Annotated in this window: 106 protein-coding genes, 7 pseudogenes and 1 riboswitch (2 of these 114 cut by a window edge); of the genes and pseudogenes, 84 read left to right on the forward strand and 29 right to left on the reverse strand. The window is 53.4% G+C overall.

What is annotated here, in order from left to right; translation table 11 throughout:
- The 14 genes and pseudogenes from DQX05_RS05495 to DQX05_RS05545 form a co-directional block, all read left to right on the forward strand.
- Positions 1–320: the 3' portion of a PaaI family thioesterase gene (locus DQX05_RS05495; protein WP_119791612.1), read on the forward strand. The gene continues 106 nt to the left of window position 1, outside the view; the window shows 320 of its 426 coding nt (coding positions 107–426); its start codon lies beyond the left edge, outside the window; its stop codon occupies positions 318–320.
- Between the two features lie 249 nt (positions 321–569).
- On the forward strand, positions 570–737 hold the full coding sequence (locus DQX05_RS30565; RefSeq protein ID WP_182914631.1) for a hypothetical protein: 168 nt from the start codon (positions 570–572) through the stop codon (positions 735–737).
- 128 nt (positions 738–865) lie between these two features.
- On the forward strand, positions 866–1,072 hold the full coding sequence (locus tag DQX05_RS05500) for a hypothetical protein (RefSeq protein ID WP_119791614.1): 207 nt from the start codon (positions 866–868) through the stop codon (positions 1,070–1,072).
- Positions 1,073–1,281: 209 nt separating this feature from the next.
- Positions 1,282–1,840: pseudogene (locus tag DQX05_RS05505) on the forward strand (delta-aminolevulinic acid dehydratase).
- A 603-nt stretch (positions 1,841–2,443) separates the two neighbouring features.
- Positions 2,444–2,809, forward strand: a complete 366-nt coding sequence (locus DQX05_RS31655) for a hypothetical protein (RefSeq protein ID WP_259391790.1) — start codon at positions 2,444–2,446, stop codon at positions 2,807–2,809.
- A gap of 61 nt (positions 2,810–2,870) precedes the next feature.
- A complete protein-coding gene (locus DQX05_RS31660) occupies positions 2,871–3,008 on the forward strand; it encodes a hypothetical protein (RefSeq protein ID WP_259391791.1) in 138 nt (45 codons plus the stop codon).
- 369 nt (positions 3,009–3,377) lie between these two features.
- The gene (locus DQX05_RS31665; RefSeq protein WP_259391792.1) at positions 3,378–3,683 is read left to right on the forward strand and encodes an enolase C-terminal domain-like protein; all 306 of its coding nucleotides are present in this window, start codon (positions 3,378–3,380) and stop codon (positions 3,681–3,683) included.
- Positions 3,684–3,831: 148 nt separating this feature from the next.
- Positions 3,832–4,452 carry a hypothetical protein gene (locus DQX05_RS05515; RefSeq protein ID WP_119791615.1) on the forward strand — a complete coding sequence of 207 codons (621 nt, stop codon included), beginning with the start codon at positions 3,832–3,834 and terminating at the stop codon, positions 4,450–4,452.
- Between the two features lie 31 nt (positions 4,453–4,483).
- Positions 4,484–4,687, forward strand: a complete 204-nt coding sequence (locus DQX05_RS05520) for a hypothetical protein (protein ID WP_119791617.1) — start codon at positions 4,484–4,486, stop codon at positions 4,685–4,687.
- A gap of 901 nt (positions 4,688–5,588) precedes the next feature.
- Positions 5,589–6,089 (forward strand): hypothetical protein, encoded by a 501-nt coding sequence (locus tag DQX05_RS30230; protein ID WP_147385155.1) that lies wholly within the window; start codon positions 5,589–5,591, stop codon positions 6,087–6,089.
- A gap of 157 nt (positions 6,090–6,246) precedes the next feature.
- On the forward strand, positions 6,247–7,122 hold the full coding sequence (locus tag DQX05_RS05530) for a radical SAM/SPASM domain-containing protein (protein ID WP_119791620.1): 876 nt from the start codon (positions 6,247–6,249) through the stop codon (positions 7,120–7,122).
- A gap of 211 nt (positions 7,123–7,333) precedes the next feature.
- Complete coding sequence (locus tag DQX05_RS05535; protein ID WP_087443223.1) at positions 7,334–7,516, forward strand: hypothetical protein; 183 nt, start codon at positions 7,334–7,336, stop codon at positions 7,514–7,516.
- Between the two features lie 521 nt (positions 7,517–8,037).
- On the forward strand, positions 8,038–8,298 hold the full coding sequence (locus tag DQX05_RS05540; RefSeq protein ID WP_182914632.1) for a hypothetical protein: 261 nt from the start codon (positions 8,038–8,040) through the stop codon (positions 8,296–8,298).
- A 193-nt stretch (positions 8,299–8,491) separates the two neighbouring features.
- Complete coding sequence (locus DQX05_RS05545; protein ID WP_119791622.1) at positions 8,492–9,343, forward strand: DUF6612 family protein; 852 nt, start codon at positions 8,492–8,494, stop codon at positions 9,341–9,343.
- Between the two features lie 103 nt (positions 9,344–9,446).
- On the opposite strand, the gene DQX05_RS05550 is transcribed toward DQX05_RS05545, so the two are convergent.
- Entirely contained in the window at positions 9,447–10,736 is a 1,290-nt protein-coding gene (locus DQX05_RS05550; RefSeq protein ID WP_119791624.1) for a histidine--tRNA ligase, read from the reverse strand.
- 252 nt (positions 10,737–10,988) lie between these two features.
- Entirely contained in the window at positions 10,989–11,822 is an 834-nt protein-coding gene (locus DQX05_RS05555; RefSeq protein WP_119791626.1) for a hypothetical protein, read from the reverse strand.
- A 1,141-nt stretch (positions 11,823–12,963) separates the two neighbouring features.
- On the opposite strand from DQX05_RS05555, the gene DQX05_RS31670 reads away from it, so the two are divergent.
- From DQX05_RS31670 to hflX, 5 genes and pseudogenes are all read left to right on the forward strand, one after another.
- A complete protein-coding gene (locus DQX05_RS31670; protein WP_259391793.1) occupies positions 12,964–13,674 on the forward strand; it encodes a hypothetical protein in 711 nt (236 codons plus the stop codon).
- Positions 13,675–13,856: 182 nt separating this feature from the next.
- Positions 13,857–15,535 (forward strand): annotated as a pseudogene (locus DQX05_RS31675) (family 10 glycosylhydrolase).
- Positions 15,536–15,662: 127 nt separating this feature from the next.
- The gene (locus DQX05_RS31680) at positions 15,663–16,352 is read left to right on the forward strand and encodes an S-layer homology domain-containing protein (protein WP_259391794.1); all 690 of its coding nucleotides are present in this window, start codon (positions 15,663–15,665) and stop codon (positions 16,350–16,352) included.
- 3 nt (positions 16,353–16,355) lie between these two features.
- Complete coding sequence (locus DQX05_RS05565) at positions 16,356–16,685, forward strand: S41 family peptidase (protein WP_147385156.1); 330 nt, start codon at positions 16,356–16,358, stop codon at positions 16,683–16,685.
- Between the two features lie 659 nt (positions 16,686–17,344).
- On the forward strand, positions 17,345–18,619 hold the full coding sequence (gene hflX, locus DQX05_RS05570) for a GTPase HflX (RefSeq protein ID WP_119791630.1): 1,275 nt from the start codon (positions 17,345–17,347) through the stop codon (positions 18,617–18,619).
- Positions 18,620–18,621: 2 nt separating this feature from the next.
- Here hflX and DQX05_RS05575 read toward each other — a convergent pair whose 3' ends face one another.
- Positions 18,622–19,593, reverse strand: a complete 972-nt coding sequence (locus DQX05_RS05575; protein ID WP_259391796.1) for an AraC family transcriptional regulator — start codon at positions 19,591–19,593, stop codon at positions 18,622–18,624.
- A 251-nt stretch (positions 19,594–19,844) separates the two neighbouring features.
- Here DQX05_RS05575 and DQX05_RS05580 point away from each other — a divergent pair, with 251 nt between their 5' ends.
- Together DQX05_RS05580 and DQX05_RS05585 are read left to right on the forward strand one after the other, a co-directional pair.
- Positions 19,845–20,546, forward strand: a complete 702-nt coding sequence (locus DQX05_RS05580; protein ID WP_259391797.1) for a hypothetical protein — start codon at positions 19,845–19,847, stop codon at positions 20,544–20,546.
- A gap of 306 nt (positions 20,547–20,852) precedes the next feature.
- On the forward strand, positions 20,853–22,400 hold the full coding sequence (locus DQX05_RS05585; protein WP_119791633.1) for a hypothetical protein: 1,548 nt from the start codon (positions 20,853–20,855) through the stop codon (positions 22,398–22,400).
- A 1,089-nt stretch (positions 22,401–23,489) separates the two neighbouring features.
- On the opposite strand, the gene DQX05_RS05600 is transcribed toward DQX05_RS05585, so the two are convergent.
- Complete coding sequence (locus tag DQX05_RS05600) at positions 23,490–23,855, reverse strand: VOC family protein (RefSeq protein ID WP_119791639.1); 366 nt, start codon at positions 23,853–23,855, stop codon at positions 23,490–23,492.
- Between the two features lie 503 nt (positions 23,856–24,358).
- Between DQX05_RS05600 and DQX05_RS05605 the strand changes: the two genes are divergently transcribed.
- The 6 genes from DQX05_RS05605 (at position 24,359) to mtnA (ending at position 31,712) form a co-directional block, all read left to right on the forward strand.
- A complete protein-coding gene (locus DQX05_RS05605; protein WP_119791641.1) occupies positions 24,359–25,324 on the forward strand; it encodes a helix-turn-helix transcriptional regulator in 966 nt (321 codons plus the stop codon).
- 303 nt (positions 25,325–25,627) lie between these two features.
- Positions 25,628–26,746 carry a sugar ABC transporter substrate-binding protein gene (locus tag DQX05_RS05610; RefSeq protein ID WP_119791643.1) on the forward strand — a complete coding sequence of 373 codons (1,119 nt, stop codon included), beginning with the start codon at positions 25,628–25,630 and terminating at the stop codon, positions 26,744–26,746.
- Between the two features lie 90 nt (positions 26,747–26,836).
- Complete coding sequence (locus tag DQX05_RS05615; RefSeq protein ID WP_119791645.1) at positions 26,837–28,351, forward strand: sugar ABC transporter ATP-binding protein; 1,515 nt, start codon at positions 26,837–26,839, stop codon at positions 28,349–28,351.
- 1 nt (position 28,352) lies between these two features.
- Positions 28,353–29,360, forward strand: coding sequence for an ABC transporter permease (locus tag DQX05_RS05620; RefSeq protein ID WP_119791646.1), 1,008 nt, complete (start codon positions 28,353–28,355; stop codon positions 29,358–29,360).
- A 21-nt stretch (positions 29,361–29,381) separates the two neighbouring features.
- Positions 29,382–30,608: an S-methyl-5-thioribose kinase gene (gene mtnK / locus DQX05_RS05625; protein WP_119791648.1), complete on the forward strand. Its 1,227-nt coding sequence runs from the start codon at positions 29,382–29,384 to the stop codon at positions 30,606–30,608.
- Positions 30,609–30,638: 30 nt separating this feature from the next.
- Positions 30,639–31,712 (forward strand): S-methyl-5-thioribose-1-phosphate isomerase, encoded by a 1,074-nt coding sequence (gene mtnA, locus DQX05_RS05630; RefSeq protein WP_259391798.1) that lies wholly within the window; start codon positions 30,639–30,641, stop codon positions 31,710–31,712.
- Between the two features lie 483 nt (positions 31,713–32,195).
- On the opposite strand, the gene DQX05_RS05635 is transcribed toward mtnA, so the two are convergent.
- On the reverse strand, positions 32,196–32,957 hold the full coding sequence (locus tag DQX05_RS05635; protein ID WP_119791652.1) for a DeoR/GlpR family DNA-binding transcription regulator: 762 nt from the start codon (positions 32,955–32,957) through the stop codon (positions 32,196–32,198).
- Positions 32,958–33,335: 378 nt separating this feature from the next.
- Here DQX05_RS05635 and DQX05_RS05640 point away from each other — a divergent pair, with 378 nt between their 5' ends.
- From DQX05_RS05640 to DQX05_RS30575, 19 genes are all read left to right on the forward strand, one after another.
- Positions 33,336–34,109, forward strand: a complete 774-nt coding sequence (locus tag DQX05_RS05640; protein WP_119791897.1) for a class II aldolase/adducin family protein — start codon at positions 33,336–33,338, stop codon at positions 34,107–34,109.
- A 5-nt stretch (positions 34,110–34,114) separates the two neighbouring features.
- A complete protein-coding gene (locus DQX05_RS05645; protein ID WP_119791654.1) occupies positions 34,115–35,656 on the forward strand; it encodes an aldehyde dehydrogenase family protein in 1,542 nt (513 codons plus the stop codon).
- A 39-nt stretch (positions 35,657–35,695) separates the two neighbouring features.
- Positions 35,696–36,028 carry a BMC domain-containing protein gene (locus DQX05_RS05650; RefSeq protein WP_259391799.1) on the forward strand — a complete coding sequence of 111 codons (333 nt, stop codon included), beginning with the start codon at positions 35,696–35,698 and terminating at the stop codon, positions 36,026–36,028.
- 76 nt (positions 36,029–36,104) lie between these two features.
- Positions 36,105–36,410, forward strand: a complete 306-nt coding sequence (locus DQX05_RS05655) for a BMC domain-containing protein (RefSeq protein ID WP_259391800.1) — start codon at positions 36,105–36,107, stop codon at positions 36,408–36,410.
- The gene (locus DQX05_RS31360; RefSeq protein ID WP_220483158.1) at positions 36,407–37,009 is read left to right on the forward strand and encodes a BMC domain-containing protein; all 603 of its coding nucleotides are present in this window, start codon (positions 36,407–36,409) and stop codon (positions 37,007–37,009) included. The genes DQX05_RS05655 and DQX05_RS31360 overlap by 4 nt, the downstream gene beginning before the upstream one ends.
- Positions 36,957–37,232, forward strand: a complete 276-nt coding sequence (locus DQX05_RS05665; RefSeq protein ID WP_119791656.1) for a BMC domain-containing protein — start codon at positions 36,957–36,959, stop codon at positions 37,230–37,232. The genes DQX05_RS31360 and DQX05_RS05665 overlap by 53 nt, the downstream gene beginning before the upstream one ends.
- A 62-nt stretch (positions 37,233–37,294) precedes the next feature.
- On the forward strand, positions 37,295–37,570 hold the full coding sequence (locus DQX05_RS05670; RefSeq protein ID WP_087440596.1) for a BMC domain-containing protein: 276 nt from the start codon (positions 37,295–37,297) through the stop codon (positions 37,568–37,570).
- A 73-nt stretch (positions 37,571–37,643) separates the two neighbouring features.
- The gene (locus DQX05_RS05675; protein WP_119791658.1) at positions 37,644–37,832 is read left to right on the forward strand and encodes a hypothetical protein; all 189 of its coding nucleotides are present in this window, start codon (positions 37,644–37,646) and stop codon (positions 37,830–37,832) included.
- The gene (pduL, locus tag DQX05_RS05680) at positions 37,816–38,481 is read left to right on the forward strand and encodes a phosphate propanoyltransferase (protein ID WP_119791660.1); all 666 of its coding nucleotides are present in this window, start codon (positions 37,816–37,818) and stop codon (positions 38,479–38,481) included. Before DQX05_RS05675 ends, pduL begins: the two co-directional genes overlap by 17 nt.
- 17 nt (positions 38,482–38,498) lie before the next feature.
- Positions 38,499–38,774: a EutN/CcmL family microcompartment protein gene (locus DQX05_RS05685; protein ID WP_259391801.1), complete on the forward strand. Its 276-nt coding sequence runs from the start codon at positions 38,499–38,501 to the stop codon at positions 38,772–38,774.
- A 43-nt stretch (positions 38,775–38,817) separates the two neighbouring features.
- On the forward strand, positions 38,818–38,958 hold the full coding sequence (locus DQX05_RS30570) for a hypothetical protein (RefSeq protein WP_182914633.1): 141 nt from the start codon (positions 38,818–38,820) through the stop codon (positions 38,956–38,958).
- A gap of 4 nt (positions 38,959–38,962) precedes the next feature.
- A complete protein-coding gene (locus DQX05_RS05690) occupies positions 38,963–40,294 on the forward strand; it encodes a CoA-disulfide reductase (protein WP_119791664.1) in 1,332 nt (443 codons plus the stop codon).
- Positions 40,295–40,306: 12 nt separating this feature from the next.
- Positions 40,307–41,143, forward strand: coding sequence for a CoA transferase subunit A (locus DQX05_RS05695; RefSeq protein WP_119791666.1), 837 nt, complete (start codon positions 40,307–40,309; stop codon positions 41,141–41,143).
- Positions 41,140–41,889: a CoA-transferase subunit beta gene (locus DQX05_RS05700; RefSeq protein ID WP_259391802.1), complete on the forward strand. Its 750-nt coding sequence runs from the start codon at positions 41,140–41,142 to the stop codon at positions 41,887–41,889. Before DQX05_RS05695 ends, DQX05_RS05700 begins: the two co-directional genes overlap by 4 nt.
- A gap of 285 nt (positions 41,890–42,174) precedes the next feature.
- Positions 42,175–44,940, forward strand: coding sequence for an AAA domain-containing protein (locus DQX05_RS05705; protein WP_119791668.1), 2,766 nt, complete (start codon positions 42,175–42,177; stop codon positions 44,938–44,940).
- 436 nt (positions 44,941–45,376) lie between these two features.
- On the forward strand, positions 45,377–46,726 hold the full coding sequence (locus DQX05_RS05710) for a glycosyltransferase family 2 protein (RefSeq protein WP_119791670.1): 1,350 nt from the start codon (positions 45,377–45,379) through the stop codon (positions 46,724–46,726).
- 18 nt (positions 46,727–46,744) lie between these two features.
- Positions 46,745–47,845 (forward strand): acyltransferase, encoded by a 1,101-nt coding sequence (locus DQX05_RS05715; RefSeq protein ID WP_119791672.1) that lies wholly within the window; start codon positions 46,745–46,747, stop codon positions 47,843–47,845.
- Between the two features lie 4 nt (positions 47,846–47,849).
- The gene (locus tag DQX05_RS05720) at positions 47,850–48,986 is read left to right on the forward strand and encodes a glycoside hydrolase family 18 protein (RefSeq protein WP_119791674.1); all 1,137 of its coding nucleotides are present in this window, start codon (positions 47,850–47,852) and stop codon (positions 48,984–48,986) included.
- Complete coding sequence (locus DQX05_RS30575) at positions 48,986–49,123, forward strand: hypothetical protein (protein WP_182914634.1); 138 nt, start codon at positions 48,986–48,988, stop codon at positions 49,121–49,123. Before DQX05_RS05720 ends, DQX05_RS30575 begins: the two co-directional genes overlap by 1 nt.
- A gap of 31 nt (positions 49,124–49,154) precedes the next feature.
- On the opposite strand, the pseudogene DQX05_RS05725 reads toward DQX05_RS30575, so the two are convergent.
- Positions 49,155–49,363: pseudogene (locus DQX05_RS05725) on the reverse strand (helix-turn-helix domain-containing protein).
- 513 nt (positions 49,364–49,876) lie between these two features.
- On the opposite strand from DQX05_RS05725, the gene DQX05_RS05730 reads away from it, so the two are divergent.
- Genes DQX05_RS05730 through DQX05_RS05735 form a run of 3 tightly spaced genes read left to right on the forward strand, consistent with a single transcriptional unit; the run spans position 49,877 to position 50,734 of the window.
- Positions 49,877–50,116, forward strand: a complete 240-nt coding sequence (locus tag DQX05_RS05730) for a hypothetical protein (protein ID WP_119791676.1) — start codon at positions 49,877–49,879, stop codon at positions 50,114–50,116.
- Positions 50,091–50,474, forward strand: coding sequence for a hypothetical protein (locus DQX05_RS30235; RefSeq protein ID WP_147385157.1), 384 nt, complete (start codon positions 50,091–50,093; stop codon positions 50,472–50,474). Before DQX05_RS05730 ends, DQX05_RS30235 begins: the two co-directional genes overlap by 26 nt.
- A 2-nt stretch (positions 50,475–50,476) precedes the next feature.
- Positions 50,477–50,734, forward strand: coding sequence for a hypothetical protein (locus DQX05_RS05735; protein WP_119791677.1), 258 nt, complete (start codon positions 50,477–50,479; stop codon positions 50,732–50,734).
- Between the two features lie 273 nt (positions 50,735–51,007).
- Here DQX05_RS05735 and DQX05_RS32800 read toward each other — a convergent pair whose 3' ends face one another.
- Positions 51,008–51,328, reverse strand: coding sequence for a hypothetical protein (locus DQX05_RS32800; protein ID WP_310735646.1), 321 nt, complete (start codon positions 51,326–51,328; stop codon positions 51,008–51,010).
- A gap of 19 nt (positions 51,329–51,347) precedes the next feature.
- Here DQX05_RS32800 and DQX05_RS31690 point away from each other — a divergent pair, with 19 nt between their 5' ends.
- Both DQX05_RS31690 and DQX05_RS31695 read left to right on the forward strand, forming a co-directional pair.
- Positions 51,348–51,491 (forward strand): hypothetical protein, encoded by a 144-nt coding sequence (locus DQX05_RS31690; RefSeq protein ID WP_259391803.1) that lies wholly within the window; start codon positions 51,348–51,350, stop codon positions 51,489–51,491.
- Positions 51,492–51,775: 284 nt separating this feature from the next.
- Positions 51,776–52,123: a helix-turn-helix domain-containing protein gene (locus DQX05_RS31695; protein WP_259391804.1), complete on the forward strand. Its 348-nt coding sequence runs from the start codon at positions 51,776–51,778 to the stop codon at positions 52,121–52,123.
- Between the two features lie 522 nt (positions 52,124–52,645).
- On the opposite strand, the gene DQX05_RS05755 is transcribed toward DQX05_RS31695, so the two are convergent.
- The gene (locus DQX05_RS05755) at positions 52,646–53,101 is read right to left on the reverse strand and encodes a hypothetical protein (RefSeq protein ID WP_119791681.1); all 456 of its coding nucleotides are present in this window, start codon (positions 53,099–53,101) and stop codon (positions 52,646–52,648) included.
- A 442-nt stretch (positions 53,102–53,543) separates the two neighbouring features.
- Between DQX05_RS05755 and DQX05_RS05765 the strand changes: the two genes are divergently transcribed.
- The 9 genes and pseudogenes from DQX05_RS05765 to DQX05_RS05810 all read left to right on the forward strand — a co-directional run bounded on the left by DQX05_RS05765 (position 53,544) and on the right by DQX05_RS05810 (position 68,697).
- On the forward strand, positions 53,544–60,047 hold the full coding sequence (locus DQX05_RS05765; protein ID WP_119791693.1) for a S8 family serine peptidase: 6,504 nt from the start codon (positions 53,544–53,546) through the stop codon (positions 60,045–60,047).
- 266 nt (positions 60,048–60,313) lie between these two features.
- Positions 60,314–60,577: an acyl carrier protein gene (locus DQX05_RS05770; protein WP_119791697.1), complete on the forward strand. Its 264-nt coding sequence runs from the start codon at positions 60,314–60,316 to the stop codon at positions 60,575–60,577.
- Positions 60,570–62,240, forward strand: a complete 1,671-nt coding sequence (locus DQX05_RS05780) for a peptide ligase PGM1-related protein (RefSeq protein WP_259391805.1) — start codon at positions 60,570–60,572, stop codon at positions 62,238–62,240. Before DQX05_RS05770 ends, DQX05_RS05780 begins: the two co-directional genes overlap by 8 nt.
- 82 nt (positions 62,241–62,322) lie before the next feature.
- Entirely contained in the window at positions 62,323–63,417 is a 1,095-nt protein-coding gene (locus DQX05_RS05785) for a hypothetical protein (protein WP_119791699.1), read from the forward strand.
- Entirely contained in the window at positions 63,414–64,598 is a 1,185-nt protein-coding gene (locus tag DQX05_RS05790) for a radical SAM protein (protein ID WP_119791701.1), read from the forward strand. The genes DQX05_RS05785 and DQX05_RS05790 overlap by 4 nt, the downstream gene beginning before the upstream one ends.
- A gap of 49 nt (positions 64,599–64,647) precedes the next feature.
- A pseudogene (locus DQX05_RS05795) lies at positions 64,648–65,643 on the forward strand (ABC transporter ATP-binding protein); the annotation flags it as partial.
- A gap of 510 nt (positions 65,644–66,153) precedes the next feature.
- A pseudogene (locus DQX05_RS05800) lies at positions 66,154–66,789 on the forward strand (ABC transporter permease); the annotation flags it as partial.
- A 7-nt stretch (positions 66,790–66,796) separates the two neighbouring features.
- A complete protein-coding gene (locus tag DQX05_RS05805) occupies positions 66,797–67,633 on the forward strand; it encodes an ABC transporter permease (RefSeq protein WP_119791703.1) in 837 nt (278 codons plus the stop codon).
- Between the two features lie 59 nt (positions 67,634–67,692).
- On the forward strand, positions 67,693–68,697 hold the full coding sequence (locus DQX05_RS05810; protein WP_119791705.1) for a hypothetical protein: 1,005 nt from the start codon (positions 67,693–67,695) through the stop codon (positions 68,695–68,697).
- Between the two features lie 671 nt (positions 68,698–69,368).
- Here the strand turns inward: DQX05_RS05810 and DQX05_RS05815 are convergent.
- Positions 69,369–69,755 (reverse strand): helix-turn-helix domain-containing protein, encoded by a 387-nt coding sequence (locus DQX05_RS05815; RefSeq protein ID WP_087440624.1) that lies wholly within the window; start codon positions 69,753–69,755, stop codon positions 69,369–69,371.
- 179 nt (positions 69,756–69,934) lie between these two features.
- On the opposite strand from DQX05_RS05815, the gene DQX05_RS05820 reads away from it, so the two are divergent.
- On the forward strand, positions 69,935–70,243 hold the full coding sequence (locus DQX05_RS05820; protein ID WP_119791707.1) for a hypothetical protein: 309 nt from the start codon (positions 69,935–69,937) through the stop codon (positions 70,241–70,243).
- 154 nt (positions 70,244–70,397) lie between these two features.
- Here the strand turns inward: DQX05_RS05820 and DQX05_RS05825 are convergent, their stop codons facing one another.
- Together DQX05_RS05825 and DQX05_RS05830 are read right to left on the reverse strand one after the other, a co-directional pair.
- A complete protein-coding gene (locus DQX05_RS05825) occupies positions 70,398–71,600 on the reverse strand; it encodes an MFS transporter (protein ID WP_119791709.1) in 1,203 nt (400 codons plus the stop codon).
- A 220-nt stretch (positions 71,601–71,820) separates the two neighbouring features.
- Positions 71,821–72,269: pseudogene (locus tag DQX05_RS05830) on the reverse strand (NAD(P)H-dependent oxidoreductase).
- A gap of 216 nt (positions 72,270–72,485) precedes the next feature.
- Between DQX05_RS05830 and DQX05_RS05835 the strand changes: the two are divergent.
- Positions 72,486–72,926 carry an OsmC family protein gene (locus tag DQX05_RS05835; protein WP_119791711.1) on the forward strand — a complete coding sequence of 147 codons (441 nt, stop codon included), beginning with the start codon at positions 72,486–72,488 and terminating at the stop codon, positions 72,924–72,926.
- Between the two features lie 175 nt (positions 72,927–73,101).
- On the opposite strand, the gene DQX05_RS05840 is transcribed toward DQX05_RS05835, so the two are convergent.
- Entirely contained in the window at positions 73,102–73,944 is an 843-nt protein-coding gene (locus tag DQX05_RS05840; RefSeq protein WP_119791712.1) for a WYL domain-containing protein, read from the reverse strand.
- A complete protein-coding gene (locus DQX05_RS05845; RefSeq protein WP_119791714.1) occupies positions 73,913–75,244 on the reverse strand; it encodes a helix-turn-helix transcriptional regulator in 1,332 nt (443 codons plus the stop codon). Before DQX05_RS05845 ends, DQX05_RS05840 begins: the two co-directional genes overlap by 32 nt.
- A 190-nt stretch (positions 75,245–75,434) precedes the next feature.
- Between DQX05_RS05845 and DQX05_RS05850 the strand changes: the two genes are divergently transcribed.
- The 3 genes from DQX05_RS05850 to DQX05_RS05860 all read left to right on the forward strand — a co-directional run bounded on the left by DQX05_RS05850 (position 75,435) and on the right by DQX05_RS05860 (position 77,823).
- The gene (locus DQX05_RS05850; RefSeq protein WP_119791715.1) at positions 75,435–76,232 is read left to right on the forward strand and encodes a nucleotidyltransferase domain-containing protein; all 798 of its coding nucleotides are present in this window, start codon (positions 75,435–75,437) and stop codon (positions 76,230–76,232) included.
- Positions 76,233–76,238: 6 nt separating this feature from the next.
- Entirely contained in the window at positions 76,239–76,529 is a 291-nt protein-coding gene (locus tag DQX05_RS05855; protein WP_119791717.1) for a hypothetical protein, read from the forward strand.
- 67 nt (positions 76,530–76,596) lie between these two features.
- On the forward strand, positions 76,597–77,823 hold the full coding sequence (locus tag DQX05_RS05860; RefSeq protein WP_119791719.1) for an RtcB family protein: 1,227 nt from the start codon (positions 76,597–76,599) through the stop codon (positions 77,821–77,823).
- A 253-nt stretch (positions 77,824–78,076) separates the two neighbouring features.
- Here DQX05_RS05860 and DQX05_RS05865 read toward each other — a convergent pair whose 3' ends face one another.
- Positions 78,077–78,682, reverse strand: coding sequence for a hypothetical protein (locus DQX05_RS05865; RefSeq protein WP_119791721.1), 606 nt, complete (start codon positions 78,680–78,682; stop codon positions 78,077–78,079).
- Between the two features lie 403 nt (positions 78,683–79,085).
- On the opposite strand from DQX05_RS05865, the gene DQX05_RS05870 reads away from it, so the two are divergent.
- Positions 79,086–79,649 (forward strand): RNA polymerase sigma factor, encoded by a 564-nt coding sequence (locus tag DQX05_RS05870; protein ID WP_119791723.1) that lies wholly within the window; start codon positions 79,086–79,088, stop codon positions 79,647–79,649.
- A 242-nt stretch (positions 79,650–79,891) separates the two neighbouring features.
- Here the strand turns inward: DQX05_RS05870 and DQX05_RS05875 are convergent, their stop codons facing one another.
- Positions 79,892–80,938 (reverse strand): lytic polysaccharide monooxygenase, encoded by a 1,047-nt coding sequence (locus DQX05_RS05875; protein ID WP_119791725.1) that lies wholly within the window; start codon positions 80,936–80,938, stop codon positions 79,892–79,894.
- A 693-nt stretch (positions 80,939–81,631) separates the two neighbouring features.
- Here DQX05_RS05875 and DQX05_RS05880 point away from each other — a divergent pair.
- Positions 81,632–82,420, forward strand: coding sequence for an arylamine N-acetyltransferase family protein (locus DQX05_RS05880; RefSeq protein ID WP_119791727.1), 789 nt, complete (start codon positions 81,632–81,634; stop codon positions 82,418–82,420).
- A gap of 122 nt (positions 82,421–82,542) precedes the next feature.
- On the opposite strand, the gene DQX05_RS05885 is transcribed toward DQX05_RS05880, so the two are convergent.
- Together DQX05_RS05885 and DQX05_RS05890 are read right to left on the reverse strand one after the other, a co-directional pair.
- Entirely contained in the window at positions 82,543–83,376 is an 834-nt protein-coding gene (locus DQX05_RS05885) for a 1,4-dihydroxy-6-naphtoate synthase (RefSeq protein WP_119791729.1), read from the reverse strand.
- A 2-nt stretch (positions 83,377–83,378) separates the two neighbouring features.
- Positions 83,379–84,083 (reverse strand): futalosine hydrolase, encoded by a 705-nt coding sequence (locus tag DQX05_RS05890; RefSeq protein WP_397334969.1) that lies wholly within the window; start codon positions 84,081–84,083, stop codon positions 83,379–83,381.
- 366 nt (positions 84,084–84,449) lie between these two features.
- Between DQX05_RS05890 and DQX05_RS05895 the strand changes: the two genes are divergently transcribed.
- A complete protein-coding gene (locus DQX05_RS05895; RefSeq protein WP_119791731.1) occupies positions 84,450–85,190 on the forward strand; it encodes an acyl-[acyl-carrier-protein] thioesterase in 741 nt (246 codons plus the stop codon).
- 246 nt (positions 85,191–85,436) lie between these two features.
- Complete coding sequence (locus DQX05_RS05900; protein WP_119791733.1) at positions 85,437–86,588, forward strand: phosphodiester glycosidase family protein; 1,152 nt, start codon at positions 85,437–85,439, stop codon at positions 86,586–86,588.
- Positions 86,589–86,685: 97 nt separating this feature from the next.
- Here DQX05_RS05900 and DQX05_RS30240 read toward each other — a convergent pair whose 3' ends face one another.
- On the reverse strand, positions 86,686–86,865 hold the full coding sequence (locus tag DQX05_RS30240) for a hypothetical protein (protein WP_147385158.1): 180 nt from the start codon (positions 86,863–86,865) through the stop codon (positions 86,686–86,688).
- Positions 86,866–86,996: 131 nt separating this feature from the next.
- Here DQX05_RS30240 and DQX05_RS31700 point away from each other — a divergent pair, with 131 nt between their 5' ends.
- The 3 genes from DQX05_RS31700 (at position 86,997) to DQX05_RS05920 (ending at position 90,560) form a co-directional block, all read left to right on the forward strand.
- Positions 86,997–87,560, forward strand: coding sequence for a hypothetical protein (locus DQX05_RS31700; protein WP_259391806.1), 564 nt, complete (start codon positions 86,997–86,999; stop codon positions 87,558–87,560).
- 59 nt (positions 87,561–87,619) lie between these two features.
- Positions 87,620–87,865 carry an S-layer homology domain-containing protein gene (locus DQX05_RS05915; RefSeq protein ID WP_259391807.1) on the forward strand — a complete coding sequence of 82 codons (246 nt, stop codon included), beginning with the start codon at positions 87,620–87,622 and terminating at the stop codon, positions 87,863–87,865.
- A 301-nt stretch (positions 87,866–88,166) separates the two neighbouring features.
- Complete coding sequence (locus DQX05_RS05920) at positions 88,167–90,560, forward strand: vegetative insecticidal protein Vip3A family protein (protein WP_119791737.1); 2,394 nt, start codon at positions 88,167–88,169, stop codon at positions 90,558–90,560.
- 447 nt (positions 90,561–91,007) lie between these two features.
- Here the strand turns inward: DQX05_RS05920 and DQX05_RS31705 are convergent, their stop codons facing one another.
- A complete protein-coding gene (locus tag DQX05_RS31705; protein WP_259391808.1) occupies positions 91,008–91,133 on the reverse strand; it encodes a hypothetical protein in 126 nt (41 codons plus the stop codon).
- A 288-nt stretch (positions 91,134–91,421) separates the two neighbouring features.
- Positions 91,422–92,258, reverse strand: a complete 837-nt coding sequence (locus DQX05_RS05925; RefSeq protein ID WP_119791739.1) for a helix-turn-helix transcriptional regulator — start codon at positions 92,256–92,258, stop codon at positions 91,422–91,424.
- 128 nt (positions 92,259–92,386) lie between these two features.
- Here DQX05_RS05925 and fabF point away from each other — a divergent pair.
- The 5 genes and pseudogenes from fabF to DQX05_RS05950 all read left to right on the forward strand — a co-directional run bounded on the left by fabF (position 92,387) and on the right by DQX05_RS05950 (position 99,093).
- A pseudogene (fabF, locus tag DQX05_RS05930) lies at positions 92,387–93,627 on the forward strand (beta-ketoacyl-ACP synthase II).
- Between the two features lie 398 nt (positions 93,628–94,025).
- Entirely contained in the window at positions 94,026–95,741 is a 1,716-nt protein-coding gene (locus DQX05_RS05935) for an ABC transporter ATP-binding protein (RefSeq protein WP_119791740.1), read from the forward strand.
- A gap of 360 nt (positions 95,742–96,101) precedes the next feature.
- Positions 96,102–96,698 carry an ECF transporter S component gene (locus DQX05_RS05940; RefSeq protein ID WP_119791742.1) on the forward strand — a complete coding sequence of 199 codons (597 nt, stop codon included), beginning with the start codon at positions 96,102–96,104 and terminating at the stop codon, positions 96,696–96,698.
- A 65-nt stretch (positions 96,699–96,763) separates the two neighbouring features.
- Positions 96,764–98,305, forward strand: a complete 1,542-nt coding sequence (locus DQX05_RS05945; protein ID WP_259391809.1) for an ABC transporter ATP-binding protein — start codon at positions 96,764–96,766, stop codon at positions 98,303–98,305.
- Entirely contained in the window at positions 98,302–99,093 is a 792-nt protein-coding gene (locus DQX05_RS05950; RefSeq protein WP_119791746.1) for an energy-coupling factor transporter transmembrane component T family protein, read from the forward strand. The genes DQX05_RS05945 and DQX05_RS05950 overlap by 4 nt, the downstream gene beginning before the upstream one ends.
- A 37-nt stretch (positions 99,094–99,130) precedes the next feature.
- Here the strand turns inward: DQX05_RS05950 and DQX05_RS05955 are convergent, their stop codons facing one another.
- Both DQX05_RS05955 and DQX05_RS05960 read right to left on the reverse strand, forming a co-directional pair.
- Complete coding sequence (locus DQX05_RS05955; protein ID WP_119791748.1) at positions 99,131–99,397, reverse strand: hypothetical protein; 267 nt, start codon at positions 99,395–99,397, stop codon at positions 99,131–99,133.
- Positions 99,398–99,577: 180 nt separating this feature from the next.
- On the reverse strand, positions 99,578–100,075 hold the full coding sequence (locus DQX05_RS05960) for a winged helix-turn-helix domain-containing protein (protein ID WP_119791750.1): 498 nt from the start codon (positions 100,073–100,075) through the stop codon (positions 99,578–99,580).
- Positions 100,076–100,965: 890 nt separating this feature from the next.
- Here DQX05_RS05960 and DQX05_RS05970 point away from each other — a divergent pair.
- The gene (locus DQX05_RS05970) at positions 100,966–101,244 is read left to right on the forward strand and encodes a hypothetical protein (protein ID WP_119791752.1); all 279 of its coding nucleotides are present in this window, start codon (positions 100,966–100,968) and stop codon (positions 101,242–101,244) included.
- A 93-nt stretch (positions 101,245–101,337) separates the two neighbouring features.
- On the opposite strand, the gene DQX05_RS05975 is transcribed toward DQX05_RS05970, so the two are convergent.
- Entirely contained in the window at positions 101,338–102,114 is a 777-nt protein-coding gene (locus DQX05_RS05975; RefSeq protein WP_119791754.1) for an HAD-IIB family hydrolase, read from the reverse strand.
- 561 nt (positions 102,115–102,675) lie between these two features.
- Between DQX05_RS05975 and DQX05_RS05980 the strand changes: the two genes are divergently transcribed.
- Positions 102,676–104,505, forward strand: coding sequence for a sensor histidine kinase (locus tag DQX05_RS05980; RefSeq protein WP_259391811.1), 1,830 nt, complete (start codon positions 102,676–102,678; stop codon positions 104,503–104,505).
- Between the two features lie 50 nt (positions 104,506–104,555).
- On the opposite strand, the gene DQX05_RS05985 is transcribed toward DQX05_RS05980, so the two are convergent.
- Together DQX05_RS05985 and DQX05_RS05990 are read right to left on the reverse strand one after the other, a co-directional pair.
- A complete protein-coding gene (locus DQX05_RS05985; RefSeq protein WP_119791758.1) occupies positions 104,556–104,798 on the reverse strand; it encodes an NHLP leader peptide family RiPP precursor in 243 nt (80 codons plus the stop codon).
- 72 nt (positions 104,799–104,870) lie between these two features.
- A complete protein-coding gene (locus tag DQX05_RS05990) occupies positions 104,871–105,806 on the reverse strand; it encodes a methionine synthase I (RefSeq protein WP_119791760.1) in 936 nt (311 codons plus the stop codon).
- 254 nt (positions 105,807–106,060) lie between these two features.
- Here DQX05_RS05990 and DQX05_RS05995 point away from each other — a divergent pair, with 254 nt between their 5' ends.
- Complete coding sequence (locus DQX05_RS05995) at positions 106,061–107,962, forward strand: sensor histidine kinase (RefSeq protein WP_119791761.1); 1,902 nt, start codon at positions 106,061–106,063, stop codon at positions 107,960–107,962.
- Positions 107,963–108,575: 613 nt separating this feature from the next.
- Here the strand turns inward: DQX05_RS05995 and DQX05_RS06000 are convergent.
- Both DQX05_RS06000 and DQX05_RS06005 read right to left on the reverse strand, forming a co-directional pair.
- Positions 108,576–109,277 carry an AIM24 family protein gene (locus DQX05_RS06000; RefSeq protein ID WP_119791763.1) on the reverse strand — a complete coding sequence of 234 codons (702 nt, stop codon included), beginning with the start codon at positions 109,275–109,277 and terminating at the stop codon, positions 108,576–108,578.
- Between the two features lie 12 nt (positions 109,278–109,289).
- Positions 109,290–109,706, reverse strand: coding sequence for an MreC domain-containing protein (locus DQX05_RS06005; RefSeq protein ID WP_119791765.1), 417 nt, complete (start codon positions 109,704–109,706; stop codon positions 109,290–109,292).
- Between the two features lie 203 nt (positions 109,707–109,909).
- Here DQX05_RS06005 and DQX05_RS06010 point away from each other — a divergent pair, with 203 nt between their 5' ends.
- A complete protein-coding gene (locus DQX05_RS06010; protein ID WP_259391812.1) occupies positions 109,910–110,944 on the forward strand; it encodes a LacI family DNA-binding transcriptional regulator in 1,035 nt (344 codons plus the stop codon).
- A 197-nt stretch (positions 110,945–111,141) separates the two neighbouring features.
- Positions 111,142–112,359 (forward strand): acyltransferase, encoded by a 1,218-nt coding sequence (locus DQX05_RS06015; protein WP_119791766.1) that lies wholly within the window; start codon positions 111,142–111,144, stop codon positions 112,357–112,359.
- Positions 112,360–112,381: 22 nt separating this feature from the next.
- On the opposite strand, the gene DQX05_RS06020 is transcribed toward DQX05_RS06015, so the two are convergent.
- Entirely contained in the window at positions 112,382–112,822 is a 441-nt protein-coding gene (locus tag DQX05_RS06020; protein WP_119791768.1) for an arylsulfatase regulator, read from the reverse strand.
- Positions 112,823–112,960: 138 nt separating this feature from the next.
- Here DQX05_RS06020 and DQX05_RS06025 point away from each other — a divergent pair, with 138 nt between their 5' ends.
- Positions 112,961–113,326, forward strand: coding sequence for a helix-turn-helix domain-containing protein (locus tag DQX05_RS06025; protein ID WP_119791770.1), 366 nt, complete (start codon positions 112,961–112,963; stop codon positions 113,324–113,326).
- Between the two features lie 701 nt (positions 113,327–114,027).
- On the opposite strand, the gene DQX05_RS06030 is transcribed toward DQX05_RS06025, so the two are convergent.
- Positions 114,028–114,501, reverse strand: a complete 474-nt coding sequence (locus DQX05_RS06030) for a helix-turn-helix domain-containing protein (RefSeq protein WP_119791772.1) — start codon at positions 114,499–114,501, stop codon at positions 114,028–114,030.
- 116 nt (positions 114,502–114,617) lie between these two features.
- Positions 114,618–114,707: riboswitch (cyclic di-GMP riboswitch) on the forward strand.
- A gap of 87 nt (positions 114,708–114,794) precedes the next feature.
- Here DQX05_RS06030 and DQX05_RS06035 point away from each other — a divergent pair.
- A protein-coding gene (locus DQX05_RS06035) for a 4'-phosphopantetheinyl transferase family protein (RefSeq protein ID WP_182914635.1) crosses the window boundary here: on the forward strand, positions 114,795–115,343 show its 5' portion. 165 nt of this gene lie beyond the right edge of the window; 549 of the gene's 714 nt are visible here — the first part of the coding sequence; the start codon lies at positions 114,795–114,797; its stop codon lies beyond the right edge, outside the window.

Below are 115,343 nucleotides of genomic sequence, written 5' to 3' on the forward strand. Positions count from 1 at the left end.
CGGCCGAGCCGGGCAAGGTCGTCCTGAAGCTGAATGCAGGGCGGCAGCACATGAACACCATTAACCTAGTGCATGGCGGCGTGCTGTCCTCCCTGCTCGACAACGCGATGGGCTTGGTCACGATGCTAGCTCGTCCCGGGGAGAATACGGTGACATCGAACTTGAACGTTCACTTCGTTGCCCCCCTGCATGCGGGCGAGCTGCGCGTCACGGCAGACATTGTGCATGAGACGCGCCGGTCGATTACATGCACTGGGCAAGTATTCGGCGCTGACGGCAAGCTTGGTTCTCTCGCGACGGCAACGTTCCGCGTCATTTGACGCCAACGGCGGCCGGCAAAGGTGATGTGGAGAACGCCCCTGCACAGGTTATGTGTCAGGGGCGTTGTTGTGATCCGGATAATCGGCGCTTGCCAACGTATGCGATCAAGCAATTGGCGGATTGCGAATGCAGTTCGCGTAGAATGTATTTTTTTGGTGGCGTCTTTTTTGTATGATGGGGTCAACCGGAATATTCCGATTGGCCTATTTTCGAGTCAAGACTAATACTTATCGTTACAGGAGGTGTCCATGACGGAATCGATCAGCTTTGCCGCAACTGGCGACATTCTTATCTCCCGGCGTCTGCCTGCGAATGACCTAGCTTCCGGAAGTAGCGTCGATTATCCAGCAAGCGGATGTGCGGTTCACGAACTGGAGACGACGTGCGCCGAATGGAAGGGTTTCCGTCTGCGGTAAGCGGAGGCTCCTGGGTGATGGCTTCTCCTGAGAATCTGGGCGATCTGCTGAGGTATGGCTTTAATCTGGTAGCCTGGGCGAGGCAACTGTAAAATAATTAGAACGAGCATACGCACGGCTCCTTCAGCATGCGTTGGGAGGAAGCGAGCGAGAGCGAGGCGCCGACCATCGTATATTTGATCGGATATTCGCCATGTCGCGCCCGGGACCGCGTGACGATGCAGCCGGAGGGCGAACGCTATACGGTCCAGCCCATCGAAGGCTCGCCTGCCGGATATATGATCATCCCGCCGGTTCAGCAGGGGAACCGCAGTTTGATCATTGCGGGCAAGTAGCTGGAAGGATGATTTTGACAACGACAGCGGGCGAGTGATAGGATACTTGATATATTTACCATATCATGATTTTTAGAAGGAGTTATTTTTTCAATGACACTATCGATTCAACTCTAACGCATTGCTTCTGCAGAACGGGCCCGGGCTCCTCCTTCTATCCGGCAAGATATTCTGGACAGATGGTTAACACATTTGAGGAGGAGACAAATATGGGTAAACCGGAAATGAACGTTGCCTTGGTATGCGGCCCGGACAGCGATATGGACACGCAAGCGATCCGTGCGTGCGGCATTTGAATATTTTGGAGTACGGGTATTTACGTATTGGATTGGAAGACCGAGTGATTTCAATGCGGTGCTATCGGGAGAGGATCTGTACCCTGGCATGGACCTGATTATCCTCAACTTCCATGGCGATGAGGGACAACTCTGCATGCCGGAATTGGGAGAGGCCGCCTATGAGGTGGACGAGCCGCGCGGGGATTACGGCCCGGAAGAGATTCGGCGGTATGCGAAGCTGGATCATCACATCGTCATCGGGAACGGGTGCTCCCTGGGCGATCCGGCATTGGCGCAAGCCTTCCTGGACGCGGGATGCAAGATGTATATCGGACCGGACGACTACCCGGAAGGCACTTCGGCGTTTATGTTCGTTCTGCGTCTCGGCTACGAGATGATTCAGAACAAGAAGAGCGTGCGTGAAGCCGTCGAGGCAGCCCGCGCGATGGATAAGGAGAACCTATCGATGTACCGGCTCTACACGGCTTAATGATCCAATAGGTGAGAAGAAGAGTCTTGGCGGTATCCGCCAAGGCTCTTTTTAATGGGCAGGGGCCGGGATTCTGCCTGATTTCTGCTTGATCCTCCTTTAGTCAAGATAGGAATCCTGCAATCGTACAGCAATTATTTGCCTTAAAGCGAATATTAGGGGGTACTCCTGCAAATCTGCATCATTTTCCCCGAAAAGTCTTCCTTCCAAGCCCAAGTAGGCGAAATTGCTGCATTATTGCAGGCTTCACTTTGGGGAGAAACGGCTTTCCTGGAAAAACTGCATTATTGCAGTTTTCGGCGGGAGAACCAGCAGCATACAGCCTGTCAGACTGTGTGTGCATCCCGTATTATCCGATCGTGAAGAACGCAAGCAAGAGAAACGAAAGGAGGATGCACGCAAGCAAGAATATACGCAAGCAAGAGAAACGCAAGAGCGGAGTATAGAAACTGTTCACGGACGCGGCACGGACGCGGCCCCCGGCCGGCTATCGCTCCGGTCCCGCACTGGCCGGTCGGGAAGAGCAGGAAAGAACATGGCGGCACTGGAGCTTCACTCCCGGCCGCTGCCGCTTCGGTCTTGGTCTTGCCGGAGGGGAACAGGTTGCAAGTGCAAGCACCCGAGCGGACTGGAAGCAAGTCGGCTGCCAGCTTCTTTCCGTCCGATCAGGGAGTGGGGAAAAATTCGTCTTTAAATCGGCAAACGGGAGATTTGTTCTCATGCATCGAGTATGATGTGATCAAGTATATGGCGGAACGAGTCAAGGGGGATGAGGATATGAAAATTGCCCGTATCGACGTGTTTGCTCTACGCTTGCCGATGAGCCAATCATTCACGATATCCAATCGGGCCGCCAGTGATGCCAGCCTCGGGGCGTCTCATATCTACGTGCGAATTACGGCGGACAACGGCGTCTGCGGCTGGGTGGAGGCAAGACTGAGCACCCGTTGGAGCTACGAAACTTTGTAAACGGTTACAAGTGCGAACGGGCGCTATCTCTGACCGGCACTGATCGCTTGGAGGCCAAAGATTGAAGATTCACCGGGTGATGAACCGGGACATCCGGCCGGGGCTGGGCAGCTGCCAGCCGATTGCGAAGGCGGTCATCGATATGGCGCCGCATGATCTGCTCGGCGCCGCCGAGCAGCGCAATCTGGCGGAGCTGTGATACTCGGCCCCGGATCCGGTGCTGAAGCTGTCGCATCTCATCAGTACGGCCAGCCCGGGGGAAGCGGCGTGCAAGGCGGCATACGCCGCAGCGAACGGTTACTAGGCGGTCGATGTCAAGATCGGGCTCGACCCGAAGCGGGATCTCGCGATTGTGAGGTCGTGAAGAGCGAAGCGCCGGGGTTGCACTTCCAGGTAGATGCGGATCAGGCCTACAATCTGCCATAGGCCGTCAAGCTGGCGAAGCAGATGGGCGGATCGGGGTCGATGTGTTCGAGCAGCCGCTAGCAGCCAATCAACTGCATGGGCACGCCCAGTTGCGCCGCTTCCGATTGCATTGGACGAGCGCGTCTAGACGCCCGGGGATCTGATGCAGGCGATTCAGACGAAGGCATGCGATATCGCCGTCATCAAGGTGGCGAAGATAGGTGGCTTATCCGGGGCCAAGCGATGCGGGGAGATGGCCCGCGATGCCGGGCTGGAACTGCTCGGGGGCGGGCTGACGGAGTCGAGACTTGGCTTGACGGCCAGCGGCTGGCTGTTCCAGTACTTGGACATCGCCTATCCGGCCGATTTGAATGGTCCGATGTTCCTGAGTGATGATCCGGTCGAGACGGGCCCCGTTATCAAGGAGGGCGAGATTCAATTGCCGATGACGCCGGGAATCGGATATTAGGCGGCCCGGGGCGGCTTGTTCGCATGTGGTGCCCCCGGCACAATGGACCTATGTACAACATCGGAGGTGACGCTCACCTCTCGCTGCCGTTCATGTTAGAGGTATGCTCAACGGGAACTACATTATAATCTGACGGAGGCGCATCAAGATGTGGATGGATGAGAAGGAAGTAACGTGGGGCTCGCCGGAATTACGCATCGGCATAATCGGGCCGGAAGCGATGATGGGGCTGATGGAGCATTGTCTCGAAGGCTTCCCGTCCTTCGATCCGGTCATACGAAGCTACCGCCAGGAGGAAGAGGCGCCGGATCTGGCGCATGAGTTGGCGGAGAAGGTGGATGTGCTGTTGTTCACCGGGCCGGTCTCTTATCAGTTGGCCTGCGACGGGGGCGGCGGCATGTGCTTCATCATCCGTGAGGATGAGAGCGTCATTGGTCCGCTGGAGATCAATGAGCCGCATGAGCTCGATCTGTCTCTGGTTGATGCCGCATTGGTGAAGCAGGCGGAGACGGCGGGACTGACCTCGATTTACCTTAGCCGCCTGATCGCTCATATGACCCGCTTCGGCAAGGTCGATTACTACGCCCAGGAGCTGGACGGTGCTGGGTGTCACGGTCCGCAGCGTGCACCGCTTCCTGCTGGCGCTGATGGATGCGGGGCTGGTCGATATTGTCGGAGAAGAGAAGGGCGCTTCTCGGGGACGCCCGCGTCAGAAATACCGCATCAGCTTTTTGAGCCGGTTGATTCGGTAATGGCAGGAGATCGGTAGAGAAAGGGGGAATTGACGACATCAGGGCAAGTTGGCATATGCGGCAGAACAGCGGGGAGAAGGCGCTGCGTTAGGCAAGAGCTACACGCTGGAGACGCCGTACCCGCCCGACGCGCTCTTCGGCAAGACGGAGTCCTCGCACCCGGACGATACGGGGCGCCAATTGACGGATGGACAATTCGGCGGCTTCGTCTTCCTGCTCTTCTATCAGCAGGTGAAGACGCCTATCCTATGAAAATGAGGCGGTTGGCATGAACCATATATCTATGACTGTGCGGCACTGAATGCATACTTTATAGTAAGCAGTGACATGGTGATAGAGAAGCTTCTATATATAGCTGCCATGTGCTGCCGCAAACAATGCTGGCGCATGCGATGAATGTCTTCCAGGTTACTCCTCATCCCGCTCCATGCTGGCTCGGGGACAGCGGCCAGCCCGGGAAGGAGACGGGAGTAACCGGGATTCTCTTCATCGGTACAAGCATGGCACCCAGCGAACCGCATATCAGGAACCGGCTCCGCGGATCGTTGGGGCCGTGCGTCCACAAGAAGCGGAGTGAGCGCCACGAAGGCAGCCCGGTCGTCCGCTGTCCTACACTGTCCGCGTGCATCCTGCGAAGCGCGCGTTTTTTGGTATGTCTGTTCGAAATTAAGGCTGATTGTCCAGCAATCTACCTATTACCAAATAGGAAATACAAGCATATTTTATAGTATCAGCCGAAATAGATGACCTCCTGTTGATATATTATGCCTATCATTGCGTTATGCGTGTATCCTATCAGATCTCTTTATTTTGTTGTCACGGGTCATTGTTGCTTCATCACCTTCGGCAGAAATTTGAAAGGGAAAGGAATGAAGGGTGTTGATGATGAGCGGCTACGAGAGAGTGATGAATGCCATTCGAGATGTTGATCTGGCTGAAGTCGAAGTCAGATATAACTGCGGCCAAAAGTTAAAATTCGATTTGACGAAAAAGTATGACATCATGAGTCAGGATCTGTTAGAGCAGTGGTTAGCCAATATCGAATGGGGACGAGTCGTGAAAGTGAAATGGAAAACGTGCAGCGGCGAGAAAACGACGATGTATATGCCGGGATGCGGCGGCAAGATTCGTCGCCATAAGAGCAAGCATCACCATGACGGATGCAAATGCGAGAAATGTAAGCCGAAGCATCATCACCATGACGGATGCAAATGCGAGAAATGCAAGCCGAAGCATCATCATCATGACGGATGTAAATGCGAGAAATGCAAGCCAAAGCATCATCATCATGACGGATGCAAATGTGAGAAATGCAAGCCAAAGCATCATCATCATGACGGATGCAAATGTGAGAAATGCAAGCCGAAGCACCATCATCATGACGGATGTAAATGCGAGAAATGCAAGCCGCATCATCACCACCATGAATGCGATCCATGCAGACCCGATCCATGCTGCAACTGCGACTCCGACCCGTGCTGCTGCAAGCCTCGGTTCGTATGGCGCGACCGTGATCCTTATATGCGGTTCCAGCCGAACCCGCAAATCCCGTATAAGCATTACCCGGCCGGCAACTGTTAAGCCGTATCCGGTTCGCAGCGGCCATTCGCAACCCTCCGTTCGCCGTCGGGCATATTTCAATATAACGGGTTGACTCCTTCAGGGTGCATTGTCTACCACACTCTTATATGCATGGAACGATCGCTTGCGCCTCTCGCACCCATCTTTTTTACCGAAATCCATCTATTCTTGCACCGAACAGCTATAATGAGAGAGACAACCGATAGCGAGATAGAATGGAGAACATAGACTTGAGGACATTTAAAAAAGTATATATCGAGATTACAAGCATCTGTAATCTGGCTTGCAGCTTCTGTCCGCAGACCGAACGGAAAGCGCAGTTCATCCAGCTCGACGCGTTCCATCGTATTCTTGACGAGATTAAGCCGCATACGCGCCATATCTATCTTCATGTCAAAGGCGAGCCGCTGCTTCACCCCCGCATTGATGAACTGCTGGACGCCAGCCATGAGAAAGGGTTCAAAGTTAATATTACGACCAATGGCACGCTGATTCGGAAGAACCGGCATAAGCTGCTTGGGAAGCCGGCGCTTCGGCAGATGAACTTCTCACTCCACAGCTTCGACGGGCACGAAGGATCGGAGAATCGGGAGCAATACTTGTCCGAGATTTTATCGTTCGTGCAGGAGGCGGCCGAGTATCAGGTCATCTTTTCCTTCCGGTTATGGAATCTGAATCCGGAGCATGCCACGTCTCTACAGAAGCGAAGGAACCGAGAGACCTTGGAGATGTTGGAGAAGGAATTTAACCTGGACTACCATATCGAAGAAAAGGTAGGTCCCGGGGGAGGCATCCAAATCGCGGATCGCATTTACTTGAATCAGGATTATGAATTCCAATGGCCGAGCCTGCATGCGCCGGAAGATGACGGCAAGGGCTTCTGCCATGCGCTGCGCAGCCAGGCAGCGGTGCTGGTCGACGGAACGGTCGTCCCTTGTTGTCTGGACGGGGAAGGCGTCATTCGCTTGGGCAATGTTCACCATACTCCCTTTACCGAGATCGTGGATGGGGAGCGCGCGAGTCGGCTGTATGACGGATTTTCGCGAAGGGAAGCCGTTGAAGAATTATGCCGGAGATGCGGGTACCGCAAAAGATTCGGAACTTAATGTAAGGTATCGCATAAGGACCCCTGCCGGCGTCCTATCAGACTAAGTCAATATTTTAAAAAATAGCATTGAATATATAGGTATAAATATTCGATGCTATTTTTTTACGTATGAATTTTATATAATCAAAGTTTGATATCTATATTCGGTCAGTGTTGCAATCGGAAATGCAAAAATGAGACTGGAAACAACTATTACAGGAGGTGGGTTTTTGGATAAGTTCACGAAAGACGAATTAGAAGAAGCTCTCCGGGCTATAGATTCAACGATTAGTAAGTGTGAGAAAGTACAGCCAAAATTGAAACCAGGTACTTCTCAGCACACGCTGCTCATACGCAGGATTAAGGCGCTCTATATCGCATCAGCGCTGATAAAAAGAGAATTGGGTTTGTAAGCAAATGAAAAAGGAAGTCGTTTTAAGGGACGGAAAATTGAACCGCGACTTAGGTGTTGTCGAATAGTGATAATACCCCGCGGCCGGGAGCCCGTCCGTTGAACACCGCTTATCTCGTTCTCTTTGCATTGACCACATTGCGAAGCCGGAAGCTGGAGAGCACACGATCCAACCGGAACACTTCCTAACCCCGAAACCGCTACTCCTCCGCGGCGGAACACAATCCGGCTTCTGTAAAGTTAGTCCCGCTGAAAAGAGCAAACCTGACATCTCGATTGACCATTATTGGATCGTCCTTCTTGTAAAGTAATAACCATTTATGAAGGGGTGCTAGAATCGGCTTAGACTGCTTTTGACTGTTGATGCTGCCGGGGGAAGCGCTCGTTTTTTGATGTCCTTGTTCGGCGAACGAAATTGCTGTTGATGGGTGATATAATAGGTATAAATTTTTTTTCTAAAGACGATAGATACTCTCATTTGAACCTATTGCAATTCATGATGAGAAGCGAGGACAGCGTATCTTGAAGCATCGGCTTACCGATCGCCTCGCTCTGCGGTCCATTGTTCCGATGGAGCCGTACTATATGGGCGTATCCGGTCATGCGGATGCGGCCACATTAATGGATCAACTGCGTACAGAGCTGAAGAACGGTACCGATCTGATGAATCTGTTAGGGCCGGAGGAGGCGCCTTATTTAGGCAAGTATGATGAATTCATAGCTCCAGAGCTTGTCCGGAAGGCATTTGCCGTGGATGGGCTTGAGCTGTTCCTTGTCGAATGATTAACCATTGGACAAGAGTGCAATTTGTCGAATTTTGGTGGTTGGAAGTCATAGTGTTTTAGTCCTTTATCACCACATAATTAGTCGAATAATTTCGCCTGCTTGGGACTAATTCCCCTATCGCGCAGATCGTGGATATGGTTATTATGGATAGGTATGAAAATTCGTTACAGATCTTAGGAGGATACTCGCTTTGAAAAAATGGACACTTGCATTATTAGGGGCAATCTTGGCGTTGGGAATCACGGCTTGCGGCGACAAAGGCGCTTCCGGTGAAGCGACCAACGCAGAAAAACCGGCGGACACACAAACAGAAAACGCGCCGGCATTAACTGCGGATGAACTGCTGACGAAGATGGCGGAAGCCAGCCAAAAGATGAAGAACTTCGCTATGGATGCGAGCATCAACCAGAATATTACGGTCGCCCAAGGCGATCAGAAGCAAGAGCAGCAGGTTGATATCTCGATGAAGGCGGAATTCAACAAAGAGCCGTTCGGCATGTATCAAGAGATGAAAATGTCTATGCCGGGTCAAGGCGAACAGGACATTAAGCAATATATTTCGAAGGATGCGATCTACACCCAAGTAGATGGGGAGTGGGTGAAGCTTCCGGACGAAATGATTGGCGATATGGTGGCGCAACTGGAAGATTCCGCGAAAATCGAGACTCAAATGGAACAGTTCAAATCGTATTCCAAAGATATGAAAGTAGCGGAAGAAGGAGACAAGTACGTATTGTCAGCTGATTTGTCCGGCGATGGAATCAAAGAGCTGGCTAAAGACTTGATGAGCCAGTCGGGCAGCGGCGAAGATGCGCAAACGCAGGCGTTGATTGAGCAAATGGATATCAAAAATGTCAAAGTTACGTATGCGGTCAACAAAGAATCGTTCTTGCCTCTTCAATCCGACGTCAACATGACAATGGAAATGGAGCAAGACGGCCAAAAAGTCTCCATGGACATGGTGATGAAGAGCTCGTTCTCCAAGCATGACGAAGTAGGCGAAATCAAAGTGCCTCAAGAGGTGCTGGACAGCGCTCAATAATTTGTTCGCGTTCAACCGCCGGATCCGGAAGGATTCGGCGGTTTTTTGCGCGGGCGGACTTTTCTTGCTGCGTGTCGGGAAGGAGAAATCTATTCTCCCCGCTTTATGCCAGCCCCAGCTTGCTCTCGATCTGCCACAAGGCCTCCTCCACGGTGACGACTGTCTCTGTCTGTTCGGCCATGTCCTTGAGACGGAGCGCCCCGATGGCGGCCTCGCTCTCGCCGATAAGCAGCACGAAGCGAATTCGTTGGGATGCGGCGTAGGAGAGAGCTTTTTTGAGCTTCCGTCCGCTTGTATCCAGCGCGGTGCGAATCCCGCTGGCCCGAAGCGCGGCGGCGGTCCGGAGAACCTCGGGCAGGGTATCCCCGATCGCAATGACGACGGCCGGAGCGGGGGGCCTTGCAACCTGCTGCCGAGCAACTAATGCCATGATCGATTCCATGCCGAACGACAGCCCGACGGTAGGGTAGGCTGCATCCTGCCGCCCGGTGAACTGGCCGATGATCGCGTCGTATCTTCCGCCGGCGCCGAGGCTCGAGGTGAAGGTGCCCGAAGCATCAAAAATTTCATATACAGTGCCGGTATAGAAAGACAGCCCGCGGGACAGGAACGGGTCGAAAACGCAGCTTGCCGCGAGCCCGGTCCCATCGATAAGACGCTGCAGAGCGCGCACCTCGGATACGCCTTCCGACGATGGGAGGCCGTAAGCCGTGGCGAGCGAGTCGACTGAGATTTCTTCTCTCTCCATTAGGGCCAAGATTGCCCCGGTTACCTCTGGTTCCAAGCCTTTGGCAAGCAGCTCGTCCTTGACCCCTTCTTTTCCGATTTTGGCAATCTTGTCGAGCGTCAGCATGACCGACAACGCCTCCCCGGCCGGGACGCCAATCGACTCCAGCAGGTCTGCGAGGAACCGCCGGTTGTTCCATTTTATCGTCACCGGGATGTCCAGACGGCGGAACGCCTCGACGGCGAGCTGCATCAGCTCGGCCTCGGCTTCCGGCCCTGCAATGCCGACGATATCGGCATCGCATTGCAGAAATTCCCGCATCCTACCCCGTTTTACTGGCCCGTCGCGGAACACTTTGCCGATCTCATACCGCTTATACGGCAGCTCCAGACCGGGATTCATCGCGATGACCTTGGTGAACGGTATCGTCAGATCATAGCGCAGACCTAACTGCCGCTTCCCTTGATCGCTCAACCGGTACATTTCCTTCACAATTTCTTCCCCGCCGGCATATTTCGAGGTCAGTACATCAAGCTCATGCAAGATCGTGCTCTCCATCGCCTCGAAGCGGTACAGCTCGAACAGGTTCCGCAGCACGTCCTGCACTTGCTGGCGCGCCGCTTGCTCCGGACCGAAAAAATCATAAGTACCTTTTACATTTTGCATCGTACCCATCCTCCCTTGTTCATCTGAAAATAAAAAACGCGCCGGACCTCTTGGTCCCGCGCGCCGGATATATGCCGCAGGGAGGCCAACGCGAATAGCGCTAGCCCTCCCTGATAGGTTCAGGGGTGCTAACGCTTCTTGTGATGATGAAGTTGGTTCCGCTTGATTCGGTTCATGAGCAGGTTCCTCCATCGCAAGTAATATTACAGAGTATAGCGAATGGGTGGGGAAAAAGCAACTCCTCCGCCGGTCTCACGAAGCAGAATAAGACTGGAGCTGTGTCCTCGCCTTCTGAATGATGTCTCCGATCTTTTGCTCCAGCTGAAAGACTTGGCGGCTGCGTTCATTCCGCTGGCGGGAGGAGGATGTCATCGAGGTGAGCGCCTTCAGGCTGGCGCTGGCATCGCCCTTCCTCGCGGCTTGCGTCAGCGTCCTCCGGGCCGCAGACAGATTGCTCTTATAGGTGCCAGCGGCACTCTTCGCTCTCCTGAGCTGGACCTTGACCGTATCGATGGCGGAGAGCGTCTGGCGAATGCGCTTGACGGCGTCGGTGCGGACTTGCCTGGCCGACTTCAGCGCGGCTTGGCGGCGGCGGATGTCCTCCCGCGCGGTCTGGACGAGCGGCTTCATGCCGGTATGCTGCAGGCGGAGCGCCGCGTTCAACTGCTTGTTCTTCCATATCTTCGCGGCGGAGATCTGCTTGTTCAAGGCGGTGTAGGCGTCGAACAGCAGTTGATACTTCTTCTTCGCCTCTTGGACTTGTGAGTCGAGGCGCTTCAGCTTCTCCTCGTGCAGCCGCTTCAGCTGCTGGCGGATCGCGGTCAGCGCCTCCGCGTTATCGTAGTGCAGGCGCTTCGTCTTCTCCTGCCATTCCCGCTCCGCCGTCTCAAGCTGAAGCAGCTCCCGGTAGAGCTGAGTCAGCTTGTCCGCCTGTGTCTGGCCCGCTGCCGCCACCATCTTGTCGAAGGCGGCCTTGGCTGTGGCGGAGAGCTCCGCAGATGCCGCGTGGAGTTCGGCCGAGCCGGCCAACAGGCATGCGAGTGCAACGAGGAGCGCCGCTATGATCACGCCCAGTTTCTTCATCATGTTCAATCCCACCCTCTCTTCATCATTTTCATAAGATATCCGGCCCTGCCTGTCTTCCATATCCCCACGCGCAAGAAAGGAAAAAGCAAAAAAGCACCTGCAAGAAGGGCCATCAAGCCCATTCCTGCGGGTGCTTCCATCGCAAGTGCCGTTATATGTCATTGAAGTTAATGATATGAAAGAATGCAAGACTTGTCAAGGCGAACAGATGATGAGAGTGCTATACTTCGCAAAACAGACGATGAGAATGCCATACTTCTCAAAACAGACGATGAGAGTGCCTTACTTCGTAGTATGGAGCGGCTTGAGTGCCTTTATAGTGCGTCATTGTGAAAAGCGGAGGTTGTGGAAATAGGAGAGATAGAGGGGCCGGTTTCTTGGAGAAATCCTGCACCCGTGCATCAATTTTTTGTTTTGACTGGCCGATTTGGCAGCATTCCTGCAAAACTACATCAATTCCACTCGATTTCCTCCGATCCAAGCCGAAATAGCTTAAATTCCTGCACATTTGCAGCATTCCTTCAACCAATTAGGGGTGTTGGCCAAAATCCTGCAGAATTGCAGCATTCATTGTAGGAAGTGGCATTGTCGGCAAAATCTTGCGCAATCTCGGCCTCAACCAATTAGGGGCGTCGGCCAAAATCCTGCAGAATTACAGCATCCCCTCAACCAAAAAGTGTTTCCGGCAAAAATCCTGACATTAGACATGCGCTTTACCTTCTGCATAGAAGCGGATTTTCCCATACGGTCATCCTGATGATTAGCACGACCGATTGCCGCTGGGCCGTCGGCGCTGTCCATCCCGGTCTTGTCTCGGAAGCCGAGGTCACCAGAAAAGCGAAAGCAGCGGGCATATGAGGAGACGCGGCGACAATACGTTATCCAACGAGCAAATTCCTCCCCCGTTTTAAATTTATATTTTATATAAACACTATTTATATTTAAAATAAGGTTTCAATATGATAGGGAGTAACAGCCGCAAGCTGTTCAGCTCAGAACAATGGAGGGAGCATTAATATCTGTTGGCTATGCTTGGCAGCATGATTGACAACACGGAGCTTGGAAAGTGATCAATCATCTCATTAGGGAGCTTGGAAAGTGATCGCATTCGTTTCACGGCAGGGCGATGATGTCTCTTGCGGTGGCGCTTATTCTTTTGCTGGGGACGGGGCTATCTGGATTTGGGAGCGCTTCACCGCTTGTCCATGCGCAAGACGCGGATGGCGCGGGGCCGATTGTACTGGAGGAGTTCGACAATCTGGAGAACCTGCGGGCCAGCCATGCGAGAGCCAATTCCGTCGAATTGAGCCTGGTCAGCCGGCCGGAGACGATCTATTACGGTCATCATGCGGTGAAGCTGAGCTATGACTTTATCGGCCAACCGGATACATCGGCAGCGTATGTCAACTTCTATAATCCGTATGGCACAAGGGGGAGGGCGATCCCGGGAAAACCCCGGAAGTTAGGCGTATGGGTGTACGGCAATCAAAACAATAACTGGCTTCGCGCAGCGGTGGCGGATGGAAGCGACAAGGCTTTGCCTGCGCTCGATTTTACGTCATCATCGGGCTTCAATTGGCAGGGATGGAAATATGTCACCACTGACGTTCCGCAAAATATACAATGGCCTCTGAAGCTGAACCAGATCTATATGGCCGCGACAAAAGCGGAAAACAAAAACAGCGGAGCCATCTATTTCGATCGGCTGTCCGCTATCTATTCTAGCTCCCCGATTCATCACTTGGACATCGTTGCCGCCGCAGATGCAGCCCGGGAGCAGCCAAGCGGTTCAAGTGGTTGCGACGCAGCGAAAGCACGGCTCCCGAGCGGATCGAGAGCGGCGTTCAACTGACCAGCAGCGATGAGAATGTCGCTACGGTGACGCGGGCGACGTATGATTCGATCACGGCCGTCGGCGTCGGAACAGCCATTATTACGGCCGAATATGGCGATGCGCCCCCGGTCCGGGTGACGCTGAACGTGACGGAGGATGCGCTGAAGCTGGAGCGGATTGAGGTATCCGGACCGCAGAAGATGGTGCGGACAGCGACCGGTGCTTTGAAGGCGTATGCGGTCTATGCAGAACTTGAGGCGCCGGTGGAATTGGTGGGCGGCGCCAGCTTCGCCAGTAGCCGGCCGGAAGTGGTAAGCGTCGACGACCGCGGCGGGCTTGAAGCGCATGCCATCGGATCGGCGGCGATTACGGTCACGTCCGCGACTTACCGCAGCATCTCGGCGGTGCATGAGATCGAGGTGACCAAGCCGATCCCCGAGCTGGAGAGCATCCAATTGCGGGGCTTGAGCGCGGTCGCGATCGGCGGCTCGTTCGAGACGGAGGTGTACGGCATCTATTCGTGGGTGGAGGAGCCGGTGAAAATTACGGAAGGCGTGAAGTATACGAGCAGCAATCCGGAGGTCGCTTCGGTCGATGAGAACGGGACGGTGACCGGAATCAAGGTAGGTGGAACGGGCATTATGGCAACGAATGAGGGGAAGACGAGTTCCGTATATGTCGTGGTCAACAAGCCGGCAGCTATTCCGAAGGCGGAGATGAGAGCGGCGTGGATCGCGACGGTGGAAAATATCGATTGGCCGGCGAAGGGCACAACCGGCGCAGAGGAGCAGAAGCAGCAGTACAGGAAGCTGCTCGACGAGCTGCAGGCCGCGGGAATGAACGCGGTCATTATGCAGATTAAGCCGACGGCGGATGCCTTCTACCCGTCGGAGTACGGCCCATGGTCGGAGTGGCTGATGGGCGTGCAGGGAAAGGATCCGGGGTATGATCCGCTCGCGTTCCTGCTGGATGAGACCCATAAGCGGAACATGGAACTCCATGCCTGGTTCAATCCGTACCGCGTTACCATGAAAAACGATATTGGGCGGCTGGTGGAGGATCATCCGGCGCGGAAGCATCCGGATTGGGTAATCTCGTTCGCGGCAAGCTGTATTTCGATCCGGGCAATCCGGAGGCGCGGCAATTTATCACGGACAGCGTCATGGAGGTGGTGAAGAAGTATGACATCGATGCCGTTCATTTCGATGATTATTTCTACCCGTATCCGATTGAAGGCACCGAATTCCCGGACGATGTATCCTATACGAAGTACGGCACAGGGTTCCCGGATCGGGCTGCCTGGCGCCGGGATAATGTGAACCAGTTCATTCGTGGCGTAAGCGAGGCGATCAAGCGGGAGAAGAGCTACGTTAAGTTCGGCATTAGCCCGTTCGGTATCTGGAAAAATAAGAGCAAGGATCCCGAAGGCTCCGAAACGAACGGTTTAAGCAGCTATGAAGCACTGAACGCCGATGAGGAATGGATCGACTACATCACTCCTCAGATTTATTGGTATATGGGCTATTCTCCGGCCGCCTATGACAAACTGATTGCCTGGTGGAGCGGGGTGACGTCCGGGAAAAACGTGCATCTGTACAGCGGTCAGGCGATCTACCGCATCGGACAAGGTGATGGCTGGATGGATCCGGAGGAAATGCCGAACCAGGTGAATTTCAATCGCAATTTCGCGGAAGTGTCCGGCAGCATGTATTTCAGCGCCCAATGGTTCAACGTGAATCCGCTCGGCTTCACTGATCGTCTGCGCAGCGATCTGTACCGGTATCCGGCGCTCGTACCGGTGATGCCTGGCTTGATGCGCAGGCTCCGGCCGTACCCTCCGGGATATCGGCCCGCAATGCTGCCGGGGGCGTCGAGCTGAAGTGGAAGACGGCGAGCGATGAGACGTACTATACCGTCTACCGGTTCGAGGGCAAGATTGCGGGCAGCATTGCATTGCAGACCCGGCGCATCTGCTTGGCACGATCCGCAAGCAGGCCGGGCAAGCGATGCAGACTTATGTGGATCGCGCGGCGGAGAAGGGAGAACAATACACGTATGTGGTGACAGCCGTCGATCGGCTTCATAACGAGAGCGTTGCCAGCGAAGCTGTCACCTTGACGGCTGCGGAACCGGCCGTTCCGCTCTTCCCGGATCTTACCCCGGTGGCTTGGGCGCAGGAGGCCATTCAGCAATTGACGGCGCTTGGCATCGTCAAGGGGGATGTGGACGGCAAGTTCCGGCCGCTGAAGGCGGTGACACGGGCCGAGTTCGCGGCGATGCTCGTCCGCGCTTTCGATCTTTGGGATGACGGCACGCCGCTCAACTGGAACGATGTGAAGGAGACGGATTGGCATTATACCGTTATCGCCGCAGCCAAGCAGGCCGGGCTGGTACAAGGCACCGGCAAGGACCGATTTGAGCCGAACCGTCCAATCACCCGTCAGGAGATGGCGGTGATGGCTACAAAGGCGCTTGCCGCCTTCACGAGCACGCCAGAGGCAGCGGATGCGGAGTCGGTATTGGCCCGGTTCAAGGATAGGGAAGCGATTGCTTCCTATGCCGCCAAGGCGGTTGCGACGCTCGCACAGGCAGGCATCGTGAAGGGAACGGGCAGCGGCCTGTTCCATCCGAAGGGCGAGGCGAACCGGGCGCAGGCCGCGGTCATCGTCTGGAATATCGTGCAGAAGAAGGAATAACGGTTGCCGAAGGACACGGAACAGGCATGTCAGCTAACCCCGGAAGCTCCTCGGGTTAGCTTTTCCCCTATGGGCTGGGCGACCTTGGTGGGGGAACTGACCGGGGGGGATGGAATCGGCATCGATCCGCTGATCGCCTCCTTGCCCCAGAGCGGATATGCCTTCCGCATACCTGCCGTCATGGGTTTAACCTCATCGGGAGTCATTAATGAAGAGCGGCAGACGGAGCCCGATATGGAAGTCAGTGCCGTCAAGACCGGAAATCTGCTGGACGATCCGGCTGTGCAGGCCGTGATTCAGGAGGAGAAGAAGCATAAGGAGCCTCGAGGGTGAGGAGAGCCATTTCCGGAAAAGTTTCGTACCCGCTCTTGCTCTTGGGATGGACCTGTGTTAGGATGAGGATAACTTTGATAGAACGGAGGGTCACCGATGATTGACATGGCAACCATCTTCCGCTTGGGAAGAATCCGATTGAACGTATGTGCCACTAACTGAATAGTGCTCATTTGCTCTGCCTGTGTGCAGAGTGATCGGGAATGGTCTGCCTTGATTGCTCAGAGGAACCCTAATATGTTGCGCGACAGAAGAGGGAGGGACGATGCCTGCCTCTTTTGTTGTGCCTATATGACGCAGCACCTGCCAGGAACGAAGCGCTCGATGGAGCCGCTTCTTCTTCGGCGAACGCCTTCATGCGTGCGCCTGCCTGCTCCGTAACGGGAGCCTGTTGGCCGCGGGTGTTTTTCGCTCTACTAGGATATTGGCGGGATGGAAGGCTTGCGGGGTGACCGTGACTTCACGCGTGCCGTGCGGGGTATGCTAATATGCAGGGATGCTATGATCCTTTGCGCTAAGCGGCTTCTTCGCAGGGCTCGTCTTCCGATGACTCGACGCACAGGCGGAATGCCTGTGTTTTTTTGTATTGCTTACTCATGATTCACAATAATGATGATCCGTACCCAGGCGGGGCTTGGGTGCGCAACGGGGGAATAAATATGGAACAACTTACAATACAGCCGCAAAAAGCGGTGCTGGCCGGCGTAAATCTGAATCATCAGCCGGACTTCGACTATTCGATGGAGGAGCTGGCGAATCTGGCCGCAGCCTGCGGCGTGGAGGTCGTCGGCGTCGTAACGCAGAACCTGAGCAAGGTTAACACGTCGCATTATATCGGCACCGGCAAGCTGCAGGATGTGACGATTATGCTGAATCAGCATGAGGCGGATATGGTCATTTTCAATGATGAGCTGTCTCCGTCGCAGCTTCGCAATCTGGAAAAGGATCTCGACTGCAAGGTCGTCGATCGCACGCTCCTTATCCTCGATATTTTCGGCGAGCGGGCTAAGACGAAGGAGGCGCAGCTTCAGGTAGAGGTGGCGGAGCTGCAGTATATGCTGCCGCGCCTGGTCGGTCTCCGCGAATCGCTGGGCCGTCAGAGCGGCGGGGTCGGCACGAGGAACAAGGGGGCGGGAGAGAAGAAGCTGGAGCTGGATCGCCGCCGGATTGAGGAGCGGATTACCGCTCTGAACAAGGAACTCGAGACGCTTGTGGCTCACCGCCAGACCCAGCGGAAGAAGCGGAAGAAAACCGAGCTTCCGGTCGTATCGCTCGTCGGTTACACGAACGCGGGCAAGTCGACTGTGATGAACACGCTGGTGGAGCTGTTCACGGATTCGAAGGACAAATTCGTCTTCGAGAAGGATATGCTCTTCGCCACGCTGGACACGTCTGTTCGCAGCATTGATCTGGAGGACAACAAAACATTTCTGCTGACCGATACGGTCGGCTTCGTCAGCAAGCTACCGCATCATCTCGTCAAGGCGTTCCGCTCGACGCTCGAGGAAGTGAAAGAGGCGGACCTACTGGTCCATGTCGTCGATTTCTCGAATCCGGAATATGAACAGCATATCCGCATCACGAACGAGACGCTGAAGGCGATTGGAATCGAAGGGATCCCGATGATCTATGCGTACAACAAGATCGACCTGAAGGAAGGCGCCATTCCCGGATCTCAGGATTCGATTATTTATATGGCCGCCAAGCGCAAGCAGGGCATCGATGAACTGCTCGCCGCCATTCGCGCCCATGTGTTCAAGGATTATGTGAAATGCGAAATGCTCATTCCCTATGATCAGGGACAGCATGTGTCCTACTTGAACGAGCATGCGAACGTCCTCGCGACCGAATACGAGGAGTTGGGGACGAAGCTGACCCTGGAATGCCGTCAGAGCGATTATCAGAAATTTGCGCAGTATGTGTGCGAGGCTTAAGCCTAAGCTGAACCGAAAAAAGCCGCTTCCTTGACTATCGTCAGGGGCGGCTTTTTTGCGTAATCGGGTTCGGGTCGTAGATGGCTGGGAGGATGAAGCAGTTCCCGCTCAGGTCCGGTTCGAACGCTGATATGGTGGTATTTTAAGGGGGAACAGCCCGTCAACTCCTTGAAAATACGCCCGAAATGGGTCAGGCTCTCGAAGCCGACCCGTTCCGCGATATCCCCCATCTTGGCATCGGTATCCCGCAGCAGCAGGCGCGCTTCCTTGATCCGAACGTTGTTCACGTATTCGATAAGGGTAAAGCCGGTGCTGTCCTTGAACATTTTACAGAGGTATGAGGGACTGATATAAAACTGCCGGGAGATGGAATCAAGCGTAATGCGCCGGCTGTAGTTCTCGTTGATGAAGTTGATGATGGCGATGATTTTGGGATGAATCTGCTGCGGGCAGGCTCCATGCTGGTGTTGGCTGCTGTCTGCTTTGCGTTTCAAATAGATGAGCAGTTCAATGAGCAATATTGTGACATAATACGCATAGCCCGGGGGCTGGCTCAGTGATTCATGCACCATCCGGTCGAACAGCCCCTCTACCGTGCTCTGGTCGCTGCCGTCGAGACGGAGCAGATTCGTATCGGCCTGGAAGGCGGAGAACACGTCGAACTCCCCTTCCTTCGGAAGCAGGTCCGTGATGAATGCCCGCTTGAACTGAAGCGTGATGCGTTCGAAGACCGGGCCGCTCGAATTGACCAGCTTATGAATCTCGTTGACGTTAATGAACAGCAGCATGCCGCTCATCAGATGGTAGGTCTTATCCCCGACGAAGTACGATAATTTCCCCGAGACAAGATAAAAAATCTCATAGGCATCATGGTAATGACGCGAAGGCATGCTGGAACGGATCTTCCGTTCCCGGCTGATGTTGAAGATATCCGATTGATAGAAATTCGTCTCATAGGCATCGGTCGTATCCAAGGCGCTCAGCTCCATTGGGGGGATTTGCATCAATGTACCGAACAATAAGAGGAAAAACAAAGATATACAAGCCCAATCAGGCCCATATTCAACATATATTATTATTCCTGATTATTGTTGATTGTTCTTGTCTCCTGTCAGTTATTGAGTCGAAAGTAGTAGGAAAAATGTCATGAAATCTGAATTCTATTCTAGTAAAAAAGGCGGTCTTGGTGGTATATTTAGACATATAGAAAAAAGGGGGTCTTACCTTGAGAAAGAAATCAGCAGCCATCAGTATGGCAACACTACTTCTAGGGATGACGGTGGCTGGATGCAGCGGTGGCGATTCCACGACCGCCGAGATGGAGAAGAAAATAGCGGCATTGGAGAAAGAAAATGCGGAATTGAAAGCAACCTTGGGCAATACGGATGCGAGCAAAGCGGATGGCGAGAAGAAGGAGAACGCGGGCGACGACAGCGCCGGCAAGGCAGAGGAGAAGTCTGACCAAGATTCTGCTCCGGCAGACAAAGCCAAAGTGATTGAAGCGAAAAAGCCGCTCGAAATCGCTGATTTTGCCGAGCTGACCATTCAAGGAGCGAAGTTCGCCAACAAGATTACGCCGCCGAACCCGGACAGCTTCTACTCCTATTATGAAGTGAAGGATGCTTCCAACACCTACTTCGACACCGTGGTCAAGGTCAAGAGCTTGCTCACCGAAGGGAAATCGGCGGATGAGTTCGTGTCGGTCAAGGTCATTTACGACAATAAGTATGAATATTACGCTTTTTCCACGATCGAGGAGAAAGGCGGGGCGGACTTTACCTATACGAATATTACCAGCATCGAACCGCTGAAAACGGGTACGCTTCATTTCATTGCCGAGGTGCCTGCCGAAGTGGCGAAGGACAAGAAGCCGATCCAGGTCATCATCTCAAGCAATGGTGAGGATTATACATACACTTATCGTTAAATATAAGTCAATTTTGTGAAAAAATGTTATATCGAATTCTGCATCCAATTGCGGGCCTCCAGAGAGTAAGAGCTTCCTGAGAGGTTCGCATTTTTACTTTATCCGGCTCCCCGGCCTGCGAGACGACAAGGTGTTCTTCTTCTGCCGCGGGCTGTTATGACCGTCCCGCACGAATAGGCAAGCCGCTTCGCATCGTGCGGAAACCTCGGGTGCTGAACCGCTAAATTACAAGGAATGGCCGCGGCTAATGCAGGCATACAATCTATCAAATGGATTTGTAACCTATAGAATGGAGGAGGCGGTTGAATGAAAAAGATAGGGATTGGCCCGCGCATTGTTCTGCTGGCCGGGGTATTGGCGATTGCCTTGGCGCCGGGCGCTGCAAGCCTGGCGGCTGCGGCGGTTGGCACGGCAGAGTCGGCAGACCGGATCGCGGCCATGAATCAGGATGAGCGGGCTCACTATTTCGAGCAAGCGGCGCAGAGGCTGGCCGAAGTGGAACGGAAGCTCGCGCAGTCGAAGGCACTGTATCTGGACGTTCCGTATTCCAGCATCGACAGCAAGCTGCGTGACGCGAAGCTGGCTTATGCCCGGGCCGCCTCGGACGATAGCGAGCGCGACGCCGCGCAGCTCAGTCAACAGGTTGCGGCGTTGGAGCGGTTCCTGACGGAAGCGGAACATTTGAACATGGAGTCCCGCAAGGTGGAGCTGCGCGGCATACGGTTGCGGGTGAGCCCGAGCCCGGGCGATAATGAGGCGGGACGGGTGCGGGAGCGGCTGGAGCGCATCAAGGCCGCGCATTTCAACGCGGTCTATTTGGAGGCCGCGGATCGGACGGGAGCGGGAGCGGACCTGAGGGCGTCCGGGTCCGCAAATCCGGGGGCGGCCGAGAGCCTGGACGCGAATCCGAACGCGGGTCCGAGCGCGGCTGCGAATCTGGACGCGATCGCGACTGCGAGCGCGAACCCGGCCGTGAGTCAGACCGTGAAGCCGACTGTGAGCCCGACCGCGAATACGAACGCGAATACGAACGTTCCCGCTAACCCGAGCGCGAGCCTGGACGCGATCGCGAATTGGAACGCGGGTCCGGGGGCGACGGTGCATCCGAGCGCGAGTCCCGGCGAGACCGTGACTGCGCCCGCGAACCCGATCCCGGGTAGCCCAGCGTCAGCGGTACGCCCTTCATTCGCTGCGATGCAGGTGTATATCGAAGAGGGCGCAAAGCTCGGCTTAGCCGTATATGCCGGGGAAGCCGGCCCATTCGGCGGTAATCAGGGCGCCGCTATCGTGGACATCCGTATCGGCGCGGAGACGGATCCAGCCGCGGTAAGGAAGCTGATTCGGCAGAATGGAGCGGACCATGGGCTTGGCGCGATCATCACGGGGGAAGAGGCGTTCTTCGCCGGCGGTTATGAACGTGAACTGTGGTTCGGCCTGTACCGGAGCCAGGCGGCCCTACCGGAGCGGGACGCCACGAAGCCGGTCCGCGTGCTGCTGGAGCAGATGTCCCGCAAGGTGGGCGCGATTTATGTCCCGTTCGGCGGGATGAGCGGGGCCGCTGCGGAACGATACAAGCCGCTGCTGGACCTGCTGGCGTCATCGCTCTCGCGCACGCCTGAATGGAGCGGCAATGCCGCCGCTTCGATGCGGGACACCCTTGTGCAGCTGCGGGAATACATTCACCAGGACACGGAAGTGAAGGAAGAAGTGCGGAACCGGATGAGCGAGGATATCGCTCAATGCATTGAGCTGTTGGAGGCGCATTTGTCAGCGCAACGGGAAAGTGACAACGGATGCTCAAGCGGGGCGATGAGGCGGCGCGGGCCGGGGCCTGGCAAGGCGGAGGTTTGGTAAGGTTCATTTGTAAGCGCTCTATTGAGTGGGCTGCGTCGCAAGAGTCTGATCTGCACTGTTACGGCGCGCTGCAAGAGGCTGAACTGCTGGGGCTCTGCGGGTCAGCGCCAAAACTGCAAAAGTCCGATCCGTTGGGGCTCTGCACTTGGCCAGTGCTGCAAGAGGCTAATCCGCTTGAGCTCTGCGCTCGGCCAGCGCTGCAAGAGGCTAATCCGCTTGAGCTCTGGACTCGGCCAGCGCTGCAAGAGGCTAATCCGCTTGAGCTCTGGACTCGGCCAGCGCTGCAAGAGTCCGATCCGCTGCGGCTCTGCGTTCGGGCCAGCGCCAAAGCTGCAAAAATGCAGCAATTGTTTCTGGGCGGTGACCGCCCATGTGCCAATCCTGCAAAAGTGCAGCATTTTGCCCGTCGAAAGGCGGAATGAAGCAGAAATGCGTAAAATTGATGTACTTTTGCAGGAATTCCTGCCTTAATGCGCATTTTATGGTGAAAATCCTGCTCCTACGCAGGAATTTATCCCACCGAGCTCGCCAGCCCTACAGCAGACGTATCTCGTTGCGAAGGAGAAAGGAGTTGGTGGGTGCGGATATCGGATACAGTAAGATAAGGTTGGAATATAGCAAGATACGATGGAATATAGCAAGATACGGATGGAATATAGCAAGAGACGGGTCGGATTATAGTAGGATACGGATAGAATCTAGCAAGATACGGTTGGATTATAGTAGGATAAGGTTGGAATCTAGCAAGATCGGTTGGGATATAGAAGATCCGAATGGATTATGGTCAGATATGGATGGTATACAGTGATATGTGGTATATGTGGCTGGAATATAGTTAGAGTAATATACGGCAAAGATATAATGGGCTACGGTACAGGAACAGGGATAATAGGGAAACAAGGGAAACAGTATAGTGGGGGAAGAATGGAACGGCATGTCTGGGGCATGCCGTTCTTCGGCGTTCCGGGCTTCCGTTATCGAATGCAATCGCCCTGCTCGGTTCCGGGCGTCAGGCCTAAGCTGGCCGTTGAATTCCGGGCGAGCCCCCCAGAGCCGGGCCGCAGCGGTGTTTCCCCGCAGGTCGGGCTTTTATTTGCCGACGAGGACGAAGACGTTACGGTCCGGCGCCTCCATGACGGCCACATGGCCCGAGTCCGTCGGAAAAGGCTTGCGAATCCAGTTGATATCCGTTCTGGCGGACAGCGCTTCATAAGTGTAACACACGTCTTCCACATAGAATTCAATGTCGGCCATCTGGAGATCGGGATTATTTTGCAGGACGAGCTCGGAGCTCTTTTCGTCCGGGAACTTCATTCCGGCCAAGGTCCATGTTACACCGCCGCCGAGGGGCCGCTCGATGCGCCAATGTTCCGTCAAGCCGAGCGATTGGTAGAATTCGATCGAGGTTTCGATGTTTGCGGTGTACAGAGCGACGCATTCCAGTCTTTTGAACATAGTTACTTCCTCCTAGCGGTTGTTTGTTGTTGTGCCATGCTTGTGTCTACTGTATCATCTATATACGTCATAATTTGTCGTAGTTAAAAAAAGAAGTTGTGCTATAGTTGCAGAACAGTAGGATACGGGTGCGTTGACGATAGTTGCAGAACAGTAGGATACGGGTGCGTTGACGATAGTTGCAGAACAGTAGGATACGGGTGCGTTGATGATAGTTGCAAAACAGTAGGACACGGGTATATTGACGATAGTTACAGAACAGTAGGATACGGGTATGTTGATGATAGTTGCAGAACAGTAGGACACGGGTATATTGACGATAAATGCGGCACAGCAGGACTAGGTAGGATATGTTAACGACGATAGGTAAGCAGAACTTGGCTATGTTAACGATGAGTGTAGAATGGCAGAACACCGGTGGCCGGTGCGTTGACAATGGATGCCGAACGCGGTGCGTTCACGATGAATGTGCCGGGAACAGAGGAGGAACGAGGCAACGGCGTATGCAAAAAGCGAAACGGCTTATTGAGTTAATGATGCTGATCAACCAAAAACAGCAATTTACGGCCCGCGAATTGGCTGAGGCCTGCGGTGTGTCGCTGCGTACCATCCAACGAGATCTGTGCGATCTGGAGGAGCTGGGCGTGCCGCTGTATGCCGAATTCGGGCCTAAGGGAGGTTACCGTCTCCTGAAGGAGAAGCTGCTGCCTCCGCTGACGTTCACGGAGAATGAGGCGGTTGCGATGTTCTTCGCCTATCAATCGCTGCACAACTACACGTCGATACCGTTCGGAGAGGAGGCCGTCTCGGCACTGTCCAAGTTCTACAGTGTTCTGCCCCCGAACGCGAAGCGGACCATCGACCGTTTGAAAGACTGCATTCAGTTCTGGGTCCCGCGTAGAGAGCAGGAGGCTCCGTTTTTGCAGCCATTATTGGAGGCGGCTGTCGAGCGGCAAGCGATAACGATCCGCTACGATTCGGTGCAGGGAGAGAATGAACGGGACATTGTGCCGCTTGGTTTATATGCGCATAACGGGTATTGGTACTGCCCGGCCTATTGCTTCCGGAGGCAAGCCTACCGATTGTTCCGCGCAGACTACATCAGATCGCTGGAGCCACGGGAGTCATTGGAGCCAGAGATGCGGAGGCAGATGAAGAAGCTGATCACGCTGGAGCAATGGTTTCTGCCGCCTGTACGGCAGCATACCGTGCCGCTGCGGGTGGAATTGACCCACTTGGGTGTGAGGAAATGCGAGGCCGATCCTTGGCTCGATAAAGCGATCACGCGGCATGAAGACGGCTCGGGCACGATCGACACCCGCATTGGCGAGAGCGAAATCGAATACTATGCGGAGCGGATATTTGGCTTGGGCACGGACGCCTTGGTGAAGGAGCCTCCCGAGTTGGTGGATTTCATTCTGGGCAAGCTGGAGCAGCTTCGCAGCCGGTACCGCACCGAGAAGGCTTAGTGTATCAAACGATGGACGGATATGGGTGAAATCCCATATTCGTCTTTTTGTATGGGTTTCGTTTGAGTGCAGCTAAATTGTTGGTTTTAAAGTAAATAAAGCCAAAAATTTCAGCGTAAACTTTACAAATGACAAAGAATAAACAAAAAAATAATGTAATAATCAACATAAAACAATATAAAGCAATAAATTTTCATTGCGATATAGGTATGAAGGTGGTAGTATTTAAGTCAACAACAGGTTTTGTGGCTCTTGGCATAGGACCTGAAGAGCTTTTGATTACCTTAAAAAGGGGTGCAGGAGATGAAGTTCAAAGTGATGACCCGATTTGTGGCCGCCGTAATGGCCGTATCGCTTGTGTTGGCAGGCTGTTCGGCCGGGGGAGATTCCGCCCAAAGCAAGCCGAATGTGGACAAGAGCAAAATCGAAAATCTTCCTCAGCCTATTGCCAGCAAAGATGTGAAAGTGATGGTTATCCGCAAAATCGGAGGCGACGATCATACGGCCCAATTTCTGGCAGGCGCCAAGCAAGAGGGCGAATCGATGGGATTTACGGTGGACACGTACTCGGCGAACGGTGACACGGCCAAATTCCATGACGCGATAGCCCAAGCCCTGGAGAAGAACTATGACGGCGTCATTATCTCGCATGGGGATGACGCAGCTACCGTGGATGATGTCCAGAAGCTGACAGGGAAGGGGATTCCGGTCGTCACCTTCGACTCTAACCCGGATCTGGCCAAGATTGAGGGCGTGACGTTGACCTCGCAGGACGATAAGCAGTTGGCCCAATTGGCGTTGGACAGCATGAATAAGCAGCTAAATGGAAGCGGTAACATCATCTATTTATGGGTGGACGGGTTTCCGCCGATGGTAAGCCGCAATGGCGTATACCAAGACTTTTTGAAGGCGAATACGGGCATTAAGGAGATTGAGCGCTTCGGCGTCGCGGCATCCGATACGTCGGTGCAGACGCAGAATGCCGTATCGGCGATGCTGACCAAGCACGGCCCAGGCCAGATCGACGCCATCTTCGCCACATGGGACGCGTTCGCCATCGGCGCGGCACGGGCCGTGAAGGAAGCCGGCCGGGACGAGATCGAAATTTACGGCATTGACGTGTCGAACGCCGATTTGCAGCTGATGCAGGAAGAGAACAGCCCATGGGCCGCCACGGCCGCTGTCGATCCGAAGGTGATCGGCGCCGTCAATATGCGCCTGGTCGCGAAGAAAATCGCAGGCGAGGACACGCCGCAAACCTTCGACCTCAAGCCGACGATGATTACGCAAGAGCAATTGAATTCCTCCGGGGAGAAAGTGAATATGGAGAGCCTCAGCAAGATCATCCCGGATTGGGGCGTAAGCACGGACTTCGAGGAGGACTGGATGCAAGCGCTCAAGAAAGCGTATTCATCCGAATAAGAAAGGGACGGAGGGAAGCGCGCAAGGGCCTGCGCGGCCAACGCCGGATGGACGGCGCTTGCCTCCCGATTCCGTACAGGAGGTGGAGAGATGATTGGACAGCAAGCGGTTCGCCTGGATATGAAGCAGATTTCCATTGAGTTCCCCGGGGTGAAGGCGCTGGACAACGTGGATTTTACGACCGAGACCGGAACCTCCCATGCTCTGATCGGCGCGAACGGGGCGGGCAAGTCGACGTTGATGAAGGTGTTGTCCGGAGCCTACAATCACTACACGGGTGACATATTTATCGGCGGCCAAGCGGTGCAGATTCGTTCGCCGAAGGATGCGAAGGACTTGGGCATCCAGATCGTGTATCAGGAAGTGGATACGGCGCTCATTCCTTATTTGACGGTCGGCGAGAACATTATGCTGGATGATACGGTCAACGACATGGGGAAAAAGCAGTGGATCAACTGGAAGCGGATACACAGCGGCGCGAAGGCGACGCTCGAACGGATGAACGTGAAGGTGCCGACGAAGAAGCTGGTCAGCGAGCTGACGCTGGCCGAGAAGCAGATGGTTCTGATTGCGCGGGCCATAACGAAGGAATGCCGCTTTCTTATTTTGGACGAGCCGACAGCGCCGCTCAGCCATGCGGAGACGGAGGAGTTGTTCCGCATCGTGCGGGATTTGAAAAAGAACAATGTCGGGGTCATCTTCATCTCGCACCGTCTGCCGGAGCTATTCGACATATGCGACGACATTACGGTGATGCGGGATGGGCAATTCGTCGTCAATAAGCGGATTGCGGAGACGAATTCGAACGAGGTTGTAGAGCGGATGCTCGGCAAAAAAATGGATGACCAATTTCCGAAGCTCCCGATCGAGATCGGAGATACCAATTTTGAAGTAAAGGGCCTGACGGATGGCGACAAGCTGAAAAATATCGATTTCTATGTGCGAAAAGGGGAAATCATCGGCCTCGCCGGACTGGTAGGCGCCGGCAAAACGGAGCTGTGCAAGGCCTTGTTCGGCGCGTCCCGCATTGTGGCGGGCGAGCGTGTGCTGCAGAAGCGGAAGCTTTCCATTCGAAATTGCAACGAAGCCGTGAAGCAGGGAATCGCCCTTGTGCCGGAGGAGCGGCGCAAGGAAGGTATTCTCGTGCTGGAATCGGTGGTCAATAATTTGTCGGTTGCCAATCTGGCGAAGTTCTGTGCGTACAAGACGTTCCTGCAGTTCGGCAAGGAGAAGAAGGAGGCGCAGAGGCTGATTCAGGATCTGCGCATCAAGACACCGAATGAGCTGGCGAAGGTGAAAAACTTGTCGGGTGGAAATCAACAAAAAGTGGCGATCGGGAAATGGCTGACGACCGAGGCGGAAGTGTATATTTTCGATGAACCGACCAAAGGCGTGGACGTCGGAGCGAAAAAGGACATCTTCAAGCTGATTTCACAGCTTGCGCAGCAGGGGAAGAGCATCATTTACGCCTCCTGCGAGCTGTCGGAGATCATCGGCATCACGGATCGCGTCTACGTGCTCTATGATGGCGAGATCGTGAAGGAGCTCCAGACGAGCGCAACCAATGAAGAAGAATTATTGTTCTACTCGACGGGAGGAAAGTAGCATGAGCATGAGCACAGGGACAGGGCAACAGCGTCAAGTGAAGGCGGCCAAGTCTTTCGATTTCTTCGATTTTCTATATAAATACGGAACGATTGTAACGATTCTCATCCTGATTGCCGTGTTCGGAATCATGTCCGAGAGCTTCCTGATGCCTACGAATATCATCAACATCTTGCGCTCGATCTCCATCGTTACCGTCATTGCGATCGGGATTACGATCTCGCTCTCGGTGGGCGGCTTCGACCTGTCGGTCGGTTCCGTGGCGTCGCTGGCCAACGCCGTCGTCATCTCCATGTTCGTCTGGCATTCGCAGAATGCATTCGTCGGCATCATTATGGCGATCGCGATCTGTCTAATCGCGGGCCTGCTGAACGCATTCATGATCGTCAAAATGAAAATTCAAGACATGCTCATGACGCTGGCGATGATGTTCATCATCCAAGGGGTAGCGCTCACCTATACGCGAGGGGCGACCGTATCGCAGAACATGGTCATGCCGGACGGCTCGTTCGCCACGGGCCAGATCAGCGCCTTCTTCTCGAAAATCGGCCAGGTGCCGTGGATTATCATCATTATGCTTGTCGTCGTTGTCCTCGTCCATATTTTCCTGAACTATACGAAGCACGGCCGGTACATGTATGTCATCGGCGGCAATATGGAGGCGGCCAAGCTGTCAGGCATTCCCGTCAATAAATATCGCGTGCTCGCCTATGTACTGTCCGCCGGATTCGCGGCCATCGGCGGCATTATGCTGGCGTCCCGCGTCATGACGGCGGAAGTCAATGCGGGCGCTCCTTATCTCATGGACGCGGTGGCGGCGGCCTACATCGGGTTCTCCGTCGCGGGCGCAGGCAGACCGAACGCGTTCGGCACCTTCGTCGGCGCGGTGCTCATCGGCATTTTGCAGAACGGCCTGGTCATGATGTCGGTTCCTTACTACGCGATGGACATCGTGAAAGGAACGGTGCTCGCTTTTGCTCTGGCTTTAACCTATTACAAACAGAAATAACGGGTGCAGGAGGAGATCGAAATGAGCGAATTCAAGACGTATTTCACGATGACCGAAAGCGATGTAATTCACTACGCCCTCAGCCAGCTTGATTACTTCGACCGGGATGCCGAGCTGTCCTGCAAGGAAATCGGGGACGGCAATCTGAACTATGTGTTCCGGGTCGCGGACGGAAAGACGGGGCGCTCAATCATTATCAAGCAGGCCGGGCCGGTCGCCCGCATCTCGGATGAGTTCAAGGTATCGCCGGACCGCAACCGGATCGAGAGCGACATTTTGCGCATCGAGCATGAACTGGCTCCGGGACTGGTGCCGCAAGTGTACAAATATGATCCGGTCATGAACTGCTGCGTTATGGAGGATTTATCCGATCATGAGATACTGCGCACCGCCTTGCTGAAGCATAAGCAGTTCCCGCTGTTCGCCGAGCATATCTCGACCTTCATGGTTAATACGCTGCTGCTGACATCGGACGTCGTCATGAATCATAAAGAAAAGAAGGAGCGGGTGAAGGAGTTCATCAACCCGGATCTGTGCGAGATAACCGAGGATCTCGTCTATACCGAGCCGTTCTACGATTGCCAGCGCAATGATGTGTTCCCGCCGCTGCTCCCGTTCGTGAAGGAATATTTGTGGGAGGACGAAGCGCTGCTCCTGGAGACGGCGAAGCTGAAGTTCGAATTCATGAGCAATGCCCAGTCGCTGATTCACGGCGATCTGCATACGGGCTCCATCTTCGTGAAGCCGGATTCGACCAAGGTGATCGACCCGGAATTCGCCTTCTACGGACCGGCCGGCTACGACGTGGGCAATGTCGTCGCGAACCTGATCTTCGCCTATGTCCATGCGGACAGCGTCATGGAGGACGGCGCGGAGAAGGAACGGCAAAAAGACTGGCTCCTGTCGGCGATACAAGATACGATTGATTTATTCAAAGCGAAATTTTTGGCGGCGTGGAAGGTATCCGCGACGGAGCCATGCGCTTCCTACAAAGGCTTCGATCAGTACTATCTGGAGACGATTTTGCGGGATACGGCAGGGGTTGCCGGGCTGGAGCTGTGCCGGCGGACGCTCGGTCTCGCGCATGTCAAGGACATTACGTCGATTGCGGACGCGAACGTGCGCGCACGGGCGGAGAAGATGTGCATCGTCATGGGCAAGCGGTTCATTATGGAGCGTCATCTGATGAAGAACGGAGCGGACTTCATGAAGGTCATTACGGCCGCTGGCGAAGTGTACAGCAGATAAGGAGGTCATGGGACGATGGGAGACAACAGCATGACAGCGACAATGATTCAATCGGTAACGTTGGATGATGCGAACGATACGCTGGTCATTCTGGACCAGACGGTGCTGCCGAATGAGAAGGTATTTCTCAAGCTGAAGGAATTGAAGGACATTTGGGACGCGATCTACCATCTGAAGGTGCGCGGCGCGCCGGCGATCGGCATTGCGGCGGGATATGGCCTGTATCTGGGCGTCAAGGCTTCGGTGGCGGCGACGAAGGATGATCTGGCCGAGGATTTCAAGCGGGTGAAGGACTATCTGGCCTCCTCCCGTCCGACAGCAGTCAACCTGTTCTGGGCGCTCGATCGGATGGAGGCGCGCTTCCGGCGGGAGCAGGACGGAAGCATCTCCGAGATCAAGGAAGCACTGCGGGAGGAGGCGGAAGCGATCCGGGCCGAGGACGAGCAAGTCTGCGAGCAGATCGGCCGCCATGCCTTGTCGCTGCTCGAGCCGGGCTGGGGCATCCTGACGCACTGCAACGCGGGGGCGATTGCGACGGCCAAATACGGCACGGCGCTGGCGCCCATCTATTTGGGCGAGGAGCAGGGATACGGCTTCAAGGTGTATGCCGACGAGACAAGACCGCTGCTGCAGGGCGCACGCCTGACGGCATGGGAGCTGCAGGAGGCGGGCATCGATGTCACGCTTATCTGCGACAACATGTCCTCCATCGTCATGAAGGAAGGCAAGATTCAAGCCGTCCTGGTCGGCTGCGACCGCGTGGCTGCCAACGGGGACACCGCCAATAAGATCGGCACGTCGGCGGTGGCGATTCTGGCGATGCATTACGGCATTCCGTTCTATGTGTGCGCGCCGTTGTCCACGGTGGATCTGCAGTGCGCGACGGGCGACGATATTCATATCGAGTTGCGTCCGGATGAAGAGATTACGAGCAAGTGGTATGAAAAGCCGATGGCGCCGGCAGGAGTCAAAGTCTATAACCCGTGCTTCGATGTGACGGATCACGAGCATATTACGGCGATCATTACGCAGCACGGCATTGCATATCCGCCGTTCGCCGACAGTCTGCCCGCCATGTTCGCGAAGCAAGTATCGGGCAACTAAATAGAGCATATAAAAAAGGGAGTGTCTCATAGGCATTGCAAAATGATTGAGGTGACGAGTTAACAGAGAATGTGGATGCGGGAAAAACGGAAACGCTCGCATAGAGACTGTACAGATCGAAAAACGGCGGCGCGCAAAACGGTGGAAGATGGATGAAGCAGTGAATTGCTGCGTGGATGCAGCAATTTCTGCTCTTTAAGCCGCTATTTTATGAAAGTCCTGCAAAAATACATTATGTTCATCGATTTTTGTCTTGTATCGATTGGATCGTCAGAAATTGATGCTGTTTTGCAGGATTCCCAGTAACGGAGTACACGTTATAAAGGAAAAGTGCATTTCTGCAGTTTTTTGGCGAGTCGAGCTTTGAGAATCAGGGGGGCTGTCTCACTGTAGTGAAATACTACTTGTGGGACACCCCCTTCTTTTCGTTGTTTCTCTGTCTTGGCTCCTGTTGGATTCAACGGCATCGCCGCCTGAGCTTCCTCAGACACATTCATGCAGCGAGATATTGCGCGAATCGAGGAACTCGTGCCAATCCTCTCCCAGTTGCTTGTCGGTCACGAGCGTATGGATGCGCTCAAGGGGACAAATGCTGGCGAAGGAGGTGCGGTCGAACTTCGTGAAGTCTGCGACGAGATAGACCTTGTTCGCGCGCTCTACCGCGAGCCGGCGCACCTCTGCCTGCTGCTCGTTCGAATCGGTGATGCCGTGCTGCATGCTGACGGAGCGGCATGAGATGAAGGCCAGATCGAAGAAGTAGCTGTTCATATTCAGCTCGGCGTTCCGTCCGAGCGCGGACATGGAGCTGGAAGAGATGCCACCGCCGATCATGACGAGATGGACGTTACTGTTATCGATTAAGGCGTTGGCGATTTTGAGCGAGTTGGTGACGACCGTAATGCGCTTATTCTCCAACTGCTGCGCAATATAGAGCGACGTCGTCGACGCATCCAAAAAGATGGAATCGCCGTTGGTGATGAATTCGGCGCACCGCTCGGCCATGCGCTTTTTGCCGTCGACGTGGATATGCTCCCGCAGGTTGACGTTCACGTCATTCTGCACTCCGTCCGGAACGTAAGCTCCACCGTATGTGCGTATCAGAACGCCCTCGTCCTCCAGTTGCTTCAAGTCGCGGCGGATCGTTTCTTCCGTCACGTTGAACAGGGAGGTGAGCGCGGCGACGGTCACGCTCTTCTGCTCCATAATGATTTCTTTGATTTTGGCTTTTCTGGCTACTGGTAACATGTATCTATTCGCTCCTAAAAACAGACATTTTATTGTTTTCCAATAAGTATAACATACTTTTCTTCTGATAAAAGTACTGTGTTTTATGGGGTGGTTGTCGTTTGTGTTCCGATAAAGGCCTGATTCAATCTAAATATAGAATAAAAAGAAGAATAATGATGAATTTTGTACACATAAAACAAACACAAAACAATAAGAGTCAAAATAAAACATTGACAAACAACGTACGAAGTAGGAAAATGAATGACGTAAAGTACGTGTTCAAAAGCGAACTTTTTGAACAACCTCATAAAGGCATGTGTAATCAGGGAATCTACAGGAGGTGACATCGTGCTAACCCAAGCAACACCCTACTATTCTGATTTTGAAGCGAAGAAAATGATCTGTGAAATCGGCAGAAGAATGTACCTCAAAAATTTCGTGGCTGCCAACGACGGGAACATTACGATAAAAACCGGTCCCAACATGATCTGGGCCACGCCGACAGGAGTGAGCAAAGGCTTTATGACCCCGGACATGCTCGTCAAGCTGGATTTGGACGGGAAGGTGCTGGCTGGCAACCGGAAGCCGTCTTCCGAGATTAAGATGCATTTGCGGGTCTATGCGGAGAATCCGGACGTGCGCGCGGTTACGCATGCGCATCCGCCGGTGGCGACCTCGTTCGCGATTGCCGGCATCGATCTCGATCAGGCCGTATCTCCGGAGGCGGTCGTTATCCTGGGAACGGTCCCGGTCGCGCCGTATGCGACGCCGGGGACGCAGGAGGTGCCGGACTCGATTGCCCCGTTCTGCAAGGATTACAATGCGGTGCTGCTGGCCAATCACGGCGCGTTGACCTGGGGCAAGGACATCATTGAGGCCTATTATCGTCTGGAGTCGCTGGAGCATTACGCGCTGATGCTGATGTACTCCGGCAAAATCATCGAGCAAGCGAATGAATTGAATTGCAGCCAAGTGTCCGACCTCATCGAGATTCGCAAGAAGATGGGCATTCAGAGCGGAGGGATGCCAAGCTGCAAGCCGGAGGGGGCCGTGAAGCCGAGCCGCGGGGAAGCCCGGCCCATGAGGGATGCGGACAAGGAAGAGATCATCAGTCAGATTGTCGCCAGAGTGACGGACCAAGTGCTTCAGCAGCTTCAATTGAAGGGGTGAACGAAGTGGGCATCAAGCTATCGGAATCGGATATCCAGAGCATTATTCAAGGCGTGTTGAGAAATATCGAGCAGAACTTGCCGGGCGGCTGGGGCGGGCAGGCGGCAACCAATCATGCGGGCATCAGGCATGCAGACGCCGGGCAGGCACAGCCGGAAGCGGAGGTGACGAGTGCTGCGTCCGCGGAGAAGGGCGGCGAATGGGGCGTCTTCGCTGAGGTAGAGGCAGCCATTGATGCGGCTTCCGAGGCGCAGACGACCTATATCCGGCAGTTCAATCTGCAGGATCGGGAGCGGTTCATCGCCGCCATCCGCCGCGCGACGCTCGAGCAGAAGGACGTGTTGGCGAGCATGACCTGGAAGGAGACGAAGCTCGGCCGCTATGAAGATAAAATCGAGAAGTTGGAGCTGACCGCAGCCAAGACGCCCGGCACCGAAGACTTAATTGCGAAAGCGTTTACAGGAGATGACGGGCTGACGTTGGTGAAGGAAGGCCCGTTCGGCGTCATCGGCGCCGTAACGCCGGTGACGAACCCGGTCGAGACGGTGATCAACAACGCGATCGGGATGCTGGCGGCAGGGAATGCGGTCGTCTTCAACGTGCATCCGTCCTCCAAAGCCTGCTGCGCTTACGCGGTGCAAATGATGAATCGGGCGGTACAAGAGGCGGGCGGTCCGGCGAATCTGGTCACGATGGTGAAGGAACCGACCAAGGACACGCTCGACGCGATCGCGCAATCGCCGAAGGTTCAGCTGCTCGTAGGAACAGGCGGCCCCGGATTGGTGAGAGCGCTGCTGCGTTCGGGCAAGAAAGCGATCGGCGCCGGCTCGGGCAATCCTCCCGTCATCGTGGATGACACCGCTGACATCGAGCGGGCCGCCCAAGCCATTATCGCGGGAGCTTCCTTCGAGAACAACATTCTCTGCATTGCGGAGAAAGAGGTGTTCGTCGTGGACAAGGTAGCTGACGATCTGCTGTTCCACATGCTGAATCACGGCGCATACCAACTGGACGACCGCGAGCTCGAGCAGGTGATGAGCTTCACGCTGGAAGTGAATGAGAGCGGGACGGCCAGCAGCTGCTCGCTTGATGCGAAGCGCGAATACCACACCGTGAAGGAGTGGATTGGGAAGGATGCGGCCCTGTTCTTGGATAAAATCGACGTAGCTCCCGACAAGGAGGTCAAGCTGCTTATCTGCGAGGTTGATTTCGACCACCCGTTCGTGCAGCTGGAGCAGATGATGCCGATACTGCCGATCGTGCGCGTCAGCGATCTGGAGGAGGCGATTCGCCTGGCCGTCCTGGCGGAGCACGGCAACCGGCATACGGCATTGATGCATTCCACGAATGTGGCGAATCTCGCCGCCTTCGAGCGCGCGATCGGCACGACGATCTTCGTCAAGAACGCCTCGTCGCTCGCGGGCGTCGGTTCAGGCGGAGAAGGCTTCACGACGATGACGATCGCCGGGCCGACGGGCGAAGGCTTGACATCGGCCCGCACGTTCACGCGGAAGATGCGAAGCGTCCTTGCGGAGCGCGGAACCTGATCACCTGATTTCGGGAATAATCCCGGGCAAGAGAGGTAGATGATGATGGCAGAGGGCAAAGCATTGGGGTTCGTGGAGGTTCAAGGCTACAGCGTAGCCCTGGCGGTGATGGACAAAGCCTGTAAGACGGCTGACGTGCATATTCTAGGTATTGACGCGAATAACCCGCCGGAGAACATGGAGACGTCGATCCCGCTTATGATCCAGGTGAAGTTCAGCGGCACGGTCAGTCATGTGCAGACGGCTCTCGCGGCGGCACGGGAAGAGGCGCTGACGTATTTGCGCGAGGATCAAGTGATTACGAAGTGCATTACGTCAGGCAGCCCCGGCATCGCCTCCTTGCTGACGAAGGGCAAAGTAGCGGTGAGATAGACGGGAAGCCGGAGTCTATGTCCGGCAATGGGCAGGTACAGAATCGGGCTTCCCGGCATGAAGGGGAGGGGGCGGCATGAAGCGTGAAGTGAAGCAATCTCTTGGCATGATAGAAACGATAGGCATCACTCCGGCTATCCGCGCGGCGGATATGATGGTGAAATGCGCCTACATTACCGTATTAAGCATTGAAAAGTCAGGAGCAGGCATCGTGACGGTGCTTATTCAGGGCAAGCTGGATTCCGTTCAGGCCGCACTCGAGCTCGGCGTGCTGGAAGCGCAAAATACGGGAGAGCTTGTCGCCGTCCATGTCATCAACAATCCGGATGACGGGCTCGCCGGGCTGCTGCCGCGCAATGGAACGGAGGGAAGCCGAGAATGACGTATGATGCGATTGGTGTAATCGAGGCCTGCTATTTCGCGACGGCGCTGGAGATGACCGACGCGATGAGCAAGGCGGCCCAGGTGGAATGGCTTGCCAGCGAGAAGGCCTTGGGCGGAAGGCTGGTGACGATTATTATCGGCGGCGATGTCGCCAACGTGAAGGCGGCGGTGGAAGCGGCCAAGGCGGTCTGCGCTGGCAAAGCGGCCAATCTGCTCGCCCATGCGGCGGTCATCTTGAAGCCTCATGCCGAGATAATGAAGTTCGTTATGCCTGCGCAGGCGGGGGAAGAAGAGCGTGCCGGGTCTGGGGCAGCGGAGGTTGCTGCGGCAAGGGATCAAGACAAGGAAGCGGCGGCTGCGGTATTCGACGCAGGCAAGGCAGCAGCATCTGAGCCGGCCGTCAGCGAAGCGAAGGCGAATGCGGGTCCGGCTGCCGATGCGGAGACAAGGCCGGCTGCACGGGCCGGAACGAAGCCCCCATCTACTCGGAAAGCTGCCCGGCTAGCCACGGCAGAGAAGAACAAGATGAAGGAGGAACAAGGAGATGAACCAAGCATTGGCGATTGTGGAGACGAGAGGCTTGACGGCGGCGATTGAAGCGGCGGATGCGATGCTGAAGGCGGCGAATGTGGAGATTGCGGGTACGGAGAAAATCGGTTCCGGACTCGTGTCGGTTATGGTTCAAGGCGATGTCGGCGCGGTCAAGGCCGCTGCGGAGGTCGGAGCCGAGGCGGCGCAGCGCGTGGGCGAATTGATAGCTGTTCATGTCATCCCGCGTCCGCATGGCGATGTGGCTAAGCTGCTTGCCGCAGGGAAATAAGTCGGGCAAGCAAGACCGGCATCATAAAACTTCATTTTCACATCCACAAGGAGGCTATCCAAATGAACGAATCATTGGGAATTATCGAGACGAGAGGCTTGACGGCGGCGATCGAGGCGGCGGATGCGATGCTGAAGGCAGCCAATGTGGAGATTGTGGGCACGGAGAAAATCGGTTCCGGACTGGTGACGGTCATCGTTCGCGGCGATGTCGGCGCCGTGAAGGCTGCGACAGAGGTCGGGGCGGAAGCCGTGCAGCGGTTGGGCGAGCTGGTGGCGGCGCATGTGATTCCTCGTCCGCACAGCGATGTGCTGAAAATTCTCCCATCCCTGAAGTAAGCGGGGTAACCGGTCATCCTGTCCATCCATCTATCCGGTAAGGAGCGGACCGGGCAGGAAGGAAACCTTGGTCATGAGCGAGAGAAATGGCTTGGCGGCGGTGATCGAAGCGGTCGATGCGATGCTGGGGCCGGAGCGGAAACGGTGCAGAGCGCTGGCGAACTCGGGGCTATGCATGAGATTCCGTGTCGGCCAAGAGGAATCGCCCGCATCCTGCCTGTCCAACCATCATGGCGGTGATAAATATGACGGAACAGGTTAATAAGGAACTGACGGATTATATTACGCAATTGGTTATGGAAGAACTGGAACGCTGCGGCTTGGCTCCCGCCCGGGAGCCGCTCCGTGTCGTGCCCGTCGGCGTCTCTGCGCGTCATGTGCATCTGTCGCAAGCCGATATGGAGCTGCTGTTCGGCCCTGGCAAGCCGCTGACCAAGTTCAAAGATATTTCTCAGCCTGGCCAATACGCGGCGAACGAGAAAGTCACGGTTATCGGCCCAAAGGGAACGATTGAGAACGTTCGTATTCTCGGGCCGTTCCGCAAGCATACGCAGGTGGAGATTGCGGCCAGTGAAGCGCGCAAGCTGGGCGTTCAACCGCCCGTTCGCGAGTCGGGCCGGATCGAAGGCTCGCCAAGCGTACAGCTCGTCGGTCCGCACGGCGCCGTGACGCTGACGCAAGGATGCATCATCGCCGAGCGCCATATTCATATGACACCTGCCGATGCCCGCGCGTATGGCGTCCGGCATGGGCAGAAGGTACAGGTGAAGGTGCCGGGCGACAAAGGAGGCATCATGGACCACGTATCGATCAAGGTGCGGGAGGATTACGCGCTGGAAATGCATATCGATACGGATGATTCCAATGCCTTCGGCATCAAGCAGGGAGACGCCTTAGAAATATTGCGGTGAAAGCGAGGCTTATGGCGATGAAGATGGGCAAAGTGGTGGGCAATATGATTTCCTCCCGCAAATATGACGGGCTTCAGGGCTACAAGCTTCTCCTCATTGAATTATGGTATACCGAGCCAAAGACGTATATCGTCGCCGCCGACACCATCGGAGCCGGTCTCGATCAGCTTGTGCTGGTGGCGGAAGGCAGCAATATTCAACAGGCGCTGACGAAGCCGGCGCCGATCGACGCGCTTGTCGTCGGCATCATCGACAGCGAGCCTGCGCTTCCCGCCGCCCCGTCTAGCGGGTGAGGAGGACTTTTGATGAATGAACCATTGAAGAAGGTATTGGCGGTTGGCGATGCGGCGGGCAGACGACATGCTGGGCGTGCTGTACGAGGAGATCGGCGCGGCGTTCCAGGGGACGCGGAACACGGATGAGGCGCTGAAGCGGGCCGAAGGGCGCATTATCGCCATGCAGCAAGGAGGAGGCTGATCCTATGAAAATCATCATTATCGGCGGAGTCGCGGCAGGCATGTCCGCCGCATCCAAGGTGAAGCGGACCTCTCCGGAGGCGGAGGTCGTCGTGTACGAGAAGGGAAGCTTCCTGTCTTACGGCGCCTGCGGCTTGCCCTATTATGTATCCGGAGCCAACGATGATTACCGGAACATGATCGCGCGCACCCGCGAGCAGTTCGAGCAAGCGGGCATTCAGACCCGCCTTCGGCATGAAGTCCTGAAGATTGTTCCCGAATCGAAGCGAATTATGGTAAAGGATCTGGACAAGAACAAGGTATTCCTCGACCACTACGACAAGCTGATGATTGCGACCGGAACCGTTCCGATTGTGCCGCCCCTGCCGGGCAAGGATGTGCCGGGGGTGCATTTGCTGAAGACGCTGGAGGACGGCATCGCGCTGAAGGAAAAGGTCGCTTCTCCCGATGTCCAGGACGTGGTCATCGTAGGCGGCGGCTATATCGGCATTGAGGTGGCCGAGGCGATGGTCGAGCTCGGCAAGCGCGTCCGGGTCGTCGAGCTGGGCGATCGTATCCTGAAGACATTCGATGCGGAGATTAGCGGCATCGCTTCCCGGGAATTGGCGGACAAAGGCGTCAGCCTGAACATCGGGGAGAAGGTCGAGGCGATTGACGGAACGGAGCGGGTGACCGGCATTCGCACGGACAAGGGCAGCTATCCGGCGGATATGGTCATCTTGTCGGCGGGAGTCAAGCCGGCGACCGGCTTCGTGAAGGGGACGGGAATAAGATTGGCCCGCAACGGCGCCATTATTATCGATCGCGAGATGAGAACCAGCGTGGAGGACATCTATGCGGCGGGGGACTGCGCCGAAGTATACAGCCGCGTCATGGAGGAGAATACGTATATTCCGCTCGGCACGACGGCGAACAAGTGCGGGCGGATTGCAGGCTTAAATCTGCTGGGCAAGCATGAGAAATTCATCGGCACGCTGGGCAGCGCCGCGATCAAAGTGCTGGGCCTCGAGCTCGGCCGCACCGGCATGTCGGAAGAGGACGCGCAGCGGTTGGCGATCGACTATGGAACGGTATGGGTCAGCGCCGCCGATCATCCGAAGTATTATCCCGACCCGACACCGATACATCTGAAGCTGATCTATGAGAAAAAATCCGGCGTGCTGCTCGGCGCGCAGGGCATCGGCGAGAAAGGGGTCGTGCTCCGCATCGACATCTTGGCGGTGGCGATTCATAACCGCATGACGGCAGCGGAGATGGGCATGGTCGATCTCTGTTACGCGCCGCCGTTCGCCGGCGTCTGGGATGCCGTTCATATCGCATGCAATGCTATCAAATAGGTGGTGGACCGAATGAGTCGAAAAATAATTTCCCTCCAAGAAGCTGCCGCGCTGGTGCGTGACGGGGATATCCTCGCTCTCGGCGGCAATGTGCTCCACCGCGCGCCAATGGCGATGGTGCGGGAGCTGGTCAGACATCGCAAACGCCGCCTGCGGGTAGTGAAGACGGCGGGGGCGCATGATATCGATTTGCTGTGCGCGGCAGGCTGCGTGCAGTCGGTCGATGCGGGCTTCGTCAGCTACGAGACCGAATACGGCCTCGCGATGCATTATCGCAAAGCGGTGGAGCGGGGCGAGGTACAGGGGCATGAGCATGCGTGCTATACGGTCATCTGCGCCCTGCGCGCGGCGGCCTCGGGTGTTCCGTTCATGCCGGTGGCCGGATTGAAGGCGGGGGATCTGATCGCCGCCAACGATTATTTCCAGGTCATCCCGAATCCGTTCGGAGATGAGCCTGTCACGGTGGTCCGCTCGATCGTGCCTGACGTGGCCGTACTCCATGTGCAGGAATGCGACGAGGATGGCAACGCCGTCATTCTCGGCCCGAAGTTCGAGGATGTGCTGATGAGCCGCGCCGCCAAGCGGGTCATCCTGACCACCGAGAAGATCGTGCCGAAGAGCAAGATGCGGATGCGTCCCGACAGCGTCGATATTCCTCACTTCCTCGTCGAGGCCGTCGTTCACGTTCCGCGCGGCGCCGCGCCATGCTCCTGCGAGAAGAGCTATGAGGCGGACTTCAAAATGCTGGAGCGGTTCGTGAAGATGAAGACGGCGGCAGAGATCGAGGAGTATGTGCAGGCGTATGACAGCAAGGATCGAAGCGGGATGAAGGCAGGTGGTCAGTGGTGAATCAGTCGAATCAAGCGCAAGCGTCCGCGAAGCAAGCACGGGGCAGCGACATCATGGCCTGTGCGCTTGCCCGCATGCTGCAGGACGGGGAGACGGTATTTCACGGGGTGTCATCGCAGATGCCAATGGTCGCCATGATGCTGGCTCGGCAGCTTCATGCGCCCAATCTGGTGCATCTCAACATCCCGGGGGGCGTCAACCCTTCTTCCATTAAGAAGGCATCCTACTCCTCCGCAGGGGCGGATTTGCTGGCCAGCGCGGAAGCGTATTTTCCGCTGGAGCAGGTCTTCGACCTGTCGATGCGCGGCGGGCTGGATGTCGCATTTCTCGGCGGCGTGCAGTTCGATGCGCTGGGCAATGTGAACGCCTCTGTCATCGGGGATTACCGTAAGCCGAAGGTCCGCTTGCCTGGCGGAGCCGGGAGCGCCGTGCTTATCCCGACCGCGAAGAAGGCGATTATATGGCGGACGAAGCATGATCGGCGCACCTTCGTCGACAAGGTCGACTTCGTGACGACACGGGGCAATGTATGGCGAATCGTCACCCCGCTGTGCGTGTTCGCGATGAAGGATGGGATGCTGATGCTCGACAGCATTCATCCGACATCCTCCCTGGAAGAAGTCGTGCGGAACACCGGGTTCGAGGTCAAATACGATGAGCTTCGCTTCACTCCGCTGCCGACAGCCAGAGAATTAAGCGTATTGAAGCAGATCGATCCGTTCGATTACCGCTCAAGCGAATTTTGAGGTTTCCGCAGCGATAATTGCAAGTATAAAAGCACAACCCGCAAGCCAACCTCCTTTTAACGGGGACCTGGACTGCGGGTTATTTGTGCTGGAGTCACATATGAAACTGTAATGAAGTTAGCGGAATGTAAGGTAACTTTTGTTTAACTTTTTCAAATATCGAGATAATATGCCAGGGTTTTCATGTAGAATGTCGAAATGATACTCAAGAGTCCGAGTTTTGTGGCTAAAAGAAACGGGACACTCAAATCGAACACTAATCATGATAAAAGGAATTAGAATAAAATGAATCAACAACAGCGTTTGATCTTAGTCAAAGGTGAAGACAAGACTTCCGAAATTCATTCTTATACCAAGGTAAACTTGTATGTTCATATTACATTCAAAAATAATAAGTCTAGAACGTTCTCTTTTCGAGCGGAAGATGTGGTTATCAAATCATTTTCTGAAGATATTTCATTTGAAAACAAAGCTATTTATAAAGATAATATTCCTCTTTACGGCGTAACAAAAGCGGTTCATTTTGATGGTATTGTTAAAGTTCACTTTGCAAATGGAGGAAGTGAAATTATTGACTATGGAGCCCTAAGGCTGCAGGATCAGGATATGGAGCGAGAAAAGTCAGTGAGAGATATACTCTCTTATTGGAGGGAGCTTGCATCATATGCCAATATCGACGATGAAAAGGGTTCTTTTTTGAAAAAACAGATGGATAACATGAAAGTCATTCATTCTGATAGCGTTTTACACAGCTATTTAAATCAAGTACCGATAAAGCGCACGGCTCCAAGTTCAAAAAATGTGATATTTCCGTTTCCGTTCAACGCGAGTCAGAAAGAAGCTTTGAGTAATGTATTAAGCAGTAATATGTCCGTTATAGAGGGACCTCCAGGAACGGGGAAAACCCAAACTATTCTCAATATAATCGCAAATCTATCCATTCAGGGAAAAAGCGTAGCTATTGTCTCAAGCAACAATGCGGCAGTAAAAAATGTACAAGACAAGATGGAGAACGAAAATTATCATTTTCTCCTCGCAGCTCTAGGTAAGAAGGATAATATTGATAATTTCTTCAAAAACATTCCGCATTACGATGTGACAAATTGGAAAAGCGAAAAAAGTGAAGAAGAGCTTTTGACGCAAATAAATGATATAAATAAGCTGGTCGACGATCTATTAGAGAAGAAAAATGAAGAAGCGAAAATACAACAGGAGCTCTCGGCCTACCTTTTGGAGCAACAGCATTTTGAACGATATTATCAAGAACAAAAAATAGAGAAAATAGAGAACTTATCATTTTATCGCAAGTCCCCGGACAGGATAATATCCTTTCTCATCGATCACCATTTCGCAAAAGACAAGGGGATCTTGAACAAACTAATTTATAAAAGCAAATTGTTTGTAAAACATGGTTTTTTCCATTTCAAAAAGCTAAAAGAAAAAGAAATCGAAATCATACTGAATTTTCAAAGAAAATATTATGAATATAAAATTGTTGAGTTAAGAAAAAGGAAACGAGAAATAGAAGAGGAATTAGAAAAGAGATCGTTCGAATCTCTGCTTGAGGAGCACAGAACGTATTCATCGGCATTGTTTAAGCACAAACTTTATAAAAAATATTCAACCCTTCGGCCGTTTGGCCTAGAACGTAAAACATATAAGTACTCAGCTAATTTTAAACAATTTATTGGGCGTTTTCCTATCGTTCTGAGCACGACTCATTCATTGCGAAACTGTATAGCGGCTAATTTTCTGTTTGATTATTTAATTATTGATGAGGCATCTCAGGTTGATCTGGTTTCTGCTGCCCTAGCACTGTCTTGCTGTAAAAATGTAATCATTGTCGGTGATACAAAACAGTTGCCTCATATCGTAAACCAAAACATAAAAAACAATGTAAATGATGACGGTATTGCTCCGCCATATAATTATTCACAACATAATATATTGACATCTATGCTTTCTCTTTATGGCTCCCATTTGCCGCGAACCATTCTGAAAGAGCATTATCGGTGCCACCCCAAAATTATAGATTTTTGTAATCAAAAATACTATAATGGCGAGCTTATCCCTTTTACAAAAGAAAGGGAAGGAGATGAGCCATTGTTTTTGTACAGGACGGCTAAAGGGAATCATATGAGAAAAGTAGTCCACGGCAAAAAGGGGAGGTATAACCAAAGAGAGCTTGATGTTACAGTGGAGGAAATACTAAATAACCCTGCTCTAAATATAGAGAACTATTCAGATGTCGGTTTTACTACGCCATACCGTAAACAAGTGGATAAAGCAACAGATGTATTGCATTCAGATATTGAAGCCGATACGGTGCATAAATATCAAGGACGGGAAAAGCCTATTATCATTATGTCTACGGTATTGGACAATACATATGTAGGAAGGAAAGGTATTGAGTTCGTAGACGACCCGTGCATCATCAATGTTGCTGTATCGCGGGCGCAGGAGAAGTTTATACTGGTAACGGATCATGGGCTTTTCAACAAATTAGGAAAAGAAGTCAGCGATCTGATTCGCTATATGGAGTACAATACATTAGATGACCATATCATATACAGCGAAATCGTTTCTGTTTTTGATTTACTGTACAAGCAATACTCAAGTAAGTTGATAGCACTTAAGAGCAGGATGCAGCATATCTCAAAATATAAATCCGAAAACATATTGTATCAGCTGCTTAGTGATATTTTGCAAGATGAGCCATATCATCATTTGAATTTCACACACCAAGTTTATCTGAAAAATCTACTCAACCATACTCGCCACTTGAACGACGAAGAGGAGAGATATGTAAAACACAATTCATCTGTTGATTTTGTCGTTTATTACAAATTGAACAAGAAACCGTTATTGGTAGTTGAGGTGGACGGATTTTCTTATCATGAAAATAACCCGGAGCAGTTAAAGCGGGATAAACTAAAAAACGACATTCTAGAGAAATACAGTCTCCCGATAATCCGACTTCCGACAAATGGGAGCGGAGAGGAGAAGAAGCTTAGAATCAAGTTGGATGAACTTATTGGTCATACAAATTGAAAAATTGAAATTATGTTTACTCTGGGCTCTAAGGCGAAACTTAGAGCTTTTTTCTTTCCTTGAACATTTTCGATATTCTCAATTCAAGAAATTTCTCCCTCGCGAAGAGAAACTTATCCCATCAATTATGTCAAGGAACAAAAATATTTAACATTTACATTAATATTACATTTAGAGGTAAAATGACCCAAACTAAAGACTGAATTTGAAAAGCCGCTATGTATTCGTTTTCTTGGTTATTCATGCGGATTTACTTTTGCATGCCAATTAGGATAGGTTGAATAGTAGAAATGGCGTAATCTGTAAAGTAAGGAGGCGAGAGGAGATGTTTCCGTTTGTTGAGATCGGCGTCAAGGAAGCTTGGCTCTGACCTCAAAAAACGAGCAATTGCACCCAGAAATCAGCTGAATGTGAGATAGAAAAAGGAGTGAGTGCCATGCAGTACATTTTTTATGGAACAGCTGTCACGTTTCTGGTGTTTCAACTTCTGTATACGATCATCCCGTTGCTGTGCAGCAAGGTGAAGAAGCTGAATCCCGATCTTGCTGAAAAGTCGATTTCGGTGCTCGTGCCCGCTTATAACGAGGAGCTTACGATCAAAAATTGCATCGATGCCATGGCGGGCCTGCATTATGAGAATTATGAAATCATCGTCATCAACGACGGTTCCAAGGACGCCACCTTCGCCAGACTGGACGAGCTGCTCGAATTGGAGCCGGATGACCGTGAAGCGGACAATAAGCTGTCTTATAAACCGATCAAGGGATTATACCATTCCCGGCGGTACCCACGGATCTTTGTTATCGACAAACTGAACGGCGGCAAGGCGGACTCGCTCAATGCGGGCATCGATTGCGCCGCGTCGGATATCGTTATTACATTGGATGCGGATAGTATGCTGGAAGCGAACGCGTTGAAATATGTGAATCAATATTTTCATCAAGACGATGTGATTGCGCTGGGCGGCACGGTCAAGATTGTCCAGGGCGCAGAGAAGAAGGACGGCGTCATCGTGGAGAGGTTCCGGGGCAGAGGGCTCATTAAGAGCCAAATCATCAACTATATTCATGGCTTCTACGTCCGCAAATTAACGCAATCCGTTTTTAATTCGATTGTTGTCATTTCAGGCGCATTCGGCGCTTTTTACAAGGATATATTGATTCAAGTGAACGGGTTCCGCAGCACGGTGGGGGAAGACATCGATATTACGTTGAAAATTCATGAGTATATGAAGGCGAAGCGGTTGAAGAAAAAGCTGGTGTACGCGCCGGAAGCGGTCTGCTACACCGAATGTCCGGAGAACCTGCCCAACTTCTACAAGCAGCGCATTCGCTGGCAAAAGGCATTTGTCGACTGCATCTTAATCTATTGGTCAAAGCTGTCGCAAAAATTTTCTTCTGGCGTAAGCCTGTTTTTTGCGATCGACGGCTTCATGCTGGGTACCTTCTCGGCGTTCACGACGCTATTTTATTTGTCCCAGGCTCTTATCGCAGGCGGAAATGTCATTCATGCGCTTATTTTTCTGCTGATCAGCCTGGTGTTCAATGCGGCCCAGATCCTCATTTCCTTATATTTATGCAAAAAATTTGGCAGTACTTATTCTTTCAAGGACTATGTGAAAATGTTCCTGTTCAGCCAATACGAATTGCTGACCTACCGGAATTTGCTGCTCTACATTAATATTGCCGGGACGTTCAAGTATTTTAACAATGATGAAGGCTGGGGCTTCGTCGAGCGCAAAGGCGTCGCCGCCATTAGTCAGAACATCGCTGCCGGATCAAATTAATGGAATGGAGGAGCACGCATGAGCAGCGTTTTTCACAATAAACGGATTTTATATGTAGATATTTTGCGGATTCTGTCTATTATCGCCGTCATTATTTTGCATTTTACCGCCGAATTGTTGACCAGTTCGAATGATTTCAACACCTCCTCATGGTGGATCAGCAATCTGTTTAATTCGATCTCGCGCTTTGCCGTTCCGGTCTTCTTCATGATTAGCGGGGCGATGATTCTGAGAACCGAGATCCGATCCTATCCGGAGTTCTATAAAAAGAGGGTTGTGCCCTTGCTCATTCCGCTTGTGAGCTGGTCGCTTATCTACGGCTTGTACAATCAGTACTATATTTTACAAAGCAAGATGAATGCCTACGAGTTCGTGCTGGACTTCGGCTATCGGCTGCTGACGGACAGGACCTATGTGCATTTATGGTTCCTGTATGCCATTATCGCGATTTACATGACGGTTCCCTTAATCAGCAAATTAATCAAAACATGCAGCGAGCGGGATCTGCGTTATTATCTGCTGCTGTGGTTCATCGTCAGCATCGCCTATCGCTTCATCTCCGATGCCGTTTTTCGCGCCACGGATCAATATATCAACATTCCGATTATGAATATCCCGTTTTTCATGGGGTTTCTGGGCTATTTTATTTTGGGATATTATCTCTTTCATTACGAACTGCCGCGGCGGGCGAAAAATATTGTGTTCAACCTCGGCATCGTCTCCTTCTTCCTGACTCCGGTGGCGACATATTTTGTATCGCAGCGGAGCGGCGTGCTGGATGAGATGTTCTACGGCAACTATTCCATTACCACCTTCTTCATGGCAGCCGGCATGTTTATTTATTTCAAGGAAAAGGAAGAGCGGATCAGCGAAAAAGTGAATCATAAAATCCAGAAATTAATCAGTTCCGTTTCCAAGGCCAGCTTCAGCATTTATCTAATCCATCTGCTCATCGAAATGATGGTATCCGGCCGAACGGAAGTGCAGGCGACGGTGCTGGAGGCGGCGATCAGTTTGCTCGTCAATATTGCAGTTATTTTCAGCATCAGCTACATCACCGTCAAGGTGCTCAATCTCAATAAAGTGGTTACATACGTATTATTCGGCGGAAGAGGGTAGAGCGATGAAAGTGAGCCTGTTGACGAAATGCTTTATTGTTGTGCTGCTGGCCGGAATGGGCCTGTACTTCTATCAAATCTCGAACGCGGGGGATCGGAAAGTCACCGCAGTCTATGTGGAAGCGTGGAAGGATTACAAGAATATCAAGCTGTCGGAAAAAAATGTGGATATTGCGTTTATCGCCTTTGCCAAGATTGATGGCACGAATATTTATTTTCATGAAGACGGGACGACCAATGATCAGATCAAAGAAAATATTAAAAAGCTGAAAGAGCAAAATCCGAAGACCAAAATGGTCTTGGCGGTGGGCGGCTATGGCGCGGACGGCTTCTCTGACGCTTCCTTGGACGGCAACCGCTATCTGTTCACCGAGAGCATCATCAATATGGTGAAGGAGCTGGAGCTGGACGGTGTCGATATCGACTGGGAATACCCGGCGTTCCATGCTTGGAATACGCAGAAGGCGCGCCCCGAGGATACGCAAAATTTTACAAGTCTAATGAAGGAATTACGGGAAAAGCTGTACCGGCTGCCTCACCCAAAGAACAAAAAATATCTGCTCACCTTCGCTTCGGGTACCCAGGATTGGTACTTCCAAAATGTCGAGGTCAACAAAGTCGAAAAATACGTCGATTACATTAACGTGATGACCTACGACTTCACCGGCAGATGGTCGGACACGACCGGGTATAACTCGAATCTGTATCCGGATCGTGAGAAGAAGGCCAAGCACAGCATCGATCAAGTCATCACGATGTACCTGGAGCATGAGATTGACAGCAAAAAGCTGCTGCTCGGCGTCCCGGCCTACTCCTACGGCTGGAAGGACGTCAAGAGCAAGACGGACGGCTCCTTTTCCCCCGGCAAGCCGATCGATATCGACAAAACAGATCTCAGCTACAAAACGCTTGAAAAATCGTACCTGAACAAAAACGGCTATAAGCGCTACTACGACGATCAGGCCAAGACGGCCTACCTCTATAACGGCAGCACGTTCATCAGCTATGAGGATAAGGAGGCTCTGGCGGAAAAAGTGAAATACATCAAAGCCAAAGAGCTGGGCGGGGCGATGGTCTGGGAATACTCGCAGGACGCGGAGGACGGGATTGTGAAGTTTTTGGGGGAGAGTTTGAACAAGTGATGAGGGAAAGTACAAATGGACTAGAGGAGCGCGAATATCGTGCTCCTTTTACCGCTGGGGTTGTGGTGGTGGTGAAGGTTCTCATCAAGAAAAAGAATGCCAGACTCATGATGGAAGAGAAAATAAGACAGGCTTGAATCGATACTGACCTATGTGGAAAAGAGATAATCAGAACGGGTTTGATAGATCAATTATCTCCCGAATATCGTCGATGCCTAGCGCGTCGGCGATTTTTTCGATATGGGCGAAATTATGTTCGCGCGTTTGCCATTCGACAGTTCACTTAGCGCAGCATCGGCTAAGCGGGACAATTCCCGCAGAGAAATTCCGTGTTTTGTGGTTAGCTCAGCAATTTTTACTGCCACTTTTTTGCCCATTTCGGTGTCCTCCAAACCTACATTGTTTGACTGTATGCATCAACGTACCATATAATAAGTTTTGACATGGTACGCATATGCGTATAACAAAGTGGGACAAGAAATAATGGAGGAAATATCATGCCGGACTGGGTTAAGGAAGCGCTTTGTCAGCGTCTTGAACTGTTTCAGGGAACGCCGAGATGTTACATGATATCCTTCACCTAAAGAACAAATTACATCAGTTAGAGCATCTATTCATAGACCAATTGGATAATGCGGGAGAGAAAAATTGCATCGTGAATGGTTAGCCTTACACGAACAGATCGCATCTCTTCAAAAGGGCTGGCTTTATGCGGATGAATAACAGAGCAAAGTATTTACATCATCAATGTGCTCAACGGTCAATAGACTGTTGAGTTTTTTTGTTTTCCGTCTTTTTTTACCTGTACTTATTTTCTTTATTTTGGTATATATATAAATGCGAGTATTAATAATGAATTATAATCCATTAAAGGAAGGAGATGTTTTGGGTTGAAGTTTCTCAAGAAAACATTGGCGGCATTTTTGTCGATGGTGGTTTTGATGGTTCTATTAGTAACACCAACATTTGCGTATAATGCTGAGGAGAACTATAATACCTTTCAGACTAATGTAGTTGATGAAAATTTCAATGTCGTTGGAAAGAGAATTACAGCAATCACAACTGAAACTCTTGAAAATGACGGAGTCAAGACAATAAAACTTCATGAATCAACCCACTATATACACTAATATGGGAATCGCTCCTTATGATTATTTCAAGTGTTTTGCTCGTGAAACATCAAATAATATCTTTATGGACAGTCCTAGAGGCGGCAGTATTACAAAATGGCTATATTCAAGTAACGATTTGTCTGATTTCAAAATGTACGCAAATAATGTTGCTTCAGCAAGAACTACCATAAATGGAGCTGCTGCTAGCTTAATCGCAGGTGGAGTTTTAGTGCTTTCTCCTGGTGTAATCTTTGGGTTAATTGGTACAGTTCCTTCAGCACTTATTCTATGGAACGCTGGGAATAGTGGTGACGAGGCCATGAAAAATGCCTATAATCTTTTAGAAAGAGTAGATGGATACCAGCCGTCTAATTAAATATGATGAATCGCTATATTAACATTTTTAGATATCTGACTGCTTTAGGCGCTGTTCTCTTTGGAGCTATTGCAGTTTTTGGCAAAGAGAGTGAACTTATGTATTTGGGCATTATGCTTTTAATGCTCTCTCTAAATGTCTTTGCTCATGCTATCAATTTACGTGGGAAGAGAGAAAATAAAGCAAAGGAAATTACTTCATATGTAGTTGGTTCTATTGTATTCTTTGTTTCAGTGTTTCTTATTCTTAGAAATTGGTGAGTTTCTAACACTAACTCAAATGCCAACAGACTTAAATATTTTATGAACTTACACATTAGGTGAAAAGCCCGTATCCGTTCGAGGATGCGGGCTATTTCGATACTCGGTACAATTAATTGTATTGTTCTGAAAATGGGGCCAAAAAAGGAATTCAGCGAGGTACTAGACAAGTTGTTGGACAAAAAAGTTTATCTCCTCCCTTTTCGTTTTACTGCCGACTCGATATTGGCTTTCTCGGAATACCGAGGTCAAAAAAGTCATCGACGTCATGACCTACGACTTCACCGGCAGATGGTCGGACACGACCAGGTATAACTCCAATCTGTATCCGGATCGCGAGAAGAAGGCCTGCTGGAGCGGGCCAATGAACGGGCGCGCCAGGTGCTGCCGCTGCTGCAGAAGGAATATATATGGGCGCTGCTCCAGGGCAAGCAGGAGGCTCCAGCCGAGCGGGCGCGCCATCTGCGGGAGCTGGGCATTCCGCTGCAGGCAGAGCGGCCGATACTGCTGCTGCTGGGCCGGGTGGACACGTGGAAGGAATCGTTCACGCCGCTGGACAAAGCGCCTGAGCAGCGAGCCGACGAATTGGCCCATGATCTCGGAACGCTTCCATATGCTGAAATATTGCTTCGTCTACGGGCTTGGCCTATCTCCCGCCGTCATTGTCACGGACTCGGATCTGCTCAGGCTGCAGGAAGGCGAGGAAGAGGCGAACGACTACTGCCACCATATCCGGCTGCTCCTGCAATTTCAATAGAACAACCACCGGGAAGAGTTCAATAATCTATATCTTTACCTGACCGCCATCTGGACGGATGATTCGCATGCCTACGGGCGCAAGATGGAACTGTATCACTCTCTCGCCTCCATCTTCCTGTCCTGCATGGATCAGGATGAACCGTTCCGGCAGGAGGTGCACGCGAAGCTGGACGCGACGCTGCTGTACCAGAAGGATCAAGCGGTCTCCTGGCCGGATGTGAAGCAGTATTCTGGAATCTGGCCGACTGCTTCTTCACGCGCCAGGCTGCCCAAGGAGGGCAGGTGCCCGCCGATCTGGTCAAGAAGGTGCACCACTTTATCGAGGAGCATCTGTCACATGATATTTCGCTTATCGCTATCGCGGATCATGTCGGCCTCAATTCGTCCTACTTCTCGCGCTTGTATAAGCAGATGACGGGAATCGGCCTGTCCGACTACATCAACGAGTACCGGAATTTGAAGGCGAAGGAGTGGCGGTTGAACAGCCCGATGAAGATTAATGAGATCGCGGCGGGGCTTGGCTACAATTCCGCACTCGCGTTTATCCGGTTTTTCAAGAAGCAGAATCAGGTGACCCCGCAGGAATATCGGCTTCAATGGCAGGCCAGGGAAGTCAAGAAGAGTATATAAGGCGGCTTCCATGATGAAAACTAAGGCAGATAGATAGAAAGCCGGGGTCCGAGGCCCCGGCTTCTGCCTGTTTATGTTGCTTCAGAGTGTCTACTCCCTCAGCAATGAAATCCTGCGTTAATGCAGCAATTTACGCTATCCAATCTACTATTTGATGGTTTTCCTGCAAAAGTACATCATTTTTAGTGATTTTTGCTTTCTATCTAGTGAATAGGCTGAAATTGATGGAGTTTTGCAGGAATTCCTGTAACGGAGTAAACGTCATAAAGGAAAACTGCACTTTTACAGTTTTTTCAGCAAGCGGAGCGGTGAGAAGCAGGGGTGGGGCTATCTCGCTACAGCTAAAAACCTACTTGATGGGAATGCCCTGGGTCTGTGGTAAGCATGAAATTCACGTTCTATTTTGTTTCGCCTTGCAGCGCGCGTACGAACAGAAGAAGATTCCGGCCAATCTCATCGTCCATCAGGGACGGATTTTTTTCAATAGGGCTTGAAGCTCCGACAATAGTGAGTCATCTGGCGTTATGCGGTGATCAGCGGGCTCAGGAGCGAAGGCCGGCGCCGCTTTTTCCGATCTGTCCCCGCTTTTTCCTCCTTCAGATACGTGTCCATCCAATGCTTGTTGTCCGGGATGCGGTGGACGAACTTCAGCAAGACGCCGAACCAGTCCCCTCCGTTCACAATGGCTTCATGCATCTGTTGGTGTCCTTCCGGATCGAACCGCTTCATCAGATCGCCAATGTTGATATAATTGTCGGGCGCTCCCGCCGGCTTGGAGGGCATAGATTCCGGCGTCGCAGGATGATGCACGATCGCATCCTCCGCCAGCTTGCGTCGGGTCGGACTGATCTCAACCATATCATAATTCTCGCCTACAGGCTTCCCCGCTTCCCATGTCATGTCGCGCTTGCTTTGTCCTTCTGACTTGCTCAGGTTGTACAGGTTCGGGGGAAGCAGCGGGCTGTGGTTGATTTTCATCGCTTCATCTCCTTCTCCGTTAAGATTTTATCGAGATGCTAGATTCAGGATGTTATTTACTATATCGGCCAATCATTGAAAACGTTTGATAGAAAGGAAGGCGGCTTACAGTAATGCCTGAATCCCCGAGACAAGGCCGTAAAGCCTCAAAAGAACGGGCTGATGCTGTATGCAGCAAGCTAGAATTTTAAGACATATTTCGACACGGGCGCATGCGGAACCAAGTTGCTAACCAGGCAGATTGGTGGCGATCGAAGCGATATTTTGACGACTTGGCTCGGGAATACTTTCTTTCAGAAAAGAAAAAAGACGAAAGTGAGATTCGAATCAAAAATGGATTTCAAAAATATATTTACAAAATATTTCAATTTGTGTACAATTCTATCAACTTCTTGGGCTTGTTCATCAGGTTAATAGTATACGAGACAAGGAGGCATGAAAAATGAAAGGCAAAGCTTGGCTTCGGCGATGGCTGGTTCTCGTCATCGCGCTCATTATGGGCATTACTTCCGTACCGGGGGTATATGCGCACGCGGGAGAGCAGACCGATAATTCGGTCAGGATGGCGGAATCCAACAGGACTCGGCTGCCGCCCGCCGTTGTAGATGGAGAAGTATATGGCGAGTTCGGACAGAAAGGGACAGGATCTTATATTGTGAAGCTGCGGGAGCAGAGTGACGTGGAGGTCGCCGCGAAGCTGGCCAAGTCTTATTCCGGCTTGAGCGGGGAGACGTCCGCGAAGCGCAAGCTGACCGTGCGAAGCTTCGTCTTGAACGATTTGAAGGATACAGCCTATCGGACTCAGTCCGGGATCACCGATGAGCTGGACACGGGCCTAAGCAATGGCTCGGTGCAGGATTACCGCTCCTTCTATATCGTGAACGCCATTGCGGTGACAAGCACGCGGGAGGTGATGGAACGGCTGGCAGCCCATCCTGAAGTGGAGCGCATTACCCCGAATCGTAAATACTTGCTGGAGGTGCTCGACGAGGGGCAAGCTACAACCGATTCCGAGCCGCCGCAGGCGAATGGCACGGGGGAATCGGCCCAGGATATGACGGGAAGAGCTGCGGCAGCAGTCGAGTTGCCTTGGAATTTGAGCAACTTGAATGTGGCTCAAGCGTGGGAGAAGGGCTTTGACGGGATGGGCGTCGTTGTCGCTAACATGGATTCAGGCGTCGATCTGAATCATCCGGCGTTGAAGCGGAAGTGGAGAGGCTACAATGCCGAAGGGCAGGCCGACCGGCCTGAGTTGAGCTGGTATGACGCGACGCCGGAAAAGAAGAAGCTGCCATTTGACGGCAACGCCCACGGAACGCATGTGATGGGCACGATGGTCGGATCGGAGCCCGATGGACGCAACCCGATCGGGGTCGCGCCGCAGGCGAAATGGATCGCCGCGCGCATCTTCAACTCGGCTGGCGAGGCGACGGATGCGGGCATATTGGCGGCAGGCGAATGGATATTGGCGCCGACTGACGAATCGGGGCGCTCCTATCCCGAGCTGGCTCCGGACATTGTCAATAATTCCTGGGGGAGCGTGCAGGCCGGGAAGAATGAGTTTTTTCAGGATATTGTCCGTTCATGGCGCTCTGCCGGTATCGTGCCTGTCTTCTCGGCAGGCAATACGAGACCGCCTTATAACTACGGCGGGCCGGGATCTGTCACCCCGCCGGGGAACTATCCGGAATCCTTCGCGGTCGGAGCGGTCAACAGCAGCAACCGGCTGGCTGACTTCTCGCTTCAGGGCCCGTCTCCTTACGGCCAGATGAAGCCGGAAGTATCGGCGCCTGGCGTTAGTATCCGTTCCTCGGTACCGGGCGGCTCTTACGCCCTCATGAACGGGACATCGATGGCTGCCCCGCATGTGGCCGGAGTTGCCGCGCTGGTGCTGCAGGCCAATCATTCGCTGACGGTGGATCAGGTGGAGAAGATTTTGAAGGATACGGCAATCGCGTTGACGGACAGCAAGTTCCCGCAGAGTCCGAACAATGGCTATGGGTCAGGCATCGTGAACGCCTTGAATGCCGTCTCCACCCAAGAAGAAGGTCTGGGCGAGCTTGAAGGGACGGTAACGGTGGATGGAGAGGATGCCGAAGAACCAGTCATCGAACATCATCCTCTGACGATCGTGTACAACGCGCTGGATCAGGAAATATCTGCCCGAATTACGGACGACACAAGCGTCACCCGGGCGGAACTGGAAGTGAAGACAAAGGGGGAACAGGCTGGAACTGCAATACCGATGGTCCGGATGTCGGGAGATTACCGGGACGGAATGTATGAAGGCATCATCCCGTCATCGATGCTGGACACGGCTGGGATCGAATACCGGATTCGGGCAGAGGATTTCGGAGGCAACGAGGCAGTCTCCCCCTGGTGGCCCGTAGAAGTATCGGAGGGAGTCAAGCTTGGATACGCACAGGACTTCGAGACGGACATCGAAGGATACGGCTTCGGCGGGGAACCGGGCATCTGGGAATGGGGCGTACCGACGAGCGGGCCGGGACAGGCGAGCTCGGGAAGCAAAGTGATGGCGACCCGGCTTGACGGCAATTACCCCACCGGGGTGGAAGAGTCCTACTTCGTCATGCCGCTTATCGATCTCCGGGACAGCGAGCACACGATTCTGAGCTTCAAGCATTGGTATAAGCTCGGAAGCTGGTACTCTATTCAGCTGGATAAGGCGGAGGTTTTTATCGGGCGGGAGTCGAAGCAATTCGAATTCGAGCTGGTGAAGCAATTTGACGGGAAAAGCGGCGATTGGAAAACGGAATACATCGATTTGTCTCCGTACAAAGGAGATCGGGTTGTCGCTCTTTTTAATCTCCGGGGCGCCAACGGAAGCGATGAAGGATGGTATGTCGACGATATCGAGCTTACCGGACCGACTGATTTCCAGCCTGACGCTCCCAAGGTGAAGGCACGGAGTAACGCACCGGGCAAGGTCATCCTCGAATGGGAGCAGGAGCCGCAAGGCGATGTGAAGGAGTACGTCATCTACCGTTCGCCGGAGCCGGGCGGATCCTACCAGGAGATTGGCGTGAGCACAGGACGCAACTATGCCGACCATCCCTTGCCGCAGGAGGGGACATACTTTTATACCGCCAAGGCAAGGACATACAGCCATGTGCTTAGCGAAGCTTCGAACGAAGTGAGCTGGACCTTTACCGGCGGGGAGCTTATTTACGGGGAAAATTTCGAAGGCGGGGACAAGGGTTGGACGCGTGAAGGCGACCCGAACGAGTGGGAGCAAGGGGTACCCGATCCGAGATATGGACCGCCGCAAGCCGTGTCCGGCAAGAACGTCATCGGCACGAACTTCACCGGATATGTCTCACAAAATACGAATCAAAGCATTATTTCCCCGGAAATTGATTTGACGGGAATAAAGCATGCGTCCCTCTACTTTCAGCAATGGTATGATCTGGAGGATGGGGATAAAGGCTACGTCGAGATTAGCGAGGATGGCGGCGCTGCGTGGCAAAGCCTGGCGGCCTATCCGAAGCCAACCTATAACACGAACCATCCTAAAAGGTTTTGGTATATGGATGAGATCGACATTGGCAAATACGACGGCAAAAAGGTACTTATCCGCTTCCGGCTGAAGACCGGAGAAGCCTCTCTGGCGAAGGGCTGGTATTTGGATGATATCCAGGTGCGGGATACGCCGCCTGTCAAAACATTTATTCCAGCCGGGGCTGGAGTCCAGCCTGCTGACGAAGCGGGGATGAGAGCGGCAGACAAGGAAGAACGAGTCACTGATCGGGATACGGCGGAGGAAGCGTCAGCGGCTCCGAGCTTATCCGCATGGAGAAGCATGAACCAGGAGAAGGCTTCCTTTAGGGCGGCAGACGGGGCAGAGAAACGATCTTCCGGCCTTCCGGCCACGGCGACGATTACAATCGTCGATACGGACCGTTCGACGAAGACCGATTCAGGCACGGGCCGCTATCGGTTGAAGCATCCGCCAGGGACTTTTAAGATGCGGGTAGAAGCGTATGGTTATCATACGGTCGAACAGACGGTGACGATTACCGATCAGGAGCGAACCGAGGCGAATATTCATCTGCAATCGCTCTCTAGCGCCACGATTAGCGGCATCATTACCGACAAGGCGACGGGAGAGCCGATTGCCGGGGCAGCGGTACGTGTGAGGGAAGATTCGCATGTGCCATCCGCCGTTACAGATGAACAGGGGAACTATACGCTTGAGGTCTACGCAGGAGATTACACGCTGCTCGTCTCTGCGCGCGGGTATTTGCCTTATGAGCAGCAGATCCGTGCGGAAGGGGCCGTCACGAACCCGATTGTGCTGAAAGCTTTCCGTGGAACGGAGCTTGCTTACGATCGAGGGGAGGGGGATAATGCTGTAGCTTATTACAGTTCAGGCAACGGCTATGCGGTGCGCATGACAACCGACGGCCCGGCCCAGGTGACCGGGGCGCGAATGTTCTTCTGGGATGATGATTGGCCGGTTCCTGGCGGAACGGCCCTCCGCTACGCACTCTATGACGCATCGGGACCCGGCGGGCTACCGGGCGAGTTACTCTCCGGCCCGCACGCAGGAACGGCCCGCGTGGACGGAGAATGGACCGAGCTTTCTTTTCCGAACGGTCCGTTCGTGGACGGCGATTTCTATGTAGTCTATATCCAGGACGGAGCTTATCCTGACGTTCCGGGGCTTGGTGTCGATGAAGAGGGCGTTAATCACGGGCGCTCCTGGAGGCTGGAGGACGGAACCTGGACACGGGCGACGGCCGAGCAAGGGAACTACATGATCCGTGCGCGCATTACGAGCCCTGATCCTAACCGGCCGGTAACGAAGATTACGGTTGAACCGCGTGACATCGCTTTGTTCGAAGGACAGCAGATTCAATTGCATGTCAAGGCGGAGGATGAGGCCGGGAACGAGAGTGACGTTACCGCTCTGGCCGCCTACGCGGCAGATGCTGAACAGGTTATTGAGGTGAATGCGCAAGGATTGATCACGGCGCGCTCGGCGGGCGAGGCGACGGTGACGGTAACGCATGAAGGTCTGACAGATACTGTTCGGGTCATCGTGACCCCGGCTCCGGACATCCCAGAGGGTGAGATTCGTTCGATTGCCGCCCACCCGCCGGAGCTGTCATTGAAGGAAGGAGAAACTTCGCAATTAACGGTCACGGCCGCGGTCTATTCCGAGGGCCAGGAACTGACGGTCCCGCTGGTGAAGGGCCTGGTGTTCCGTTCGCAGGATGCCGGCATTGCCGCGGTCGATGACGCGGGACAGGTCACCGGCATTCAAGCGGGCGAGACGGAGGTGACCGTAAGCTATGGCGAGCTGGAGGCTGTTGTGCCGGTCATGGTAAGGAAGTCCGGTGTGCCTCCGACGGAGGAAGTACGCTCGATCCATGTCGAACCTGAGGAGTTGACATTGAAGGCGGGGGAATCAGCCCAGTTGACCGTGACGGCGGCCGTCTATGCTGCGGGCGAAGTCAAGCTCATCCCGATTACGGAAGGATTAACCTTCACTTCCTCCAACCCTCAAGTCGCCCGGGCGGAAGCGGACGGCCGAATTGCCGCCCTGAGAGAAGGGGAGGCCCGCATCGATATTGCCTATGGGGTGCTGAAGACAGAGGCGCTCGTGAAGGTGAAGGGAGCGGACATCGTGACGCCGCCAACGACTCGCCCGGATCCGCCATCATCTGCTTCGGGGTCGGGATCCTCTTCAAGCTCAAGCTCGAGCCCGGCTTCGCCAAGCGGGACCCCGATTCGGGTGGATGGCCGCTTGATCGGGACGCTGTACGTGACCGATGGCCAGGGCGGCAAGCAGGCGCGCGTCCGGATTGCTTCCGACTGGTTCGATAAGGAGCTGGACAAGGCGGAAGCCGGCGCCTCGGCTGCGATCGATCTGTCCTCGTTGTCATGGAAGGAGTACAGAGCAGTTGGGTTGGAGATAGGAGCCTCTTCGGCCGAACGACTGGCCAAGTCCGGGAAGGCGCTGTATCTGAAGGGCTTCCGCTTCGCATTGACCGTGCCAGCAGAAGGGATCCCGGATTTCATTGACCGGGATGGACTGAAGCTGACGCTCTCCGTCCAGGAAGGCTCCGGCACGAGCAGCGCCCGCCAGGCTCTGGTGTCGGGCGGTACCGCGGCGCTCGTGTCGGACATCATTGGTATGAAGACCCCGGTTCGCACACAACAGGCACAGGAGCAAAAACCGACAGCTGCGAATCAACAGGGAGCGGGGGGAGAGACGGACGTGTCGGGCATCGGCTCGAAGAGCGCCGCTTGGAACCATTCCCTGCTGTTGGAGCTAGAATTGGATGAACAACTGGTTCGGCGGCCGCAAGCTGCCGGCGTCTATGGACGCAATGAAGCGGAACCGTGGGCCTATGCCGGGCTGCCGAAGCGGATAGCCAACGGGCAGGGCAAGAACGGCACGCATGTTCTGACTGTCCCGGTACGGCAGCCGGGTGAATATGCGGGACTGGAATATACGAAAACATTTACAGATATCGCGCAGCATTGGGGCCGCGCCAAGATTGAAGCGCTGGCTTCCCATCATATCGTCTCAGGCCGGAGTGATCACCGGTTCGCGCCGAATGATCCGGTGACACAGGCCGAATTCTTGACCTTGCTGGACCGCATCACGGGCAAGGAACCGGATTGGCAGCGGCGGTCCGGCGAACCGGGGGCCCATGAGGCGCTGCGGCGCGAGGATATGATCGTCCTGCTCGTGACGGCGCTCGATCCGGAACTGCCGCAAGGGCCGGCTGAGGAGCCGGACGAGTCGGCGCTGGAGCAGGTATCGCCGGAAGCGCGCGAAGCCGTAGCGTATGCCTATCAGACCGGATTGGTCAAAGGCATGGGCGCGGGCGGGTTCGCAGGGGATGCTCTGACGACCCGGGCGCAGGTGGCGGTCCTCCTGTACCGCGTATTGCAGCAAATGGGACATATGTAGTCAGCAGATAACAGAGCCGTCCTGCAAGGGAGCAGCAGCCTTGCGGGACGGTTTTTTGCGATGAAAAGCGAAGGCAGGGGATGGCTGCGATAAGAAAGAATGCGGGCAGCCGTAGTGTGGGAGCCTGTCGGTGGCAGCGGACAGAGCAATGAAAAAAGATGAAAGTGAAAGCGATATCATTGAAATCGGGTGAAATATTCCTTGTTTTGGCTTCATATGTTGGTTAAGGATGTTCGATCCGACTTACAGAGAACAGGAGTGGTGGTATGCACGCAATCGACACATTGGCTCGCCTCGTCAGTGAGGTGAAGGAGGAGCCGGCCTGGGAGCTGCGGCTGACGCCGGAGACGAATCTGATTGACGATGTCGGGCTCGATTCGCTTCAGCTCATTCAGTTCATTCTGAAGGTGGAGGAGCAGTTGAAGGTGCGGATCGATTTCGAACGGTTCGAGTATGAGCATTTGCAGAGCGTGCGGGCGTTCCTGGGCTTCCTCGGGCAACTGGATGCCGAGGCGGAGCGGCATGCGTAATTCGGCGCCGGAGGCTGTGCGGCCGCTGCTGAAGCCGGTCTATGACGGGCCTCGAATCGTACTCGGAACCTTCGACGCCGAAGCGTATTGGCGTCCCGCTCACCTGGCGAAGCTGCCTGCGATTCGGACGGCTCAGGGGCGAGCGGTCGCCGGATGTATGGACGAGCTGCTGTTCCCGCTCTGCGGCGAGGACGGCCTGCTGATCACCCGGCAGCCTATGAATGCGGCCCATGCGGCTTATTTGCGGGAGATTGGCTTCCGCTTCCGGACGGTATCGGCAGGCGGGGGAGGAACTAGCGAAACTGGAAGAACCAGCGGAACCGGAAGAACCAGCGGAACCGGCAGAACAAGCGGAACTGGCAGAGCTAGTGGAACGGATAGAACTAGCGGAAATGACAGAACCAGCGGAAATAGTAGAATTAGCGGAACGGACAGAATCGGCAGAGCGGAGAGACCTATCGGAAATGACCGAACGAGCGAAAATGATGGGACTGGTGAATATAGCGGAACTAGTACATGCGGCGACACTGACGGACCAGAGGCCGGCGATGTCTTCCAGGCCATCGCAAGCCAGCCGAATCAGACGCAATGGCGCCGCCGCCTGCAGGAATTGCCCTGGGCTGTATATGCAATCACCCCGTCTGCCGCTGTGCTGGCCCGAAAGCATGGTGTCGGGGCTCGGCTTCCCGCCGCACACATTGCGTCCCGGGTCAATTCGAAGGCGTATTCGCACCGGCTCGCGGCCCGCTTGGGCTGTAATCCGCCAGGACATGTGGCGGAGGATGCCGACGAAGCGATGCGCATCGGGTCGGAGCTGCTGCGGCCGGCCGGGAAGCTCGTACTGAAGGATCCGTACGGCGTCTCGGGCAGCGGGAACCTTGCCGTCGATTCCGTGCCGCTGCTGGAACGGCTGATAGGCTATATCCGGGATCAGCAGCGGGCGGGCAAGCGGGTACAGCTTCTGCTGGAGCCGTGGCTGGAGAAAGAGATTGATTTCTCCTGCCACCTGCAGATTAGGCCGGACGGAGCCGTCTCGCTGCTTGGCGTTCAGCAGATGGTGAACCGCGGGCATAATTACGGCGGATCGCATGCGGTCGAGCCCGAATTGGCCGAGCGGCTGAACGCTTCCGGGTATTTCGCGGCGATGGAGCAATTGGCGGCATGCCTGTATGAGGAGGGCTACTTCGGCCCGGTATGCGTCGATTCGATGCTGCTCGCCGACGGCCGTGTCCATCCCGTCGTCGAGATCAATGCGCGGCATTCGATGGGGCTGCTCAATTACAGCCTCGACACGCATTGGGAACGATACGGACAGAGGAGCTTCCTGTCCTGCCTCCAGCTTGGGCTGCCGGACGCGTGGAAGGCCTCGGCCGGGATGAGCGGAGAAATGGAGCGGGCCGAACGGGAGGAGGGCGCTTGGAGCGAACAGGCGGAACGGTTCGCCGAACTGCTGGCCCGGCTTGATCGGAGCGGGCTGCTGTTCACACCGGAACGGCGGGAAGGCGTCGTTCCGGTGTCCGCCAATACGCTGTTCGCGCCGGACAGCGTCCGGGCGTCCGGGCGCTGGTATGTGTCGCTGGCCGCCGGCAGCCGGGAAGCGAGCGAGCGGATAAGCCGGCGTCTCCGCGAGGCGTTGGCGACGTACGGCTTCCGCATTTATTGAGAACGGAGGAATGAGAACGGCTGAAGTTGACTGAACCGTCATATGCGGCTCAAGTATGAATGGAAAAAAGAAGGTGTCATCTATGGAATCCGCTTCATCTGTTACCATCCTGACCTCGGGCAATTCGCTCGGCGCTTATGTGCCCGGCATCCGCCTGCTGGAGCGGCTGCGGAAGCGCGGTGTTCCGGCGGAATTCGAGGTGCTGGAACGCCTGTTCCCGGAAGAAACGCGGCAGCAGCTTGTCCGGACGAAGCAGGCGTTCCACGCCAGCTTCGCCACGGCCTTGATGGGCACGCGCCTGGCGCGCGGCATCGGCCCGTCGCTCGCGGACGGGGCCGTGGATGCCCTGCTCGATCGCTGGCAAGCCGAAGGACGCCGCATCTTCCTGGCCGTGACGGGCTTCTGGGTGCCTATTCTGGAGCAATATGAACGGCGCGTTCATCCCGATCCGATCCGGGCGGAATTTCTCCGGCTGGATGCGATAGACACGCCATCCTACCGTGTCTATCGGGAGACCTATCCCCGCTTCCGTCATCACTGGCTGTTCCGGCTGAAGGGAGAGCAGCCGCTGCTTCATTACCGGCTCGCAATGTCCGATGAGCCGATCCTGCCTTACTCCGACCGGGATGAACGGATCGTGGTCCATGGCGGCGGCTGGGGCATCGGTAGCTACCGCGGCGTGATCCCGGCCCTTCAGGAGCGGTACGCTCTCGATCTCGTCGCCTATGATCCCGACGAGCTAAGGGCGGCGCGGCCTGGCGATCGCGTCTATTTCACCGACCCGGAGTGGCACCCGTGGTCGGAGGATCCGACGCGGACCGAGCAGCCGCCTTATCCGCCGATGGCGGAGTGGGAGGCGGGGGATGAGCCGCTCTATGAGCGGGGCCGCGACGGCCCGCGCTTATACGGCGCTATCCGCCGCAGCCTGGCCATCGTGAGCAAGCCCGGGGGCGGCACGCTCGTCGATTCGCTGTCCGCGGCGACGCCGCTCGTCTATCTGGAGCCGTTCGGCGATCATGAGCGGGCCAATGCGCTGCTGTGGGAACGGCTCGGCTTCGGCATCGCCTACGACCGATGGGCGGCGTCCGGGTTTGCGCGCAGCGCGCTGGAGCAGCTTCATCACAATCTGCTAAGACATGCGCTGTCACAATCCGATTACGGAGGGATGTATCCTTGACACAACCGAAGACAAGCGCCACCCTGACCCCGGCGGAATTCCGCTCCATGAGGCAGACGCTGCAGAACCGGAGCGCGGCCAGCCGCGGACGGAAGCTTGACCGCTCCTTCGCCTTCGATCTGCCTCGCGATATCGGGATCAAGCTGAACAACGGCTGCAATCTGCGCTGCAAGCACTGCTTCGAATGGAATCCCGATGGCTACCATCATGAGTTCGAGCGCCAGGAGGCTAAGCGCGAGATCGATTTTTCCCTGATCGAGCGAATTTTCGAGGAGACGAGGCCCTGCCGATCCCGCATGTATTTATGGGGCGGCGAGCCATTGATGTATTCCAAGCTCGACGAGCTGTGCGAGCTGCTTGCCTCCGATCCGCGCATCTCGACCTTTTGCACGAATGCGGTGCTCGTCGAGTCCAAGCTGGAGTCGCTGCTGAAGCTGCCGGAAGGGGTGACGCTTCTCGCCAGCCTGGAAGGCTTCGAGGTGGAGAACGACGCGATACGCGGACGCGGCATCTTCCGCAAGGTCATGTCCGCGATCGAGCTGCTGTTGGAGCGGAAGCGCGCAGGCGAATTCCGCGGAGATGTGTCGGTCAGCCTGACCATCAACGACGCCATGGTCACCCGGCTGTACGATTTCATGGAATTTTTCGAGGAGGTCGGCGTCAATTCCGTCTACTTCGTCTTCCCTTGGTATATTCCGGAGGAAGTCGCGGAGCGGATGGACACGTACTTCGCCGAGCATTTCGGCTGGCTTGAGGCGGCACGGCAGGACCCGGAGTCAATCCAAAAGAGCTGGCACTCCTTCACCTACCATCTATCGCCGGATAACATCGAACCACTGCTCGCGGAGATGGAGAAGCTGCGTTCGCGCCTATGGAAGAACCGCATCCGCTTCCAGCCGGCGCTGGAGCCGGACGAGGTGCGCAGCTTCGTGCTGGGCACGGACCGGCCGGGCATGGGGCGGACCGAGTGTCTGGCCTTGTCGACCCGCATGGATGTGCTGCCGAACGGGAAGGTGAATCCATGCAAGTTTTTCCCGGAATTCACGATCGCCGATCTGCGGGACGGCAACCTGAAGGATGTCTTTCACGGCGATGGCTACCAGAAGCACCGCGAAGCGCTCGCTTGCGGCTTGACGCCGGTCTGCTCGAAATGCGTGCTGCTGTACAACAACGGAGCCTAATCCCCGGCCCTGGGCCGGGGAACAGGGGACAAGGAAGGAGAGATCTGCCATGAGCGCCATCACGGTGCGGGGATTGAGCAAGACCTTCGCTTACTACCGCAAGCAGAGCGGGCTCCGGCATTCGCTGCGCCATCTGTTCCGCCGCGAGGAGCTGTACCGCCATGCAGTCGACGGCATCAGCTTCGATATTGCCCAGGGCGAAGCCGTCGGCTTCATGGGCCCGAACGGAGCGGGCAAGACGACGACGCTCAAGATGCTGTCCGGCATTCTGCATCCGTCGGCGGGAGAGGCGAAGGTGCTCGGCTATGTGCCGTGGGAGCGCCAACGGGAGTTCAAGCGCCGCTTCGCCATCGTCATGGGCCAGAAAAGCCAGCTCTGGTGGGATCTGCCCGCGAATGAATCCATTCATTTGAACAAATGCATATACGGGCTCGACGATCGCGACTACCGGATGACGCTGGATGAACTGGCTGGCATGCTCGATGTTAGGCATCTGCTCGGCGTGCAGGTGCGCCGCCTGTCGCTGGGCGAGCGGATGAAGATGGAGATCATCGCTGCGCTCATTCACCGGCCGCAGCTATTGTTCCTCGATGAGCCAACGCTGGGGCTGGACTTCGCCGCCCAGCAGAATGTGCGGGAATTCCTGCGGGCTTATAAGGAAGAGAAGCAGGCGACGATTCTGCTGACGAGCCACTATATGCGCGATATTGAGCAGGTGTGCGGACGGGCGCTCGTCATTCACGGCGGGAAGATCGCCTATGATGGGGAGCTGGCGCGAATAAGCGCATCCTTCAGCAGCCGCAAGCGGATGAAGGTGCGGTTCGCTGCCGACATTCCCCCGGCCGAGCTGCGGGCGCTCGTGCAGATGCTGGCGGAGGTCCGCGCCCATCACGGCATGACGGCCGAGCTGGAGGTGGCGGCGGATGAAGTGAAGCCGCTGGCCCGTCTGCTGCTTGACCATGATCTGGTCGAGGACTGGACGGTGGAGGAGGTCCCGGTCGAAGAAGCGATCGAGCGTCTGTATACAGCCAAGTCGGAAGGTGAAGGAGAGCGAGCGGATGGATACGGGGCGCCTCGGCGTGCACGGAAGGATAGCGGTGAACAGCGGTTGCGGGATGGAAGCGGCACTAATGACCAACCGCATGACCAACAGAATGACAATGACCAACCGGATGATCAGCCAGATGAGCATCCGAATGACCGAACGGGTGACCAGCCGGTGGAGAAGCCGGGGAACAAGCGTGGCAGCGCCGGCCTGCCAGGCAACCTGCTGCATGGCAAGGCCGGATTCGATAACGGTGGCCTGCCTGCGTGCGGAGCCGGGACGTCCAACGGCAAGCAGCCCGCAGCCGGGGCGGGCAGCTCCAGAGCTGGCCGCTTCCGGCTCGCTGCCGGCAAGTATGGCGCCGCGTTTAAGATCGGGCTGCAGGCCTCAATGGAATACAGGCTTCAATTCCTGATCGGGCTTGTCAGCCTGATCTTCCCTATCGGCATCCAGTCGCTGATCTGGACGGCCGTCTACCGCTCGTCCGCCGACGGGGTGGTGTACGGATACGACTACAGCCAGATGATTCTGTACACGCTGCTGTCGGGCATCGTGACGAAGCTCGTCATGACCCAACTGGAGCACACGATTGCGGAAGACATTAAGAGCGGCGGACTGAACGCGTATCTGGTCCGTCCGATCAGCTATTTTGGCTATCGGCTCTCTGCCTATGCCGGGAGCAGGGTCATCTTGGATACTGTGCTGCTCGGCCTCGTGGCCGCCGTGCTGCTTATCGCCGTCCGCTACGGCCATGCTCCGCTGCCGCTTGTCCGCCTCGCCCTATTCGCGGCAGCCCTCCTGCTGGCCGCGGCCGTGCAATTTCTACTGTCCTACACGATCTGCGCCTTGGCTTTCCGGCTGGCGGAGATTTCGTATTTTTTCGTCATCACCGGACTTATCGTGAAGATCGTCAGCGGCGGCATCGTGCCGCTCGAGGTGTTCGGCGAGACGGTGAACGGATGGTTCAGCCTGCTGCCGTTCAAATATACGATTTATTTTCCGGTCAATGTGCTGACCGGCCGAATTCCCGCAAGCGAGGCGCTCGGCGGCATCGCCATCCAATGCGGCTGGATCGTAATCCTGGCCGGGACTGCGCACATCGCATGGCGGCTTGGCCTGAAGCGGTATGTCGGGTTAGGAGGATGAGGCGGCGATGGGTGGAGAGAGACGAGCGCGCTTCCGGGACGCATGGCGCACGGGAGTGGAGTATATGCGTCTGTATGGCGTTTTTATCCGCAACTGCCTGGCGGCCAGCATGGAGTACCGCTTTAATTTTTGGATGGGCATTGCGGTCGAAATTGCTTTTTTATGCGCGAAGGCGCTGTACATTTTGATTGTATACCAGACGAATCTTCATATTGGTGAGCTGACACCAGATCATATCTTACTGTTCATCGGCACCTACACGATGATGACGGGACTTTATATGGGCTTGTTCTACGTCAATTTCATCCGGCTGCAGCAATATGTTCGCGACGGGACGCTCGATCTGCTGCTGACGAAGCCGGTTTCCCTGCAATTTCTCGTCTCGCTTCGCTATGTCGACATCGGCTTGCCGGTACCGAACATCCTGGCCGGTGCGGCCATGATCGCCGTCGGTTGGTCCCGCGCCGGGCTGCCGCTGAATGCGGCGAATCTCGTTGGCTTCGCCGGGCTGCTGCTGGCGGCGCTGGCTGTCACGTACGGCCTGATGATGCTGCCGGCCTTGCTGGCCTTCCGCTTCGTGCAGACCGGGGCGGTGACGGAGATCGCGCATTCGATCTGGGATGCGAACAATATGCCGCTCGATATTTTCCCGCCATGGCTGCAGCGCGTTGGCATTTACGCAATCCCGGTGTTCCTCATCAGCAACTATGCCCCCAAGTTCGTTATGAACGAGCTGAGCGCCGGGGATATCGTCTGGGCGGCTGCGGCGCCGCTTTTGCTTCTGCTGCTGTCCAGATGGTGCTGGAAGCGGGCGGTAAGAGGGTACAGCAGCGCGGGCAGCTAATGAGGGATCGTGGTGGGGCATGATTCATTATGACAAGATGAAGGAAGGGGAGCATTGCTATGATGGACGTGCGAGAGAGACAACGGTTCGAGGCCGGCTTCTTCAATTGCCGGGCCATTCAGTTGTCCCTGGCGCTGCAGGAGTGGGGAATGCCGGTCGAGGCGCTCTATTATAACGCGTGGGAGAGCACGAAGGAGATTTACGAGCATTTATATGTGAAAAAATCGAAGCCATGGTTTTACCGTTCCCCTTGTCTGGAGCCGTCTGAGCTGGAGCTGATCGGCATTCCTTATGAACAGGTCCCTTATGCGGATGATGAGGAGATTGCCCTGCTGCTGCAGCACATCGATTACGGCGCTTGCGCGGCGTTTCTCTGGATCTCCTGCGGGGAAGCGCCTTATGTGAAGCCGGGAACGTTCGGCGACCCGGAAGCGGCGCATTCGGTATGGGTATGCGGGTGGTCGCCGGAGACTGGCGGTTCGGGCCGCTATGCGATTCGCGATACATATCCCGACTATGAAGGGGATATATCAGAAGAGGACCTCTGGCGGATGTGCAAGGTTCCGGCGTTGGACACAGAGGACAGGGCCGTTTTTCTGCTTCGCAAGCCGGAAGCGAAGGCGAGTCCGGACTGGATCCGGATTCGAGAGAGGTATGCGGAGCACATGGCGCGCCGGCAGGGGGATACCGCATACTATGAGATTGTCCGCGCCTATGCGTCCGGCGGCGAGACGGGGCCGTTCGCAAGTCTGGCCGAGCTGTATGACTGCCATGCGAATGCTTTCAAATTCATTGCAGGCTCCCGCTATGCCTTCTCCTGCTTCGTGGAAGCGGGGGAGGGGGATCGGAGCCTGGTGCAGCTGCTGCGCGGCATAGCGCGCAAGGCGGATATGCTGAAAAATTTCTTCCACATGGCCATCCACGGCGGAAGCGATAATGCAGCAATCATCGCACAGTTGTGCAGTGAGATTCAGGAGCTGGAGGAGCTGGCGTGGCGCTATATCGTATCGCCAAGCGGCGTGGCGCCCGGCATCGCGCCGCAAGTAACGAAATCCCTCGCGTGACGCCGATCGCAGCATGGAGCCTTTGCGACATTCATGCTCGGCTTGTGATGAGCGGCGAGGCATCTGATCCAACCCTATCCTATATTTCAGATCCAGCCAAGCTTCGGCACACTTCGTACATTTAATGGGCCTTTGAGACTGGAATTGATATTGCGAGAAAGCAGTCCCTGGACATATGGGTCGGAACCGAGATAAGCGAGGTAGAAAGTGCCGGATGGAGAAAGGGAAGTCCTATATTCCGTAATGCGGAAGAAACAGAGAAGAAGTTCGAAAAGCCTATGTATATATGTATACAAATGAGGAAGCCATTGCAACGATGAACCCACAAATTGAAGAAGATATTTCGGCGTTGATCTGCAGGCTATCATGTCAAAGTATACAAGTATTGGTATAAACCCCTTAAAAAGGGTAATCTGAACATCTCGGCAAATTAATAGTACGGGAAAAGTTTATCAAGTTAGCGGGTCTAGTAAACTACGAAATAAAGAAGACCAATACGGTGATAGTCAATGAAAAAGGAAAGATTTACGGGGTGGACCAAGCTGGCCCAAGGAATAAAGATAGGGCGGCATGAAAAGAACATCGAGGCAACCCGATGGATATCCATCAGAGAGCGCACCGCTCTCTGATTTTTTTGCATTACGGCTCCGGGAAGCGGCGGGGGCAGACCATCAACGCCTCTTATTTTCTTTGGCAGCTTGGGCATCTATCGTTTCAAGAAAGTCCTTTGCGGTCCGGACGACATATTTTACCTCGTCAATCGATCTTTCCATCAGCGCAATTTTATGGAGATCAAGCAGCATTTGCTTCTCTTCGATGCCAGCCTTGCCGTGGAGCTTCTGAAAATGAAACAATTCAGCCGGTCCAATATCCAGTGCATGCATAAGCGATTCCAATGTTTTCAAGGTTACGTTGACTTTTCCGGATTCGATATCTGAAATTCGTGACTTGCTCATTCCTTCTTTACCGGTTCTTTCCGCAACCTGCTCCTGACTTAATCCCTTTGCGGATCGAATCATTCTTAGCTGTTCGCCAACAAGCTTTAGTAAATCTGACATGATAGTCACCTCAGTTAGAGGTTAGTAAAACATTGAAGAAAAAGAGATATCACTATAACATAACAAAGGCAAAAATGTTATACTATAATAGAACGTTTCATAAAGATTCCAATTCAAGCAATTCAAGCAGATCAAGGAGGCAAAGCTGATAGTTCAGAAATCGATGTGGAGGAAGTAATATGTCCGATTGGGTAAAAGAAACCTTGCATCAACGCCTGGAATATCTAAGAGAGCAAGTGGAACTGCAGCCGGAGATCGCAATATTGCAGAATAAACGGAAAGCATTGGAACGCGCATTGCAGCGCGAATTCGAACGACAAGGAAGCGGCTTGCACATGGAATGGCTGAATGCGCACGCGGAACTCGCCTTAGTTAAGATGGGCTGGTTCTATGCCAAGGGGGTTCAGGACGGATTGAAAATGCTCATTTTTTTGCAAAACTCGGAAGAAGAGCTGGAGAAAAGCATGACGACAACCATGAAATCCTAATTTGCAGCGGAAAAGAGCTTCCTTCCCCGGCCTTTGATCAAGAGGGGAACAAGGAAGCCAAAAGGCCGAGTCAGGGTTCATTACCCGGAACTCGGCCTTTTGCCATGTGCATTCCACAGTCTGAAGACTATTCCTTCATCACAGGCTTCCCAATTTACATTCCCTGCTCCGCCGATGTACTCCGCTTCGCGTTGCGCTGCGACCAGGATGCGAGCCCCATCGTGGAGAGGAGCAGGATACCGGTCACCCAGAAGACGGCATGAATGGAGAACACGCCGCTGATCGCACCGCCGACCAGCGGGCCGAGCATGCCGCCAAGCTGGTTCGCCGTCTGATTCAGGCTGAACGCGCGGCCCCGGAATTCGCTGTCCGTCGAGCGGACGACGAGGCCGTTCAAGGCCGGGAACACGGCGCAGAAGAAGATGCCGTAGGCGAACCGGATGAACGAGAACCACCAGATATTGTGGAACGGAATCTGAGCGAGCGTCCCGATGCCGCCGGCGAGCAGGCCGATCATCAGGACGCGCTGGAATCCGACCCGATCGGCCATCTTGCCCCAGCGCGGCGCGAAGATGATGCTCGCTACCCCGACCAGGGAGAAGACGAAGCCTGCCGCGAGTGAGGCGTTCTTGTCGGAGATGCCGAGCTCGACGATGTAGAGCGGCAGCACCGGCTCGATCGTCATGACGGAGAACTGGGTGCAGAGCGACAGAACGAGCACGATTAGAAGCGGCTTATTGTGGGCCGCCAGGCTGAACGTGTGCATGATCGAGACCCGGTCCTTGCTTGGCACGAACGATTCTTCCTTGACCCAGAAAATAATAAGCAGTGTCGCCAGGAAGCAAAGCACTCCCGCGCTGCCGAACGCAATCCGGTTGTCGAATATTCTCGCCAGCACGCCGCCCAGCATCGGCCCCATGATGCTGCCCGTCGCCGTTGCCGTGGACATCATGGACAGCGCATACCCGACCTTGCGCTCCGGCGTATTGGTGCCGACCAGAGCGATCGAACCCGGAATGAATCCCGACAGCAGCCCCTGCAGCAGCCGCAGAATGAGCAGCTGAACGGGACTGGTGACGAAGGCCGTCAGCAGATAGATGACGCAGAGCGCCAGCCCGGCCCGGATAATCATCGGCTTCCGTCCGTATTTGTCCCCGACGGCCCCCCAGAACGGAGAAGAGATCGCTCCGGCGAGGAAGGCGCTGCTGAACAGAATTCCGGACCACAGCTCCAGATGATCCTTGACGCCGATCTGAATCAGGAAGAGCGGCAGAAAAGGAACGACCATGGAGAAGCTGGAAGAGACGATGAATGCTCCGAACCACAGTATCCACAGATTTTTCTTCCATGTTTCCATTAGATCTTCACTCCTGATATTCCTTTTTCAACGTACGATTCGATTGGAGTGTCATTCTAACGGCACCCGATATGTCAGACCGAACACATTATCCGCTTCCTATTATACAGCAAGCAGTCAATCTTTTTTTGCTTCGGCGCGGCTGGAGAACGGGAGCTTGCCTTCGGGGAGTGCGGATGCGGCAAGGGAAATCGACGGGAAAAATATTTTTTATTTTACGCTAATTTTGAACAAGTTGATTCACTTTAACCAGCCATTGGGCTCGCAATTTGTCAGATGATCCCCGAATCGGAACAGCTCGGTAATGCGTACGGGGGATACTCCGCAAAATTTCAGGATATTGCGTTTCATCACATGATTCCCTGCATTCTTATATACCAGCTTATTGTACTAGGAGGGGGTATCCAGGGTGACGATCAGATGCGCGGATTTGCCGGTTAAGAGTTTTTCCACCATCGAAGAATTTTTACGGTATTGGTACGCGAAGCCGGGCAGACAGACCCGGTCAATAAATCCTTGGAGGATGGCCGTCATCACACCCCACCATGTAGGATACACAAAGACAAGGTGATCCGCCCATTGGATGAGCTTCTGCGATTCGACGAGATCCTCCTCCAGTTCCGTTCTTTTGCGGTAACCGAACTGTAAGTTCGGATTAAAGGCGGGCATCAGGGGCAGATTATAGAGCCTGCCGACTTGGGCGTTCTCGGTTATGTGATTGGATTGGGAGGTGGCGTCCGCTTTTAAAAAGTGGACGGGGTTAACGCCGGGACAATATCGCTCCGTGTTAACCGCCCGTCTTGAACATAATATTTTTCATTCTAGCCGTTCTTCCTTTTTAAGTATGTTATAATGTAAGGTAAAATGTGGGAGAGGGGTTATCCTATGCCAGTTGAGACGTTTAGAGCAACCGCACATTTGCAAAAAGGGCTTGTCGTAAAGGCGAGAGCGAGAAACTTCGAGATTACGATCGATGAACCGAAATCGCTGGGCGGCACCGACACGGCTATGAATCCGGTGGAGGTCGTGCTCTGCGCTCTGGGGGCGTGCCAGTCCATCGTCGCCAGAGCCTATGCGCGCAAGTTCAAGATCGATCTTGAGGAGTTCTGGGTGGAATTAGAAGGGGATCTGGATACGGACGGCTTTATGAATAAGTCGGATGTGCGCCGCGGATACTCGGAAATCCGTTATAATATTCATATCAAAAGCAATGCCTCCTACGAGCAGGCGAAGGAATTCGTCGAGTTCATTGAACGCACTTGCCCGGTCGGCGACACGATCAACAACCCGGTGCGTCTCGTCTTGAATGACATTGTTTTAGAATAGAAAAGTCCGGCCTCCTGCTATTGGGCAACCTTTCGCAGGAGGCTATTTTATTTGCATCATTCGCACACATCCCGTGTTGCGCATTTTGACTTTTTGAAAATAGAAGGGTTGTCCGACGATGGAACGCAGGTGTATACATAGAACAGACCAGTGGGCGATATCCGTACCTCGGACGTTAATCGCTGTGGCTGCTCCCCGCCTCGCTGTCCTCTGCTGCGATGCCGTAGCGGGCGAGCGCCTTCGCCGCGCTTTCGCGCATGCGCCGCTGCAGCTTCTCTCCATCCACGATGCGGACCCGCTTGCCGAGGAAGCGGATTTTGGACAGCACATACTCGCACTCATCGCCCAGGAAGGTGAGCCGAATCCGGTAGGTGTCCTCCTCATCCGCATAGTCCACTTCCTTCTCGAAGCAGGAGAAGGCATACATGATCCGGGACAGCTCCCGGTTGTACATCCGGACGACCTCGATCACGGCATGCTCCTTGCGGGAGTCCAGGACGGACGCGATTCGGCTTAGCCATATCCCGGCCATGCCGGCCGGCACCGGTTCCATGTCCGCCTCCGCGATGTTCCGCAGCCGCGTGGACATTAGCATGCGTCGCCGCGGATTGTACCAGAGCAAGTACCATTCGCGCTTGACCATGGAGTATTCCAGCTTGTAAGGGAAGCCGGACTGCGCAGGCTGCATGCCTCCATGCTTGAGCCGGTAAGAGACGCGGATGCCCTGTTGGGCCGCGATAATGCGGCGCAGAGGGCGCAGCAGCGGATGGTACGCATGGCGCTCGACGCTGGCGGCCTTCTCCGCAACAAGCTCGGCCAGCTCGAAGTCGGCCTCGTCCCGCAGCGCCGCCGCCAGCTTCGCCAGCGTCTCCGGCGAGAATGCGTCTGCCGAGGCAGGATGGTTCAGCATCGCTTTCAGCCACGATCGTTCCTGCGAGGTGATGGCGAACGCGCCCGCTTCCCCCAGCCGGGACATAATCTGATAATTAAAAATTTTCTCGAACAGGTTCATCGCCATAGTACGCTTGAATCTCCTTCCACTCGGCAATCAGCTCCTGCCGGAGCTTGCGCGGCTCCAGCACCTCGCAGCTTGACCCGAAGCTGCGCAGCCAAGGCTTGATCTCCGTGATGCCGTTGACCGTGATCTCATAGAGGAACCACTCCTCGTTCTCTTCGATGATGCGTCCCCATTGTCCCTGCATCAGCACGCGCTCTTTGACGAAGTTTTTGCGCGCTCCTTCCGGGTTGAAGAACCGGGCCCGCACCGTGACCGGCTCCCCGGTGTCGATAAGCCAACTGAAGCGCATCTGCTCCTCCAGCTCCCGCAGCCTTCGGCCGAACCGCTCTTCCGGCACGGCTTCTCCTTCCCGAATCTGCGTCAACCCCTCCATCCGGTACTTCATCAGGCCGAGGCGGGAAGTGTGGCCGAGCAGATACCAGCGGCCGTATTGATGGTCATAGACGATCTTGAGCGGGAGCACGGTTTCCTGCTTGCCCTCGGCCTCGCGCGTGAAGAGCGGATTCGTATTTTGCGAGGCATAGGCTGTTCCCTTCTTCGGCGAGAAATAGAGAAAGGAGAGCATGCGCCGCTCCCGAATCGCCTGCAGCACTGTATAGAGATGCGCCTCATCCAGAATGCGCGAGAAATAATGATATTTATATAGAAACGGTTCTGCCGGAACCGCGGCCATCTCCCTCCGCTTCATCGCTTGCTTGAGATTATCCCGGAGAAGATAGCCCTGCACGGAAGGAACCTGCGTATTCGCCATTACATTGACGTAATCGTATAGATCAATCAATTCCTCGTCTCTTAATTCATGGGTCAGATCATGATTCATCGAATACCGGTAAGGCCGGCCGCCCTTTTCCTTGTGAATGACGCCGATTTCCTCCAAATATTTCAGATCGGAGCGGACTGTCTTCTCATCCGGCAGCGAATTCGGCTCCGGGATGCGGGAACTGCACTCGTCAATCAGCTTCATTGCCGTCAACGGCTGCTCCTGCAGGGCGGTCAAAATGATCGCCAGGCGAAGGCTTTCGGATTCCTTGACCGATTTGGCACGGAACAAGAACAGGAGCATCGGATCCGCCGAATCATAGTAGCTGAAGCGCAGCATCTCCGCGAACTGTTGCCCCTGATCTACGGGAAGCTGCTCGGTAACCGTATGGACAATCTCCTTCAAGCGGCGGATCGTTTTGTCGAAGGTGTGGACCGAGATGCCGAGCCGCTGCGCGAACTGCTCCCGGCTGTATGCGCCGCTCGTCAGGACGAGCATGCGAAGGAACTGAATTTCTTTATCGAAGCTTTCTTTTGCCATCGTCTGAGAAGCCTCCTTGTGGGCCCGACTGGGGCTTATCTTTCATTGTAGCAGGGGAGGCCTAAGGGAAGAACGGAAAACTTTTGAACTCCTTGTAATACTTTCGCCATGTTCCCGCCTCCGAAAATAAGCGAAGATAGGGATGTGAAGCCGACACATAACCCATTTTGAGAAAAGAGGAGGGACTTCCATGTCCACACTATCCACGATTCATCAGAGAATAAAACAGGAGCTGCGGCAGATCGAGCGCCAGGAGAACGTGCACATCATCTATGCCTGCGAATCGGGCAGCCGGGCGTGGGGGTTCCCGTCGCAGGACAGTGATTATGATGTCCGCTTCATCTATGTGCAGCCCGTGGACTGGTACTTGTCCATCCGGGATCGTAGAGACGTCATCGAGCGCCCGATAAGCGACCAGCTCGACATTAACGGATGGGATCTGCGCAAGGCGCTGCAGTTGTTCCGCAAGTCGAACCCGCCGCTGCTCGAATGGCTGCAGTCGCCGATTGTGTACGGGGAGTCATCTTCCGTGACGGAGCGCATTCGCAGCCTGTCTTCACATACGTTTTCACCGAAATCATGCATGTATCACTATCTTCATATGGCCAAAGGCAATTACCGCGAATATTTGCAGGGCAGCCAGGTCAAAATCAAAAAATATTTTTATGTGCTGCGCCCGTTACTTGCATGCGGCTGGATCGAGAAGCATAATGCCATGCCACCGATGGAGTTTGACGCTTTGGTTCGGGAGCTCGTTCCCGAAGGCAGCGAGCTGCGCCGCAATATTGAACGGCTGTTGGAGCGGAAGCGCTCGGGGGAGGAATTGGATATGGAATGCCGAATTCCTTCTATAAATGCGTATCTCGAAGAGCGCATCGAGCACTACACGCGTACGGCGGTTCAACTGCTATCGCCGGCTGGACAGCAGCGTCAGGATCAAGAGCTCGATAAGCTGTTCCGTTCCGCCTTGCAGGAAGTATGGGGATAGCTGCTCGTGAATTTTCTGAATGCTAGGGCTTGCCGCAAGCAATTCGGACATGTGTTTACTGCCGAAGACGAGCCTTCTTTTGATGATAACAATATCGATTTCATGTATCCTGATTTGTTCATGAAAATGCTCGCGCATGACATGCGCAAAGTATTCAACACAATGATCGATGCGGTCGATGTACACCAGTCCAGGTACAATTTATTTGTGCCAAATATGATCTTGATGAACGATTCCTTTTATACATTGAAGGATAATCCGGGAAATATAGTGAAGCTAAAAAAGTACATGCGATAGAGGAAGAGGAGTAAGAAAAAGAGCAATATCAACCACTGATGGTACAGAGTAAGGAGAGTTGACAGCAATGGCATATATAACAACGGACGGCGTGCGGGTATGGGGCCAGCCGGAGGAGAGCGCGGTCGCCCAGGCGAAGACCTGCGCGCGCCACGGGCGCGTCGTCCAGGCGCTGCTGATGGCCGACCATCATAAAGGCTACAGCCAACCGATTGGGGGCATCATCGTGTATGATGGGCAAATCTCGCCTTCCGGCGTCGGCTATGACATCGCCTGCGGCAACAAGGCAGTGAGGACGAATCTGTACGCGGCGGATATCCAGCCGCGCATCGGCGCAATCATGGACGAGATTGCGACCAAAATATCGTTCGGCATCGGCCGCAACAATGAGGAGCCGGTGGATCACGAGTTGTTCGATGACCCGGACTGGGCTGTCTACCAGGCGATTGGGCGTCATGAGCACGACACGCTGAAGGCGCTGGCACGCAACCAATTGGGCACTGTCGGCAGCGGCAATCATTATGTCGACCTGTTCGTGGAGCCGGCGAGCGGGAGACTGTGGATCGGGAATCATTTTGGCAGCAGAGGCTTCGGCCATAAGACGGCGAGCGGGTTCCTGAATCTGGCGGCCGGGCGGGACTTTCTCGGTAAGGCGCCAGGCGAGAGCATGGATCAGCCGCCGGTGCTGCTGGAGCTGGACAGCGAGCTCGGCAACATGTACTTTCGCGCCATGAAGCTGGCCGGGCGGTACGCCTACGCCGGCCGGGACTACGTCATCAGCCAAGTCTTATCCATCCTCGGGGCGGAGGCGGACTTCGAAGTGCATAATCACCACAACTTCGCATGGCAAGAGCGGCATAACGGGCGGGACACCATCGTCGTCCGCAAGGGGGCCACGCCTTCGGCGCCCGGACAGCTTGGCTTCATCGGCGGAAGCATGGGCGATATTTCCGTCATCGTGCGCGGCAAAGATTCGGAGGAGAACCGGGATGCTTACTACAGCACGGTTCATGGCGCCGGTCGGATTATGAGCCGCACCCAGGCGGCCGGCCGCATGAACTGGAAGATGCGTACCCGGACGGGCGGACAGATCACGCCGAAGCAGATGCAAGAGGCGGTCCGGAGCTTCGGCGTCGAGCTGCGCGGCGCCGGCACCGACGAGAGCCCGTTCGTCTACCGCAAGCTGCAGGACGTGCTCGATGCGCACGAGAACACGCTCGACGTGCTGCATGTGTTGAAGCCAATCGGCGTCTGCATGGCCGGAGCGAACGAGTTCGATCCATATAAAGACTAGGCATGTCAGCCGTCCGTGCTCATTTATCACCTAGCTTCACATAACAAGCAGGGCACAAACACAGTGCCCTGCTTGTTCCGCGTTGGCGGAGAAATGACTATGCGGCCCGCGATGCCTTATAAGCGCTCTCCCCATGAGTCAGGCAGATGTGTTCGCAGGATCTTACAAGCGCTCTCCCCCTGTTTGAAAAAAAATCCCCTTACGTCAACTGAGGATAATCAGTTAGCGATAAGGGGATTTTCTTCAGCTAAGTTTAATCCGTATACGCTCTTAGTCTGGCAATAGCCCCCTCCTTTTCAGTAGTGCTGACTTTGACCGCGTATCTCTGATTAGGATAAGCTGCTCTCATCCAAACGGTTTGACCCTCTTTAACGTTTGCATACCAGTCTGTATCAGTACCATATTCATTCCAAAAGCTAACGTTGATCGAGGGCATTGTAGTTTGTGGCAAGGACAACACATCAAGATTCACATAGGTATGCGGGGACACCTGAAAATATCCTCCTACGACCGCACCTTGGTTACCATCTATGTTTTTGGGGACATACACATTTACTGAACCTGTATTAAAATCCATTGTCCCAATCTGACCAGTTGAGGTTGTACCGAACTCGGCAAGCTTCTCTTCGAGTTGTTCTTTCGTTAAATATGTCGTTGTTTTCACTCCCTTATCGTCATACGACTCCAGTTTCCCGTCTTCCCATGTAAGCACGTAAACATTCCTGCCCTCCAATGAAAAATCAATTTTGGCGGAATCTTTTTCACGGGCCGACACGGATCCGTTATCTGCCGCAAACACCGGAGTAGCCATTAACATCACAATAACAAGCATTAAAGAAAACAGTTTATTTACTTTCATGAAACTATTCCTCCCCATTTTTTTTGCAGAAGCGACAACAACAATAATCAAATCGGTCTTCAATAACTAAAGACAACTCACCTCCCATAAGCCGCTCTTATCTTTTCGGGGGTATTCTTGGCTGTCCGCTTCGGCATTAGGGGCAGCCCTACTCAGATACGCATCAGAGCATGCAAGCGAGCGAATCTACGCTTATAACGATTTATCTCCAGCAAACTTGACGAAATAAATGATGCCGGACGAAAAGATTTTTGTTGACTACGTCCTGAGAGCTAAACAAAGCATAATTCCTGAAAATGGTGTATAATCTAATTCTGTATGTAATTAACAAAATATGTTTATAAAGAAGCTTACTACTTTCAAATAATCATTCTATGAAAATTATGGTGTTGGAGGTACAAGCATGGAGGAATGGCTCACGTTTTTACGTGGCAATTTCCATCACCTAGACAATTCATCTCAAGAATTGATTTATCGTTCTTTTCGGGAACTGATCTATCGCGACATATGCTTGCTGTTCAGGGATCATGCATTAGCCGAAGATGTTGTACAAGAATCCTTCATAAAAATAATTGAGCAAGCGCCAAAACTGAGAAATACTACAAATATGAAAGCTTGGATTAAGAAAGTGGCCCGGAATACAGCTTATGATTATTTGAAAAAAAATAAAAAATATCGTTATGTTTCGGACTTGCAGCTCGTTAAGGAAAGTGAATTCGTTTCCCCATCCATACAAGTTACGATACCCGAACAGGTGGAAGAACAAGTTCGTGACGAAATGCTCCATGAAGCTCTCAACCAGTTGAATATAAAATACCGGAATGTAGTATTTTTATTTTACGTCGAAGAAAAATCATACCGGGAAATTGCAGAAAAATTACAAGTATCGGAACAAGCTCTCGGCCAAACATTAACAAGAGCGCGCAAGAAATTATTACATTACTTTTCAAGGAAATGGGTTGATTAAAATAAAGACCTGACTCGACGGGATAACGATGCAAGGAGCGGCAATCGTATAAGGCATTGCTTCAATAAAGATGGTTGCCAAGCTATCAGGGGGCTAACGAGGGGACAAAGGCGTTACATACAATTGCGATTTATTGTCTGCAGTGTGTTAATGATAGCAATCTATACATTTATACAGCAGAACAGGCTAACGGCGCATTCGCACCGTTAGCCTGTATCATGAGCGGGCTTATCAGGTTTGCCCTAAAGCTTTTTCCACACTTCCGCTTGGCCTGGCTCTTCGCCGGATGTCCACCAGCGCGCCTCGTAGACAGCGCCTTTATGGGTGACCCGGTCGCCTCCAAGGTAGGTCTTGCTTGCGTCCCAAGCCGGATATTGCGGGCTGTCGCCCAACGTTTTGACGGTCAGGGCCGCGGATGGCTCTGATTTGTTGCCTGCCGTATCGGCGGCTCTTATTGTGTATGTGTAGGAAGTATTCTCCGTTAATCCTGTATCGGTGTACGAGGTCTGTGCTGTCGTTCCGACCAGCGTGCCGTTGCGGTATACCTCGTACTGCTGAATTCCGTTCGGGCTTGAAGAAGGACTCCATGTTAAGGAGATGCTCGTCTGCGTCTGTGAAGGCGAAGCTACGTCTGCAGGAACGGATGGCGTCACGCCACCGGAACCATTGTTCAGGTTGACGTCAATGACTTGATAGAATGCATTGCCGGTATCGGCAATTTCCCAGACGCCGAGGATGATATAATAGCCGCTGCGATCGGTCGGCACACTGCATTGATGCGATACGGACTTGTTAGGCTTTTTCCCGCCGTCATTATAGTAGCAGAACGGATCTGGCTCAAGCTGTGCCCGGGTCAATGGCTGATTTGGATTCCAGTCTTTTTTCGTAATATAGTATTTCCACTCTTTCGTGGCATGCGGCGCAGTCAGATACCAAGTGAAGGTGTTGTTGCCGCCGTTCATATTGACTTTATTCCAGCGGGTAGAAGATTGCGCATCCAACTCCGGGAACACGCCGCCCCCGGCGATATGGCCGTCCGCCGGACCTCCGATCGGGAAGTTGCCCTTCGATTCAATGCTTTGCGGCTCGTACTCTACGAGTCCGCAATTGGTGTTCTCCCCGAGATTGCATTGGTAGGCGCGGCTGTGCGGAGATTCGATATAGCCATGGGCGGACGCCTGCTCGGCGAATACCATCATGCAGAAGAAGGCGGCCAACACGGCGCCAAAAGCGACAAACAACGGGGATACTTTGGACGCTAGCGGATTCCATACTCGCAACTGATTCATAACAATACCTCCTAAATGTTGAATTTGGACAAGTTCTACACTACTTCAGACCGCTGCTTTTGAAGAGATCATCACCTCCTTCATAGAATGTAAGCGTTTTAAAATAAAGTTATCTCGTTTTAACTTTTCCGCGTAAAAAAGAAAAGGAACCGGTAAAAAAGGCTGAAATAGCGTCATTTACAGCAAGAAAGCAGAAGTCAGGTCATGGGTTGGAAGCTGGTGCCGCTGGCAGATTGTTGATTGTCAGGCTGGACGGGAGCTATCGCATGTTAGCAGCATCTATCGCAAAGGCAGAGTATGCTCGCAAGGTGCCGAAAAAGAATTCGGATTCCACGATGAAGGCTTCGTGTCGCCGCGTTTACTGCTCAGGATTCGACAGGAGGGTCAAGGAGCGGGACATTCGTTGGTTTTATATTACAAAATTTTAACCAAATTGGCTATAACTAATTTTCATTATTTTGGAATAAAGTCAAATTGCATCCTTTGATTGGAGAATTATCCGAGGTTGAGTTTACGCTTTATCGTGAATATGAAGGGGTTATCTGTCTTTCCTTCATTTTACTCAGCAAGAGGATGAAGGCTTCTTTTTCGGGAAGATAGTATTATATAGTCATTCGGTGATAGATTCCGGATCATCTTGTTGGGCGAAGCGGATGTTGCTATGATGGGAGGAAACATAGAGGTAAGGAGACGATGAAGTTGGAGAGACGCGAGCATTTGAAGTCTGATGTATGCGCTTACTTGAGGCGGATAGGTTATGACGGTCCGCTTGATGGCAGTGCCGCTGTGCTGGCTGATCTGCAGGAATGTCATCTGCATGCCGTGCCCTACGAAAACTTTGATATTTTGAACCGAGTGCCGTTGTCACTCGACATTCCTGATCTGATAAACAAAATTATAATCCGCCGCCGGGGCGGCTACTGCTTTGAGCTGAATGCATTGTTTGGATGGCTACTTCGGGAGCTTGGTTATCCGGTCACCGATTTGATGGCTCGCTTTTGGCGAGATGAACCGAATCTCCCGCCCAAGCGCCGCCACCAGGTTCTGCAAGTCCGGGCCGGGCAAGAGACGTACCTGTGCGATGTCGGGGTAGGCGGAATTGTTCCGCGCCGGCCGGTGCGCATCGAAGCGGGCCTGGAGCAATGGCAGGGGGATGAATGCTATCGGCTGGAACGGGATCCGGACTATGGGTGGATGCTGTTCGAGTTCAAGCGGGACGGATGGAGCCGTCTCTATTCCTTTACGGAGGAGCCGCAGCTCCCGCGGGATTTCATTATGCCTTCGTTCTGGTGCGAGCATGCGCCGGAGTCCATTTTTACCCAGCAGGCGATGGCGGCGGTCCGCACTCGTGAAGGACGCAATACGCTCGCCGGAGATGAATTCCGCATCTTCACGGCCAATGGCGTCCATACCTTCATTCCAGAGTCGAAGGAGCAATACGATGAAGCGTTGAAAGCCTACTTCGGAATCGTGCTCGCCTAAGCTTGAGGCCGCACGGCAAAAAGAGCGCTTCCCTTGGGGGCGCTCTTTCTGCTCTCTTCGCTTCCTTCATCTGGTGCCGTTCAAGTTCCCCACGCTACAGTTGCTTGGCGGTGAACGGAAGGTTATAAGCGCAGCAGGGCCGGATCGAAGGATGGCACAAGCCCTTCTTCTGCCGCTCTTCTTAGAAGAGCCTCTACGGCAGCGTATCCGTCCTCGCCCAGATTTGAGGTGAACTTGTTCACATAGAGATTGATATGGGCTTGCGCGACCTGCGGATCCATTTCCTGCGCGTGGTGCAGCACGTAAGACAGGGACGCCTCCGGATGCGCCCAGGCATATTCCACGGATGCGCGCGCCCATTCGGCGATCTTGCCTGCATCAAGGGTCCGGCGGGCAATGATTGCCCCGAGCGGGATTGGCAGGCCGGTATCCGCTTCCCACCAGCTTCCCATATCGGCCAGCAAGGTCAGCCCGTAAGACGGGTAGGTGAAGCGCGCTTCATGGATAACGAGCCCGGCGTCGATATGGCCGTCGCGCACCGCTGGCATAATCTGATGGAACGGCATGACGACGATCTCCCCTACGCCGCCGGGCACATGCTTCGCCGCCCACAAGCGGAACAGCAGGTAAGCCGTCGAGCGCTCGCTCGGCACGGCTACCCGCCGGCCGCTGAGCGCCGCCGGATCACTTCCGCCTTCCTTCGTCAGCACGAGCGGGCCGCAGCCCCGGCCGAGCGCGCCGCCGCATGGGAGCAGCGCGTAATCGGACAGCACCCAGGGGAGCGCCGCATAGGAGATTTTAAGCACCTCCGGTCCTTGGCCGCTGGCGGCCAGACCGTTCGTAATATCGATGTCCGCATAGGCTACGTCCAGCTCCGGCGCTCCGGGAACAAGCCCGTGCACCCAGGCATAGAAGACAAACGTATCGTTCGGACAAGGGGAAAAGGCAATTTTCATGATTACAGCACCTCCGGTAAGACTGAACAAGCGGCTTCCAATGCTTTCAGCGCCTCTGGGATGCGCCATGCCGCCCGGTTGCGCGGGCCTACGGCGTTCGAGATCGACCGGATCTCGAATGCCGGCAAGCCGAACTGGCGTGCGGCCACAGCGACGCCATACCCTTCCATCGCTTCGGCGGCGGCCCCGGGCACCCGCTGGGCGAGCATCGCGGCCGTCTCGGCTGTGCCTGTCACCGTGGACAGGGTCAGCACAGGTCCGGCGCATGCCTGCAGCGGAATAGCCTGCACGGCTTGGCAGATACGCTCGGCCGTACCGGCATCGACCGGGATATAGGCCGAGCCGAAGCCAAGCTCATCCACGCTGCAGAAGCCGTCGGGCGTCTCCGCTCCCAGGTCGGCTGCGATGATCGAGCTGGCCACGACGACGGAGCCGACATCGGCCCGCTCCGCGAAGCCGCCCGCAATGCCGGCGCACACGGCGGCGCCATAATCAGCGGCCTTCAGCTCTCGGGCGGTTCTCGCCGCGGCGGCCGCCGTGCCGACGCCACCGACGATTACGTTGAAGCGGTCGTCTCCGCCCAAGCCGCGCAGGACGGCATCCCGCTCGGCGGGCACGGACGTTACTATGAGGATGCGATGTCCCGCTCCCGCTATCTCACTGCGGAGAGGGGAGGCATCCATCGTATCGTTATGATGTGAACTCATATCACTGACTCTCCTTGAATGTCGTTCCAGCCGGAACGTTGTCCTACCTCCACGTTATCCGGTTCCCGCTCAGAAGTAAAGGGAGTCCGGATAGGATTTTAGGGCGTAGGGCAACACTCTGTCGAGGAATATGTTTATAGTAACATATGAAAGCAATGATGTGCATCGCATAAAAAACGCCCCGAAACCTATTGGTTCCGAAGGCGGTGGATCTCTAATTCATGTTGAGCCGTCATCGCGGCCCCGTCCCGAGCTATGCATTTCCCTCCTGCCATCCGCTTGAGGTACAATAAAGCTGTTCTACAATAAAGCTGTTCCACTCGCGCAGGCGAGGAAGGCTCAACGGAGACAAGGAGATGTTCGGATATGGGAGTACAGTGGCGCGAGAAGCATTACATACATTCGGACAATTGTGATTATAAGAAGCAGTGCAAGCTGTCGACGCTGCTCGAATGGATGCAGCGGGCGGGCGATGCGCAGCTTGGGCACTACGGGGTCTCGTTGGACGAGATGATCAGGCAGGGCATGGCGTGGATGCTGGTTACAATCGATTTGGAATGGAAAAGGCTTCCCGTCTACGGTGATACGATCGAGATCGTGACATGGAACCGGGGGGCGAGCGGCGTTCAGTGGCAGCGCGACTTCCGCATTTATGGTCCGGATAGCGCGGACTGGATAGCGCAGGCCCGGACTTCGTGGGTGCTTGTCGATCTGAACAAGCGCCGCATTCTTCGCGCATCGGCCTGTCCTTATGACCTGCCGGTCCATCCCGATGGTTGCGTAGGCGTCATGCCGCGCAAGGTCGAGGTTCCGGCCCAGCTTAAGCAGGAACATGCCTATGATATGACGGTGCGGCTAAGCAGCATCGATATGAACGGGCATCTGAACAATGCGCGTTTTGGCGATATTTGCCTCGATGCGATGCAGCCAGAGGAACTGGAACGGGGGCTGTCCCGCTTCCGCATCACGTATCACCGGGAAGCCGTCCTGAGCGACAAGATTGCAGTCATCCGCTCGGCATGGCAGGATGGTCACTGCTTCATCAGCGGGATATCCGATGAAGGCACGGCGTATTTCGATGCGGTGATTTGCCGCGGATTGGGATGAAATGCAAAGGAACGAAGTGGAATAGACAGCAACGGACAGGAGTGAATGTAGACTCCTGTTTTCTTTTTTATTCAGGAAATAAGACATCGGTCAAAAAGGCTGTAAAAATAAGGTTTGTGGGTAAAACGTCCTATATGGTAACATTTACACGGTTAATCAAATGGAGAAGGCAGGGACGGGGGAAACCGATGCCGGGGCCCGGTACTCTGCCAGGATATTCAACAGAGGAGAATGGGAGCAAAGAGAATGAAGAAGAGAGCAATCATGGCAGTGCTGGGGGTAGTATTCCTCGCGGCGGTCTTGGGCCAGCATGGCGAGACTCAGGCCGCGGGGCGCAGCGTCGGGTATATGGATACGGCGGCGAACCGCACCTACGTGCCGATTCGTTACTTGAGCGAGCAATTGAAATATCAAGTGAAATGGGACAAGGCGGCCCAGCGAATCGATGTGCGCGCGGATGAGGACACGTTGTCTTTGACGGTCGGGAGCAAGAAGGCGCAGGTGAATGGCGCGGTGAAGCAGATGGATGCGGCGCCTTTTGTCGAGGGAGGGACGACCTATGTGCCGATTCGCTTCGTCGGAGAAGCGATGAAGCTCCAGTTTAAGTGGGACAAGGCGGCCTCCGCGCTCGTGTTCGATACGGCTAAAGGGAAGCAAAAGCTCCCGGTCGTCTCCATGGAGCGATTGAACCGTGCCGTGGCTCCCATGGAACAGAAGCAGAAAACGTTCACTGTCGGCAAGAAGCGGATGTCGGCTTCGATCGTGGAGATCGATCTGCTTCATCCGAAGATCCGCCTAGATGTGGCGGTGGCTGGAGGCAAGATCGGCTCCGTGGACAGTTTGAAGCATATGGCAGATACCAGCAAAGCGGCGGTGGCGATGAACGGGACGTTTTTCGATGCATATACGAAGACGAGCTATAAGGCTCCGTACGGCCATATCGTGAAAAAGGGCGAATTGGTGCATCCAAGTCCGGCCGACCGCCGAACCGTGCTCCTATTCACGAAGGACAACGAGGTGGAGTTCGTGCAGGGCAAGGAATTCCCGCAGCGATTCGAGGAAGGCGATGTGGAAGGAGCACTTCAGGCGGGACCACGCCTGGTGACGAACGGTCAGGTCAGCGTCGATCCGGTGCCGGAAGGCTTCAATGATCCGAAAATATTGACGAACAGCGGCGCGCGCAGCGCTGTCGGCGTCACGTCGGACCATAAGCTGATTCTGCTGACGACTTCCGGGGCCACGATTCCGGAGCTCGCTCAGATGATGAAGCAGGCAGGCGCGCAGCAAGCGATGAACCTGGATGGCGGGGCATCAAGCGGGCTGTATTACAAAGGCAAATATATTACATCTCCCGGCCGGGAAATCAGCAACGCGCTGCTCGTCCATCACGGCAACTGATACAGAACCGGGAGGCATGAACGCGTTGGCGGATTCCTGCCGCGGGTTCACAACGGACAAGGCCCACGCCGAGCGAGCGTGGGCCTTGCTGTGTATGCTAGGAGCCGGTCGTCACGAATATGCCGAGCGGCGTATTCGATTCACCGGCGGTCATGAGGGAGAAGGTGAAGGTGGACAGGCCTTCCGGCCTCATATTCGGCGATCCGGCATGCATCCTTATTCGTTGGCAGCGCTGGTATACGGAATACCTCCCCGCCGAGCCGAACGGCGCCGGCATATTTTCCCCCGCGCGGATTGACCCACATGTGGACCTTGGCCGGAGCACCCGTCTCGTTCCGGATCGGAAGGCTTGCCGTGTAGATCGCGCCGAATTGGGCGATATTGTTCACCGTTCCGCTTGGATGCGGATTGATTCTCCAGGGTCAGGCCCAACCGCAACAGCTGGCCGGTCTGATTGATATGCCAGCCCATCACCCGGTGCTTCACCTCATTCTCGCCGCTCTGGACGACATCATGCCAGAGCGTCCCATTTGCCTCGGGGAAGCTGGCGGCATCGAGCACCTCCGGATTATCGCTCAGCATCAGTCTGCGGCGGCTTCCTGGTGCCGCGGCTGCAACTTCTTGGAATGGATAAGCCGCGTCGAACTGGCCGACCTGTATTGGGAATTGGCTCCGGCACGCGGCGTCGTCGTCGATCCAGCGGTCGCCTGTGTACAGTTGTATCGAGACGGGCACAGTGCTGCAGGAATTGATAAAACGTACCATAACCCATGCGGGCTCAAGATCACCGCGGGCGGCGGCGATACGCAGGCCAGCCCGAACAAGAAATTTTCCAGTTGGCGGGAAGGAGTCACGGCCCACCTCTATCACCTTGCGCTATATGCCGGGGCGAGCGGATATCCGAAAAAGGATACACCAGATTCGCGGCATTTCGCGTACTTGCATGGCACAGCCAAGACGGTGAGGAATTAGGCGCCATCTGAATCATATGGACACAAATTAGTACAATATTTAGAGGAGAGATGAATGCAATGGAAAAACCGAAGCAGCAGGATTATGAAGGGCATTGGGCCGAGGCGTCGATCCGAAGAGTGATGGACGCGAGGATCATGAACGGCCGGGGGAATGGATTTGCGCCTAACGAACCGATTACTCGGGCAGAGATTGCCGTGGTGGCGGACAGACTGTTGAAGCAGATGGGGAAATATGGGCTTGGCCGAGTATGCTGCTTGTTGCTGATAAGAGCCGTGGAATCATTCTTGTGGCTCTCACCTTGAAAAAAGAGAATTTATTAGAGCGAAATGAAGCGTGGTAATATCATACCCAAAAAACCTTGAAAAGGCACGGATCCAATTAAGGTTTTTCAAAATTGCCCATCGAGCTCTCTTAATGGGGAACAAACTAAACATATTTTCCTTTATGGCTGAAAATATTTATAAGTTCTCAGGTAGATTTGTAAGTATGCTTTTATTGTAGTCGAAAGGAGGTAGAATGCGATGGATTAAAGGGTATCGGGAATGAGCAATTTGATAATGTTCTAGGTAAAGATTTAATTTATACACAAAGAGGAGGATACTTATGAAGCAAAATAATAATCTAAGTGTAAGAGCCTTACCAAGTTTTATTGATGTTTTTAATGGAATTTATGGTTTTGCCACTGGTATTCAAGATATTTTTAACATGATTTTTGGAACAGATACAGGTGATCTAACACTGGAAGAAGTTTTAAAAAATCAAGATTTACTTTATGATATTTCTGGTAAACTTGAGGGGATTAGTGGAGACCTAAGTGAGATTATTGCGCAGGGAAATTTGAATACAGAATTAGCTAAGGAATTGCTGAAAATTGCTAATGAGCAGAACAACGTATTAACTGATGTTAATAACAAACTTAATGCGATAAATTCGATGCTCCACATCTATCTTCCTAAAATTACAAATATGTTAAGCGATGTTATGAAACAAAATTATGCTCTGAGTCTTCAAATAGAATATCTCAGTAAACAACTACAGGAGATTTCAGATAAACTTGATGTTATTAATTTAAATGTACTCATCAACTCTACACTCACAGAAATCACTCCTGCATATCAACGTCTTAAATATGTAAACGAAAAATTTGATGACTTAACTCTTGCTACAGAAAAAACTCTAAGAGCAAAGAAAGGTAGCTTTAACGAAGATATTTTTGATAATGATACTCTTGAAAATCTAACTGAGCTAACAGAACTAGCGAAAAGTGTAACAAAAAATGACGTGGATAGTTTCGAGTTTTATCTCCATACATTCCATGATGTATTGATTGGCAATAATTTATTTGGTCGTTCGGCTTTAAAAACAGCTGCAGAATTGATTACTAAAGACGAGATAAAGACGAGTGGAAGTGAGATAGGAAAAGTTTATAGTTTCTTAATTGTACTAACTTGTCTACAAGCAAAAGCCTTTCTCACTTTAACGGCATGCCGAAAATTATTGGGCTTATCAGATATTGATTATACTAATATCCTAAATCAGCATCTAAATGATGAAAAGAATGTATTTCGTGATAACATACTTCCTACACTGTCCAATAAATTTTCTAACCCTAATTATGCAAAAACTACAGGAAGTGATAATTATGCAAAAGTTATTTTAGAAGCTGAACCAGGATATGCTCTAGTTGGATTTGAGATTATCAATGATCCAATCCCGGTATTAAAAGCATATCAAGCTAAGCTAAAACAAAATTATCAAGTTGATCATCAGTCGTTATCAGAGATTGTTTATTTAGATATCAATAAACTATTTTGTCCAAAAAATTCTGAACAAAAATATTATACTAAAAGTCTGACATTTCCTGATGGCTATGTTATTACTAAGATTACCTTTGAAAAAAAGCTGAACAACCTAAGATATGAGGCAACAGCAAATTTTTATGACCCATCTACAGGAGATATTGATTTAAATGAGAAGCAAGTGGAATCTACTTTTGTTCAAGCAGATTATATCTCAATAAATGTTAGTGATGATGATGGTGTTTACATGCCGTTAGGCGTTATCAGCGAAACATTTTTGTCTCCAATTAATAGTTTTGAATTAGAAGTTGACGAGAAATCGAAAATCTTAACTTTAACGTGTAAATCTTATTTACGAGAATATTTATTAGAATCTGATTTAATAAATAAAGAGACAAGCCTCATTGCTCCGCCTAATGTTTTTATTAGTAATATCGTAGAAAATTGGAACATAGAAGCGGATAATCTAGAACCATGGGTAGCAAATAACAAGAATGCATATGTCGACAGTACAGGCGGCATAGAGGGATCTAAAGCTCTATTTACTCAAGGTGATGGGGAATTTTCACAATTTATTGGAAATAAATTAAAATCTAATACAGATTATATGATTCAATATACTGTAAAAGGAAAACCAGCCATTTATTTAAAAAACAAAAATACTGGATATACTATGTACGAAGATACAAACGGTAATTCTGAAGAATTTCAAACTATAGCTGTAAGTTATACTTCAGAAACTGATCCTTCACAAACACATTTAGTTTTTAAAAGTCAAAGTGGCTATGAGGCTTGGGGGGACAACTTTATTATTCTAGAATGTACGGCATTCGAAACTCCAGAAGGTCCAGAATTGATAAAATTTGAAGATTGGATTAGTTTTGGTACTACTTACATTAGAGATGATGTACTTACTATCGATCCAAGTCGTGGAGGTTATTTTAGACAATCTCTTAAATTAGACAGCTATTCAACTTATAATTTGAGCTTTTCTTTTTCTGGATTAAGAGCTAAGGTTACTATAAAAAATTCCCACGGAATAGTATTGTTTGAAAAAGTAAGTCAGCAGTCTTCATATGTAGATATTAGTGAAAGTTTTTCTACCACATCAAATAAAGAAGGATTTTTTATAGAACTAACGGGCGATAGGGGTTTACCGTCGTTCCGTAATTTTTCTATTAAGGAAAAGTTTGAATAAATTTTAGTATTTTTAAATAATATTGTGAATTCTCAAGATATCACAGTTTTATCAGTGAGCATATTCGTTATGAGGTTGATCAGCTTTATCTGGTTGACCTCATTTTTACGAAGAAAATGTCAGCTCATGCATCGGAACGAGAAAGATCTACATAAAGTCCTGAAACATAAATAATGCCCTCCCGTCATCCTACTGGGAAGCGAAAGGGCTAAAAGTCTGCGTTCTCTCTAATTAGGGCTTTGTTAACCTTTTGGAACCGCCGTATGCGGAAATGTACGGTGGTGTGAGCGGATGGGGGCTAGCCGCCCCCTCCGACTCGATTATGATTTCGCCCAATCGAGTAGCATTTCAATGTGTCCGATACTCGCGCCACATATATAGGTGATACCGTAGGGGCCGTAGTATGCCGCAATGAGCATTGTGCCGTATTTCGTTTTGAGCAAAAATTCAAAAGAATAAAAAATGCTCCGACTTTGTTATGATTGAATTAAGGATCTCGCCTTGTTGCAGCTTTATTTCGAGACGACGGACATCCTCGGCTTTCATCGTAGCTTTTAATTCTTCAAGCGTCATAAAAAGCCCTCCTACCGTGACCATATATAATTCGGAAGCAAAACAATACCGCATCCATCTTGCTTGCGGTTAATTCAGGCTGCTTGCATCTCATCATTAGGGTTCGCCTCCATCTCCGTGATTTGCGAAGAGCGCGAATGTGAACCGGATGTAGCGCCAGCCTTTCCCGGCTTCGCGAGATCCGATTCCATGTTGAAATTCACGCCTTCACTGTATAAGGCAATTCGGGACAATGATCTACAACCTGGGTGCGCAAAATTTTTTTCTCTCTCTGCTGCTAGATCCAAATCAGCGGTCCATCAGCTTCACCAGCTTGAATTCGGTGGAGGATTCGGGCGCCGGCGTGTAGATGCTGCAGCGCAGATCGGCGTCGCCCTGCACCTGCAGGGAAGTCAGATGGAACAGCATTTTCCCGGCCCGGGCATGTCTGAACTCAATGACGACCTCCGGGGCGGTGCTTACCTGGCTCTGGTTCCATAACCGCTGGAAGTCCGGGTGAACCTCCTTCATCTCCTCCAGGAAGCGATCATACCATTCATCCTCTACGTACTGGCCGTAATACGCGCGGAAGATCGACAGAAAGCCTTTGACGAAATGCTCCCAGTTGACCGCCAGACTCTGGAATTCCTTGCGCGTGAACAGCAGGCGAATCATATTCCGCTCTTCCGGCGGGATGACGGTGAAATCAAGGAAGACATGGGACGCCGCCTCGTTCCAGCCGACGATATGGCAGCGCCGATCCGACACAATTGTCGGGCAATGCCGCAGCTCCTGCAGTATCCGCTGCAGGGCGGGGCTGATCTGCGGCTCTTCCTCTTCCCGTACGGCGGGGCCGGCCCCTCCCTCCAAGGCCAGCGCATACAAATATTTACGCTCGTCCACGGTCAGCTTCAACGCCTCCGCGATACTGTCCAGCACCGAAGCCGACACTTGAATATCCCGTCCCTGCTCCAGCCAGGTATACCATGTCGTGCTGACGCCTGCCAATTGGGCGACCTCCTCGCGGCGAAGCCCGGGGGTCCGGCGTCGGGTTCCTGCCGGGAGACCTACGGATTGGGGAAGGATCTGCGCCCGCTTGGCGCGCAGGAATTCGGACAGCATTTGCAATCGGGTCGGTGAATTCATCGATGGCACCTCACACTCGCTAATCTGGTACTAACTATACTAGGATAAACAACAACTTGTAATAGGATAATTGCTGTGACAAAATAAATCCGACACGACAACCAGTACGGATGAAGGAGGACATGGATATGGAGAGAGTCGTCATTTCAGGGATGGGAGCCATCACGCCGCTTGGCCAGGATACGGATACCCTATGGTAGGGGCTGATTCGCGGACAATCAGGAATCTCCGCGATCGATGCGTTCGATGCTTCCTCCTGCAAGGTCCGCATTGCGGGCCAGGTGCGGGACTTCGATGCGGAAGCCCGCTTCGGGCGCAAGGAAGCGCGCCGTATGGACCGCTTCACCCAGTTCGCCCTGGCGGCGGCTGAGGAAGCCTACCGCCAAGCGGAGCTCGATCGCTGGAGCGGGCTCGACGGCGAGCGCATGGGCGTCTATGTCGGATCGGGCATCGGCGGCATCCAGACAATGCTGCAGCAGGAGGCAATCCTGCGCGAACGGGGGCCGGATCGGGTCAGTCCGACACTTGTGCCTATGATGATCGCGAATATGGCCGCGGCTCAGATCAGCATCCGGTACGGTGCGCTCGGGGCATCGATGGCGCCGGTTACGGCATGCTCGATCGGGAACACGGCAATCGGGGAAGCGTTCCGCCTCATTCGAGCGGGCGGAGCGGATGTGGTCATGGCCGGTGGAACCGAGGCGGCCCTCACGGACTTGGCGTTGGCCAGCTTCAGCAACGCGACGGCTTTGTCGGCTCGCAATGACGAGCCGGAGCGGGCGAGCCGCCCCTTCGAGCGGGGCGGGACGGATTCGTGATGGCGGAAGGCGCCGGCATCGTCATCCTGGAGTCGCTGACGCATGCGCTGCGCAGAGGAGCGCCGATCTTCGCCGAGGTCATCGGCTATGGAGCAAGCTCTGGCGCGTATCATATGGTGGCGAGCCATCCGGAGGGACGCGGGGCGAGCCAGTCGATGAGATCGGCGCTGCGGGAAGCGGGAATCGCGCCGCAGGAGGTGGGCGTCATCAGCGCTCATGCGACAAGCACTGAGGTAGGCGACCTGTCGGAGACGCGCGCGATTCATGAGGTATTCGGCGAGTATGCCCGCCGTATTCCGGTCACCGCCAACAAATCGATGCTCGGCCATATGCTGGGCGCGTCGGGCGGCGTCGAAGCGATCGCGCTCGTGAAGACGCTGCAGGAAGGCATTGTGCCGCCGACGATCAATCTGGTGGAGCCGGATCCGGCTTGCGACCTCGATTATGTCCCCCATACGGCCCGCCGGATCAAGGCCCGCATCGGCATCTCGAATTCCTTCGGCTTCGGCGGGCATAATGCCGTCATCGCCTTGCAAGCTTACGAAGAGTAGCGGCTGGCGGCCGATCGGGGCGTCTCAGCCGAGCGTTGGAGTGTGAATCGGCCGGCTGGCTGCTCTTAATAAGTAAAATCGCTCGAATCGAGGGCAATCGCGCTGACGGGAATTAAGGGGTAGGCGCAGCCGATCTGGGAACGGGAGAAGGAGTTTCTTCTTTTTTGTAGAATAGTGTTATCTGTGGAGAATGTTGCCACGTGTTATGAGCAGGCGCGTAGCTGCAGCAATTGTTATGGATAACATGGGACATGGGAACACATTCGGCAAAAGCAGAGTCCATTGGAGGCGATTGTGCCCCGGTGGACTTTTCGCATTGTCATTGTCCTGTGCGAGAACGATGCTTCATCCGCCCTGGAGCGCTATTTCTATTTCTATCTGAGAAAAGAGGTACTTCTATGCTTCGCCGTTTTTTTGCTTATTACCAGCCCTATAAATACTTGTTCCTCCTGGATTTCGGCTGCGCGGTTATCGCGGGACTGCTGGAGCTGGGATTCCCGATCGCCGTTAACCAGGTGGTGGACAAGCTGCTGCCGGGCAATGACTGGCCGCTCATCGTCTGGGCCTGCGCCGGGCTGCTGGCCCTCTATCTGCTCACTATGGGGCTGCAGTATATCGTTACCTATTGGGGCCATATGCTCGGCATCAACATCGAGACCGACATGCGCAAAAAGCTGTTCGATCATATTCAGAAGCTCTCGTTCCGCTTCTTCGACAACAACAAGACGGGCCATCTGATGTCCCGCATGAGCAATGATTTGTTCGAGATCGGCGAGATGGCCCATCACGGGCCCGAGGATGTGTTCATCGCGGTGATGACGCTTATCGGCTCGTTCGTGCTGATGCTCACCATCAACTGGAAGCTGGCCTGCCTCACGTTCGCGATTATTCCGTTCCTCATCTGGCTCGTCGTCGTCTGCAACAAGCGGATGACCCGGGCGAATCACCGGATGTTCACCGACATCGCCGATTTCAATGGACGGGTCGAAGACACGTTCGGCGGGATCCGTGTCGTGCAGGCGTTCGCGAACGAAGGCTTCGAGCAGAAGCGCTTCGCCGTCAACAACCAGCGCTTCCGTACGACGAAGCTGATTGCGTACCGGATTATGGCGCTCAACTCGTCGGTCAGCTATATGCTGATGCGGCTCGTCACCGTATTTGTGCTCATCTGCGGCGCGTGGTTCGTCATTCGGGGGGAGCTGTCCTATGGCGAACTGGTCGGCTTCATTTTGCTGACGAACGTGTTCTTCAAGCCGATCGACAAGATCAATGCCGTCATCGAGAGCTATCCGAAGGGGATCGCGGGCTTCAAGCGCTATATGCAAATTCTCGATACGGAGCCGGATGTGAAGGATCTGCCCGATGCGATTGAGGTCGCCCATCTGCGCGGCGATATCCGGTACGAAGGCGTCACCTTTGCCTATGACGGCTTGGCTCCGGTGCTCGAGAATATTGATCTGGCGATCGCGGCCGGGGAGACGGTCGCGTTCGTCGGTCCTTCCGGGGCGGGCAAGACGACGCTGTGCAGCCTGCTGCCGCGCTTCTATGACACCGAAGCGGGCCGCATCACGATCGACGGCATCGATACGCGTGAGATGACGCTTGCTTCGCTGCGCCGGCAGATCGGGATCGTGCAGCAGGATGTGTTCCTGTTCGCGGGCACGCTGCGCGAGAACATTGCCTACGGGAAGCTTGGCGCGAGCGAGGATGAGATAATGGAGGCGGCGCGCCGGGCGCGGCTGGAGGAGTTCATCCGCTCGCAGCCGCTCGGGCTGGACACGGTCGTGGGCGAGCGGGGCGTGAAGCTGTCCGGCGGGCAGAAGCAGCGGCTGGCCATCGCCCGCATGTTCCTCAAAAATCCGCCGATTCTGATTCTGGACGAGGCGACATCCGCGCTGGATACCGAGACCGAAGCGGCCATTCAGCAGTCGCTGGCTGAACTGGCGGCCGGGCGGACGACGCTTATCATCGCCCATCGCCTGGCCACGATTAAGCATGCAGACCGCATCGTCGTCGTTAATGAAGACGGCATCGCCGAGCAGGGGCGGCATGACGAGCTGCTGGCGCTGGACGGCAGCTACAGCCGGCTGCATCACGCCCAGTTCGGGGCATAATTGCCGTCAGGGCCGGCATGGTTGCAGGCACGGGCAACAGTAACCCTAGCGGTGAACGGTGGCGGAAGCCGGCGCCGATTCTTCTTCCCCGCTTGGCCATCCTGCCATTGCCAAGCGGGCAGGAATGCGGTATTATAGGGGCGATTACATATTCATACAAATTCGGGTGCTTGAGGAGTCAGGCTGAGATAGTAGCCAGTATACCGCTACGGACCGTTAATCTGATCTGGATAATGCCAGCGTAGAGAACCATTGTATTTGTCGTGCGATCATGCTTGAAGGATGATCATCGGCTTACTCTACCGTCTGGGTTCCAGACGGTTTTTTTGTATGAACCATGGGATAAGGGAGAGGGTAGCAATGCAAGAACAGGCAAGTGAAAAGAAAGGATTGCGGTTCCAGGACATTCTCATTACCGTCATGATCGGGGTCGTCTTCGGCGTCATCTTCAAGCTGTGGGATAGCGTGTACAGCATCGTGAAGCCGCTGTTCCCGCAGGCGGGGCAATTGACTTACGGCATGTGGTTCATGGCAGGGCCGTTCGCCTACTTGCTCATCCGCAAGCCGGGCGTCTCGCTCATTGCCAGTCTGGCCGCAGCCAATCTGTCGGCCCTGCTCGGGTCGGCATGGGGGCTGGAGACGATCGTGTACGGATTCGTCCAAGGCTTGGCGGCGGAGCTCGTATTCGCCCTGGCGCGTTACCGCCGTGGAGGCGTGGCGATCGCCGGAGCGGCCGGAATCATGTCGGCCGCCGGTTCGTTCCTCGTCGATCTCGGTTACGGCTATGCCGATTACGAGACATGGATGCTTGTGCTGAAATACGGGCTGCGCGTCATCAGCGCCTTCACGTTTGCCGGCATCTTCGCCTATTTCCTGATGCGCGCGCTGGAGGCGACCGGGGTGACCAAGTCGATTCGGCCGGTCGCGAAGGAAGAATACGCAGCTCTGGACCGGTAGGCGCGCAGGACACCGGCTGGCGGTCAGGCCTGCAAGCCGGTCATCAATGGCACAACAACGATGGGGTGTTGGGATTGACACAAGAACAAGCGGCCTCAACCGCGGCCGCGATTACGAATCTAAGATTGAAATTCCCAGGAGAGGCGTCCTTGCTGTTCAAGGACCTCTCCTTCTCCATTGCTGCGGGGGAGAAGGTGCTGCTGCTCGGACCGAGCGGCTGCGGCAAATCGACGCTGCTGCAAGTGCTGAGCGGCATTATGCCGGGGTCGGTGGAAGTGCCGCTCAAATATGAGCAGAGGCAGCTCCCGGATAGCTGGGGCTTCGTGTTCCAGGATCCGGATACCCAGTTCTGCATGCCGTACGTCGATGAGGAATTGGCATTCGTCCTGGAGAATCTGTCGGTTCCGCGGGAGCAGATGGAGCCACGCATGATAAGCATATTGGAGCGGGTCGGGTTGCAGCTGGATGAACTGCATACGCCGATTGCGGCGCTATCGCAGGGCATGAAGCAGCGGCTCGCGCTCGCCTCCGTCCTGCTGCTGGAGCCGGAGGTGCTGTTCCTGGACGAACCTTCGGCTCTGCTCGATCCGGAAGGGACGCAGCAGGTCTGGGATACGGTGAAGGACATCGCCGGCTCGCATACGCTGCTGATCGTGGAGCACAAGCTGGATCTGGTCGCCGATATCGTCGATCGGGTCGTGCTGTTCGACAGCGAGGGTCGCATTATGGCAGAAGGCGAACCGAGTGCTATTTTCACGATGCACAAGGAGAAGCTGATCGAATACGGCATCTGGTATCCGGACGTGTGGCGGGATCATGCGAGGTCGGAGGCGTACCGCGCCATCGCGAGCGCCAAGCGGCGGCAGCGCCAGGCCGAAGCGGCGTCCGCTCTTCGGGCGGAGCCGATCATCGCCTTGCGCGGATTCTCCGGATACCGGGAAGAAGCCGAGGCCATCGTCGTCGAGACGGCCGATGTCTATCCGGCCGAATGGATTGCCATCACGGGCCCGAACGGCGCAGGCAAGAGCACGCTGCTGCTGTCCCTGATGCGGCTGCTTCGCACCAGTGGCTTCTATGTTATCGGGGGACGTCCGGTCCCGGAGCCGAAGCAGCGCGGCTGGTTCCGGAAGGCTCGGCCGGAGCCGCCGGACGAGCTGGCCTTCGTCTTCCAGAACCCGGAGATGCAGTTCCTGAACGATTCCGTCTACGAAGAGCTGGCTTACGGCTTGCGGCTGGCGGAATGGTCTGACGCGGAGATCGAACGGCAGCTGACGGCCTTAATGGCGGCCTTCGATCTGGATATGGGGGCGGGCCGGCATCCGTACCATCTCTCGCTAGGGCAGAAGCGCCGCCTCAGCGTCGCCACCGCCGTCGTGCGGGAGCATCCGGTTCTGCTGCTTGACGAGCCGACCTTCGGCCAAGACGCGAGGAACACGTTCGCGATCCTCGACAAGCTGGAGCGTCTGCGGGCGGCAGGGACGGCCATCGTGATGGTCACGCATGATATGAATATCGTGCGTCACTATGCCGATCGCGTGTGGCAGGTCGAAATGGGCCGACTAACGGTGTTGGATACGAGCAGGGAACGGGAGGCGCAGCTTACATGAATCTACTGACACCGCAGACCGAGACCTGGCTGCATCGCGTCAACCCGGCCTATAAGCTGTTCGTCTTCATGCTGCTGCTTCTTGTCACCTTGCTGAACAGGCAATTCGACTTCGCCTTGAATCAGTTGATTGCCTATACGGCGCTGCTGTTCCTGTTCAGCGGCCACTCCCGGAAGAAAGTGTTGCTGATTACGCTGCCGTTCCTGCTCTTATTCATCTCTTCCGCTTCGACGATGATCTTGTTCGGCAAAGGCGATCATATCTGGTGGTCGTGGGGGCTGATTCGCATCTCCGAAGAGAGCTTCTACCGCGGTCTGATGCTGGGCTGCAAGACGCTGACCTTCGGCATGCTGGGGCTGGCCTTTGCCTTGACGACGAAGCCGATTCAGCTCTTCTACGCCTTGATGCAGCAGTTCCGGCTTCCCGCCAAATACGCCTACAGCTTCATCGCCTCGATTCGGATGCTTCCCGCGGTCTGGGATGATATCCGCACGCGATCTGACGCGCTGACCGTGCGGGGTGCGCGCTATGCCAAGGGAATCAAGGGCATGTACGAGCGGCTGCGCAATTACGCGCTGCCGCTGCTGGCGCAGAGCATCCGCCGGGCCCAGCGCGTCGCTGTCGCGATGGAAGCGAAGCGGTTCCAGATGGGAAAGGCGCGCACGTATTACTATGCGACCCGGTATACCCGTTCCGACATCGGCTTCACGCTCGTGATGCTCGGCCTGATGGCGGCAACGTATTATATGGCGGTCCGGCTGCCGATTGTCGGGTGGGGGCTGGGCTGAGGGCGGGCCTCCCGCCCGCTGCCCATGCCGCTGCCGGCTATCCTTGAAGATCTGACTGCTGGCGTTCCAGCCGGAGGGATGGATTGCGTGCCGCGAAGAACCCCTCCTTCATCGCATCGGTGGCCGGCAAGCTTCGTGAGACGGCATCGAGCGACCAGTAGAGCCCGACGGCCGCCACCGCCAATCCGCAGGAAGCGATGACTCCGGCGCTGGGCAGCAGCGTGCCGAGGCTGCCGCCGAGCAGGCTTCCGATCGGAGAAGCGATTCCGCTTAACCCGGAAGCCGCCGCGAACACAACGCCCAATTGGCGCTGCGGAACGCCTTTTTGAATGACAGTGCCATAAATTCCGGGTCCTCCAATCTGGCTGCTAAAAGCAGGCAGGAGATTAGGTCACTAGGATGCGCCCCGCGAACATAAGCGTGAAATTCCAGTTTTGAAAAATGTCCAATACAATCCCTCCACGTTATGGCACTCGGACGCCAATCAAGACTTCTGCTCCGTTGACACCATCTTCACGCCAATCGCGAATTCTTGACTGTTGTCTTCATGATTGTCCGCCGTTTTCCGCACCCACTGCTCCAGAAAAGAACGAAACTCGGATACAAGCTCCTCCCGCTGCCTGGGTGAGAGATACAACCGGAGGCTGAGCAGGGTACGGGATACGTCATCCAGATCTTGCGCCAATGCCGGATCGTTGAATTGATCGCACTCCGAGCTGTACCATTTGGCCTTCGCTTTGTAGTACTTTTCGATAATCCCGCCCGCTGACTGGGTATCCACGAGATCAATCAGCCCGCCTTCATACAGCTTCTGTATATGGTAGTGAATGCTGCCGGGCGTTTGCTTCAGTTCATCGGCGACCTGCTTCGCTGTCTTGGGCTTGTCTTGAATGGCGGCAATAATCTTGATTCGCTTGGCATTGCCAAGCAGCTTGGATTGTTCGACCGAAATCGGAAGAGAGGACTGCGGTGTTACGTCCATTGGAAGGAACCTCCTTAATGAAATGGAATAGACGAGCAACATATTTATGAAAATCTAATTATTTAGTTCATTCTAAAAAAATAGATCGCATATGCAAAACATACTACCGTACGTGGAACATTTTGTGAATACTGAATTTTTATCAGGAGAAAATCGATGCCTTTTAACGTACCAGTTCATTGCGTTATTGCATTGACTTGAAATATTTATAAGTTCATGATATTTTGAGGTTTGATTATACAAATTAGGGAATGAATTCCTGCTGTTTTCTTGAAGAGAGGGATGCGATGACAAACATTTATTTATGATGAAAAGAAAAAGGAACTTGAAACTTTAATTATTGATTATAGTAAAGCATATTCTGATGGGAACATATATATAAGAGACAATATCGGAAATGTCCTCTACTCTTACGTACTTAATGAAAATGATACTCTTAAAAAGTATCTTTCCACACTTACTGAAGAAATTGAGGAATTACAAAAAATGAAAGAAACAACGGGTTATGAATCTACCTTAGCAAATCGAATCTGTTGGACGTGTACAAAATATGAGGATCGCGGTGATGACTATGATAGCAAATGTTCTTTGTTGATTGGAACAGCATGTTCATTCGGTGACAAAGTACCTATATATGGAAGGGTTTTGTGTGCTGGAGCCTTAATTGTAGGATGTTATATTCCACCATATACGGTTTGTGTTGATGGATACTGGGGAGACACATGCCCCCAAACTGAAATGTAAATATAACGATTAAGAATGAGTAGAAACAGATGTAGTTTCATCTGTTTCTACTCATTCTGTATAATCCACTTATATGTATAAAGGAAGTTGAGTGTATTTTGTAATATTCTAATCTGATAAAATCTTCTTAAATAAGGGAGATGAACATGACCATTAAAGAAGTAGTACAGTCCATTATTATTCACGGCTTTTTAGGTTATTTGTGGATTCTTTTTATCACTCATATCGTAAATGTTGCAAATTCAATGGAATATATGATAACAGGTTCAATTGTCATCCTGGCAGGTACACTTTTGTTTTGGTGGATTATGAAGCGAATTACTCCCTTTCACAGTTATAAATTTACTCACCCAGCCAAAATCGCAGGCACAATCTCCTTTGTATTGGTTGTTTTGCTGCAGGTGTTTGGATTCAACATGGTATAATAACGACCGGAGCTCCTGGAAAGCTGCATGTCAAAGAGACGATCGCAACCGATCGTCTCTTTGGCAGTCTTGTTGATAATACGGCAGCCCGGTTCAGCTCGATGCCAACAATGGATGCCGTGCCGCGAGCTCCTGAATCTTGGCGATAATGCGTGCTTCATCGTCTCCTTGGAGCGGAATGTCTTCTGTTGCATAGGCGGCCAGATCCGGATGATGGCCGATCATGACCGCATGCCCGGCCGCCCGGAACATCGGGATATCATTCGCGTCGTTGCCGAAGGCGATGAAGCTGCCTTCCTTGACGCCGAGGCGTTGGATCGCGTTCCATTTATGAATATTCGGCGGACTGAGATCGATGACGTCCTCATGGCGGTGACGGTGCACGACGACCCCGAGGCGGGACAGCTTCTCCGCCAGACCCTCCATATCGCGAGCAGACAGGATCAGAATTTTCACTATTGTCTTCAGCTCTTCGAGGGCAATGCAGCGCGCCAGCCGGGACGGGTCCAGATTGTTCCGGATCGGATGGTCGTCTGGACCGGTATAAGCATAATCCCAGTCGCTGTCGATGAGGTAGGCCGCATCATGCTCAGCGATAAGCGCGAGCAGTGCCGAAGTTTGCTCTGCCGTGAAGGCTTCGGTCTGCACGACCCGGCCGTTCTTAGAGATCATGGAGCCGTTCCCCCCGATAAGTGAGCCGCCATGGAGAGATTCAGGGAGCACAGGCAGCATATCCCGAATCGGGCGGGCAGAGGCAAAGATCACTTCATGGCCCTTTTGGCCCAAGTCCTCCAGACATTGCACAATCGGGTCCGTCAGCGGCTTCCCGCGGAAGCATATGGTCCCATCCAAGTCAAACACAAATTGCAACAGGATCTCCTCATTTCCACAGATGTATATCTAACATGATGATAGATGTAACATAACGTTTTCTTGAATTTCCCGCTCTCGTCCAGTAGCATAATCATTATCGCAGAAAAGAGTGCTTTTCTCATTTCGTCGGCGACATGATGTGACACGATTCTATCAATAACAACAATCTCATCCTATTAGATAAAGATAACTCCACAAGATAAAACCCGCAGCGTGCCAATCGATCTAGCGTTGCTTCCAGACATAGACATAGATATAGATACGGTCGTTTCCTGCATCTATCAACGGCAAAGGGGAGAATTCTCCTAGTCCATTTCTATTATATATAACGGTGTTTTGGAGAAGAATCCTAGATTAGACGGACAGGCCGTAGAACGTTCGTTATTTGAATATAAGTAAATATTTGAAAATTTAAAGAAGGATTTGGCTCTCTTTTTGTAGAATTATTGCGGAATGGGGTAAAATGGCGAAACCAAGAGAAATGTGTAGGGGTGTGCGATGAGTGTGCGAAGATACATAACGGTCTTCTTCTTATTCCTGGTGCTGTTCGGGTGGCTGATGGACCCTGCCATCGCCCGAGCGGAGCCGGAGCGGGAGAGCATCAAGCTGTACGAATGGGAGATGCTGTGGGAGACGAGTCCTAGGACGTGGGAGGACATCGCTTCTACCCGGGAAGGCTGGGAGAAGGTTGATAGCAGGAAATCGATTCCGAAGCTGCCGGAGGGCGTAACATCGGCATGGATTCGGATTAGGTTGCCGGAATTGAATGAAGATCAACCAGCGCTTTATATTGGGAAGTTGTACGCGAGTACACTTGAAGTATGGGGAACCGACGGCAGAAGGCTGTTCCATGATTCAAGGGATTATTTTCACGATATTTATCATCTCTTTGTCCCACTGGAGCCAGAATACAGTACGATTTTTATTCATGCATCTGCTCACAAGGGAAGAATCGGGATTCAAGTGCCAGTCATGATAGGTGAATATGAACCGCTTCAACTGAAATATGTTAAGGAAGGTTTTTCGGAGATAGTCATTGGCAGCAGCCTGATACTTATTGCTTTCATTATGTTTATATGTGCAATTTTTCTGCGTGGAATCGAGCTGCCAAGCTGGCTATCATTAACGCTTGTTATCTTTTCCCTAGGGATAGTGACGATAACATACTCAAAGTTCACTTATGCGTTTTTCAGAGAGTGGGGGTATTTGAGCGTTAGATTTTTTGATTTAGCAATGATGGTATTGTTTCCTAGCTTGACCTATTTCTTTATGAAATTTTTGGGGAGCGGTCCCTATAAAATAATATTTAGATTTTTTATGTTCCAAGTTTGTTATTCGGTTACCTGGTTCCTTTTATTTTTGTATTTTTTCGAACTCAAGAAGGACGATTCCCATCCGATTTATACGTTATTTTCAATACACATATTTAGTATTTATATGATTGTCCTATTTATTTTCCTGTTGATTTTCTCAATTAGCCATGCCATTCGCAAGAACAAGGATGCAATCTTGTTTACACTTGGTTTCAGCTTGTTTTCTATTATGGCGGTGGGTGAAGTCAGTTGGTACACTTTTATATCGAGGGAATATGAACTACATTTATGGAAGTGGGGGGTTGTCTGTTTTGTTGTCTGTCTCATTCATATACTGGGACGGAGAATAGCAGAAAATCACCGTCGTGTAATTTTTTATGCGAAGGAATTAGAACTATTCAATGGTAAACTTCAGCAGTCAGAGAAGATGGAAATATTAAGCGAGCTTGCCGCATCGGTTGCGCATGAAGTGAGGAATCCGCTGCAGGTGACTCGGGGATTTCTGCAGTTGCTTGGCGAAAAGACGGGAACGAAGGAACAGGAATATCTGAACCTCGCCTTGACCGAGCTTGATCGGGCCTCGGAGATTATTACCGATTTCTTGACGTTCGCGAAGCCGGAGCTGGACGAGATTCATATCCTCGATGTAGCTGATGAGCTGAGGCATATCGAAGGCATCTTGATGCCGATGGCGACAATGCATGGGGGTACGATCGAACTGGATGCTAGTCCAGAGCTCCGGATTCAGGGGAACTCATCCAAGTTCAAGCAAGCCTTTATTAATATGATTAAAAACAGCATTGAGGCGTTCACCGAGAAAGGACTGATTCGGGTCAAGGCTTACGAGCGGAATGAGCAGGTTATTATCTGGATTGAGGATAATGGCATCGGTATGGACGAGGAGGAGCTGAAGCGGCTTGGCGAACCGTACTTTTCGAACAAGACGAAGGGAACCGGGCTTGGGTTGATGGTTACTTTCCGCATCATTGAAGTAATGCAAGGGAAAATGGATATCAAGAGTGAGAAGGGCGTTGGTACCGTCATTACCGTCTCTTTTCCTTCTGTTTCAAGATAAATATAAAAGAAGAGGGCTCCCAGGAGCGCCTCTTCTTTTGCTGTTATTAGTTACCAAATTCCCTTTCTCGCTGTTGAAGAAGTTTTCATAACCTCCGCCGGATTCGGCGGGATGACCAGTACGTACTGATCAGATGTCTCTTGTACCGTAGTCAATTGAACATGGTCTGGAATCGAAACGTCTAATAATTCCTTGATGGCGGACTTCGGATCAGCAAGCAGCTTCTCTTTGAACGTAGCGTCTTCCCATGCTCTTTGCACGAGTTGGTTCATATGCATTTGATTGATAGACATATAATGTATCCCTCCATATTTGTAGAATCAGAAGATTACAGGTTACCATTAATAGATACGGACTTGCCAGTTCTACTTTTCCAAATTAGACAATATATATGAAAATCCGCCCGACATCAGCTTATTTCTTTCTTCATATATGTACTCCGCTTCTTGCCTCAGACTGTCAACCATCGCCTGATGGAAGGCGAGCAGGTGCGGGGAGGCGAAAGACAGCTGCTGGAGCCGGGCATGGTTCTCTGCCGCGATGGCAGCATAGCCCTGCAAGGCGTCGGATACGGTGATGGCCTGGCGCACCTCGTCGGGCATCAGCGGAGCGCCAGGAGGCCGGTTTTTCATGGAGCGTATCCAGGATAATAGACAATTGTAGCTCCCTTCCTGCAAATCCTCCTCCCAGTCCTCTGTATCATCGGACATTTGAAGCGTGACGAGCACAATCTCTACCGCGGCCGTGATCTCGGGCAGCAAATGCTCCGCTCCGCCAAGAAAAGCGGCTCCGACGGCGGACAGCTTGACGGGCGACGCCTTGTGCGCGACCCTAATCCGGTCGCTCAGAAAAAAATCATGCTCCAGCTCCATGCTGACGGCCTCGGCCCATTCGGCGCTGTAGCGGTTGAAGTCATGCCAGAACGGCGAGCAGGCAGGGAATAATTCACGGTAAACCCTTTCATATTCGATGTAGCACAGATGTCCCAGCGCCAACGTCTTATGCCATCCTCCCTGCTCAGGGCTGTCCATGACATCATCGAGCAGGCAATAGTGCAGCATCATGAAGACGCCGGCCAGTCCCAAACGTCGGCAATCGCTTCGCTCCGCCCCGGTTGCCTCCTGCAGCCAGAATGGAAGCAAATAGCAGATATAGTTACTGGACTCAGTCAGCAGCGGGTTGGACTTTTCCAAATAATGAAGCCCCATCTCCTGCAACGGTGCCGGGAATGAGGAGATAAGGCGTGCCGCCTCTGTAAATATCGCCTCCATATCCTTCTTATAGTCGTCGAACCATTCCATATTACTGTCCTCCTGAGTCGAAATCGGGCCTTCTCCTAGATCTACTGCGACAAAATTCCTGCATTCTTAGTACCTATTATAGGAGCCATCGCTCATCGGAGCAACAACATAAGAAACAGAATGTCAAAAAACAAAAGCCGGGCAAGGGATTCATGGCGGATAGAGCAGGAAATTAGCGATAACTGTCGAATTAGTGCCAGTGTAGGATTGCGGTTCACGATCTCATTACATATTGGAACGGACAGAGGTGCCTCATGAGAACAATTTTTAAATATTCGACGGTATCGTTCCTGCTTCTCATGGCGGCCTTTCTTCTATACCCTTCTCTTCTGCGGGCGGAAGCGGAGCAGGGGGAATTGCGGTTGACGCAATGGCAGGTGCTGTGGGAGACGTCGGCCCGTGATTGGCAGGACATTTCCTCCATGGATGTGGGCTGGACAGATGTCGATATTCGGGAAGACGGGCCCGATAAGCCCGAAGGGGTTCAGTCGGCCTGGCTCCGGTTAACGCTGCCGCCGCTGCAGTGGGACAAGCCCGGGCTCTGGATTGAACAAGTATATGCCTACGAAGTAGAGGCATTTTCGGAAGAAGGGCGAAGACTGTTCCGTTCTTCGCGGCTGTTCTCCTTCGATATGAATCCGGTGCTTATTGGGCTGGATTCCAGCGAAGAGGAGCAGGTACTGTATCTTCATGTCAAGACCCTTGCAAGACAGTTGGGCATTCATGACACGATTAGGATCGGAGACTATCAAGAGCTGCTTCCCGAGTATGTCAAGCAAGGACTCGTCAATGTCGTCATGGGGAGCGCCCTCATACTTATTGCGGTGGTCATGCTTATTTGTACGCTGTTCCTCCGGAACATATTTTTCTCAAGCTGGTTGGCACTCTGCGTTCTTATTCTATGCGCGGGGATTATGATTTTTACGTATTCATCGTTCACCTATACGTTTTTTATCCATACCGAAGTATGGTCGCTCGTTATTTATGATTTTGCGATGCTGGTCTTTTTTTCGCTGCTTACCTATTATTTCGAGATGACGTTCGGTCCGGGCCCATATTGGATTATCCGCAGGCTCCGGCAGTTCCAGACCGCGTATTCGATTCTATCTCTGGCTGTTCTGCTCCTTAATATTTTGGCGGATAACCGCTTTTATGATATGTACTATTTCCTGTCGGAACGCGTGCTCGGCTTCCTAATTCTGATTCAGTTCGTCGTGCTGATCTCGGCGTCCATCCGCTATGCGTTCCACAAAGATAAAGACGCCATTCTGTTCTGCGTCGGATTTGTCGCCTTTGCGCTGATTACCGTATGCGAATTAATCTGGTTCCTGCTTCATCCCGTCTATTATTATATGGTGTACTGGAAATGGGGGATCCTGCTGTTCGTCGTGGCCCTTATCATTATTTTGGGCCGCAAAATCGCGCGCAATCACGAGCAGGTCGTTCAATATTCGAAGGAGCTGGAGCTGTACAACCACCGGCTTCAACGTTCGGAGAAGATGGAGATCATTAGCGAGCTGGCCGCTTCCGTCGCTCATGAAGTACGGAATCCGCTGCAGGTAACGCGGGGCTTCCTCCAACTGCTGGAGAAGCAGTCCGGTTCGAAGGAGAAGGAGTATTATCATTTGGCGCTAACCGAACTGGATCGGGCCTCCGGCATTATTACCGATTTCCTCACCTTCGCGAAGCCCGAGCTGAATGAACTCGCCCTGCTGAATGTGCGGGAGGAATTGGAGCATGTCCAAGGGGTTCTCCTGCCACTGGCCAACATGCAGGGGGCGAAGATTACGCTCGACGTGATGCCCGATCTCACGATTGAAGGGAATTCGTCCAAGTTCAAGCAGGCATTTATCAATCTGGTCAAGAACAGCATTGAGGCTCTGAACAGCAGCGGTTGGATCCGGATTGCCGCTCATAAGCAGGACGGGCAGATTATCATCCGGATTCGGGACAACGGGGTAGGAATGAACAAGAAGGAGCTGTCGCGGTTGGGCGAGCCTTATTACTCCAACAAGACGAAGGGTACCGGCCTGGGACTGATGGTGACCTTCCGCATCATTGAAGTGATGCAGGGCAAGCTGGAATTCCACAGCGAGAAAGGCGTCGGAACCGAGGTTACCGTAACTTTTCCCGCCGTGGAGAAGGAACAGAACTAACAATGAGAGGCTGTACCATTTGTAATGTACAAGGATGCGGGAGAAGACCGGACTACAGAGAATATAGAGGCGGAAAGACAGCGGCGGGGAAAGCTGTAGGAAAAGCGCTGGAAAAAGCGGCGGAAAAGTGTCGGAAGATGGATAATGCCGTGAAAACAGATGGCTGATGCCGTGAAATGCTGCGTCAATGCAGGAATTTACGCTCTTTGACCGGATATTATATTAAACTCCTGCAAAAGTACATTATTTCCGCCGATTTTTGCTTTCCATTTCTTTCCTATGCTGAAATTGATGCGGTTTTGCAGGAACTCCTGTAACAGAGTAAAAGTCATAAGGGAAAACTGTAGTTTTACAGTTTTCGGCAAGTCGAGCTTTGAGAGCCAGGGGGGCGGTCTCACTGTAGCGAAATACTACTTTGCGACAGCCCCTTTTCGCGTCTTCACGGCAGTTGACGTCTCTATATCCAATCGCCTGACAGGTCTCGTCTCCTTACTGGAATTTATATGTTAATAGTAATAAAAATGTGTTTCATTTTCGCGAAGACCATGCGCTTATTTTCGGGTATTCCCTCCGAGAAGCTACCACGGTACGATGAGTCTTATGACTCCGCACTCTATTTGATAAATACGCCCCCGAACGGGATAACCTCGCGCAGAATGCGCTTGAACAGCCCTTCATCGTTCATCTCGTGTACGAGCGATTGATTCTGCCGTCCGGCCTGGATGAGAACGGTACCCCTGCCGGTCATCATCCAATGATAATTCATATGTTGGCTGGCCAGATGATTGCCGTATACGCATAATTCCAGCTTTGCGTTCTCAGGGTAGGCGATAACGCTGCCTGCGTCCACGTAGAGCGGTTGATCCGGATGAAGCTCGGCATCGCAAGCGGTGCCTTGGGTCAGGATACCAATCTGCCCTTCGCCGGAGAACTTCACCTTGACAACATCCTGCGTGATGAGCATGTTCTTCATGCTCAAAATGCGTGTCTGCATCGTGATGCCTTCCGTATAGAACAGCAGATGCCGCACATCATAGAGCAGGTCGCTCTCCCCGGTCAACGGAACGGGCTTCATGCTGAACCCGGGGGGCAGCGCGGTCAGGAATTCGCAGGGTCCGGTGAAGCGGGCCTGGATAAGCTTCTTCTTGCGGTACATGCCCTTGGCGGTCATCAGCCGGTCAGAGCGCCCGTCGGGAGCGCCGCGATAGGCAATAATCTGCTGCGGATGGAGCACGTTCACCTGTTCTCCCTCTTGAACGCGGAAGGTGACGGCTTGTCCGTTCATCTGGTTCTCGTGTTCAAATATAATGTCCATCCGGAACTCCTCCTATCTTGCGCGGACCCGCATCCAGACACGCAGGCCGCGCAGCAGAACGAAATACCCAATCAGAAGGCCGGCAGCGGTGAGCACCAGCGCCCTCATCTTGCGGTAGCTCGCCTGGCGTTCCTCTTCGAGCTGCTTCAACTCAGCAACCATGCGGGTGAGCTCCTGATTCTGCTCGATTAATTTTTGGTTTTCCTGCCGGTATATCTCCATATTTTGATGGGCTTGCTCTAATTGGTCGACGGTCTGGCGGTAATTTTCCTTCAATTCATTGACTTCGGAGGGCAGTTCGGAAATATCCTTGATAGTGCCCCACCATCCGGCATGCGCCGCGGGCTGGCCGGAAAGAAGCAAGAAGCAGAACATCGATACGATAAGTGCACCGCGGCGGAGCGGCTGCGTAATGTATGGCTTATTCATTCCCGATGCCCCCTTGTATGCGAACAATGACTTCATACCAAGAAATACGAAAATTATGTCGAATCGTTTCCTATTTTGGTCAATCTGAATGATAAAAGCAAGTATTAATTGCTGGTTACCGAGGGAGGAACGTTGACTCTTGGTAACGGGCTCCGGTACACTGAGGAGATACAAATGCTGACAAGAGGAACGGGATATATACGATGGATAGATTCGCTAAGCCCCCGACGGCGGAAGGAGCGCGCAACACCATGCCTCCGTTGATCGGCGGTGCCACCAACATGCATCCGGAAGCGCCAGGCAACTTGCGTAGAGCCGGGGGAGAATATCAGGAACAACCGGTCGGGGACGCCCGGAAGCGAGCTCCCAGGAACTCAGGTACCATCGGGCTGTTCATTGTCCAGGACCATAACAGGATCTATGAGGATGACTTGTTCTATGGCGCGATCGTGGGCGCCATTATCAGTCAATGCGGGGAACGGGGCTACCAGACGCTGGTCACAATACTGGACGTGTCGGATGCAACCCCGCTGCTTCGCTTATACGAACAGAAGAGCATCGACGCAGGACTTCTAATCAGTTGGTCTGATGTGCAGGGTATCGTCGATCAAGTCAGCCGGGCTGGGTTCGTGATCGGGGTGCTCAATCAGAACAACGTCTCCCAGTCCGCTACCGTGCTGCCGGCTCCTTATCTGGACAACAGGAAGAGCGCTTATGAGGCGACCCGCTATTTGCTTGACCTGGGCCATCGTGACGTGGCCATTATTACAGGTCCTACGGGGCAGCCCTGCTCTTCCGAACGCCTGGCAGGATTTCTCGATGCGGCGCTCGGTCAAGGTGTGGAGGTGCCGGATTCACGCATATGGTGCGGGGATTTCACCGAGCAGGCCGGGGCGGCCGCCGCTATTCACTGGCTGGAGGCAGACGATCTCCCCGCTGCGGTGTTCTGCTCCAATGATCTGATGGCGTACGGGCTGCTGAAGGTGCTTCGTCAGCAACAGGTAGCGGTCCCTGAACGTCTGTCCGTCGTTGGCTTCGACGATCTGATTATCTCGCGGTATACTTGTCCGCCGCTGACAACGATGTCCATCCCGCGGACAGAGATGGCTGCGTATGTGACGAATCGGCTCATACATCAGTTGGAAAATCCGGAAGAAGCATATCCGCTGCCTGTCTTCCGCGCGAAGCTCATGGTGCGGGAGTCGTGCCGGGCCGTCCGCGTTCCGGATTTCGTGTAGCCGTGCCCCCTTCCAATTGAACAGGCTGCTCCGTTCTCGGAGCGGCCTGCTTGTGCTCAGGCGGAACGGCGGGGGAGAACTCTGCACAAAGTTTTTTGTCATTATGTACACATTCCGTGTTTTTTAGTTTATTTTCAGGTTAATGAGATACAATGGGGGTTCACATCACCTTGTGACGGAGGGGAGAGGAACTGGCCGTGGCAATTGATCGTTCTCACGCCGCACCGAGGAAGGAGCGAATTGACGAAATCACCATCTTGCGCGCATTCGCGTTCTTTGCTATTGTGCTTCAGCACTGCATTGGAGAGTATATTTACCGGCCGGACATTCCGGCGGAACAAGCGATTTTTCTCGGGATGATCTATCATTTTACCCGGTATGGGACGCTGACATTTGTTTTCTTGTCAGCGGTTATTCTATTCTACAATTACGATTACACCGTACCTTACGGGAACTTCCTGAAGCGCCGGGCGGCAGCCGTGCTGGCTCCGTTCACCATCTGGACCGTCATATACGGGATATATACGCTGCGAGGGCAACTGCTGGCGCCGGAAGGGTGGAGGCTGCTGGCGAGCCAATTCATTACCCCGACCTACGGCTATCAGCTCTGGTTCGTGCTGATGATCTTCCAGTTGTATCTTATCTTCCCATGGCTCGATCGAGGAGCCCGCGCTATCGGACGGCGGATTCAGTCCCGTGCCGCCGGGCAGGGGCAGATCGAACGGCGCGTTGTCCTGCTGTTGGCCGCCTTGGCCGCAGCCTATGCGGGCCTGATGTACTGGTCCTACAGCATGGCGCCGGCCTGGGATGCGCCAGCCTGGCTGCGTCCGCTGCTCGGGCACCGGACGATGCTGCTGCCGTTCTATTTTTTCTATATCGCGCTAGGCATTGTCTGCGCATGGCATGTGCAGCGCTGGCGCGATCTGATGCGCCGCAGCGTGCCCTGGAGCCTGCTGCTGTTCATTATCTTCTACACCTATGCAGGCTATCGGCTGCTGGAGGCCGGTGTAGCGCCCATTAATTTGAATATTTCCACCTATCTCAAGCCGTCGGTGTTCCTGCTTATCCTCGCTCAACTGCCGCTGATGTATGCTCTTGCGCTATATGTCTGCCGGCGGAAGGGAAGAGCTTACCGCATCCTGCACAAGATAGGAACCTATTCCTTCGGCGGCTATCTGGTTCACGTGCTTGTCCTGGGACAGATTGCCCGCTTTACCCGCGAGACCCCGCTTGCAGGCATGCATGCCGCATTGACGCTGATGACGTGGGCCGCCGTCGCCGCCTTGTCGATCGGGATTACGATGCTGCTGGATCGGCTGCCGTTCGGCGTCTGGCTGACAGGACCGATGGGCCGCCGTCAGGCTGCTTCAGCCAAGCAACTGGGCAGCAATCCGGCCGCGCTGCCCTATCGATAACAGAAGCAGAGCAAGACCGCATTTACGAATCGCGGTCTTGTTGCTCTGTCAGGAAATGCACATAATCCGCACCTGTCTGCAGGAAGAAGGCATACGCGTCCAGCGGATGATCGTCGGAGGCGAAGGAGATGCAGATGCTATAGTTGCATTTGGACTTGACTTCATTATACGTGAAGGCGATCAGGCGAAGCAGTACGGCTTGATTCATTACGGATGGCTGGAGGGCGGCAAAGACGGCGGGGTATTCATGTTGAAGCATCCGTGAACGTTCGTAGCTCAGCGGCTGTAGATAACTGTAAGGGGCGCTGTCCACAATGACGAATCCGTACAGACTCTCTTCGCGCTGCAGCATAACGATATGTTCCTTGTTGAGCATGTACAGCCCTTTGAATTGGTACCAGAGATGCTCGTTCCGCTCGTTGCATAGTACGACGTCTTGAACGTTGTGGATTTTGACATTCACGTCATCACCTCGCAGAAAACATAAATAACTTCATATAGAACATAATAACATTTATAAGTTTTAAAAACAATAAAAGCATGAATATGGGTATTTTGCTTCCCGGAAGTTTTTTATAAGCTTAACTGTGAGGTGACGGGCATGTCGGACTTGAAAATATTTTTGGGCGCGCGGATTCGCGAACTTCGGAAGCAGAGAGGCTATACGCAGGCGGAGCTGGGAGAACAGTGCGGAATGAAGGCTTCGTATATCGGCGGCGCTGAACGTGGCAGCTTGAATATTTCACTAGATTCGCTGGAACGGATTGTTCGTGCGCTGGATGTCAGCATTGAACAGTTTTTCTCGTTTGACACGGCAAGCGTGGATGCGGAACGTCTGGGCATCGCCGGCACCCTTGAACTGCACGTGAAGCTGTTGAAGGGGCGGGAGGCAGAGGATGTGAAGCTGGTCCACCGAATTGCGAAGGACATGCTGGAGACGTTCGATCGGAGAATGAACAATAATTAGAGCAGTAATGAGCATTGAGAGCGGGGAAGCGCGCCATTGGCGGAAGCTTTCCTTTTTCTTTGTTGAACAACTGCTCAATGACGGTATTTCTTGCTATCCAAGCAACGACATCCAACCAAATAAAGCAGCAAATCTATGCAGCTTTATTAATAACTTGCAGCCAGTAGAGTGATGTGTAAAATAAATCCAGATATATATTTCTATTTGTATAAAACCAATATTTTATAAGGAGGTGGAGTATGATAGTCGATCGGATATGACGATTTCCCAAACTGGATTAATGAGAAATATGAAGAAGAGGTAGTAAAGAGAGTCAAGCAGCCGGAAGAGGATCCGCCGATTATCCTTTATTTTTTAAGCAAATGTAACGAGACTTATATTATTACTGGAAAATCTCCATTGGTCGGGACATGAGCAAGCCTGTTTCTCTCCTTCGCGTTCCGCTCAAACATCCCGCAGCCACGCTGCCTTCCAAGAATAAATTTTCTCTCTTAGGTATACGTATTTTTCCGAGTGAGACTTATTTATCATTACCACTAACGAGTGTATAATTCTATTTACCTATTACGCTTTCTTCTCTTTTTCCTCGAAAAATGACATATATTGAGTTGCAATGTCGAATTTTGCTCCGTATTATTAAGGGGTGGCGTTAATTAGTCGACATCTAATTGCCGATATTATGAATAGAGCTTGAGAAGGATCTATTCGTCGGTACGATTGAGCACATAGCCGGATGAGGTGTACTTAAGACCTAATCTGCGAAGCATATCCCGAACGCCCGTCCGCGTCATATGCACCTGGAACTCCTTTTCCAGCAGATCCTGGATGTCACGCATCGACCAGCCCGCCAATGACCCGGTAGAGGGCTTGCGGCTGCTGATGATGCCGATCAGCTCTTCTTCCTGCTCAGGGGTCAGTATTCTTGGCTTCCCGGGAGAAGCAACGTTGGTTAGCAGTTGTTCGAGGCCGCCGCCGTTGAAGATTTTGACATAATTCGATACCGTCTGGCGGTGAATGCCCAACTGCTGCGCGACATCCTTAGCGGTGTGTCCGGACATGACAAGACGGATGGCCTCCACCTTGATCCGCAGCTTCGGATCTTGAATGGTGGGTGCCAAGCGGCTCAAGGAATAGATACTCCATCCATGACGGTTCGTAATCAACAGTTTTCGCATTATCGGCTCACGCTCATATCTATACTTTTATTCGTAGTATGGGTATAGAAGCATGACGCTATACAGAGAGAGCCGCTGCCGCGGAGAGAGCAACCGTAGTGGATTTATACAACAAAACTTGAAAAAGGCAAACTTGTCGAAAGGCAAGGACGCAAAGCCTCGGGCCTAACTCTCCTTCATGGAGCTATGGCGGCCGGGTTGCCATGTTGAATAGGGGACCATTCACGTTCTTTATGGTGATGAGGCTATTGCTGCATGTAGCCTTTTTTCTATGCATAGAGGATGCTGAGCCTATGAAGATTGCTGCTCTCCGCTGGGACCGACACTCCGATGACCGCATCGTGCATCGTCTCGTTCCGTACCTGTCTGTCGAACAACAGGAGCGGTACGCGAGGCTGAGCCAGCGTGCGGACCGTCATCGCATGGTTATCGCCGAAGTACTCGTTCGGTGCCAGATTTGCCGTCTGACCGGGAGGAGAAACGACGAGATCGCATTCATCCGGAACCGGTACGGCAAGCCGTATTTGGCCCTAGACAATTCAATATATTTCAATCTATCGCATTCGGGTTCCTGGATCGTGACGGCGATCGATCGCTGCGATGTCGGCATTGATGTCGAGCGGATCGGGCCTATGGATCCCGAGGTCGCCCGCACCCTGTGCACGCCTCGGGAATACCGGATCGCTATCGGTCTGGCGGCGGATGCGCGTGCCGGCTTTCTTCACTGGCTGTTGACGGCCAAGCAGAGCTATCTCAAAGCCCGCGGAACCGGACGATACGGTCCGCTGGATGAATTGGAGATACTGCCGGACGGGGTTCACCCTTGGCGGCTTCCATCCGTA

Origin of the sequence: Paenibacillus thiaminolyticus, from assembly GCF_003591545.1 — a bacterium.
GTDB lineage: Bacteria > Bacillota > Bacilli > Paenibacillales > Paenibacillaceae > Paenibacillus_B > Paenibacillus_B thiaminolyticus_A.

What these genes read in the sequence shown, in the direction of transcription:
- DQX05_RS30565 (WP_182914631.1), top strand. Translation starts at nt 570, where the DNA reads ATGACGGAATCGATCAGCTTTGCCGCAACTGGCGACATTCTTATCTCC.
- DQX05_RS05500 (WP_119791614.1), top strand. Translation starts at nt 866, where the DNA reads ATGCGTTGGGAGGAAGCGAGCGAGAGCGAGGCGCCGACCATCGTATAT.
- DQX05_RS31665 (WP_259391792.1), top strand. Translation starts at nt 3,378, where the DNA reads ATGCAGGCGATTCAGACGAAGGCATGCGATATCGCCGTCATCAAGGTG.
- DQX05_RS05515 (WP_119791615.1), top strand. Translation starts at nt 3,832, where the DNA reads ATGTGGATGGATGAGAAGGAAGTAACGTGGGGCTCGCCGGAATTACGC.
- DQX05_RS30230 (WP_147385155.1), top strand. Translation starts at nt 5,589, where the DNA reads ATGACGGATGCAAATGCGAGAAATGTAAGCCGAAGCATCATCACCATG.
- DQX05_RS05550 (WP_119791624.1), bottom strand. Translation starts at nt 10,736, where the DNA reads ATGCAAAATGTAAAAGGTACTTATGATTTTTTCGGTCCGGAGCAAGCG.
- DQX05_RS05555 (WP_119791626.1), bottom strand. Translation starts at nt 11,822, where the DNA reads ATGATGAAGAAACTGGGCGTGATCATAGCGGCGCTCCTCGTTGCACTC.
- DQX05_RS31680 (WP_259391794.1), top strand. Translation starts at nt 15,663, where the DNA reads ATGCAGACTTATGTGGATCGCGCGGCGGAGAAGGGAGAACAATACACG.
- hflX (WP_119791630.1), top strand. Translation starts at nt 17,345, where the DNA reads ATGGAACAACTTACAATACAGCCGCAAAAAGCGGTGCTGGCCGGCGTA.
- DQX05_RS05585 (WP_119791633.1), top strand. Translation starts at nt 20,853, where the DNA reads ATGAAAAAGATAGGGATTGGCCCGCGCATTGTTCTGCTGGCCGGGGTA.
- DQX05_RS05600 (WP_119791639.1), bottom strand. Translation starts at nt 23,855, where the DNA reads ATGTTCAAAAGACTGGAATGCGTCGCTCTGTACACCGCAAACATCGAA.
- DQX05_RS05605 (WP_119791641.1), top strand. Translation starts at nt 24,359, where the DNA reads ATGCAAAAAGCGAAACGGCTTATTGAGTTAATGATGCTGATCAACCAA.
- DQX05_RS05610 (WP_119791643.1), top strand. Translation starts at nt 25,628, where the DNA reads ATGAAGTTCAAAGTGATGACCCGATTTGTGGCCGCCGTAATGGCCGTA.
- DQX05_RS05615 (WP_119791645.1), top strand. Translation starts at nt 26,837, where the DNA reads ATGATTGGACAGCAAGCGGTTCGCCTGGATATGAAGCAGATTTCCATT.
- DQX05_RS05620 (WP_119791646.1), top strand. Translation starts at nt 28,353, where the DNA reads ATGAGCATGAGCACAGGGACAGGGCAACAGCGTCAAGTGAAGGCGGCC.
- mtnK (WP_119791648.1), top strand. Translation starts at nt 29,382, where the DNA reads ATGAGCGAATTCAAGACGTATTTCACGATGACCGAAAGCGATGTAATT.
- mtnA (WP_259391798.1), top strand. Translation starts at nt 30,639, where the DNA reads ATGACAGCGACAATGATTCAATCGGTAACGTTGGATGATGCGAACGAT.
- DQX05_RS05635 (WP_119791652.1), bottom strand. Translation starts at nt 32,957, where the DNA reads ATGTTACCAGTAGCCAGAAAAGCCAAAATCAAAGAAATCATTATGGAG.
- DQX05_RS05640 (WP_119791897.1), top strand. Translation starts at nt 33,336, where the DNA reads ATGATCTGTGAAATCGGCAGAAGAATGTACCTCAAAAATTTCGTGGCT.
- DQX05_RS05650 (WP_259391799.1), top strand. Translation starts at nt 35,696, where the DNA reads ATGATGATGGCAGAGGGCAAAGCATTGGGGTTCGTGGAGGTTCAAGGC.
- DQX05_RS05655 (WP_259391800.1), top strand. Translation starts at nt 36,105, where the DNA reads ATGAAGCGTGAAGTGAAGCAATCTCTTGGCATGATAGAAACGATAGGC.
- DQX05_RS31360 (WP_220483158.1), top strand. Translation starts at nt 36,407, where the DNA reads ATGACGTATGATGCGATTGGTGTAATCGAGGCCTGCTATTTCGCGACG.
- DQX05_RS05665 (WP_119791656.1), top strand. Translation starts at nt 36,957, where the DNA reads ATGAACCAAGCATTGGCGATTGTGGAGACGAGAGGCTTGACGGCGGCG.
- DQX05_RS05670 (WP_087440596.1), top strand. Translation starts at nt 37,295, where the DNA reads ATGAACGAATCATTGGGAATTATCGAGACGAGAGGCTTGACGGCGGCG.
- DQX05_RS05675 (WP_119791658.1), top strand. Translation starts at nt 37,644, where the DNA reads ATGAGCGAGAGAAATGGCTTGGCGGCGGTGATCGAAGCGGTCGATGCG.
- pduL (WP_119791660.1), top strand. Translation starts at nt 37,816, where the DNA reads ATGACGGAACAGGTTAATAAGGAACTGACGGATTATATTACGCAATTG.
- DQX05_RS05685 (WP_259391801.1), top strand. Translation starts at nt 38,499, where the DNA reads ATGAAGATGGGCAAAGTGGTGGGCAATATGATTTCCTCCCGCAAATAT.
- DQX05_RS05690 (WP_119791664.1), top strand. Translation starts at nt 38,963, where the DNA reads ATGAAAATCATCATTATCGGCGGAGTCGCGGCAGGCATGTCCGCCGCA.
- DQX05_RS05695 (WP_119791666.1), top strand. Translation starts at nt 40,307, where the DNA reads ATGAGTCGAAAAATAATTTCCCTCCAAGAAGCTGCCGCGCTGGTGCGT.
- DQX05_RS05705 (WP_119791668.1), top strand. Translation starts at nt 42,175, where the DNA reads ATGAATCAACAACAGCGTTTGATCTTAGTCAAAGGTGAAGACAAGACT.
- DQX05_RS05710 (WP_119791670.1), top strand. Translation starts at nt 45,377, where the DNA reads ATGCAGTACATTTTTTATGGAACAGCTGTCACGTTTCTGGTGTTTCAA.
- DQX05_RS05715 (WP_119791672.1), top strand. Translation starts at nt 46,745, where the DNA reads ATGAGCAGCGTTTTTCACAATAAACGGATTTTATATGTAGATATTTTG.
- DQX05_RS05720 (WP_119791674.1), top strand. Translation starts at nt 47,850, where the DNA reads ATGAAAGTGAGCCTGTTGACGAAATGCTTTATTGTTGTGCTGCTGGCC.
- DQX05_RS30575 (WP_182914634.1), top strand. Translation starts at nt 48,986, where the DNA reads ATGAGGGAAAGTACAAATGGACTAGAGGAGCGCGAATATCGTGCTCCT.
- DQX05_RS30235 (WP_147385157.1), top strand. Translation starts at nt 50,091, where the DNA reads ATGAATCAACCCACTATATACACTAATATGGGAATCGCTCCTTATGAT.
- DQX05_RS05735 (WP_119791677.1), top strand. Translation starts at nt 50,477, where the DNA reads ATGATGAATCGCTATATTAACATTTTTAGATATCTGACTGCTTTAGGC.
- DQX05_RS32800 (WP_310735646.1), bottom strand. Translation starts at nt 51,328, where the DNA reads ATGGGCCAATTCGTCGGCTCGCTGCTCAGGCGCTTTGTCCAGCGGCGT.
- DQX05_RS31690 (WP_259391803.1), top strand. Translation starts at nt 51,348, where the DNA reads ATGCTGAAATATTGCTTCGTCTACGGGCTTGGCCTATCTCCCGCCGTC.
- DQX05_RS05755 (WP_119791681.1), bottom strand. Translation starts at nt 53,101, where the DNA reads ATGAAAATCAACCACAGCCCGCTGCTTCCCCCGAACCTGTACAACCTG.
- DQX05_RS05765 (WP_119791693.1), top strand. Translation starts at nt 53,544, where the DNA reads ATGAAAGGCAAAGCTTGGCTTCGGCGATGGCTGGTTCTCGTCATCGCG.
- DQX05_RS05770 (WP_119791697.1), top strand. Translation starts at nt 60,314, where the DNA reads ATGCACGCAATCGACACATTGGCTCGCCTCGTCAGTGAGGTGAAGGAG.
- DQX05_RS05780 (WP_259391805.1), top strand. Translation starts at nt 60,570, where the DNA reads ATGCGTAATTCGGCGCCGGAGGCTGTGCGGCCGCTGCTGAAGCCGGTC.
- DQX05_RS05785 (WP_119791699.1), top strand. Translation starts at nt 62,323, where the DNA reads ATGGAATCCGCTTCATCTGTTACCATCCTGACCTCGGGCAATTCGCTC.
- DQX05_RS05805 (WP_119791703.1), top strand. Translation starts at nt 66,797, where the DNA reads ATGGGTGGAGAGAGACGAGCGCGCTTCCGGGACGCATGGCGCACGGGA.
- DQX05_RS05810 (WP_119791705.1), top strand. Translation starts at nt 67,693, where the DNA reads ATGATGGACGTGCGAGAGAGACAACGGTTCGAGGCCGGCTTCTTCAAT.
- DQX05_RS05815 (WP_087440624.1), bottom strand. Translation starts at nt 69,755, where the DNA reads ATGTCAGATTTACTAAAGCTTGTTGGCGAACAGCTAAGAATGATTCGA.
- DQX05_RS05820 (WP_119791707.1), top strand. Translation starts at nt 69,935, where the DNA reads ATGTCCGATTGGGTAAAAGAAACCTTGCATCAACGCCTGGAATATCTA.
- DQX05_RS05825 (WP_119791709.1), bottom strand. Translation starts at nt 71,600, where the DNA reads ATGGAAACATGGAAGAAAAATCTGTGGATACTGTGGTTCGGAGCATTC.
- DQX05_RS05835 (WP_119791711.1), top strand. Translation starts at nt 72,486, where the DNA reads ATGCCAGTTGAGACGTTTAGAGCAACCGCACATTTGCAAAAAGGGCTT.
- DQX05_RS05840 (WP_119791712.1), bottom strand. Translation starts at nt 73,944, where the DNA reads ATGGCGATGAACCTGTTCGAGAAAATTTTTAATTATCAGATTATGTCC.
- DQX05_RS05845 (WP_119791714.1), bottom strand. Translation starts at nt 75,244, where the DNA reads ATGGCAAAAGAAAGCTTCGATAAAGAAATTCAGTTCCTTCGCATGCTC.
- DQX05_RS05850 (WP_119791715.1), top strand. Translation starts at nt 75,435, where the DNA reads ATGTCCACACTATCCACGATTCATCAGAGAATAAAACAGGAGCTGCGG.
- DQX05_RS05860 (WP_119791719.1), top strand. Translation starts at nt 76,597, where the DNA reads ATGGCATATATAACAACGGACGGCGTGCGGGTATGGGGCCAGCCGGAG.
- DQX05_RS05865 (WP_119791721.1), bottom strand. Translation starts at nt 78,682, where the DNA reads ATGAAAGTAAATAAACTGTTTTCTTTAATGCTTGTTATTGTGATGTTA.
- DQX05_RS05870 (WP_119791723.1), top strand. Translation starts at nt 79,086, where the DNA reads ATGGAGGAATGGCTCACGTTTTTACGTGGCAATTTCCATCACCTAGAC.
- DQX05_RS05875 (WP_119791725.1), bottom strand. Translation starts at nt 80,938, where the DNA reads ATGAATCAGTTGCGAGTATGGAATCCGCTAGCGTCCAAAGTATCCCCG.
- DQX05_RS05880 (WP_119791727.1), top strand. Translation starts at nt 81,632, where the DNA reads ATGAAGTTGGAGAGACGCGAGCATTTGAAGTCTGATGTATGCGCTTAC.
- DQX05_RS05885 (WP_119791729.1), bottom strand. Translation starts at nt 83,376, where the DNA reads ATGAAAATTGCCTTTTCCCCTTGTCCGAACGATACGTTTGTCTTCTAT.
- DQX05_RS05890 (WP_397334969.1), bottom strand. Translation starts at nt 84,083, where the DNA reads ATGAGTTCACATCATAACGATACGATGGATGCCTCCCCTCTCCGCAGT.
- DQX05_RS05895 (WP_119791731.1), top strand. Translation starts at nt 84,450, where the DNA reads ATGGGAGTACAGTGGCGCGAGAAGCATTACATACATTCGGACAATTGT.
- DQX05_RS05900 (WP_119791733.1), top strand. Translation starts at nt 85,437, where the DNA reads ATGAAGAAGAGAGCAATCATGGCAGTGCTGGGGGTAGTATTCCTCGCG.
- DQX05_RS30240 (WP_147385158.1), bottom strand. Translation starts at nt 86,865, where the DNA reads ATGCCGGCGCCGTTCGGCTCGGCGGGGAGGTATTCCGTATACCAGCGC.
- DQX05_RS05915 (WP_259391807.1), top strand. Translation starts at nt 87,620, where the DNA reads ATGGAAAAACCGAAGCAGCAGGATTATGAAGGGCATTGGGCCGAGGCG.
- DQX05_RS05920 (WP_119791737.1), top strand. Translation starts at nt 88,167, where the DNA reads ATGAAGCAAAATAATAATCTAAGTGTAAGAGCCTTACCAAGTTTTATT.
- DQX05_RS31705 (WP_259391808.1), bottom strand. Translation starts at nt 91,133, where the DNA reads ATGACGCTTGAAGAATTAAAAGCTACGATGAAAGCCGAGGATGTCCGT.
- DQX05_RS05925 (WP_119791739.1), bottom strand. Translation starts at nt 92,258, where the DNA reads ATGAATTCACCGACCCGATTGCAAATGCTGTCCGAATTCCTGCGCGCC.
- DQX05_RS05935 (WP_119791740.1), top strand. Translation starts at nt 94,026, where the DNA reads ATGCTTCGCCGTTTTTTTGCTTATTACCAGCCCTATAAATACTTGTTC.
- DQX05_RS05940 (WP_119791742.1), top strand. Translation starts at nt 96,102, where the DNA reads ATGCAAGAACAGGCAAGTGAAAAGAAAGGATTGCGGTTCCAGGACATT.
- DQX05_RS05950 (WP_119791746.1), top strand. Translation starts at nt 98,302, where the DNA reads ATGAATCTACTGACACCGCAGACCGAGACCTGGCTGCATCGCGTCAAC.
- DQX05_RS05960 (WP_119791750.1), bottom strand. Translation starts at nt 100,075, where the DNA reads ATGGACGTAACACCGCAGTCCTCTCTTCCGATTTCGGTCGAACAATCC.
- DQX05_RS05970 (WP_119791752.1), top strand. Translation starts at nt 100,966, where the DNA reads ATGACCATTAAAGAAGTAGTACAGTCCATTATTATTCACGGCTTTTTA.
- DQX05_RS05980 (WP_259391811.1), top strand. Translation starts at nt 102,676, where the DNA reads ATGGACCCTGCCATCGCCCGAGCGGAGCCGGAGCGGGAGAGCATCAAG.
- DQX05_RS05985 (WP_119791758.1), bottom strand. Translation starts at nt 104,798, where the DNA reads ATGTCTATCAATCAAATGCATATGAACCAACTCGTGCAAAGAGCATGG.
- DQX05_RS05990 (WP_119791760.1), bottom strand. Translation starts at nt 105,806, where the DNA reads ATGGAATGGTTCGACGACTATAAGAAGGATATGGAGGCGATATTTACA.
- DQX05_RS05995 (WP_119791761.1), top strand. Translation starts at nt 106,061, where the DNA reads ATGAGAACAATTTTTAAATATTCGACGGTATCGTTCCTGCTTCTCATG.
- DQX05_RS06000 (WP_119791763.1), bottom strand. Translation starts at nt 109,277, where the DNA reads ATGGACATTATATTTGAACACGAGAACCAGATGAACGGACAAGCCGTC.
- DQX05_RS06005 (WP_119791765.1), bottom strand. Translation starts at nt 109,706, where the DNA reads ATGAATAAGCCATACATTACGCAGCCGCTCCGCCGCGGTGCACTTATC.
- DQX05_RS06010 (WP_259391812.1), top strand. Translation starts at nt 109,910, where the DNA reads ATGGATAGATTCGCTAAGCCCCCGACGGCGGAAGGAGCGCGCAACACC.
- DQX05_RS06025 (WP_119791770.1), top strand. Translation starts at nt 112,961, where the DNA reads ATGTCGGACTTGAAAATATTTTTGGGCGCGCGGATTCGCGAACTTCGG.
- DQX05_RS06030 (WP_119791772.1), bottom strand. Translation starts at nt 114,501, where the DNA reads ATGCGAAAACTGTTGATTACGAACCGTCATGGATGGAGTATCTATTCC.